The 113,466-nt window shown below is 71.0% G+C and carries 102 protein-coding genes and 4 pseudogenes; 57 read left to right on the top strand and 49 right to left on the bottom strand.

The window, feature by feature from the left end:
- Positions 1–105: 105 nt before the first annotated feature.
- The gene (locus ACZ4N5_RS28400) at positions 106–336 is read left to right on the top strand and encodes a low molecular weight phosphatase family protein (RefSeq protein ID WP_467759877.1); all 231 of its coding nucleotides are present in this window, start codon (positions 106–108) and stop codon (positions 334–336) included.
- A 57-nt stretch (positions 337–393) separates the two neighbouring features.
- A complete protein-coding gene (locus ACZ4N5_RS28395; RefSeq protein ID WP_467759876.1) occupies positions 394–813 on the top strand; it encodes an arsenate reductase ArsC in 420 nt (139 codons plus the stop codon).
- Positions 814–907: 94 nt separating this feature from the next.
- Here the strand turns inward: ACZ4N5_RS28395 and ACZ4N5_RS28390 are convergent, their stop codons facing one another.
- The 6 genes from ACZ4N5_RS28390 to ACZ4N5_RS28365 all read right to left on the bottom strand — a co-directional run bounded on the left by ACZ4N5_RS28390 (position 908) and on the right by ACZ4N5_RS28365 (position 7,690).
- A complete protein-coding gene (locus ACZ4N5_RS28390) occupies positions 908–2,866 on the bottom strand; it encodes a helix-turn-helix domain-containing protein (protein WP_467759875.1) in 1,959 nt (652 codons plus the stop codon).
- Between the two features lie 72 nt (positions 2,867–2,938).
- Positions 2,939–3,970 carry a branched-chain amino acid ABC transporter permease gene (locus ACZ4N5_RS28385; protein ID WP_467759874.1) on the bottom strand — a complete coding sequence of 344 codons (1,032 nt, stop codon included), beginning with the start codon at positions 3,968–3,970 and terminating at the stop codon, positions 2,939–2,941.
- Complete coding sequence (locus ACZ4N5_RS28380) at positions 3,967–4,833, bottom strand: branched-chain amino acid ABC transporter permease (RefSeq protein ID WP_467759873.1); 867 nt, start codon at positions 4,831–4,833, stop codon at positions 3,967–3,969. Before ACZ4N5_RS28380 ends, ACZ4N5_RS28385 begins: the two co-directional genes overlap by 4 nt.
- A gap of 60 nt (positions 4,834–4,893) precedes the next feature.
- On the bottom strand, positions 4,894–6,141 hold the full coding sequence (locus tag ACZ4N5_RS28375) for an ABC transporter substrate-binding protein (RefSeq protein ID WP_467759872.1): 1,248 nt from the start codon (positions 6,139–6,141) through the stop codon (positions 4,894–4,896).
- Between the two features lie 105 nt (positions 6,142–6,246).
- Positions 6,247–6,939 carry an ABC transporter ATP-binding protein gene (locus ACZ4N5_RS28370; protein WP_467759871.1) on the bottom strand — a complete coding sequence of 231 codons (693 nt, stop codon included), beginning with the start codon at positions 6,937–6,939 and terminating at the stop codon, positions 6,247–6,249.
- On the bottom strand, positions 6,932–7,690 hold the full coding sequence (locus tag ACZ4N5_RS28365; protein WP_467759870.1) for an ABC transporter ATP-binding protein: 759 nt from the start codon (positions 7,688–7,690) through the stop codon (positions 6,932–6,934). The genes ACZ4N5_RS28370 and ACZ4N5_RS28365 overlap by 8 nt, the downstream gene beginning before the upstream one ends.
- A gap of 241 nt (positions 7,691–7,931) precedes the next feature.
- Here ACZ4N5_RS28365 and ACZ4N5_RS28360 point away from each other — a divergent pair, with 241 nt between their 5' ends.
- The 7 genes from ACZ4N5_RS28360 to ACZ4N5_RS28330 all read left to right on the top strand — a co-directional run bounded on the left by ACZ4N5_RS28360 (position 7,932) and on the right by ACZ4N5_RS28330 (position 16,131).
- Entirely contained in the window at positions 7,932–9,539 is a 1,608-nt protein-coding gene (locus ACZ4N5_RS28360) for a long-chain fatty acid--CoA ligase (protein ID WP_467759869.1), read from the top strand.
- Between the two features lie 35 nt (positions 9,540–9,574).
- Entirely contained in the window at positions 9,575–10,936 is a 1,362-nt protein-coding gene (locus tag ACZ4N5_RS28355) for a tannase/feruloyl esterase family alpha/beta hydrolase (RefSeq protein ID WP_467759868.1), read from the top strand.
- Positions 10,937–11,105: 169 nt separating this feature from the next.
- Entirely contained in the window at positions 11,106–12,551 is a 1,446-nt protein-coding gene (locus ACZ4N5_RS28350) for an extracellular catalytic domain type 1 short-chain-length polyhydroxyalkanoate depolymerase (RefSeq protein ID WP_467759867.1), read from the top strand.
- A gap of 537 nt (positions 12,552–13,088) precedes the next feature.
- Positions 13,089–14,435 carry a GH25 family lysozyme gene (locus ACZ4N5_RS28345; RefSeq protein WP_467759866.1) on the top strand — a complete coding sequence of 449 codons (1,347 nt, stop codon included), beginning with the start codon at positions 13,089–13,091 and terminating at the stop codon, positions 14,433–14,435.
- Between the two features lie 26 nt (positions 14,436–14,461).
- On the top strand, positions 14,462–14,845 hold the full coding sequence (locus tag ACZ4N5_RS28340; RefSeq protein ID WP_467759865.1) for a hypothetical protein: 384 nt from the start codon (positions 14,462–14,464) through the stop codon (positions 14,843–14,845).
- A 26-nt stretch (positions 14,846–14,871) separates the two neighbouring features.
- Entirely contained in the window at positions 14,872–15,291 is a 420-nt protein-coding gene (locus ACZ4N5_RS28335) for a hypothetical protein (protein WP_467759864.1), read from the top strand.
- A gap of 45 nt (positions 15,292–15,336) precedes the next feature.
- Positions 15,337–16,131, top strand: a complete 795-nt coding sequence (locus ACZ4N5_RS28330) for a D-Ala-D-Ala carboxypeptidase family metallohydrolase (RefSeq protein WP_467759863.1) — start codon at positions 15,337–15,339, stop codon at positions 16,129–16,131.
- 69 nt (positions 16,132–16,200) lie between these two features.
- On the opposite strand, the gene ACZ4N5_RS28325 is transcribed toward ACZ4N5_RS28330, so the two are convergent.
- Positions 16,201–17,253: a helix-turn-helix domain-containing protein gene (locus ACZ4N5_RS28325; RefSeq protein WP_467759862.1), complete on the bottom strand. Its 1,053-nt coding sequence runs from the start codon at positions 17,251–17,253 to the stop codon at positions 16,201–16,203.
- 422 nt (positions 17,254–17,675) lie between these two features.
- Between ACZ4N5_RS28325 and ACZ4N5_RS28320 the strand changes: the two genes are divergently transcribed.
- On the top strand, positions 17,676–18,833 hold the full coding sequence (locus ACZ4N5_RS28320; protein ID WP_467759861.1) for a hypothetical protein: 1,158 nt from the start codon (positions 17,676–17,678) through the stop codon (positions 18,831–18,833).
- Positions 18,834–19,178: 345 nt separating this feature from the next.
- Here ACZ4N5_RS28320 and ACZ4N5_RS28315 read toward each other — a convergent pair whose 3' ends face one another.
- From ACZ4N5_RS28315 to ACZ4N5_RS28290, 6 genes are all read right to left on the bottom strand, one after another.
- Positions 19,179–19,784 (bottom strand): GOLPH3/VPS74 family protein, encoded by a 606-nt coding sequence (locus ACZ4N5_RS28315; RefSeq protein ID WP_467759860.1) that lies wholly within the window; start codon positions 19,782–19,784, stop codon positions 19,179–19,181.
- A 148-nt stretch (positions 19,785–19,932) separates the two neighbouring features.
- The gene (locus ACZ4N5_RS28310; protein ID WP_467759859.1) at positions 19,933–20,058 is read right to left on the bottom strand and encodes a hypothetical protein; all 126 of its coding nucleotides are present in this window, start codon (positions 20,056–20,058) and stop codon (positions 19,933–19,935) included.
- 117 nt (positions 20,059–20,175) lie between these two features.
- A complete protein-coding gene (gene ykgO, locus ACZ4N5_RS28305; RefSeq protein WP_081220789.1) occupies positions 20,176–20,298 on the bottom strand; it encodes a type B 50S ribosomal protein L36 in 123 nt (40 codons plus the stop codon).
- A 41-nt stretch (positions 20,299–20,339) separates the two neighbouring features.
- Positions 20,340–20,600: a type B 50S ribosomal protein L31 gene (locus tag ACZ4N5_RS28300; protein ID WP_467759858.1), complete on the bottom strand. Its 261-nt coding sequence runs from the start codon at positions 20,598–20,600 to the stop codon at positions 20,340–20,342.
- Positions 20,601–20,676: 76 nt separating this feature from the next.
- Positions 20,677–20,841: a 50S ribosomal protein L33 gene (gene rpmG, locus ACZ4N5_RS28295; protein WP_467759857.1), complete on the bottom strand. Its 165-nt coding sequence runs from the start codon at positions 20,839–20,841 to the stop codon at positions 20,677–20,679.
- Positions 20,842–21,163: 322 nt separating this feature from the next.
- On the bottom strand, positions 21,164–21,757 hold the full coding sequence (locus ACZ4N5_RS28290) for a TetR/AcrR family transcriptional regulator (RefSeq protein WP_467759856.1): 594 nt from the start codon (positions 21,755–21,757) through the stop codon (positions 21,164–21,166).
- 113 nt (positions 21,758–21,870) lie between these two features.
- Between ACZ4N5_RS28290 and ACZ4N5_RS28285 the strand changes: the two genes are divergently transcribed.
- Positions 21,871–22,701 carry a class I SAM-dependent methyltransferase gene (locus ACZ4N5_RS28285; RefSeq protein WP_467759855.1) on the top strand — a complete coding sequence of 277 codons (831 nt, stop codon included), beginning with the start codon at positions 21,871–21,873 and terminating at the stop codon, positions 22,699–22,701.
- Positions 22,702–23,023: 322 nt separating this feature from the next.
- Here the strand turns inward: ACZ4N5_RS28285 and ACZ4N5_RS28280 are convergent, their stop codons facing one another.
- The 3 genes from ACZ4N5_RS28280 to ACZ4N5_RS28270 all read right to left on the bottom strand — a co-directional run bounded on the left by ACZ4N5_RS28280 (position 23,024) and on the right by ACZ4N5_RS28270 (position 26,169).
- Positions 23,024–23,701, bottom strand: coding sequence for a DUF4232 domain-containing protein (locus ACZ4N5_RS28280; protein WP_467759854.1), 678 nt, complete (start codon positions 23,699–23,701; stop codon positions 23,024–23,026).
- A gap of 106 nt (positions 23,702–23,807) precedes the next feature.
- A complete protein-coding gene (locus ACZ4N5_RS28275) occupies positions 23,808–25,817 on the bottom strand; it encodes a M48 family metalloprotease (protein WP_467759853.1) in 2,010 nt (669 codons plus the stop codon).
- Positions 25,818–25,881: 64 nt separating this feature from the next.
- Complete coding sequence (locus tag ACZ4N5_RS28270) at positions 25,882–26,169, bottom strand: hypothetical protein (RefSeq protein WP_467759852.1); 288 nt, start codon at positions 26,167–26,169, stop codon at positions 25,882–25,884.
- 416 nt (positions 26,170–26,585) lie between these two features.
- On the opposite strand from ACZ4N5_RS28270, the gene ACZ4N5_RS28265 reads away from it, so the two are divergent.
- Genes ACZ4N5_RS28265 through ACZ4N5_RS28250 form a run of 4 tightly spaced genes read left to right on the top strand, consistent with a single transcriptional unit; the run spans position 26,586 to position 29,451 of the window.
- The gene (locus ACZ4N5_RS28265; protein ID WP_467759851.1) at positions 26,586–27,290 is read left to right on the top strand and encodes a response regulator transcription factor; all 705 of its coding nucleotides are present in this window, start codon (positions 26,586–26,588) and stop codon (positions 27,288–27,290) included.
- Complete coding sequence (locus tag ACZ4N5_RS28260; protein ID WP_467759850.1) at positions 27,287–28,777, top strand: sensor histidine kinase; 1,491 nt, start codon at positions 27,287–27,289, stop codon at positions 28,775–28,777. Before ACZ4N5_RS28265 ends, ACZ4N5_RS28260 begins: the two co-directional genes overlap by 4 nt.
- Positions 28,778–28,825: 48 nt before the next feature.
- Positions 28,826–29,257 carry a hypothetical protein gene (locus tag ACZ4N5_RS28255; protein ID WP_467759849.1) on the top strand — a complete coding sequence of 144 codons (432 nt, stop codon included), beginning with the start codon at positions 28,826–28,828 and terminating at the stop codon, positions 29,255–29,257.
- On the top strand, positions 29,257–29,451 hold the full coding sequence (locus ACZ4N5_RS28250; protein ID WP_467759848.1) for a hypothetical protein: 195 nt from the start codon (positions 29,257–29,259) through the stop codon (positions 29,449–29,451). Before ACZ4N5_RS28255 ends, ACZ4N5_RS28250 begins: the two co-directional genes overlap by 1 nt.
- An 89-nt stretch (positions 29,452–29,540) precedes the next feature.
- Here the strand turns inward: ACZ4N5_RS28250 and ACZ4N5_RS28245 are convergent, their stop codons facing one another.
- Positions 29,541–30,230, bottom strand: coding sequence for a class I SAM-dependent methyltransferase (locus ACZ4N5_RS28245; protein WP_467759847.1), 690 nt, complete (start codon positions 30,228–30,230; stop codon positions 29,541–29,543).
- A gap of 91 nt (positions 30,231–30,321) precedes the next feature.
- On the opposite strand from ACZ4N5_RS28245, the gene ACZ4N5_RS28240 reads away from it, so the two are divergent.
- Positions 30,322–31,008, top strand: a complete 687-nt coding sequence (locus ACZ4N5_RS28240; protein WP_467759846.1) for a TetR/AcrR family transcriptional regulator — start codon at positions 30,322–30,324, stop codon at positions 31,006–31,008.
- A 298-nt stretch (positions 31,009–31,306) separates the two neighbouring features.
- On the top strand, positions 31,307–33,670 hold the full coding sequence (locus ACZ4N5_RS28235; protein WP_467759845.1) for an ATP-binding SpoIIE family protein phosphatase: 2,364 nt from the start codon (positions 31,307–31,309) through the stop codon (positions 33,668–33,670).
- A gap of 49 nt (positions 33,671–33,719) precedes the next feature.
- Here ACZ4N5_RS28235 and ACZ4N5_RS28230 read toward each other — a convergent pair whose 3' ends face one another.
- Together ACZ4N5_RS28230 and ACZ4N5_RS28225 are read right to left on the bottom strand one after the other, a co-directional pair.
- Positions 33,720–34,961: an NAD(P)/FAD-dependent oxidoreductase gene (locus ACZ4N5_RS28230; protein WP_467759844.1), complete on the bottom strand. Its 1,242-nt coding sequence runs from the start codon at positions 34,959–34,961 to the stop codon at positions 33,720–33,722.
- A gap of 520 nt (positions 34,962–35,481) precedes the next feature.
- A complete protein-coding gene (locus ACZ4N5_RS28225) occupies positions 35,482–35,829 on the bottom strand; it encodes a PRC-barrel domain containing protein (protein ID WP_467759843.1) in 348 nt (115 codons plus the stop codon).
- A 730-nt stretch (positions 35,830–36,559) separates the two neighbouring features.
- Between ACZ4N5_RS28225 and ACZ4N5_RS28220 the strand changes: the two genes are divergently transcribed.
- The 10 genes from ACZ4N5_RS28220 to ACZ4N5_RS28175 all read left to right on the top strand — a co-directional run bounded on the left by ACZ4N5_RS28220 (position 36,560) and on the right by ACZ4N5_RS28175 (position 49,454).
- The gene (locus ACZ4N5_RS28220; protein WP_467759842.1) at positions 36,560–37,099 is read left to right on the top strand and encodes a hypothetical protein; all 540 of its coding nucleotides are present in this window, start codon (positions 36,560–36,562) and stop codon (positions 37,097–37,099) included.
- Positions 37,100–37,620: 521 nt separating this feature from the next.
- Positions 37,621–39,753 carry a hypothetical protein gene (locus tag ACZ4N5_RS28215; RefSeq protein WP_467759841.1) on the top strand — a complete coding sequence of 711 codons (2,133 nt, stop codon included), beginning with the start codon at positions 37,621–37,623 and terminating at the stop codon, positions 39,751–39,753.
- A gap of 86 nt (positions 39,754–39,839) precedes the next feature.
- The gene (gene pelF / locus ACZ4N5_RS28210) at positions 39,840–41,378 is read left to right on the top strand and encodes a GT4 family glycosyltransferase PelF (RefSeq protein ID WP_467759840.1); all 1,539 of its coding nucleotides are present in this window, start codon (positions 39,840–39,842) and stop codon (positions 41,376–41,378) included.
- On the top strand, positions 41,375–42,751 hold the full coding sequence (locus ACZ4N5_RS28205; RefSeq protein ID WP_467759839.1) for a hypothetical protein: 1,377 nt from the start codon (positions 41,375–41,377) through the stop codon (positions 42,749–42,751). The genes pelF and ACZ4N5_RS28205 overlap by 4 nt, the downstream gene beginning before the upstream one ends.
- A 98-nt stretch (positions 42,752–42,849) precedes the next feature.
- Positions 42,850–43,851 carry an SDR family NAD(P)-dependent oxidoreductase gene (locus ACZ4N5_RS28200; RefSeq protein WP_467759838.1) on the top strand — a complete coding sequence of 334 codons (1,002 nt, stop codon included), beginning with the start codon at positions 42,850–42,852 and terminating at the stop codon, positions 43,849–43,851.
- Between the two features lie 34 nt (positions 43,852–43,885).
- Positions 43,886–44,599, top strand: coding sequence for a nucleotidyltransferase family protein (locus ACZ4N5_RS28195; protein WP_467759837.1), 714 nt, complete (start codon positions 43,886–43,888; stop codon positions 44,597–44,599).
- A 7-nt stretch (positions 44,600–44,606) separates the two neighbouring features.
- Positions 44,607–45,536, top strand: a complete 930-nt coding sequence (locus ACZ4N5_RS28190; protein WP_467759836.1) for an NAD-dependent epimerase/dehydratase family protein — start codon at positions 44,607–44,609, stop codon at positions 45,534–45,536.
- Positions 45,533–46,195: a spherulation-specific family 4 protein gene (locus ACZ4N5_RS28185; protein ID WP_467759835.1), complete on the top strand. Its 663-nt coding sequence runs from the start codon at positions 45,533–45,535 to the stop codon at positions 46,193–46,195. The genes ACZ4N5_RS28190 and ACZ4N5_RS28185 overlap by 4 nt, the downstream gene beginning before the upstream one ends.
- Before the next feature lie 242 nt (positions 46,196–46,437).
- A complete protein-coding gene (locus ACZ4N5_RS28180; protein WP_467759834.1) occupies positions 46,438–48,300 on the top strand; it encodes a M1 family metallopeptidase in 1,863 nt (620 codons plus the stop codon).
- Between the two features lie 182 nt (positions 48,301–48,482).
- Positions 48,483–49,454 (top strand): alpha/beta hydrolase, encoded by a 972-nt coding sequence (locus tag ACZ4N5_RS28175; protein ID WP_467759833.1) that lies wholly within the window; start codon positions 48,483–48,485, stop codon positions 49,452–49,454.
- 30 nt (positions 49,455–49,484) lie between these two features.
- Here the strand turns inward: ACZ4N5_RS28175 and ACZ4N5_RS28170 are convergent, their stop codons facing one another.
- The 3 genes from ACZ4N5_RS28170 to ACZ4N5_RS28160 all read right to left on the bottom strand — a co-directional run bounded on the left by ACZ4N5_RS28170 (position 49,485) and on the right by ACZ4N5_RS28160 (position 53,069).
- Positions 49,485–50,855 carry a vWA domain-containing protein gene (locus tag ACZ4N5_RS28170; protein ID WP_467759832.1) on the bottom strand — a complete coding sequence of 457 codons (1,371 nt, stop codon included), beginning with the start codon at positions 50,853–50,855 and terminating at the stop codon, positions 49,485–49,487.
- Entirely contained in the window at positions 50,852–51,709 is an 858-nt protein-coding gene (locus tag ACZ4N5_RS28165; RefSeq protein WP_467759976.1) for an AAA family ATPase, read from the bottom strand. Before ACZ4N5_RS28165 ends, ACZ4N5_RS28170 begins: the two co-directional genes overlap by 4 nt.
- 415 nt (positions 51,710–52,124) lie before the next feature.
- Positions 52,125–53,069, bottom strand: coding sequence for an NADP-dependent oxidoreductase (locus ACZ4N5_RS28160; protein WP_467759831.1), 945 nt, complete (start codon positions 53,067–53,069; stop codon positions 52,125–52,127).
- Positions 53,070–53,602: 533 nt separating this feature from the next.
- Between ACZ4N5_RS28160 and ACZ4N5_RS28155 the strand changes: the two genes are divergently transcribed.
- The gene (locus ACZ4N5_RS28155) at positions 53,603–54,622 is read left to right on the top strand and encodes an LLM class flavin-dependent oxidoreductase (protein WP_467759830.1); all 1,020 of its coding nucleotides are present in this window, start codon (positions 53,603–53,605) and stop codon (positions 54,620–54,622) included.
- 121 nt (positions 54,623–54,743) lie between these two features.
- Here the strand turns inward: ACZ4N5_RS28155 and sthA are convergent, their stop codons facing one another.
- Positions 54,744–56,147 (bottom strand): Si-specific NAD(P)(+) transhydrogenase, encoded by a 1,404-nt coding sequence (sthA, locus tag ACZ4N5_RS28150; RefSeq protein ID WP_467759829.1) that lies wholly within the window; start codon positions 56,145–56,147, stop codon positions 54,744–54,746.
- A 570-nt stretch (positions 56,148–56,717) separates the two neighbouring features.
- Between sthA and ACZ4N5_RS28145 the strand changes: the two genes are divergently transcribed.
- Entirely contained in the window at positions 56,718–58,619 is a 1,902-nt protein-coding gene (locus tag ACZ4N5_RS28145; protein ID WP_467759828.1) for an AMP-dependent synthetase/ligase, read from the top strand.
- 548 nt (positions 58,620–59,167) lie between these two features.
- Positions 59,168–59,911 carry a class I SAM-dependent methyltransferase gene (locus ACZ4N5_RS28140; RefSeq protein ID WP_467759827.1) on the top strand — a complete coding sequence of 248 codons (744 nt, stop codon included), beginning with the start codon at positions 59,168–59,170 and terminating at the stop codon, positions 59,909–59,911.
- Positions 59,912–59,925: 14 nt separating this feature from the next.
- On the opposite strand, the gene ACZ4N5_RS28135 is transcribed toward ACZ4N5_RS28140, so the two are convergent.
- The 4 genes from ACZ4N5_RS28135 to ACZ4N5_RS28120 all read right to left on the bottom strand — a co-directional run bounded on the left by ACZ4N5_RS28135 (position 59,926) and on the right by ACZ4N5_RS28120 (position 64,124).
- The gene (locus ACZ4N5_RS28135; protein ID WP_467759826.1) at positions 59,926–61,770 is read right to left on the bottom strand and encodes a sensor histidine kinase; all 1,845 of its coding nucleotides are present in this window, start codon (positions 61,768–61,770) and stop codon (positions 59,926–59,928) included.
- Positions 61,767–62,465, bottom strand: a complete 699-nt coding sequence (locus ACZ4N5_RS28130; RefSeq protein ID WP_467759825.1) for a response regulator — start codon at positions 62,463–62,465, stop codon at positions 61,767–61,769. The genes ACZ4N5_RS28135 and ACZ4N5_RS28130 overlap by 4 nt, the downstream gene beginning before the upstream one ends.
- Before the next feature lie 130 nt (positions 62,466–62,595).
- On the bottom strand, positions 62,596–63,354 hold the full coding sequence (locus tag ACZ4N5_RS28125) for a L,D-transpeptidase family protein (RefSeq protein ID WP_467759824.1): 759 nt from the start codon (positions 63,352–63,354) through the stop codon (positions 62,596–62,598).
- 128 nt (positions 63,355–63,482) lie between these two features.
- Positions 63,483–64,124, bottom strand: a complete 642-nt coding sequence (locus ACZ4N5_RS28120) for a DUF6629 family protein (protein ID WP_467759823.1) — start codon at positions 64,122–64,124, stop codon at positions 63,483–63,485.
- Between the two features lie 241 nt (positions 64,125–64,365).
- Between ACZ4N5_RS28120 and ACZ4N5_RS28115 the strand changes: the two genes are divergently transcribed.
- From ACZ4N5_RS28115 to ACZ4N5_RS28075, 9 genes are all read left to right on the top strand, one after another.
- On the top strand, positions 64,366–64,581 hold the full coding sequence (locus ACZ4N5_RS28115; RefSeq protein WP_151467464.1) for a DUF4177 domain-containing protein: 216 nt from the start codon (positions 64,366–64,368) through the stop codon (positions 64,579–64,581).
- Between the two features lie 218 nt (positions 64,582–64,799).
- The gene (locus ACZ4N5_RS28110; protein ID WP_467759822.1) at positions 64,800–65,600 is read left to right on the top strand and encodes a VOC family protein; all 801 of its coding nucleotides are present in this window, start codon (positions 64,800–64,802) and stop codon (positions 65,598–65,600) included.
- A 165-nt stretch (positions 65,601–65,765) separates the two neighbouring features.
- Positions 65,766–66,218 carry a cyclic nucleotide-binding domain-containing protein gene (locus ACZ4N5_RS28105; RefSeq protein ID WP_467759821.1) on the top strand — a complete coding sequence of 151 codons (453 nt, stop codon included), beginning with the start codon at positions 65,766–65,768 and terminating at the stop codon, positions 66,216–66,218.
- Between the two features lie 66 nt (positions 66,219–66,284).
- On the top strand, positions 66,285–67,100 hold the full coding sequence (locus tag ACZ4N5_RS28100; RefSeq protein WP_467759820.1) for an N-formylglutamate amidohydrolase: 816 nt from the start codon (positions 66,285–66,287) through the stop codon (positions 67,098–67,100).
- Between the two features lie 163 nt (positions 67,101–67,263).
- Complete coding sequence (locus tag ACZ4N5_RS28095) at positions 67,264–68,088, top strand: amidohydrolase family protein (protein ID WP_467759819.1); 825 nt, start codon at positions 67,264–67,266, stop codon at positions 68,086–68,088.
- A 49-nt stretch (positions 68,089–68,137) separates the two neighbouring features.
- Positions 68,138–69,451: a DUF4032 domain-containing protein gene (locus ACZ4N5_RS28090; RefSeq protein WP_467759818.1), complete on the top strand. Its 1,314-nt coding sequence runs from the start codon at positions 68,138–68,140 to the stop codon at positions 69,449–69,451.
- Between the two features lie 96 nt (positions 69,452–69,547).
- A complete protein-coding gene (locus ACZ4N5_RS28085; RefSeq protein WP_467759817.1) occupies positions 69,548–71,224 on the top strand; it encodes an NAD(P)/FAD-dependent oxidoreductase in 1,677 nt (558 codons plus the stop codon).
- Positions 71,221–72,663, top strand: a complete 1,443-nt coding sequence (locus ACZ4N5_RS28080) for an ATP-binding protein (RefSeq protein WP_467759816.1) — start codon at positions 71,221–71,223, stop codon at positions 72,661–72,663. The genes ACZ4N5_RS28085 and ACZ4N5_RS28080 overlap by 4 nt, the downstream gene beginning before the upstream one ends.
- Positions 72,660–73,010: a UBP-type zinc finger domain-containing protein gene (locus tag ACZ4N5_RS28075; RefSeq protein WP_467759815.1), complete on the top strand. Its 351-nt coding sequence runs from the start codon at positions 72,660–72,662 to the stop codon at positions 73,008–73,010. Before ACZ4N5_RS28080 ends, ACZ4N5_RS28075 begins: the two co-directional genes overlap by 4 nt.
- Positions 73,011–73,032: 22 nt before the next feature.
- On the opposite strand, the gene ACZ4N5_RS28070 is transcribed toward ACZ4N5_RS28075, so the two are convergent.
- Positions 73,033–73,524 carry a VOC family protein gene (locus tag ACZ4N5_RS28070; RefSeq protein ID WP_356780928.1) on the bottom strand — a complete coding sequence of 164 codons (492 nt, stop codon included), beginning with the start codon at positions 73,522–73,524 and terminating at the stop codon, positions 73,033–73,035.
- Positions 73,525–73,668: 144 nt separating this feature from the next.
- On the opposite strand from ACZ4N5_RS28070, the gene ACZ4N5_RS28065 reads away from it, so the two are divergent.
- Positions 73,669–73,884 (top strand): hypothetical protein, encoded by a 216-nt coding sequence (locus ACZ4N5_RS28065; RefSeq protein WP_467759814.1) that lies wholly within the window; start codon positions 73,669–73,671, stop codon positions 73,882–73,884.
- 204 nt (positions 73,885–74,088) lie between these two features.
- Positions 74,089–74,331 carry a hypothetical protein gene (locus ACZ4N5_RS28060; RefSeq protein ID WP_467759813.1) on the top strand — a complete coding sequence of 81 codons (243 nt, stop codon included), beginning with the start codon at positions 74,089–74,091 and terminating at the stop codon, positions 74,329–74,331.
- Between the two features lie 104 nt (positions 74,332–74,435).
- Here ACZ4N5_RS28060 and ACZ4N5_RS28055 read toward each other — a convergent pair whose 3' ends face one another.
- Both ACZ4N5_RS28055 and ACZ4N5_RS28050 read right to left on the bottom strand, forming a co-directional pair.
- Positions 74,436–74,891 carry a hypothetical protein gene (locus tag ACZ4N5_RS28055; RefSeq protein WP_467759975.1) on the bottom strand — a complete coding sequence of 152 codons (456 nt, stop codon included), beginning with the start codon at positions 74,889–74,891 and terminating at the stop codon, positions 74,436–74,438.
- Between the two features lie 122 nt (positions 74,892–75,013).
- Positions 75,014–76,507, bottom strand: coding sequence for a serine hydrolase domain-containing protein (locus ACZ4N5_RS28050; protein WP_467759812.1), 1,494 nt, complete (start codon positions 76,505–76,507; stop codon positions 75,014–75,016).
- Positions 76,508–76,892: 385 nt separating this feature from the next.
- Here ACZ4N5_RS28050 and ACZ4N5_RS28045 point away from each other — a divergent pair, with 385 nt between their 5' ends.
- The gene (locus ACZ4N5_RS28045; protein ID WP_467759811.1) at positions 76,893–78,536 is read left to right on the top strand and encodes a protein kinase domain-containing protein; all 1,644 of its coding nucleotides are present in this window, start codon (positions 76,893–76,895) and stop codon (positions 78,534–78,536) included.
- Between the two features lie 23 nt (positions 78,537–78,559).
- On the opposite strand, the gene tgmB is transcribed toward ACZ4N5_RS28045, so the two are convergent.
- Positions 78,560–79,513, bottom strand: coding sequence for an ATP-grasp ribosomal peptide maturase (gene tgmB / locus ACZ4N5_RS28040; protein WP_355840395.1), 954 nt, complete (start codon positions 79,511–79,513; stop codon positions 78,560–78,562).
- A gap of 14 nt (positions 79,514–79,527) precedes the next feature.
- Positions 79,528–79,719, bottom strand: coding sequence for a putative ATP-grasp-modified RiPP (gene tgmA / locus ACZ4N5_RS28035; RefSeq protein WP_261706291.1), 192 nt, complete (start codon positions 79,717–79,719; stop codon positions 79,528–79,530).
- Between the two features lie 250 nt (positions 79,720–79,969).
- On the opposite strand from tgmA, the gene ACZ4N5_RS28030 reads away from it, so the two are divergent.
- Positions 79,970–80,998 carry a hypothetical protein gene (locus tag ACZ4N5_RS28030; RefSeq protein ID WP_467759810.1) on the top strand — a complete coding sequence of 343 codons (1,029 nt, stop codon included), beginning with the start codon at positions 79,970–79,972 and terminating at the stop codon, positions 80,996–80,998.
- A gap of 49 nt (positions 80,999–81,047) precedes the next feature.
- Here ACZ4N5_RS28030 and ACZ4N5_RS28025 read toward each other — a convergent pair whose 3' ends face one another.
- The 3 genes from ACZ4N5_RS28025 to ACZ4N5_RS28015 all read right to left on the bottom strand — a co-directional run bounded on the left by ACZ4N5_RS28025 (position 81,048) and on the right by ACZ4N5_RS28015 (position 85,696).
- Entirely contained in the window at positions 81,048–83,477 is a 2,430-nt protein-coding gene (locus ACZ4N5_RS28025) for a GH92 family glycosyl hydrolase (RefSeq protein WP_467759809.1), read from the bottom strand.
- Positions 83,478–83,721: 244 nt separating this feature from the next.
- Entirely contained in the window at positions 83,722–84,873 is a 1,152-nt protein-coding gene (locus ACZ4N5_RS28020; protein ID WP_467759808.1) for an FAD-dependent oxidoreductase, read from the bottom strand.
- A gap of 88 nt (positions 84,874–84,961) precedes the next feature.
- Positions 84,962–85,696, bottom strand: a complete 735-nt coding sequence (locus ACZ4N5_RS28015; protein ID WP_467759807.1) for a TetR/AcrR family transcriptional regulator — start codon at positions 85,694–85,696, stop codon at positions 84,962–84,964.
- A gap of 147 nt (positions 85,697–85,843) precedes the next feature.
- Here ACZ4N5_RS28015 and ACZ4N5_RS28010 point away from each other — a divergent pair, with 147 nt between their 5' ends.
- The gene (locus ACZ4N5_RS28010; protein ID WP_467759806.1) at positions 85,844–86,578 is read left to right on the top strand and encodes a DUF2238 domain-containing protein; all 735 of its coding nucleotides are present in this window, start codon (positions 85,844–85,846) and stop codon (positions 86,576–86,578) included.
- A 29-nt stretch (positions 86,579–86,607) separates the two neighbouring features.
- Here ACZ4N5_RS28010 and ACZ4N5_RS28005 read toward each other — a convergent pair whose 3' ends face one another.
- The 3 genes from ACZ4N5_RS28005 to ACZ4N5_RS27995 form a co-directional block, all read right to left on the bottom strand.
- Positions 86,608–87,033, bottom strand: coding sequence for a VOC family protein (locus ACZ4N5_RS28005; protein WP_467759805.1), 426 nt, complete (start codon positions 87,031–87,033; stop codon positions 86,608–86,610).
- 193 nt (positions 87,034–87,226) lie between these two features.
- Positions 87,227–88,210 (bottom strand): aldo/keto reductase, encoded by a 984-nt coding sequence (locus tag ACZ4N5_RS28000; protein WP_467759804.1) that lies wholly within the window; start codon positions 88,208–88,210, stop codon positions 87,227–87,229.
- Between the two features lie 74 nt (positions 88,211–88,284).
- The gene (locus ACZ4N5_RS27995; protein WP_467759803.1) at positions 88,285–89,238 is read right to left on the bottom strand and encodes a DUF389 domain-containing protein; all 954 of its coding nucleotides are present in this window, start codon (positions 89,236–89,238) and stop codon (positions 88,285–88,287) included.
- 205 nt (positions 89,239–89,443) lie between these two features.
- Here ACZ4N5_RS27995 and ACZ4N5_RS27990 point away from each other — a divergent pair, with 205 nt between their 5' ends.
- Complete coding sequence (locus ACZ4N5_RS27990) at positions 89,444–91,267, top strand: glycoside hydrolase family 15 protein (RefSeq protein WP_467759974.1); 1,824 nt, start codon at positions 89,444–89,446, stop codon at positions 91,265–91,267.
- Positions 91,268–91,310: 43 nt separating this feature from the next.
- A complete protein-coding gene (locus ACZ4N5_RS27985; RefSeq protein WP_467759802.1) occupies positions 91,311–92,249 on the top strand; it encodes a cyclase family protein in 939 nt (312 codons plus the stop codon).
- A gap of 81 nt (positions 92,250–92,330) precedes the next feature.
- Here ACZ4N5_RS27985 and ACZ4N5_RS27980 read toward each other — a convergent pair whose 3' ends face one another.
- The 5 genes and pseudogenes from ACZ4N5_RS27980 to ACZ4N5_RS27960 form a co-directional block, all read right to left on the bottom strand.
- Complete coding sequence (locus tag ACZ4N5_RS27980) at positions 92,331–92,765, bottom strand: DUF7144 family membrane protein (protein ID WP_467759801.1); 435 nt, start codon at positions 92,763–92,765, stop codon at positions 92,331–92,333.
- Positions 92,766–92,926: 161 nt separating this feature from the next.
- Positions 92,927–94,705 (bottom strand): cation:proton antiporter, encoded by a 1,779-nt coding sequence (locus ACZ4N5_RS27975; protein ID WP_467759800.1) that lies wholly within the window; start codon positions 94,703–94,705, stop codon positions 92,927–92,929.
- Positions 94,706–94,777: 72 nt separating this feature from the next.
- Entirely contained in the window at positions 94,778–95,341 is a 564-nt protein-coding gene (locus ACZ4N5_RS27970) for a cytochrome d ubiquinol oxidase subunit II (RefSeq protein WP_467759799.1), read from the bottom strand.
- Positions 95,342–95,372: 31 nt separating this feature from the next.
- Positions 95,373–95,810: pseudogene (locus ACZ4N5_RS27965) on the bottom strand (cytochrome ubiquinol oxidase subunit I); the annotation flags it as partial.
- Between the two features lie 146 nt (positions 95,811–95,956).
- Positions 95,957–96,751 (bottom strand): SDR family oxidoreductase, encoded by a 795-nt coding sequence (locus ACZ4N5_RS27960; RefSeq protein ID WP_467759973.1) that lies wholly within the window; start codon positions 96,749–96,751, stop codon positions 95,957–95,959.
- Positions 96,752–97,266: 515 nt separating this feature from the next.
- Between ACZ4N5_RS27960 and ACZ4N5_RS27955 the strand changes: the two genes are divergently transcribed.
- The 3 genes and pseudogenes from ACZ4N5_RS27955 to ACZ4N5_RS27945 form a co-directional block, all read left to right on the top strand.
- A complete protein-coding gene (locus ACZ4N5_RS27955) occupies positions 97,267–97,818 on the top strand; it encodes a gluconokinase (protein WP_467759798.1) in 552 nt (183 codons plus the stop codon).
- 493 nt (positions 97,819–98,311) lie between these two features.
- A pseudogene (locus ACZ4N5_RS27950) lies at positions 98,312–98,647 on the top strand (coagulation factor 5/8 type domain-containing protein); the annotation flags it as partial.
- 22 nt (positions 98,648–98,669) lie between these two features.
- A pseudogene (locus ACZ4N5_RS27945) lies at positions 98,670–99,340 on the top strand (ThuA domain-containing protein); the annotation flags it as partial.
- A gap of 16 nt (positions 99,341–99,356) precedes the next feature.
- Here the strand turns inward: ACZ4N5_RS27945 and ACZ4N5_RS27940 are convergent.
- The gene (locus ACZ4N5_RS27940) at positions 99,357–100,646 is read right to left on the bottom strand and encodes an RNA-guided endonuclease InsQ/TnpB family protein (protein ID WP_467759797.1); all 1,290 of its coding nucleotides are present in this window, start codon (positions 100,644–100,646) and stop codon (positions 99,357–99,359) included.
- Between the two features lie 28 nt (positions 100,647–100,674).
- Between ACZ4N5_RS27940 and ACZ4N5_RS27935 the strand changes: the two genes are divergently transcribed.
- Together ACZ4N5_RS27935 and ACZ4N5_RS27930 are read left to right on the top strand one after the other, a co-directional pair.
- Positions 100,675–100,827, top strand: a complete 153-nt coding sequence (locus ACZ4N5_RS27935; RefSeq protein ID WP_467759796.1) for a YlcI/YnfO family protein — start codon at positions 100,675–100,677, stop codon at positions 100,825–100,827.
- A gap of 79 nt (positions 100,828–100,906) precedes the next feature.
- A pseudogene (locus ACZ4N5_RS27930) lies at positions 100,907–101,509 on the top strand (RICIN domain-containing protein); the annotation flags it as partial.
- Between the two features lie 244 nt (positions 101,510–101,753).
- On the opposite strand, the gene ACZ4N5_RS27925 reads toward ACZ4N5_RS27930, so the two are convergent.
- The gene (locus tag ACZ4N5_RS27925; RefSeq protein ID WP_467759972.1) at positions 101,754–102,557 is read right to left on the bottom strand and encodes a DUF1206 domain-containing protein; all 804 of its coding nucleotides are present in this window, start codon (positions 102,555–102,557) and stop codon (positions 101,754–101,756) included.
- A 29-nt stretch (positions 102,558–102,586) separates the two neighbouring features.
- Positions 102,587–102,994: a hypothetical protein gene (locus ACZ4N5_RS27920; RefSeq protein WP_467759795.1), complete on the bottom strand. Its 408-nt coding sequence runs from the start codon at positions 102,992–102,994 to the stop codon at positions 102,587–102,589.
- Positions 102,995–103,185: 191 nt separating this feature from the next.
- On the opposite strand from ACZ4N5_RS27920, the gene ACZ4N5_RS27915 reads away from it, so the two are divergent.
- The 6 genes from ACZ4N5_RS27915 to ACZ4N5_RS27890 all read left to right on the top strand — a co-directional run bounded on the left by ACZ4N5_RS27915 (position 103,186) and on the right by ACZ4N5_RS27890 (position 109,440).
- Positions 103,186–104,109: a MurR/RpiR family transcriptional regulator gene (locus ACZ4N5_RS27915; protein WP_467759794.1), complete on the top strand. Its 924-nt coding sequence runs from the start codon at positions 103,186–103,188 to the stop codon at positions 104,107–104,109.
- A 443-nt stretch (positions 104,110–104,552) separates the two neighbouring features.
- Positions 104,553–104,936: a hypothetical protein gene (locus tag ACZ4N5_RS27910; protein ID WP_467759793.1), complete on the top strand. Its 384-nt coding sequence runs from the start codon at positions 104,553–104,555 to the stop codon at positions 104,934–104,936.
- 49 nt (positions 104,937–104,985) lie between these two features.
- A complete protein-coding gene (locus ACZ4N5_RS27905) occupies positions 104,986–105,888 on the top strand; it encodes an MBL fold metallo-hydrolase (RefSeq protein WP_467759792.1) in 903 nt (300 codons plus the stop codon).
- Between the two features lie 118 nt (positions 105,889–106,006).
- Positions 106,007–106,363, top strand: coding sequence for a DUF1232 domain-containing protein (locus ACZ4N5_RS27900; RefSeq protein WP_467759791.1), 357 nt, complete (start codon positions 106,007–106,009; stop codon positions 106,361–106,363).
- A gap of 89 nt (positions 106,364–106,452) precedes the next feature.
- Positions 106,453–107,925, top strand: a complete 1,473-nt coding sequence (locus ACZ4N5_RS27895) for a CAP domain-containing protein (protein WP_467759790.1) — start codon at positions 106,453–106,455, stop codon at positions 107,923–107,925.
- 258 nt (positions 107,926–108,183) lie between these two features.
- Positions 108,184–109,440: a serine hydrolase domain-containing protein gene (locus ACZ4N5_RS27890; protein ID WP_467759789.1), complete on the top strand. Its 1,257-nt coding sequence runs from the start codon at positions 108,184–108,186 to the stop codon at positions 109,438–109,440.
- A gap of 25 nt (positions 109,441–109,465) precedes the next feature.
- Here ACZ4N5_RS27890 and ACZ4N5_RS27885 read toward each other — a convergent pair whose 3' ends face one another.
- From ACZ4N5_RS27885 to ACZ4N5_RS27875, 3 genes are all read right to left on the bottom strand, one after another.
- Positions 109,466–111,811, bottom strand: coding sequence for a glycoside hydrolase family 65 protein (locus tag ACZ4N5_RS27885; protein WP_467759788.1), 2,346 nt, complete (start codon positions 111,809–111,811; stop codon positions 109,466–109,468).
- The gene (locus ACZ4N5_RS27880; protein ID WP_467759787.1) at positions 111,808–112,548 is read right to left on the bottom strand and encodes a beta-phosphoglucomutase family hydrolase; all 741 of its coding nucleotides are present in this window, start codon (positions 112,546–112,548) and stop codon (positions 111,808–111,810) included. The genes ACZ4N5_RS27885 and ACZ4N5_RS27880 overlap by 4 nt, the downstream gene beginning before the upstream one ends.
- A 348-nt stretch (positions 112,549–112,896) precedes the next feature.
- Complete coding sequence (locus ACZ4N5_RS27875) at positions 112,897–113,235, bottom strand: MerR family transcriptional regulator (RefSeq protein ID WP_467759786.1); 339 nt, start codon at positions 113,233–113,235, stop codon at positions 112,897–112,899.
- Positions 113,236–113,466 lie beyond the last annotated feature (231 nt).

Here is a 113,466-nt window from a genome sequence, read left to right as displayed (position 1 = left end):
CCGGCCCGCGCACCACGCAGGAGGCCACGTGGTCCTCTGCTCGGCCGGCAAGCATCCGGCCGCCGAGACCCGGCCGCTCGTCGCACAGGTTCTGACCGCGCCGGAATGGACGTCACGGACACCTCCCCCGAGCCGCTGACCGACGACGTGGTGCGTGCCGCCGACATCGTCATCACGATGGGTTGTGGGGACGCCTGCCCGGTCGGGCCCGGCCGCCGATATCCGGACTGGCCCGTGACGGACCGCGAGGGCGCGCCGGTCGCCGTCGTCCGCGGAATCCGCGACCGGATCGACGCCCACCTCACCGAACCGCGCGACTCCGTGCGGATCACCTGACCCTCACATCCCGCACCATCCGCTGAACCCGCTCGATCACTCGCAAAGGAAGAACCGATGTCCTCCAGCCCGCTCGCCTCCGTACTGTTCGTCTGTGTCCACAACGCCGGGCGGTCGCAGATGGCCGCCGGGTTCCTGAACCACCTCGCGGGCGACCGGATCGAGGTCCGTTCCGCCGGCTCGATCCCGGGCGACCAGGTCAACCCGGCCGCAGTCGAGGCGATGAGGGAAGTCGGCGTGGACATCGCCGACGCCAAGCCGAAGATCCTCACGACCGAGGTCGTCCAGGCCTCCGACTACGTCATCACCATGGGCTGCGGCGACGCCTGCCCGATCTTCCCCGGCAAGAAGTACCTCGATTGGGCCCTCGAAGACCCGGCCGGCAAGGGCGTCGAGTCGGTGCGCCCGATCCGGGACGAGATCAAGACCCGTATCGAGGCGCTGATCGCCGAGATCGACGCCGGCCAGGAGGCGTGAGCACGTGCCGGTGATGGGCCGTGTGCCGCCCGGTTCGAGGGACCCCGCGCGCCGTATCCGCCATGTGCTCGACGGCCCGCGCACCGGCCGGTGATCACGCGGCGGACAGGACCATGTGGACCTTGAGGGCGAGATGCACCTGCAGCACCTGGTCACCGTGGCGCCACTGCGGGCCGAGCAGCGAGGTGATGCGGTCGATGCGCTGGTAGAGCGTGTTGACGTGGATGTAGAGCTCGGCGGCCGTGCGGCCCAGGCCGGCGTCGCAGGCGAAGAAGGCCAGCAGCGTGCGGGTGAGCTCGCCGCCGCGCTGGGTGTCGTAGTCGAGGACGGGGCCGATGGTACGGCGCACGAAACGGTGCAGTTCCTCGCGGCCGGCCTGGTGGAACAGCAGGCCGTAGACGCCGAGTTCGCCGGGCGAGGCACCCTCCCCGTCACGGTCGAGCGCGAGCAGGACATCCAGACAGCGGGCCGCGTCGTGGTGTGCCTCGACGATGGCGTCGACGCCGGGCGCGGCCGTCGCGGCTCCGACCGTGACCGGGTTGTCCACGGCACGCGACAAGTGGCCGGCCAGGACGCGGGCGGCCTCGTCCGGGTCCGGATCCTGCGGCAGGAGGACGACCGTGTCGCCCCGGTATTCGCCCGCGAGACCCCGGGCCCGGGCGGCGTACGAAGCCGCGGCGTCGGCGATGCGTCGCCTATGGGTGCTGTCACGGCAGCGGGCCGCGAACACCGTGTGCGGGCGGTGGAGGTCGAGGCCCACCAGGGTGGCCCGGCGCCGAAGGCCTTCCGGATCCCGGTGCGGGGAGCCGAGCAGGTCCTCGAGGATCTCGCCGCGCAACCGGTGCTCGGCCTCGGCGACGGTGCGTTCGCTGAGCAGCATCAGCGCGGTGACGAGCGCGGCACGCTCCAGGGAACGTACTCCCGAGGAGTCCAGGTGCTCGCGGACGAGCAGCAGCACGCCCAGGAGTTCGCTGCCGGCCACGATGGGAGTGGCACAGGCGGCGGATCCGTCGGCGCCTGCCGGGATACGGCGGGTGCGGCGGGCGTCCGTGCTCAGCACCCGGGCGTCGCGGACCGCACGGGCGGCGGGGCACGGATCCGGAAGGGCTCCCTCGGTGCGGGCCCGCTCGACGAGAGGGTCGTCACCGGCGGCGGCCATGGTGCGGCCGCGGGGGTCCAGGACGAGGATGCTCCCGCCCAGGACCTCGGCGAGGGTCTGTGCCACGTCGGCCATCCCGCCGCCGTCGAGAACGATGGTGGTGAGCCGCTCGTGCAGGGCGGCGGCGCGCTCGATGGATTCGCTGTGGGCGCGGATGACGCCGTTGGCTTCGGTGAGTTCGTCGACGGCTCTGCGTACGTCCTGGAACAGGGTCGCGTTCTCGATGGCGATGGCGGCGTGGTTGGCGAGCGAGACGAGCAGGGCCACTTCGTGCTCGGAGAAGGGGCGGACCCGTCGGTTGGCGGCGAACAGGACGCCGATGACGTTCTCGCCGAGTTTGAGAGGCGCTCCCTGGATGGAGATCAGCCCCTCGCCGTCCACGACGTCGTCGATGCAGTGCTCGAAGCGCAGGTCGGCGAAGTAGTCGGAGGTGTTGTACGGAACCGCCGTCTTGGCCACCAGACCGCCGAGGCCCGCGCCCATGGCCAGCCGTGCCTGCTTGAACGCGTCGGTGCGTATGCCGTCGGTCACCCGCATATAGGTGTCGCCGCGCTGAGCGTCGTTGAGCATCAGGTAGGCCACGTCGGTGCCGAGCAGGCTGCGAGCCCGGCGGACGATGGCCTGCAGCACGGCCTCCAGATCACGCAGTGAGGACAGGTCCCCCGCTGTCTCGTAGAGCGCGGCGAGCTCGGCCTCCCGGCGGCGACGCTCCTCCAGGCGCGCCCGTACCTGCAGGGCGTCGTCGACGAGCAGGGCGAGCCGGGGCCGGTCCTCGGAAGGGCATCGGTCGAGGAGGGCGTCGTACTCACTCTGCGGGGCGTCTTCGCGCAGCAGGCGCAGCAGGCGCGCCGCAGGTTCCACATCGGCCCGACTGTGTGTGGCCGTCGAGTCCACGGATGCCTCCTGAGTGTTCCGGTACGCGTTCCCGCCTGCGATGCTCGCCGCCCCGCCTCCGTCTGCACAGATCTACGACGACACCGGTTGCGTCGAGCCGTCGTGGTCGTGCTCCAGGTGTGGTTCGGGGTCGAGGGCCGGGGTCTGCGTACGGGAGCGCAGGGTGTGCGTGAGTGTGCCCCACACCCCTCGGCGGAAGAGCAGGACGACGACGATGAAGACGCCGCCGGTGACCAGGCCGGTCTCCTCGAAACCGGACGTGGACAGCCAGTCCTCCAGGCGGACGATGGCGCCGGCACCCAGCAGGCTGCCCCACAGGGTGCCGATGCCGCCGAGGACTGTCATGACGACGACCTTGCCCGACGTCGTCCAGTACACCTCCTGCAGTGAGGCGAAACCGTGGTTGACCGCGTACAGGCCGCCCGCGATGCCGGACAGGAACGCGGAGACGGTGAAGACGACGAGCTTGTATCGGTCGGCGGGATAGCCGAGGGCACGGGCACGGGCGGAGTTGTCGCGCACGGCGGCGATCACCCGGCCGAACGGGGAGTGCACGATCCGCCAGGCCGCGGCGAGGCCGAGCAGCACCACCGGCAGGGCCGCGTAGTAGAAGACGAACGGGTCCGACAGGTCGAAGCCCGGCAGGTCGCGGGGAATCCCCTGCAGACCGTTCTCGCCGCCGGTGACATCGCCCCACTGGTTGGCGATGAAGTACACCATCTGCGCGAAGGCCAGGGTGACCATGGCGAAGTAGATGCCGCTGCGCCGGACCGCGAAGAAACCGATGGGCAGGGCGAGCAGCGCGGCGGCCGCCGCCCCGCCCAGCACCGCGACGTAGAACGGCAGTCCGCTGTGGATGGCGATCAGCCCCGTGACGTACGCCGAGCTGCCCCAGAACGCCGCGTGTCCGAAGGACAGCAGCCCGGCGTGACCGAGCAGCAGATCGAAGGCGACGGCGAACAGGCCCCAGCAGAGGATGTCCGTGGCGACCGGCGGATACAGGCCCCAGGGCAGGCCGAAGGCCACGAGCAGCCCGGCGGTGAGCAGGCCCCACCGGATCAGGGCGGGGCGGCCGTGCAGCTTCGCGAGGAGGCCGAGGATCATGCGTGTTCCTCCTTGCCGAACAGTCCGGCGGGCCGGACCAGCAGCACGACGGCCATCAGCAGGTAGACCGAGGTCTGGGACAGGACGGGGATGTAGAGGTTGCCGAGGGCCTGAAGCATGCCGATCGTGAACCCGGCGAGCACCGAGCCGAACACGGAGCCGAGGCCGCCGATGACGACGACCGCGAACACCGTGATGATCAGGTCGCTGCCCATACCGGAGTTGACCGCCCGCATGGGTGCGGCGAGCACGCCGGCCAGGGCCGCGAGCCCGACGCCGAAACCGAAGACCGGCGTGACCCAGCGCCCCGTGTCGATGCCGAACGCCCGGGTGAGTTCGGGGCGTTCGGTGGCCGCGCGCACGATGGTCCCGATCCGGGTGCGGGTGAGCAGCAGCCACACGGCCAGGCAGAGGGCGACCGAGACGGCGAGGACGAACACCTGGTAGCGGGGGAAGTCGAACAGGCCCAGATCCATGGAGCCGGGGAAGGGACCGCGCTCGTAGGGCCGGGACTGCGCACCGTACTTCATGCGCAGCAGGTCCTGGCAGACCAGCGCGATGCCGAAGGTGAGCAGGAAATTGTAGAGCGGGTCGAGGGCCGTCAGGCGGCGGATCAGCAAGCGTTCGAGGAGGGTACCGGCGACGGCGAGCGCGAGAGGTACGAGCAGCAGCGCCCACCAGAAGCCGAGCCCCGCGCTGTCGGCGAGCGCGACCGCGCCGAACGCTCCGAGCATGTAGAGCGCGCCGTGGGCGAAGTTCACCACGCGCAGCATGCCGAAGATGACGGCGAGGCCGAGGGCCAGCAGGGCGTAGAAGCTGCCGCTTACCAGCCCGTTGAAGGCCTGTTGGAGAAACGAGGTCATGACTGGGTCCCGTCTTCGGCCGGCGGCCTGCCCGTCGTGCGGGCCGCCGGACGCCGGTGGTCAGCTGAGATGGCAGTCGGGCGAAGGCCGGTCGAATGCCTCGGCCGCGGGGATGGTCTTGACCGGCTCGGTGTAGTCACCGGTTTCGCTCGCCTTGGCAGGGTCCTTGACCTTGGCCAGGTACGCGTCGTGGACGACCCGGTGGTCCTGGGCGCGGATCGTGGCGTTGTGGGCGAAGAAGTCGCTGAACTTGGTGCCGTCCAACTCCCTCGAGACGTCGGCCGCCTTGTCGCTGCCCGCCTTCTGCGCGGCCTCCAGATAGTGCGTCGCCGCCGAGTAGTCGGCCGCCTGGTCGAAGGTGGGCCGCTGCCCCGTACGCTTCTTGAACCGGTCCGCCCAGGCCTGGGCCTTGGCGTCGACGTTCCAGAACCAGGCCGTGGTGAACATGGTTCCGGCAAGCTTGTCCGCGCCGATGGCCTTGATGTCGGTGTCGAAGAGCAGGCCGATGGCCAGCTCGATGCCCTTGTCCTTCAGTTTGAACTGCTGGTACTGCTTGACGACGTTGGCCAGGTCGCCTCCCGCCTGAAGGGCCCCGAGCACCTGTGGCTTCGGCTTCAGACCCGATGCCTTGAGCAGGAAGGTGGAGTAGTTGTCGCTCGGGAACGGCGTGGGGTCCTTGGCGACGACCTTGCCGCCCGCGCTCGCGATGGCCGTCTCGAACTTCTTCTGCATGTCCTGCCCGAAGGCGTAGTCCGGGTAGATGGTGTACCAGTTCTTGCCCCCCGCTTCGGTGACCGCGGCGCCGGTGCCTTGCGCCAGCATGTAGGTGTCGTAGGCCCATTCATAGGTGTACGGATTGCAGGTCTTGCCCGCGAGTTCCGTGGTGGCGGCGCCGGTGTTGAAGTACAGCTTCTTGGCCTGGCCGGCGACGGTCTGCACCGCGAGGGCCGCCGACGAGGTCGGCACGTCGAAGATCGCGTCGGCCTTCTTGCGGTCGTACATCTCCCGGGCCTGGGTGTTGGCGATCTCCGGCTTGTTCTGGTGGTCGGCCTTGATGACTTCGATGTTCTGGGTGATCGCCTTGTCGCCGTACTTCTTCTTGAAGTCGTCGACGGCCATCTGCACGGCCTGCACCGAGTTCGGTCCCGCGATGTCCGCGTAGACGCCGGACAGGTCGGTGAGCACACCCAGCACGATCTTGTCGTCGCTGACCTTCCCGCCGCCCGAGCTCGGTCCGCCGCCCCCGCAGCCCGCGAGCAGGGCCCCCACCGCGGCCGTGGCCACGACCGTCGACAGCCTGTGCTTCATTGCTTCCTCCTGATGCGTACGTCCCGAATGGGCGGAGATGACGGGGTGTTGATGACGAGATGTTGATGACCGGGGTGTTGGTGACGGGGTGTTGGTGACGGGGTGTCACAATCCGAGATAGGACAGGAGTTCGCCCTCGCGCTGCCGTACGTCGGCGTTGTCGAACGCCTCGACGATCCGGCCCTGCGCGAGGAGGTAGTGGCGGTCGGCGATGGTCGCGGCGAAGCGCAGATTCTGCTCCACGAGCAGCACCGAGACTCCGTACTCCTTGGCCCCGCGCAGAATCTCGCCGATCTGCTGCACGATGACCGGGGCTAGTCCCTCGGTCGGCTCGTCGCACAGCAGCACACGCGCGCCGGCGCGCAGGACCCGGGCGAGGGCGAGCATCTGCTGTTCACCGCCGGAGAGCTTGCCGCCGGGGAAGCGGCGGCGCTCGGCGAGCACGGGGAAGGCGTCGTAGATCCGGGGCAGTGGCCACGCGGAGCCCGGCGAGGCCGGCGGCAGGGTCAGGTTCTCCTCGACGGACAGGCCCGCGTAGATGCCGCGGTCGTCGGGAACGTACCCGAGGCCGAGCCGGGCCCTGCGATGCGGTGGTGCCGCGGTGATGTCCTTGCCCGCCAGCGCGACCCGGCCGGTCATCTCACGGTGCAACCCCATGGCGCAGCGCAGCAATGTGGTCTTCCCGGCGCCGTTGCGGCCGACGAGGGTGACGACCTCGCCCTCGCCGACCTGCAGGGACACCTCGTCCAGGGCCGTGGCCTCGCCGTAGCGGGCGCTGACGCCCTTGATCTCAAGCAACGTCCGCCCCCAAGTACGCCTCGACGACCCGGGGATCGGTCCTGACCCGGTCGTAGGGGCCCTCCACGAGCACTTCGCCGCGCTGCAGGACCGTGACGGTGTCCGCGAGCGAGCCGACAACGCTCATGTTGTGCTCGACCATCACCACGGTGCGTCCCTCGCGGATCCTGTCGATGAGAGCCACGGTGCGGTCGACGTCCTCCAGGCCCATGCCGGCCGTCGGCTCGTCGAGCAGCAGCAACGCCGGGTCCAGGGCGAGGGCGAGTGCCAGCTCCAGCGCGCGCTTCTGCCCGTACGGCAGACTCCCGGCGGGCCGGTCGGCGAGGTGCTCGAGTCCGACGTCACCGAGGAGTTCGCGAGCCCGGCCGGAGAAGCGGCGCATCAGCTTGTCCGTGCGCCAGAACCTGCGGCCGAGACCGGTGCCCGACTGGAGGGCGAGCTCGACGTGCTCGCGGGCTGTCATCTGCGGAAAGAGGCTGGTGACCTGGAAGGAGCGGGCGACACCGAGGCCGGCGATGTGCTCGGGCGGCCGGCCGGTGATGGCGTGTCCGTCGAAGGTGACGCTCCCGCCGGACGGCCTGAGAAATCCGGTGAGCAGGTTGAACAGGGTTGTCTTTCCAGCTCCGTTGGGGCCCACCAGCGCGTGGACCGTGCCCTCGGCGACCCTCAGGTCCACCGCGCTGACGGCGCGGAATCCCTGGAACTCCTTGGACAGGCCTTGCGTGACCAGGATGGCGCGCGGTTGTGTCATGACGCCTCGGATGAGCAGGGGATGCAGCGGCGGTTGCCGATGTGGGGCAGACGTTAAGTTCGGCCATGAGCGGCGGCTACGGAGAGAATCTCCACAAGGGGCCCCCGCTCGGGTGTGGGAGTTCTCCCTCCCCGCGTCACGCCACCCGTCGCGGAGGTGGGTACTTGCTCCACCGGGGTCGTGGACGTTCTGGAGTCTTCCTCCGTCGCCCGGGTGCCGCACCGCGGTGACGATGTGCGCCATGGCGATGATGGAGACCCCACTCAACACGTGGCTGCTGTTCGGACACGCCCCGCGCTACTTTCCCGACACCGAGGTGGTCACGCGGCTTCCCTGCGGCCGTGTGCACCGCTACACGAACGCCGAATTCGCCCGCCGCGCCCAGCAGTTGATGCACGCCCTGGACGCCCTCGGCCTCGCGCCCGGCGACCGGGTGGCCACCCTCGCCTGGAACGGATACCGGCACCTTGAGGCCTACTGGGCCGTGCCCTGCACCGGGCGCGTCCTGCACACCCTGAACCTGAGGCTCTCCCCCGAGGATCTGGCGTACATCATCGGCCACGCGGACGACCGCGCCATCCTGGCCGATCCCGATCTGCTGCCGCTTCTGGAGAAGGTGCACGCGCGGGGCGGGCTCGCCGGCGTGCGGCATGTCATCGTGCTCGGTGACGAGGTGCCCGACACCACGCTGCCGGGGGTGGTGGCGTACGAGGAGCTGATCGCCGGCCTGCCGGACGCGTACGCCCCCCGCGACATCGACGAACGGTCGCCGCTCGGCCTGTGTTACACCTCCGGCACCACCGGCCGCCCCAAGGGCGTGCTCTACACGCACCGTTCGACCGTGCTGCACGCCATCGCCGCGTCCTCGCAGGCCGCCATGGCCATCGGCCCCGGCGACTGCGTACTGCCGGTCGTTCCCATGTTCCACGCCAACGCCTGGGGCGTCCCCTACACCGCCACTCCGTACGGCGCCAAGCAGGTGTTCCTCAGTGGCTCGCTGGATCCCGTGGCCCTGGTCGAGCTGATGGCCGCCGAGCGGGTCACGGTCGCCGCCGGCGTGCCCACCATCTGGATGGCGGTCGCAGGCGAGATCGCCGCCCACGGCGGGTTGCCGTCGCTCCGGCATCTGCTGTGCGGCGGCGCCCGTCCGCCGCGCGCCCTGATCGAACGCTACCGGCGCGACTTCGGCATCCCTCTGGTGCAGGTGTGGGGCATGACCGAGACATCGCCGCTGGCCAGTGTGGCGTGGCCGAAGGAGCGGATGCGCGACTGGGACGAGGACCGGATCACCGACGCGGTGCGCACCCGGGCCGGTCTTCCGCTGCCCGGTGTACAGATGGACATCCGCGACGAGGCGGGCAATTCCCTTGCGTGGGACGGAACATCGATGGGCGATCTGCTCGTCCGCGGGCCATGGATCGCCGATTCCTACCTCGGCGGTGAGGGCGCCGCCCAGTTCACGGAGGACGGCTGGTTCCGTACCGGGGACATCGCCATCGGCTCACCGGACGGGTATGTCGTCATCGCCGACCGTGCGAAGGATCTCATCAAGTCCGGCGGCGAGTGGATCTCCTCGGTGGACATGGAGTCGGCGGTCATGGCGCTGCCGGGGGTCGCCGAGGCCGCGGTCATCGCCGTCCCCGACGACAAGTGGCTGGAGCGTCCGCTGATCTGCGTCGCCCAGCACCCCGGCTCCGAGGTGACCCTCGAACGCGTACGGGCGCACCTCGAGGCCGGAGGCTTCGCGCGCTGGCAACTCCCGGACCGTATCGAGGTCGTGGAGGCCATCCCGCGCACCGGAGTCGGCAAGTTCGACAAGAAGGCGCTGCGCGCCCGCTTCAACTCCTGATTCACCGCTCCCTTTCACCGCCCGGAGGGCGAACCATGCATCTGAGACACACGGTCAGCTTGTTGTCCGCCGTACTTCTGTCGACGGCTGGAGTGTCGGCGAGCGCCACGGCTCGATCGGCACCCGACTGCGCCGGCCAGGGCCGGGTCGCGGTACCCGGAGCGGCATTCCAGACCACGGCCTGTCTGCCCGACATGACCACGGCCGCGACCGCCGGCACCCCCTACACCGACGCCGCGGACTGGGCCTCGCTCACCGCCAAGGGGACCAAGAACCCGACCGGCGTCCCCGGCGTCCAGGTCGACGGCTACTTCCCCGACTCCTCGCACCTCAACAAGACCCACGGCTGGAACCACGACTCCCAGTTCGTCATCCGGCTGCCCGAGCACTGGAACGGCGGACTCGTGGTGACCGGCGCGCCCGGGACGCGCAAGCAGTACTCGCTGGACCCCCTGATCTCCGACTGGGTCATCGCCCAGGGCTACGCCTTCGCCTCCATCGACAAGGGCAACAGCGGCCCCGACTTCTACACCGACGGCAAGCGGCCCGGCGACGCGATCGCCGAATGGAACCGGCGGACCACCGAGCTGACCCGCGCCGCGAGGACCGTCGTCCGGCAGGCGTACGGGCACACCCCACGCCGCACCTACATGACCGGCATCTCCAACGGCGGCTATCTGACCCGCTGGCAGCTCGAGAACCACCCCGAGCTGTACGACGGCGGAGTGGACTGGGAGGGCGCGCTGTGGACCGAGGACGGGCCGAACCTGTTCACCTATCTGCCGACCGCGGTCGCCTACCAGGCGGGCCGGGCCACCCACGACGACATGCTCGCCGCCGGATTCGCTCCCGGCACCGAGTTCCTGTGGCCGTACCACGAGGCTGCCTATTGGGGCCTGACGCAGAAGGTGTACCGCTCCGAGGTCGACCCCTCGTACGACCCCAAGTGTCCCGGTGAGTCCGCCGGTTCGACGCTTCCGGAGATTCTCGCGCCCTGCGCGTCGGATGCTTCGTACGACTACGCGGCGCGGCCGGGCTCCGTGCACCGGGCGGTCGAGCGGATCTCGCTCACCGGCAGGATCGGCAAACCCATGATCACACTGCACGGCTCGCTGGACGCACTGCTGCCGATCGCCACCGACTCGGACGTGTACGCACGCATGATCTCCGACAGCCACCGCGGCGGTTCGCACCGCTACTACACGATCGCGGGCGGCACCCATGTCGACGGCCTGTACGACACCTATCCGGACCAGCTCCGGCCGATCCTGCCCTGCTATCGCTCGGCGTTCCACGCTCTGACCGACTGGGTCGAGCACCGGGCCGCCCCGCCGGCGAGCGGCACGGTGCCCAGGCCCACCTCAGGAGACCTGGTCAACTCGTGCGTGCTGCGCTGAGGTCGACCTCGTAGGCAGTGGAGTCTGCCGACACCCAAGGCGATCGAGAAGTGTGGTCCGCTTCCGCTGTCGGGCGTCCGCTGCGGTTCTACGGTGCAGCGGACCGCCCGCTCCGGAGGGACACCGGCGCGGCGGTCCGCCCACCCACCCCACACCACGGGAGGACTACATGTCGGTTCGTGACCGCACCCGTAAGGCCTGCTGGGCCGCGCTACTGGCCCTGTTGCTCGCCCTGTTCACCGTGCCGCAGAGCGCGTCGGCCGCCTCGCTCACCCAGGTGACCGGCTTCGGCTCCAACCCCGGCAGCCTGTCGATGTACACGTACGTCCCCGACAACCTTCCCTCCGGCGCCCCTGTGGTCGTGGCCCTGCACGGCTGCACCCAGAGCGCGAGCGACTACTACAGCCACTCCGGCTGGCCCAAGTACGCCGACCTGTACGGGTTCGCGCTGGTCTTCCCGCAGACCTCAAGCGCCAACAACGCCAACTCGTGCTTCAACTGGTACCAGTCCGGGGACTACACCCGGGGCCAGGGCGAAGCACTGTCCATCAAGCAGATGGTCGACTACGCGAAGACGCAGTACGGCAGCGACCCCAGCCGCGTCTACGTGACGGGGCTGTCGGCAGGCGGGGCCATGACCTCCGTGATGCTCGCCGACTACCCCGATGTCTTCGCGGGCGGCTCCATCGACTCCGGCATCCCGGCGGGCTGCGCCACCGATCTCAGCACCGGCCTCACGTGCGAGTACAACCCGGTGAGCAAGACCCCGCAGCAGTGGGGCAACCTGGTCCGCAGCGCATCGGGCGGCTGGAACGGACCCTGGCCGCGCGTGGCCGTCTGGCAGGGTTCCGGCGACTCGACCGTCAACCCCGCCAACGCCACCGAGTCCCGAGACCAGTGGACGAACGTCTGGGGCATCGGCCAGACCCCTTCATCGACCGCCACGCTCACGGGCGGCACCACCCAAGCCATCTACAACGATGCGGGCGGTGATCCCGCCGTCGAGACCTTCACCATCTCCGGCATGGCCCATGGCCTCGCCGTGAACCCCGGCTCCGGGGCCGACCAGTGCGGCACGACCGGCACGTACTACCTCAACTACATCTGCTCCAGCTACTACACGGCGAAGTTCTGGGGCCTGGACGGCACCTCCGGCGGCGGCACCGGTTCCCTGCCCGCGCCCACCGGGCTGACGGTGACGGGCACCACGGACACCAGCGCCTCCCTTTCCTGGAACGCCGTCAGCGGCGCCGCTTCGTACAACATCTACCGAGGCGGTGCGAAGACGGGCTCGACGAACTCCACTTCGTACACGGACACCGGACTGGCCTCCGGCACCGGTTACAGCTACACCGTCGCCGCCGTCGACTCGGCGGGCAGGGCCGGCGCCGCCGGCGCGGCCGTGACGGCGACCACCACCGGCTTCCAGCCGCAGTGCTTCACCGCGAACAACTACAACCAGGTCGCCGCGGGCCGCGCCCACCAGAGCGGCGGCTACACCTACGCGAACGGCTCCAACCAGAACATGGGCCTGTACAACACCTTCGCCACCCACACCCTCGAGGAGACCGCCACCGGTTACTACGTGATCGCCGACTCCGGCTGCCCCGCCTGATGGGGCCTGCCACTGCTCGCGATCTGTCGGCGGTGGCCCACGTCCACATACAGCCACGCACCCTGTAGGCGACCGAGGTCGGCGCACCGCGCTGACCCCACCGCCCGACCCCGGCCCCGCCGCTCCCGCCAGGAGCGGCGGGGCGCCGCGCCCCGCAGCGGGCGCGGTCCGCCCCGCGGGACGTGACGCGGACGTCGTACGGCGAACCGACGCCGCGCTCTTCGTGTGGCCCGCCCCCGTTGAACCGGCACCCACTGGCTGGGCCGTCGTCGGTACGGGGGCTGCTCCCGTACCGACGGCGCGCACCGCTCCATGTCCCGCCCCGTACAAGCGTGCGCCCGGCGGCGCCCTCGTCGAGCTTCAGCTCCGCCGTCCGTATCCCACATGCATCCCAGCGGTGCCGCGTCCCCGCAGGTCACAGGCGCGCGACTGTCCCAGCGTCCCGATCCGGAGCAAGCGGATCCACCGCGTGACGACCGCTGCCAGGATGACCAGCGGCCGGGGGGTCCCGGCCACTCATCAGAGGGGGAACACCAGATGGGACGAAGGACGCTTCTGCGGGGTCTGACCCTCGCCGTGGCAGCGGTCCTGCCCCTGTACGGGCCTGCGGCGGTGCAGGCGGCGGAGTCCGCGGTCACCGCGGTCGCGGTCTGCGGGCACACGAGCGCACAGCCCACGCTGCAGCAGGGATCGACGGGGGACGCGACGGTCGAGGCGCAGTGCGAACTCGATCTGGCGACGAAGCCGAGCCGGTACACGCCGATCGCGGCGGACGGCTCGTTCGGATCGGGGACGGAGGCGCGGGTCAAGGAGTTCCAGCGGTGCGCCGGGCTGGGCGTGGACGGTGTGCTCGGCCCGCAGACCTGGACGGCGCTGAACTCCTGGGCCGCACAGCCGCACACCTGCGCGAACCAGGGCACGTCGAGCACGGCGCAGGCGGCCGTCTGCGGCCACACCGACACGCGCCCGACTCTGAAGAAGGGGGCGAAGAGCGATGAGGTCAAGGAGGTGCAGTGCCGTCTGAACCTGGCCATGGAGCCCTTCCACTATCCGCCGCTGACGATCGACGGCGACTTCGGGGGCGGGACCGAGGACCGGGTCATCGAGCTCCAGCACTGTGCCAACCTCAGCGCCGACGGCACCGTGGGCCCGAACACCTGGGCGAAGCTGGTGGACTGGTCCAGCCGTAACACGTACTGCGCGCCACCCCACCCCGCCGGCCACCCGATCGACGGCCTGGACACGGCCAAGTACCAGCACCCCGGCGGCGCCCCGATCGACTGGAAGGCCGTACGGGCCTCGGGTGCCGAGTTCGCGACGGTCAAGGCCACCCGGGGCCTGAACGTCACCGACGAATACCTCGCCACCGACCTCGAGGCGGCCAGGGCGGCGGGGCTGGCCGTCGCGCCGTACCACTTCTACACGGGTACGGCGGCCGACACGGGGGCCGCGCAGGCCGACCGGTTCATCGCCGCCGTGCGGGCGACCGGCTACACCGGGCAGCGTGCGGGCGACCTGCCGCCGATCTTCGACCTGGAGCGCATGGACGACGGCAGCGGACGCTGTCCCACCTACGGCACGGTGGCCGACGCCAAGGCCTGGCTCGACCGGGTGGAGAGCGCCTTCGGCCGCGTTCCGATGATCTACACGCAGAAGTCCTTCCTGGACGACTGCCTGGGTTCGACCACCGCCTTCGCCCGGTATCCGCTGCAACTCGCGGACTACCGCCAGTCGATCACCCAGCCGCCGCTGCCGAACGGCTCGACGACCTGGGCGATGTGGCAGTACACCGACGCCGCGATCTTCCCGGGCGTCCGGGCGCCGGCGACCGGGGACGTGTTCAACGGCACCCAGGCCGATCTGGACCGGCTGGCCAACCGGTGATCCGGGCCGTACCGAGGAGGATCCCGATGACCGACCGGTTCGCACGCGCGTCCCTCGTCTCCCTGCTCGTCGCCCTGGGCTTCACCGTTCCGGCGCCCGCCTCGGCCACCACCGCCGCCACGAGCTGTTACGGCGGGGCAGTCACCGTGCACTACGGGGACGTGCGCGACTTCGGCCCGTACCGGACCACGAGCCGCTGTACCGACATCAACATGCGCGTCACCGGCGGCGACGCGGACCACGTCGTCGCCTGCGTGAAGTTCGAGAAGACCGGCGTCTGCAACCGCTGGACCGAAGTCGGCTGGAGCTGGACGACCATCGCCACCGACGTCCTGGACGGCACCCGGTTCACGGTGCCCAACGGCGTTGATCTGGAAGGCAGTTCGGCCACCATACAGATCGCCTTCTGACCCCCCTCACCCGAACGGAGACCACCATGATCAGGAGCAGGGCGTTCGCCTCGGTTCTGTTCACCGCGGCCGCGCTGCTGGGAGCGGGCGTCGCGCCCGCCTCCGCACAGCCCTCCGCCGCCGCGGTCAGCTGCTACGGCGGCGCCAAGACCCTGACGTACCACTACCAGACAGCCGCCAAGGAGTACGGCACCTACACCACGTCCTCGCGGTGCGGTGACATCAACATTCGACTCAGCGCGACCACGCCGGACGGGGCGTTCCTGGACGCCTGCGTGGTGTTCGTCGACCACACCACCAAGTGCAACAACGACGACGCCTACACCACGCACGGCACCGAGTGGGGGACTGTCGCCACCGACGTCAAGGACGGCACTCACTTCGTCCTGCGCATCCACGCCTATGACACCGACGCGCAGAACGTGACGTTCCAGCTCGCCTACTGACCCCCTTCCCACGTGATTTCGCACCACCGTTCCGAAAGGACGACGATGACTTCCTTCTTCCGCCCCGCCGAGGGCCGCTCCGTCGGCAGCCGCTCCGTCGGCAGCCGCTCCGTCGACCGCCGCACGATGCTGCGCGGCACGCTGGCCGTCGGCGCAGGCGTCGCGTTCGGTCAGCTGCTGTCCTCGGGTGTCGCGCAGGCCTATTCGTGGTCGCGCACGCTGAACCAGGGCGACACCGGCGCCGACGTGACCGAGCTGCAGATCAGGGTCGCGGGCTGGGCGGCCGACAGCGCCGGCCACAGCCGGGTCGGCATCGACGGGGACTTCGGCCCCGGCACGGCCGCGGCCGTGAAGCGGTTCCAGGCGGCGTACGGCCTCACCGCCGACGCCAGCGTCGGACCCAACACCCAGGCGAAGCTCAACGCGCTGGAGCAGTCGGACGGCTCCACGGCCCACTTCAACTGGAGCGAGTTCGTGGACCAGTCGACCGGCAATTTCAACGGCGGCAAGCTGAGCGCGGCGCAGGTGAAGGAGAACGCCCGCCGTTGCATGTACAAGCTGGAGGCGCTGCGCAAGAAGCTGGGCGACAAGCCGATCACGGTCAACTCCGGCTTCCGCAGCATCGCGCACAACGCCGACATCGGCGGGGCCAGCGACAGCATGCACCTGTACGGCACCGCGGCCGACCTCGACGTGGCCGGCGTGGCCACCAAGACCGTCTACCAGAAGGCGGAGACCTGCGGGTTCTCCGGGCTGGAGACGTACACCGTCGACCACCAGCACGTCGACAGCAGGGCTGACCTCGGCCGCGACTGGTGGTGGGAGGACGGCACGGTCTGACACGGCCCCGGCTGATCCGGAGCCGGAAGTCCCGGGTACCGCGGCGGCGGTACCCGGGACTTCCGGGCTTCAGCTCTTCGGCTCGTCCTTCAGCGCCGCCTCGCAGGAGGGCCAGTCGTGGAAGTCGTGCCGGACGTTCCACAGCCGGTGGGCCGCCTGGATGTTCCACTCCGGGTCGAACGCCCGCAGCGGTGTGCCGTCGAGCTCCCGCAGGCGGGCGTCGGAGATCTGGAACACGCCCCAGTTGCGGCTGCCGTTGGTGTTGGGCAGCGTCCACAGCGGGTCGAGGAACGAGGCGCAGTGGGCGACGGCCACGGCGGTGCGGGGGTCCTCGACGAACACCTCACGGATCCGCTTCGCCACCTTGTCCGGTGACCAGGTCGCCATGCTCACCTTCTGCGCGTAGAGCGCTTTCTTGGTGGGCTCGTCGACCACGTTGTCGGCCGGCATACCCGCCAGCACCTGGAACGCGGTCAGTCTGCGCAGGGTCTCCGGCCCGAAGTCCCCGTCGACGGCGAGCCTGCCCTTGGCCCGCACCAGCAGTCTCTGGACCTCACGCACGCACTCGTCGTGCTGTCCCATGCTCACCGATTTGCACGCGTCTGAGTACAGCAGCCTGCCGTCGGCCGGCGGCGAGGCGTCGGCGGGCATCCACACGAAACCGGCCACCAGCACGACCACGACCACGGCGGCCAGCATCGCGAGACGGGAGGACAGCTTCTGGGGCACCCGGGACCGCCGCGGCTTCTCGGCCTCGTCGGGGGTGATCTCCGGCGGGACGGCGTGGTCCGGTCCGGGGCTCGCCTGCACGGGCTCGGCAGGACCGTCCGGTTTCGGTTCCGGGACATCCTCCTCGGTCACGGCCGGTACGTCACGGTCGGTGTCCGCCATCGCCCACAGCCGGTGGAGTTCACGGAGCTCCTCGGTACTGGCGCCGCACACCTTGGCGAACGAGTGCACCACCCGGTAGTCGGTCGGGACGCTGAGGCCGGAGCAGTACCGATGCAGACTGGAGCCACTGACGCCCGCCTCCTTGCCGAGGCGGTCATAGCCCCGGCCACTGCGGTCCTTCAGCATCCGAAGACAGGCGGCGAACTTTTCGGTTTGCGGAGAGGCAGCCACACATCCACCCTTGCTCAAGCCCCTACTGACGCGTAGAAGCTACACCGCGGAACGGAATGTGTGCGCCCTTTCAGTTCCTGAGTGAAACAGTCAACACCGTTTCCAGCAACGGTATTTGAAGGAGTGTCAACCAGCTCCGCGTCCTCGCGGGTCCGCGCCCTTCACCGGGCCGGGCCCTCGCCGTCGCCGGCGGCCACGCGCACGTCGGGAACCCGGCCGCCCGGACCATCCCGGCGAACCGTCCCGGCGATCGGCGGCCGCTCACATTCTTCGCGATGACCCCAATACGACCAATCGTCAACGAAATGCACATAGTCACTCGATGGCGGAGGTCCGTGATCCCGAGGGGCCTCGGCTCCCGACTCTTGGCCAAAGGCGACCATACTGGGAAGGCACACCGCACCCCACCAGCAAAGTGACTCATGTCGAAGTCCTCCACAGACCGTCCCACCGCCCCGGAAACTGTCTGGCTGGCCGCCGGGCGCCATACCGGCCCCGCCCCGCAGACGGCTCTCCGGGAGCATCTGCGCGAACTGAAGAACAGCGAAAAGATCCAGGACTTCCTGGAGACCGAGAACGCCACGACGCCGGACGGCCACGTCTTCGAGGTGCGCTGGTTCGTCGCTGGCGACGTCACGGTGCGGGCGCGCCTCGCCACCGACGGACGTGAGCATGTGGACGGCGACCGGCGCTGGACGCTGGCGGCCGAGGCGGAACGGCCGTGGGATCCCGCGTGGCCCTCCCCTGCCGCACTGCTCTGGCCCGAGCGCAGCGGCCTCTCCTGGGACCGTGACGCCGCGGCCGGGCTGCGGCTTCAGGACATCAACCTGCTGCCGAAGGACGACGCGGCACTGCGCCGGCTGCTCAAGGACACCGCCCGGCACAGCTGGAGCATCAACGTCGTCGTGCACGAGGCCATGACGCCCGACGCCGACGGCCGCCTCCCGCTGGCCCGGCTGCTGCCGCCCGCACTGCGGCATCGTGTCGTGGAACACCGCGCCACGCCCGAGCAGTTCCACGCGGTCAACTGGGCACTCGGCGACCTCGGGACGTCCGTGCCGCGTGGCGGGGCCGTCATCCTGTCCGGCACACCCGCCCGGATCGGGTTCGACGAGCAGGCCTTCCGGGTGCGCAGTGTCTTCCTCGACGGCTCCGAACCGACGGAACTCCTCGACAGGGTCGTACAGTTCGCGGCACTGCCCTGGCCGCTGCCCGACGACGCCGCGGCGGTCCTCACCGCGCTCCGCGAGGACTGGCATCTGCTGACCCTCGAAGAGGAACTCGCCCACGCGCGCGCCCTGGTGGCCTCGTACTCCGAAGCCCTCGACGCCATGACCAAGTCGCGCGACCTGTACCGCGAGGCGACCGAACTCGCCCACGCGGCGCTCGCCGACATGGCCGAGTACCGCGACGCGGCGTCCGCCGTGCGGGGCTCCGCGCAGGGAGGGGACAAGCACCCTCTGACGAAGACGCTTCAGCGCGTCACGGACTCGTGGCTGTCCCGGCGGGCGCCACGCGTCGACGCCCGTCTCCAGGAAGCACGCGAGAGCGAGGAGCGGGCCCGCCAGGCTTCCGAGTGACCACCGCGCGGGGGACACGGCGCGCCCGCCGATCCGAACCCGCGCGCCTCACCGACGCGCGTCCGCTCTTCGTACCGTCCGACCCGGCCCCGTAGCGTCGGAGCCGACCTCGTACCGGCGGGCCCGTTCCTCGTACGGTCGGACGTGCCGCTCGTACGCTCGGACGTGCCGCTCGTACGATCGGAGCGGCGCCTCGTGCCGTCGCACCGGCCGCGCGTACTGCCGGAGACGCCCCACTGGCGGCTTTCCGTCGGACGCGCCCCACTCGGGTTTCCGTCGGACGCCCCGCGCGGGTTTCCGTCGGGCACCCTGGGCGGGTTCCCGTCAGGCGCCCCGCGCGTTCTGTCAGGCGCCCCGCCAGATGTTGGCGAACGCCGCGTTCTCGATGGCCCGGCGTTGGCGGACGGCTTCCAGTTCCATCACCGCGTCGTGCACGGCGACCAGGACCGTCGTCACCGCCTCGTCCTCGACGGCCGGGCTGTCCTCGGTCTGCTCGGCGGGGATCCCGACGACCGCCGCGAGGGCGGCTAGGACGGGCTCGTCCGCGGCCCAGCGGTGCATCGCCCGGCTGCGGGCGGGTGAGTCCACCAACTCCATGCGGTTGCCGCCGAACGGCAGTCGCCCGCGACGTTGCCGGGTGAGTTGCCCCGCCTGTTCGAGGTCGCTCTGATAGGCCGCCGACAGGTCGCGGCCTCTGCGCCACAACCAGTCCTCGACCCGCTCGTACGGAACCTGCCGCACGATCGAGGACGCCGCCTCACCCAGAAGGCGGTCGTCCGTCGCCGGCTGCCTCGCCGGCACCATCCGGTCACCGTCCAGTGTGATGACCTCCCCGGCGACGAGATCGATCACCTCGGCGCCGGCGAGGGCGAGCGACAGGTCGCCCTGCCCCACAGGACGTTCCGGCTCCTTGTCCATCGTGATGATGAACAAGTCCCTGGCCGTGGTCACGAACGGCTCCCTTCGGAGTACTTCGCCCGGCGCGACCGTCACGCATCGGATCCAACGCATCCACCGCGCCGCTGTCCGCGGCCGATCCGGTCGCCCGCGGAGAAGGGCACGTCACGATCGTGATCGTAACTCCCGGCGAAGCGGTGCGTCAGTGAGCCGCGGGCTGCGTCGGCAGGTTGAACACCTGCTGTGGCGTGACGATCTTGGTGATCGCGTCCCCGAGCAGGGTGCTGGGCTCCGAGCCCTTGTAGTTGATGTCGGTGTTGAGCAGCACGACCGCACGCCGCACCCGCCGCGGTCGCGGACGAGCTGCGGGGAAGCCGTACACGCGGCCGGTCCGGCCGACGCGCGCCGCGTCGGCCGGACCGAATGTCCTTCATCTGATACGTCGTCAGCCCTGGCGGGCCTTGAGGCGCGGGTTCTTCTTGTTCACGACGAAGACCACGCCGCGCCTACGGACCACCTGGGCCCCGGGCTTGCTCTTCAACGAGCGCAGTGAGTTGCGTACCTTCATGGCTCTGTTCTCCTCCTGCCGAACTCGGCGCGCTCCGGCGTTCAGTGCCGGTTCGACGCCGTGCGGCCGTAGCGGCGCTCGAAGCGCTCCACCCGGCCGGCGGTGTCCAGGACCCGCGTGGTCCCGGTGTAGAACGGGTGGCTCGCCGACGAGATCTCGACGTCGATGAGGGGATGGACGGCGCCGTCCTCCCACTCGATCGTCCTGGCCGAGTGCGCGGTGGATCGCGTCAGAAAGGCGACACCGGCGGCACGGTCCCGGAAGACGACCGGACGCGATTCGGGGTGAATGTCGGGCCTCATGCGGTTCCTTCCTCGGTTACGGCAGGTACGTCTGCGGATACGCCGGGTGCGTCTGCCGGCAGTGCCCGGCGTGGGGTCAGCGCTCCTCCCGGAACGCGACGTGCTTTCCCGCGAACGGGTCGTACTTGCGCAGGACGAGCCGGTCGGGGTCGTTCCCGCGGTTCTTGCGCGTCACGTACGTGGCGCCGGTCCCGGCCGTCGACTTCAGCGTGACGACGGGGCGCGCGCTGCTGCGTGCCATGAGGTCCTCCTTCACCCACCACGCGCGAGGCTTGAGTCGCGCATGCCAATCAGTTACGTGAGCTGCAACAGCGCACCCGGCGTCCGCATTCCCGGGCCCCGGGCCCCGGACCCGGCACACGACACGCCGCAGGCGTCAGCCGACATGCGGTACACGACACGCCGCAGGCCTGGCCTGGGCCTAGGCCCATGGGGCAGGCGGCAGGCGGCAGGCGGCAGGCGGCAGGCGGCAGGCGGCAGGCGGCAGGCGATTCGCGGTACACGACACGCCGTACGCAGCCGCGACACGCCGCACCCGGTCTGCCGCAGAGGCCCCGACGTGGTTACACCTCGCGTACGGCCCCGGCGACGACCGAGCTCACCATCCGGCGGACGCCTTCCAGATCGGGCGGGGCGCCCTCCCGGCCCGCGAAGAGCAGATGACCGGTCCCGATCAGCGTCAGCGCGAGCATGTCCACGTCGGCGTCCGGGGCGATACGGCCCAGGTCTCGCTCCGCACGGAGATAGGAGCCGATCATGGCGGTGGCCTCGGTCAGAAGGGGGAGGCCGGTCGGCGTGGTGGCCCGCAGTCGGGCGCGCAGGGCGTCCCGGGCGACGACGAGGCCGAGTATTCCCAGGGCGAGGGGTCCGAACACGTCGGCCAGCGCGGCCGTGAGGTTGTCGGCGACCGTGCCGGTCCCGGCGGACTCGCGCAGGGTGGTGGCCTGGACGTCGAGCCGGGCGATCCGGTCGCCCACGAGCTCGGCGAGGAAGACGTCGAAGTCGGCGAAGTGCCGGTGCAGGACGCCCTTGGCGCAACCCGCCTCCGTGGTGACCGCCCGGCTGGTCAGCGCGTTCGGTCCGTCCCGCAGCAGAACGCGTTCGGCGGCGGCGAAGAGCTGCTCGCGCGCGTCGCGCAGGGCCACCCCGGTCGGCATGTGTGCATCCGCCTTCCCGTGCAGACCCCGCCCAACGGCGACAAGTGGGCCTGCGCCACTCAAAGAGCGCGCACTCGTTGACGAGTGGGCGCGCGCCCACTCATAGTGGGCGCATGCCCACTGTACCGTCGGAGGGATCGCGTCCCCCCGCGAGCGAACCCCATGAGTACCGGCAGGCGGCGGAGTCGTTCGGCTCCGACGCCGAGCGCTACGACCGGGCACGACCACGCTATCCAGACGCGCTGGTGGAGCGGATCGTCTCCGGCAGCCCCGGCCCCGAGCTGCTGGACGTCGGCTGTGGCACCGGGATCGCGGCCCGGCAGTTCCAGGCTGCGGGCTGCACGGTTCTCGGGGTCGATCCCGACGTGCGGATGGCCGATGTCGCACGGCGGCTCGGCACCGAGGTCGAGGTGTCGACGTTCGAGGCCTGGGATCCGGCCGGGCGGGGGTTCGACGCCGTCGCCGCCGCCCAGTCCTGGCACTGGGTCGATCCGGTCGTGGGAGCCGCCGTGACGAAGCGGGTACTGCGGCCGAACGGCCGGTTCGCCGCGTTCTGGCATGTGTTCCAGTTGCCGCCCGAGGTGGCGAAAGCCTCCGCCGCGGCCTGCCGGAGGGCGATGCCCGACTCCCCGATCGACTTCGAGGCGATGACGCGACAGGCCGTCGACGTCTACCGGCCGATGCTCGCCACGACAGCCGACGGGATCCGCGAGACGGGCGGATTCGACGAACCGGAGGAATGGACTTTCACCTGGGAGTGGTCCTACACCCGGGACGCGTGGCTCGACGTGATGCCGACCCAGGGCGCCCTGACCCGGCTCCCGGCGGACGCGCTGGCATCCGTGCTGGAGGAGGTGGGCGCCGCCATCGACGCGATGGGAGGCCGCTTCACGATGCCCTATGCGACGGTGGCGGTCACCGCGGTGAGGACGGGCTCGGCCTGACCGTCTCCGGCCGTTTCCGCTGGTCCAAGCCGGACCCATGCCCGCCAGGGCCCATGGACCCATGCCCTCCCGTACGAGCCTGCCTGTGCCATAGGTCCAGGCGGAGCCCGTGCCATAGGTCCGGCTCGGGTCGATCCCTCCGGTCCCCACGCGCAGAGCCGTGAGGAGCCCGGCCCGGTTCCGGCAGCCTATGGACGGCCTCTCCGGACACCGCTCTGTGCCACTCTCCCGGGCAGCGGTGGGCTCCGATCAGCAGGCTCCGATCCCGCCCCCGGTGTGCTGTCGCCGTCGGCTCGCGGCGGTGACAGCACACCGGTGATGGTCAGGAAGGCTTCGTCGCGGTGACGGCGGTGACCGTCGCCGTATTGTCGCACTCGGCCAACACGCCGTCTTCCAGGGCGAGTTGGTGCGCTCCGCCGGAGGGGAGAGCCACCACCAGGGTCGGGTAGGTGACCGGCGTGGAGCCGGACACGCAATAGCCGTCACCCTCGCCCTGGACCTGGACGAACGTCACCTTCACCCATGCCTTGGCGCCGGGTGCGAGCAGCACCTTGGACGCGGAGCCCGTCGGGGTCACGGCCAGCGGGTGGTTCTTCTCGGGGGAGCCGTTGGCCGCCCCCGCCACGGTCGGATACCCCTGGACGGCACACGACGCGCCGGACATGTTGGTGAACTCGACGATCGCCGCGCCGGTTCCGGTGCCCTTGGGGCGTACAGCGGCCTGGTACATGAACGCCTTCAGGGACTCCCCGGCGCATGTCTTGGTCTTCGTCGCGGGGGTCGCGGTGGCGGAGGCCGTGACCGGGGCCTTGGGGGTGGAGTCGCCCGCGGGCTCGGCCGAGGTTCCCGTCCCACCTGACGACTTGGCGGGTGTCGGTGAGCTGGAGGACGAGGCCGTCTGCTCGGACGTCTTGCCCGACGGCGAAGAGGTGGAGCCTGCGGTGTCCGCACCCGGCTGGCACGCGGTCATGAGGAGCGTGGCCGCCGACATGGTCGCCATTGCCAGAGCGGCTCCGCGGACACGCGACCCGAAGTGCATCCGTCCGTACTGCATGAAGTCCCCCGATTGAGATGTTCAGGCGCCGGTCGCTCACCGGCACTCGTCGCTACAGATCGCTGACCGGCTTCCGTGGTTCACCTGCGTACAGGGCTGTTACATGACGGTGACAGGGCAGGTACGGATCACCGGGGGCCGCTGATCCGTACGACAGGCCCCAGCCGCCCAGGGTCAACGACAGGCGCTGGGCGGTCCTCGACGTGGAGGTGAACTCCCTGCAGTCGACCACGACCCGCATGTTCCGGGTCGCGGCCCTGATGAGGTCCAGCCGGGCCGTCCGGCCCGCGCCGGCGACCAGGCGGGCCTCCATCCACGTCGTGGTCGCGCTGACGTCGGTGCGTTCCGTGCGCTCCCCGGTCAGCAGGCGTGTGGTGGCATCGACGGACGTGGTGCGCAGGACGGGGAGTTCCGCCCGGTCGGCCGTCAGCGTGCCGTCGTCGTGCAGCGTCCAGCGGGCGCCGCGCAGGCGATCGCCCACTTCCTGTGCCTGGGTACGGGTTCCCGCGAGGAGGGCGACGGAGGTGACGTCGAGGGTGCGGAAGGTGCGTTGTCCCGGCGGCCGGTCCGGTTCGCTGCCGCCGGACGACGACGGCTTTCCGGGCGTGAACGTCAAAAGCCCCGGCGGGCGGGCCGGATCGCGCGGTGCCGCACGGCTGGGGCACGCCGTCGTCGTGGCGCCACCCCCACCCCCAGCCCCCGCCCCCGCCCCCGTACCGGCACCACCGCCGCTCGGCGACCGTGCGGCCGGGGCGATCGGACCCGCCGGGTCGCCGGCGAGGACGCCGCCGGGCGGGCGGGAGACGAGAGGCAGCAGCCCGACGAGCAGGAGGACGGCCGGAAACAGGACCGCGGCCGCGTACGCCTTCGCGGACCGGGCCGTCGCCGACGGGTCCCGCCGTGCCGGTCGCACGCCCGTGACCAGCGGCCAGACCAGCGCGACGGCGAGCGTCGCCCACCAGGCGGGCTGCGCCGTCAGCGACTCATGAGCCAGCGCGAGGGCCTGCCTGACGGCGCGGTCGCTCGACGCGCCCAGCAGCGCGTACGCGGGAACCGCCCCCAGCGTCGTCAGCGACAACTGGGCGAACAGCGCGAGCGGCCACAGCAGCGTCAGCAGCAGCTGCACCCCGGTGGTATCGACCCGCGACACGCACCGGATCCGCATCCTGACGGGCGGGTGGTAGAGCCGCGCCAGGCCCCCGTGATCGCCCTTCTCCAGGCGGCGCAGGGCTCGTACGACGGTGTCGGCGCCCGCGGCCCGAGCCGCGAAGCGGTCCGCGCCGAGCTCCGCCGACCAGAGCGCGGCGACCACGAGGAGCAGCACCTTCGGCACACTGAAGAGGACCAGTACGACCTCGGCGAGCGTCAGGCGGGCGGTCGCGTTGCCCGTGGCGAACAGCAGGGTGACCGGCAGGACGACGAAGCCCGCGAGGACGTACGGCCAGACGCGGACCAGGGCGGTGAAGGGGCTGCCGAGCCCGGTGACGTGCTGCTCGCCCTGACGGAGATGGCCGAGTTCGTGCAGGAGCACCGCGCGGGCCGCCTCGACATCCGTCTGCCACAGATGGACGAGCGGAGCGAAGACACCGATCCGGGTGGTGCGCCAACTGCCCGGATAGACACGGGCGGAGAGTCCTTCCTGGGTGCTCAGGCGTAGCCGGGTGCCCGGTGCGTGCTCGTCGACGAACGCCGTCATCGCCGCGGAGAAGTGCGGTTCGGCGGGCTCGCCGGAATGCCCGGGGGCCGCCGCCGGGGGCGCCATCAGCGGGTCGTCGGGGGCCAGGAGTCCGTAGCGGCGCTCGACGACATGGCAGCGTGCCCGTGGGGCGAGGAGCGCGAGGACCGCGGCGAGCAGGAAGAACAGGGGCAGGAGCTGGACCAGGCTGAGCACCGCCGTGACGAAGCGGCCGCGTCCGGCCTCCCCGAACTGGCCGAGACCCGTGCCCACTCCGAGTGCGTGTCCGATCAGTGTGGGGAGCTGGGCGAGGAAGAGCGCCAGGGTCGGCCACAGCCAGGGCGGTGGTCCCCCCGAGGAGGCGGGACGGAGCGGCGGTCTCCTCATGACACCGTACGGCGGTGGCCGGCGCCCCGGGACGACCGGTGAACCGGTGCGGTCGACGCCGTACTCATCCCTGGTTCGTCTCCTCGGGACCGGCCGACGGCCCATGGCTCATCGTGCGGGGGCTGCCGCCGCGGGACAGCAGACCCGACGCCGCCGAACGCAGTCGGCGCAGTTTCCTGCACCGGGTGCCCGGCTCACGCAGGGACGGCGGCGGCTCGTCACCGACCAGCGCGTCGAGGATGGCCGCCGTCTCCGCCGGATCGTCCTCGGTGACCAGGCGGGCGGTGAGCCGTGCCGCCAGTTCGTCGGCTTCGGCCGGGGCGATCCCCCGGGCCCGGAGCCTCCCGCTCATGCGCAGAGCCGCTCGCAGGACCTCCAGCGTCGGCGCGGCCGATCCGGGGTCCGGGGTCCGGGCCGACGGTGCCGCCGGTGCCGCCGGTGGGTACGACGGCTCCTGACAAGGCCTCGCTGTCCGCGTCGTCCTCTGCGTCCCGCACTGCCCGGGGAGGCGATTCGAACACGTGTCATGGCAGGCATGACACCCCCTCCCCACACCGGGTTGCTCCCCCACGAGCACCCAGGACATGCGGGACATTACGCTGCGGAGTCGCCCGCTTACCCGCCACAAAGTCCTTCGTTACCGTTTCGTGCCTGCCCACAGCGGGATGGACGGGGACCGCGCGCGGCCGTCGACGAAGCGGCTGGTGCACCATGGGCGACGAAACGGGCCGGCCGACCGGCCCGTTACTCCGAGCTGGGGTGTGGGTCATGGGCGGAGATCGGGGCCGGGTCCTTGTCGTGGACGACGACGCGGCGATACGACGGTCACTCGAACGCGGTCTGCGGCTGGGCGGTTTCACGGTGGATCTCGCCGACGGTGGCCGGCCCGCGCTGGCCGTGGCCAGGCGGACACCTCCGGACGCGATCGTGCTGGACATCTCCATGCCCGACCTCAGCGGCATCGACGTGTGCCGGACGCTGCGCGAGGAGGACAACGACGTACCCGTCCTGATGCTCTCCGCGCTCGACGAGACCGGTGACCGGATCGCGGGGCTGCAGGCCGGTGGTGACGACTACCTGGTGAAGCCGTTCGCCCTGCAGGAGTTGGTGCTCCGGCTCCAGGCGCTGTTGCGGCGTCGGCCGCCGAAGGACACCGACACCGTACGGGTGGGCGGGCTGTACCTGGATCCAGCGGCCCGCGTGGTCAGCCTGGACGGGCGGCAACTGGAGCTGACACGGCGTGAGTTCGAGCTGCTTCACGTCCTTGCGCGCAACGCGGGCATCGTGCTCAGCCGTGATCAGCTCCTCGACCGGGTCTGGGGCTACGACTTCGATGTGCGCACCGACGCGGTGGACACGTTCGTGAGCTATCTGCGGCGCAAGCTGGAGGCACCGGGCCGCGCCAGGATCATCCACACCGTACGAGGAGTGGGCTTCGTGCTGCGCGAGGACGGGCCGGAGGCCGGACGATGAGACTGTCCACCCGCATCGCGCTCGCCGTCGGCGCGACCGTGCCGATATTGGTCCTGGCGACAGGCTGGCTGCTGCTGCGGCTGGTCGCGGCGGATCTGCACGACCAGCAGGACGCGCATCTGCGGGAGAGCGCGGCGGCCGTGGCGAAGGACGCCCGCGGACTCCTGCGCGCGAGTGCCGCCGACCGGTCGGCGGCGGTGGAACAGGCCCGTGAGCGAAGGCTGTTCACCTCCGCTCTGGACGTTGGCGTACGGCTGACCGGTCCCGGCGGGACCTTCATGGGCGGCCCGCAGCCGGAGGAAGGGGTGTCGCTTCCCGTGAGCGCGCCGGTGCCGGTCACCCTGCGGGCCGACGGGGACACCTGGCGGGTTCTGTCGACGCGGGTGTCCGGTGGGCGGCCCGCCGTGCGCGGCACGCTCTGGCTGTTCGCGCCCGACACCGCCGCGGACACCCAACTGCGGCTGGTGCGCAGGCGCGTGGTGTCGGTGGCGCTGCTCGCCGCGCCGTTGTCCGGGCTGCTGGCCGGGGCGGTGGCCGGGCGCGCGAGTCGTCCGCTCAGGCGGCTGCGGAACAGCGCGAGCGGACTGGATCCGCGGACCAGCGCCGCCCGCCTCGACCACACCCCGGCAAGGATCGCCGAGGTCGACGATCTCGCCCACACCCTCCAGACGGTGCTGAGCCGTTACGACGAACAGGCCGCGAGGACCGAGGAGGCGCTCGCCACCGCCCGTTCCTTCGCCTCGGCCGCCGCGCACGAACTGCGCACCCCGCTGATGAGCATGCAGACCAATCTGGAGATCCTCACCGACCATCCGGGGCTTCCCGCTTCCGACCGCGACGAGGTCCTCGACGACCTGCGCCGCGAACACGCCCGGCTGCTGGGACTGTTGGTCATGCTGCGCGAGCTCGGTCGCGGTGACCTGGTCGAGGCGGACGCCTTCGGTCCGGTGGACCTCGCGGACGTCGTCGAGGCGAGCGTGCGGGAGCAGCGGCGGCGCCATCCGCTCGCGCACATCGTCGGCGACTGTCCGCCGGGGCTGCGGGTGTACGGCTGGGAGCCCGGACTGCGCACGGTCCTGGACAATCTCCTCACCAACGCGCTGGTGCACGGCGGTTGCGCCGACGGCCGCCCGGCGCGCATCGGCGTCACGCTGCGCGCGAGCGGCGACCAGGCCGTGCTGTTCGTCGACGACCAGGGGCCGGGTATCGCGCCCGAGCGTCGCGCCGAGGTCTTCGAACGGTTCGAGCGACGCCCGGACAGTCCGGGTTCGGGCCTCGGGCTCACCCTGGTCGCGCAGCAGATCGACCTGCATCGGGGCCTTATCCGCGTCCTCGAACCGCCGGCCGGAGCGGGGACCCGGATCGAGGTCGTGCTCCCGCTGCTGGGCGGCTGGGCCGGGACGGCGGCGACGCTCCCGGCGCAGCGCAACTGGATGATCGCGACGGCCGGTGTCCTGCCACAAGAATTCCACAAAGAGGACTCCTAGCTTTCCGGACGTGCGGGCAACCGCCCCCGGAACGAAGAGGAGTTCAGCATGTCGAGTACGCCGAGGACGCGGATGCCGGCGGCATCGAGGACCAGGACGACCGTCGTCTCGCTGATGGCGGTCGGCGCTCTGCTCGGCGCCGCGGGCGCCGCGTCGGCCGACGGCACCGGGACTCACCCGTCGGGCGCGCCGACGGGTGACGGCGCGAAGGCGCTCTGCAAGCGCGCGCCGAAGATCGACCAGCGGATCGACCGCATCCTCGAACGACTGAACGGGGACGCCTCGCAACGCGGTTCCATCGCCCGTCTGGAACAGCGGGTGGCCAATGCCAAGTCCGCCGGGCACACGCAGATCGAGACCTATCTCAACGACCGGCTCACCTTCCGGCGCTCGCTCGTGCCGACCCTGGAAGGCCGCCAGAAGGATCTGGCGGACGTCCAGAAGTGGTGCACGAGCCACGACGACGGAGCGAACTCCTGATGCGCGCCCGGCACTTGGCCCTGGCCGTCGCCGCGACCGCGCTGCTCCTGACCGCGTGCGGCGGCCCCACCGACACCACGAACGCCCCCGCCTCCCCCGGCCCGGCCTCCACGGACCTCGCCCATCTGCAGAAGATGGTCGACGGCGCGGAGTCCGCGGCGAGTTCCGCCGAGTCGGACATGGCCCGCGAGTAGCGGCCTTCGTCGTCCGCCCCGGCGGTGTGCGGGAGTTCACGCGGCCGGGGCGTTCGGGGCGGCGGCCGATGCCGCGGCCCCCGGCGGTCCTAACTCGGCCGTTCCGTGGGCCCCTTGGACATAGGACGTACGCCCTGGACGTACGTCAGCCACGGGCGGACGTCGCCGCTCCCCCGAATCTCGAAGCCCGCGCCGGTGATGAAATCGTCCAGCAGGTCGGTCCGGTTGTGGGACATGGCGTGGCCCAGACCGCCGTGCACCAGGTGGCGCCCGACGGCGCTCTTCGGCGGCCGGAACTCGACGACCAGCAGCCGTCCGCCCGGCCGCAGGACGCGCCACATCTCCTTGAGGGCCGCCGGCCGGAGGTCTTCGGGCAGATGGTGCAGCATCAAGCTGGTGACGACGGTGTCGAACGACCCGTCCGGCAGGTCGAGGGCCTCCGCGACCCCTTCCCGGTAGGTGCACGCGGCACCCTGTCCGGCCCTGTTCTTGCGGCGCGCGTAGGCGAGCACCGAGGGCGAGGGGTCCACGCCCGTCACCGTTCCCTCCGGACCGACGGCGACGGCCACGCGCCGCGTCAGATACCCGGTGCCGCAGCCCACGTCCAGCACGCGGTCCCCGGTCTCGGCCCCGCTCAGCGCGGCCAGCCGGGAGAAGGCGCGGTTCCGTCGGCCCGCGAAACAGAACGCGCCGCACAGTTCGTAGGTGCGCGGGGCTCCGATCGTCACCCCTGGGGTGTCCGCGTGCGGTTTTCCTTGCATGAGACGCCCGATGGACATACCGGCCACACTCCTTAACTTAGCGACGACTAAGTACGGGTCTAACTTAGTCTCGACTAAGAAAACCCGCAAGGGGCCTACGATGGCGGGTGTGACCGACACCGAGAAGACCCCCGCCCACCAGGGCAAGGCCCGTACCCGCACTCGGATGCCCGCCGCCGAGCGGCGCGCCTCGATCCTGACCGCGGCCACCGAGGTCTTCTCCGAGACCGGCTACGAGCGGGGCAAGGTCTCCGACATCGCCCGGCGGGTCGGGGTCACGGAACCGGTGGTCTTCCAGAACTTCGGCTCCAAATCCGCCCTCTACCAGGCGGCTCTCGACCATGTGACCACCGCTGTCACCGCGCTCCTCACCGAGGCCGCCGACACCGGGCGCCCCGTTCCCGAAGTGCTGGCCGCCTTCCTGGACCCGGCCCACATGGACCGTTTCCACCAGCGCGGCGCCCACGGTTTCCTCTTCGCCGACGCGGCGGCCCTCGCCCACGACCCGGCGCTCGGCGAGGCCGCCCGACACATCCACCAGAACTTCGCCGAAGCCTTGGCGGGCCTGCTGCGCCGCGGCCAGAGCGCCGGCGACATCCGCGACGACATCAACGCGGACACCGCCGCCTGGTGGCTGATCTCACTGCTCGCCGGGCGCCCCCTGCGCAGCGCGGTGATGCCGGACCGGGCCGCCATGGAAGCCCAATTGACGGACATGGCGCTGCGGTCGCTGCTGCCCCCGAGCGGCGAGCACGCCCCGGAACACCCGGCCGACGGTCAGCCGCCCGGCAGGTGACACGGAGCGTCCCGGCGCCCACAGGGCCCCCGGGGAACGTGCGCAGGGGTCGCCACCACTCCCGACCACATCGCCAGCCGCACCCGGCCGCATCGCCCGCCGCGCCCTGACGTATCGCCCCTCCGGCGCCCACCACCCCCTGCCACATCGCCCTCCGGTCCAGCCACGCCGTAGAATTATGACTTTATGGACCAAAAGGGACATGGTTCGCGAGAAGACCTCCTCCGGTGATTCAGCCGTCGAAGTCGTCCCATGACGCGGGGGCGCCCAGCCGGACGCACAGCAGGGGTGATTTCCGGTGACTGGTGCTACTCCGCTGATGGTCGTGGACGGTGCGGGCGTCGTCGTCCGGTGGAGTCGCAGAGCGCGCGAGATCTGGCTGCGATCGGATTCCGAGGCCGTGGGACGAACGGCCCTGACCATGCTCGCCTCCGACAGCGGGTACTCCGACACCAGCGACTCCGTCCGCAGTACGGAACCCGGCCCCGGCCCCGGCCCCGGCCCCCTGGTCATCCCAGACGTCGACGGAAACCCGGTCGACCTCCGTGTCCAGGTCGTGCCGCTCTCCGACGGCTCGGTCGCGTGGGGCGTCTTCGAGGCGGACAATGGCGGCGCCCCGTACGGCACGCGGACCGCGGTGTTCGACATCGTGCGCGCGAACACGCGCGAGGCCTTCTTCGTCCTGGACTCCGAGTTGCGTGTGCTCAGCGTCAACGAAGCGGCCTGCGCGTTGTGCGACATCACGGCGGACAAGACTCTCGACCGCCCGGTCGCCGATGTGTGCCACCCCTCCCGTGCACAGGAATTCGAAGGCGTCCTGCGGGGCGCTCTCGCCGACGGCGCGTCCGTCACCGACTATGTCGTACGGCTCGACCCACGGGACAGTTCGTCTCCCGAGCGCTTCGCGAAGGTCGCTGCGTTCCCGCTGAAGAGCGCGCGCGGCATGGTCGTCTCCATGACCGAGATCACGGAGCCCCTGCGGACCAAGAGGCGTCTGACGGCGCTCAGTTCGGTGCGGGAGCGGGTGGGGCGCAGCCTGGACGTCGTCACGACCTGCCAGGCACTGGTGGACGCGCTGGTGCCCGATTTCGCCGACACAGCGGTGGTCGATGTGGTCGACGCGGTGGTGCGGGGTGAGAATCCTCCGCTCAGTCCCCTCGGGCGCGGCATCCCGCTGCGCCGCGCGGCCTTCCGCGACGGCAGCGACTCCCTCATGGCGCAGGCCTATCCCGTCGGCGACGTACGGGCACTGCCGTCGCCGACGCCGTTTTCACAGGTGCTCAGCGATCTCAGGCCGCGAGCCGTCGCCCTGGACAGGAACACCCCCTGGCTCGACGCCGATCCGGAGCGGGCCCGCGCCATCCGGGACTCCGGCGCCCGCCTGCTGCTCACCGCCCCGTTGGCACTGCGGGGCGCCGTGCTCGGACTGCTGAGCCTCTATCGCGTACGAACGAGCGACGCCTTCGACGAGAACGACCTCGCCGTCGCCCAGGAGCTGGCCACGCACACCGCCCTCAGCCTCGACAACGCCCGCCGCTACACCCACGAGCACACGATCGCGGCGGCCTTGCAACGCCACCTGCTGCCGCCGGATCCTCCCTCGCAGACCGCCATGGAATTCGCGCCGTTGCACGTCCCGGCCGAGACGGGGGCGGGTACCTGGTACGACGCCTTCGCTCTGCCCGGCGCTCGCACCGCCCTGACGATCGGGGAGGTCAGCGGGAGCGGCATCGACGCCGCGACCGCCATGGGCCAGCTCCGGACGGTGATCCATTCGCTCGCCGCGCTCGACCTGGAACCCGACGAGCTGCTCGCCCGCCTCAACGACGCGGTCGTACGGCTCGCCCACGAGCGGGCGGCCCTGCCGCCGGGCGATCCACTGCACCAGCAGCCGCTCAGGGCCAGCTGTGTCTACGCGGTCCACGACCCGCTCCATGGGGTCTGCGTCATGGCCGCCGCGGGTCATCCCGCGCCCGTCGTCGCTCACCCCGGCGGTGTGGTGCACGTCCCGGAGATCCCGACGGGTCCTCTTCTGGGCAACCGGGACGGGCCTCCCTTCGCCACCGCCTCCGTCCCCATGCAGGACGGCAGCGTTCTCGCGCTGCGCAGCACATCGTTCCCGGCCACCGAAAGTCCGGACGGAGACCGGTCGAACCCGCTGCGCGAAGCGCTGACCCGGCTGGACCGCCCGCTGCGGGACGTACGGGACGACATTCTCTACAGGTTGCGCGACACGTCGGGCCATCACGATGTCCTTCTGCTGCTGGCCCGCACCCGCGCCTTTCCGCCGGATCAGGTCGCCACCTGGGCCCTGGACTCCGTGCCCACGGCGGCCGCGGAGGCTCAGCACCACGCCCGGGACCGGCTCGGGCTGTGGCGCGTGGACGAGGAGACCGCCTTCGCCACCGAGTTGATCGTCAGCGAGCTGGTGACCAACGCGGTGCGCTACGGAGCGCCACCGATCCGGTTGCGCCTCATCAAGGACTCGACACTCACCTGCGAGGTCAGCGACACCGGCGGAGCGGCGCCGCGCCTGCGCCACGCCCGCACGGCCGACGAAGGCGGGCGCGGCCTGTTCATCTGCGCGCAGATGAGCCACAACTGGGGCATCCGGTACTCCGCGCAGGGCAAGACGATCTGGACGGAACAGACGCTGCCTTAGGGGCCGCCGTCCGGAGCATGCCGCGGGCACGGGGACCGGCGTGACGCGTCTACCGTGCCAGATCGCTCGCGACCTCGCGTGCCGCGCGGGCGCCCGATGCCAGCGCGCCCTGGACCGAGCCCGTGGCCCGGTGGTCCCCGCACACATAGCGGCCCGGGGTCACACGGGCGGTCCGGCCGAGCGGCTGCGGGGGAGGCATCGCCGGCAGGGCGTCGGGAACGGTGCGGACGGTCAGCAGGTCCCAGCCCGTGGTGTCGGTGCCGTAGACGTCGGCGAGCGCGTCGCGCAGCCATGTCTCCCGGCCCTCCTGGTCGTGCCCGAGGACGGACGTGGCGATCAGCGACATCCCGGGCGGCGCGTAGCCGCGGACCACCTCGCTCAGGACGCAGGTGTTGAGGAAGCGCCGTCTCGTGTCCGTCAGCAGGATGGGTTCGGCCAGCGGGGAACGGGTCGCGGCGTGGTAGTACGTCGTCACGACGCGGTAGGCCGGAAGATCCAGCCCGGGCAGCAGACGGGCGGCGGCGCCCGGCCCCGTGGCCACCACCACGGCCCGCGCTGCGAGTTCGCCTCCGGCGTCCAGTTCGACGCCGTCGTCCGTGAGCCGCATGACCGGGGTGCCCAGGCGTACGGCGTCCGGGGGCAGCGCCTCGGCCAGCAGTCCCGGCACCGCCCCGATGCCGGCGCCGGGCAGGCACAGGGTGCCGCGCAGCATGCTGCGCCAGACGAGGTGGAACACCCGGCCCGAGGTCTCCAGCTGGTCCTCCAGGAAGACTCCGGACAGGAAGGGCCGGAAGAACCGCTCGACGAACTCCTCGGAGAATCCGGCCGCGGCCAGCGCGGTGCGCGTCGTACGGTCCTCTCCGCGCTTGAGCGATCGTGCGGGAGCGAGCATGTCCCGGCCGGACAGGGCGGCCAGCGCGATCAGGTCGCGGGTGCCCGCGAGCCGCCCCGGACGCAGGTCGCCGAGGCGCCGTGGACCTCGGGTCGGGTCGCTGAAGCGCAGCGGCCCGTCCTCCGTGTGCACCAGGATGCCGGGGGTGAAGGGCCGCAGTCGCAGGTCGCGCAGCGCGATTCGGCGCCGGACCTGCGGATACGACGTGTTGAAGACCTGGAAGCCCCGGTCGACGACGAAGCCTTCGTGCGGGTCGGAGCGCATCCGGCCGCCCACCCCGTCCGACGCCTCGAGGACGCGGACCCCGAAGCCGTACGCGGTGAGATCGCGGGCGCAGGCCAGACCGGCGAGCCCGCCGCCGACGACCAGGACATCGGACACACCGCGCTTCGCGGTCATGGGCATCATCCTCCGAGCAGCCGGTCCCTCCGCGCGCCGGTCGGCGCGCGTGGGTGGTCCGGGCACAGGCCGACGGCCCCGCGCCGTCGCACGCGCCCTCCTGAACCGATCTTCCCGTCGGGCGCGCCGGGCGGATGCGGGGCCACGCCGGAAGACCTTGCCCGCGTACCCGCGTACCCGCGTACCGCGCGTCGCACAGCGCGGGCCTCCGGGGACTCCGAGGACTCCGAGGACTCCGAGGTCGGAACAATTCGACGCGTTCGGCCGTTCAAAGGAGTGTGGCGCGGAGGGGACAGTGTCCCCGGGCCTCACCCACGGCCCACGGGGACGATCGTCCGGCTGAAGTCCTGTGGAGCCGAGTGGTGACCGCCCTCCGCGCACCGCATGAACGGCCCCGGCTGGTCTCCCCCGTCCAGCCGGGGTCCCTTATTGTGCGGCGCCGTATTTCCACGGCGATCGGCGGCAGCGAAAACCGCCGGTGCCACCCGGAATACGGGCGGAACCGGCGGTTCGCTTCGCGTCAGTGGCCGGAGCCGTAATGGCCGCCGAGCTGGTCCCGGTAATGCGGATCTCCGAGATGCTTTTCCTTGTCGAATTCCGGTGCCGACTTGATCTCGTCCTTGGTCCGGGCAACCTGGACGGTCTTGTCCTCGTGGCTGATCGACGTGATCGTCCCGGCGGGCAGCAGGACCTCCTTGCCGAAGATCCAGACGCCGGTGTCGACGACGATGTACTGAGAACCGACCTCGTCGGAGTGCTTGTCGACCTTCCCGATGTGGCCGTCGGTCGCGTCCACCCGATAGCCGGTGAGGTCGTCGTCGGCCGTGTGACCGCTGGTCGGGCCGTAACCCCAAAGGTTCTCGTTCACGAAGAAGTCCTCCACTCGTCCGCGGACGCACGCCGCCGTCTCACACGGGGCCGCACGTGAGCGCTTCGATGACCGGATCACGGTCATCCTTTCCTCAGCGTGTTTTCCGCCGAAGGCCGACGGGTGTCCCTTTCCCGGCCGCTGACACCCGCTCCCCGGAAATTCACCGAATTCCCGTCGCGGGCGTGGACGACACCCCCGCCTTCACGCCGGCCCGCCCCTCGGGATCCCGCTGGCCGAGAATGCGGCGGCCCCGCCGCGCGACCCCGGGGGGGGAGTGGAGTCACGGGCGGGGCCGAGAGCTCGTGGCTGCCGGGGGGAGGCCTCCACGAGCGGTCTGCGAGTCCTTCTGCCCGCACTCCCCCCGTTCATGCAGGTGTGTTTCGGACGGGGCGGGAGGCGCTGCCGGGGAGAGTGGGAACCCGGCCGGAAAAGACCGGCTTGGCCGATTTGACGGCCGCGCCCGGTTCACCGGTGAGCGGGGCGCGGACCGAGGTGCGTTCGGTATCCGCCAATAGCGGCGGCAGGACCACGCGGCTCTCCGGCGCCGCCCCGCCCCACCGCGCCGGTCCCCCGACTCCGCATCACCGTGCGGGAATCCAGGGAAGCGGCCGCTCCCCCCGACGCCTCCACACCCTCGCCGCAGGACATCCACTTCCGGCCGGACATCACTCTCCGTGCCCACATCGGGGCAGACGGTGCGTTCGCGGCTTGCCTAGCCTCCCGGGCCATGCGATCAACACAGTTGAGACGTCTCGGTCTCGCCTCCGCCCTCGCCTTCGTCCTCGCGTTCGCCCTCGCCCTGTTCGGCCTGGCCCCCACCGCGAGCGCGGCCGACCCGGCTCCGGCCGATCTGACGTTCACCACGGACAGCGCGACGGTCCTCCCCGGCGGCACGGTGAACCTGTCGATGACGATCACCAACCACAGGACGTACGACGTCTGGTTCGTCTACCAGACGATCGAGCCGACCTGGCTGACCACCCAACGGCCCGATCTGAAGTACAGCTTCACCGGCTGCAACCTGGCCTCGACCGCCGGCAGCGTTCCGTGTTCGGGCACGGGACCCACCAACCTCGGCCCGAACTACGGGTCCACCATCCCGCCCGGCCAGAGCCGAACCGTCACGCTCACGCTCCAGGTCGCCGCCGACTCCGGCTGCAACGGCAACATCGGCTTCTACTCGTACTACTACGCCGAGTTCAGCGACAGCACGAACACCAACGGCGGTCCGGTGTACGCGCCCGAGACCCGCGTGCTCTGCGCCTGATCACAGGGACGGAACACATGACTGACGTCGCATGACACGCGGCGCAGCGCAGATCTGACGAGCCGTCCACGGGGCGGCCGGTCCACGCGGATCGCGTGGACCGGCCGCCCCGTCGGCACACGGGCGATTCACAGGTACGGGTCAGTGTGACCAAAAACCGATCATTCAGCCAAAACCCCTCGCGGTCTGGACCACTGACGCCCCGGCAGGGCGGACCTCGGCGTTCCAGATCGGGTCCGTCCCGCGCCGTGGCCAGCACAGTAACGTTTCGCGTGGTAATCACCCCCTGCCCCACAGTGACGGCCGCGCATCCGTCCCGGCGCGCGATGACCACTCGTTCGATACCCACTCTTTTCCGTCATGTTTCGCAGCAGGCGCACGAAAGCTACACAGAGACCTCACTATGTGACGCGACGAACGCGTTGACGACCACGTCTGAGGGGGGCTGTGGCGTCGCGCCAGGGGGTGGTCGGCTCCATGGGAGCAGCACTCACCCCTGCCCGGGGAGGGGACTTCACCGCATGAAGCGGACTATTCGCACGACCGCGCTCACGGTCGGCGCGCTCATCGCCTCGTTCGGCTTACCAGCCGGTGCGGCGCACGCGGACACCGCCACACCCCGCATCGACCTGCGGGTCCTGATCGCGAGCGACGGCGGTCCGGCGACCGACGCCATCGCCGCCGAGCTCTCCGCCGCCGGCACGCCGTACACCGAGGTCGACCTGCAGCAGTCCGGACGGCCGGTGATCGACGCCGGCTTTCTCGCGGACACCGTGGACGGCGTGCCGCGCGCCAAGTTCCAGGCCGTCGTGCTGCCCAACGACAATCCTTTCGCGGCGAACTCGGCCGAGATGGCGGCCCTCGCGGCCTACGAACAGACGTACGCGATCCCACAGGTCGACGCGTACACCTACGCTCGTCCGGAGGCCGGACTCCAGTACCCCGTCTTCGGCGGCTACTCCGGCAGCCTCGACGGCGTACAGGCGCAGGTCACGACGGCCGGCAAGGCCGGACCTTTCGGCTATCTGGACGGGACGGTGCCGTTCGAGGACAACTCCCCGGACGTGGGCGAGAGTTACGCCTACCTGTCGACGCCCGCCGCGGGAGCGGACTTCACTCCGTACGTCGACGCGCCGATCCCGGGACAGTCGACGCGAGGTTCCCTCGTGGGCGAGTACCGGCACGACGGACGGCGTGAGCTCGTCGTCACGTTCGTGTACAACCAGTACCAGCAGCAGTTCCGGCTGCTGGCGCGCGGAATCGTGGAGTGGATGACCGGGGGCGTGCACCTCGGCGCTTCGCGCAACTACTTCGCCGTGCACGTCGACGATGTCTTCGCCGGTGACGACCGCTGGGACACCGCGCTCAACTGCACGCCGGGCGACATCGACTGCCCGCAGGACCAGGGGGTCGCGAACCCGATCCGGATGACCCCGGCCGACGTCGACCACGCGAGCGACTGGGAGACCAGACGGAACTTCACCCTCGACCTGGCCTACAACGGCGCCGGCAGCGTCGACCAGCGCGAGGACAACAACGGTGCCGACCCGCTCGCCGACAAACTGATCGCCGACCGGAACCGGTTCCGCTGGATCAACCACACCTACACCCACGCGTTCCTCGGCTGCGAGCAGGACACCACCGTGGTGCCGTGGAAGTGCGCGACGAACCCCGACGGCAGCACCAAGTGGGTCAGCCGCACCACGATCGCCGACGAGATCGCGGCCAACCGCGCCTGGGGCCGGACCGCCGGACTCCCCCTGGACAACCAGGAGTTGATCACCGGTGAGCACTCCGGTCTGAAGATCTCGCCGCAACAGCCCGTCGACAACCCCAACCTGGCGCTCGCCCTCACCGACACCGGTGTCGCCTGGCTCGGCTCCGACAACTCCCGCGAGCCCGGCCAGCGTCAGGTCGGTCCCGCCACGACCGTCCCCCGCTACCCGATGAACGTCTTCTACAACGCGGGGAAGGCGGCCGAAGAGGTCGACGAGTACAACTGGATCTACACCGGCCGCACCCAGGGCGGCAGCGGTATCTGCGAGGACCACCCGGACACCTCGACCTGTTTGCCGGCGCCGCTGAGCACCGGCACGGGCTACACCGACTACGTCGTGCCGCTGGAGACCCGGATCGACCTCGGGCATGTGCTCGCCAACGACCCCAAGCCGCACTTCATCCACCAGTCGAACCTCGCCGAGGAGCGCATCGCCTACCCGGTGCTCGACGGCGTCCTCGACGGCTACGACAGCCTGTTCGCGGACGACACCCCGGTGGTGAACCTGCGGATGAAGGACATCGGCGTCGAACTGCGGCGCCGGGCCGCCTGGAAGGCCGCTGTCGACGCCGGCCAGGTCACCGCCTACCGCGTCGGTGACACCGTCACCGTCCAGGCGCCGAACGGGGTCGCGGTCACCGCCACGATGCCCACGGGCACCACGAACGGCACAGCGGGCTTCGGCGACGCCTACGCCGGCGAGGTCTCCGGATGGACGACACCGGCCGGCACCTCGCTCACGCTCGGCCTGCCGGCGTCCACCCCCTCCCTGTCCTCGACCGTCGACGCCGCACGGCAGCCCGCAACCAGCGGCGCGCCGGACACCCGAGTGCCGGCGGGCGTCACCGAGCAGGTCCCCTACAGCCCGGACAACTGAGCCGCGCACCGACCGAAGGTCCCGGCCGCGCCATCCGCGGCCGGGACGGGCTCGACCACCCCAACCTCGGCCGTGGAGCACATCACATGCACGTTCCCCGCGGCGCGCGCAGCCTCAGCTCAACGCGCGTCACCCTGCTCACCGAAGGTACCTACCCGCACAGTCACGGCGGCGTCAGTGTCTGGTGCGACCAACTCGTCGACGGCATGCCCGACATCGACTTCGATGTCATCGCCGTCACCGGCACCGGACGCGAACCGATCGTGTGGGACATCCCCGCACAGGTCGTCGACGTCGTCACGGTCCCCATGTGGGGGCCCGCACCGGAAGGCCGCCCGCCCCGCGGACGGCGCCGCAACCAACTCGCCGCCGCCTACGAACAGTTCCTGACCGCTCTGCTCGACCCGTGTGCCGAGGACCGGTTCGCCACCGCTCTCTACGCGATGGCGCAGGCGGCTGCCGGCGGAATGCTGAGTCCGTTCCTGCGCGGCGACCGCGCGATCAGCATCCTGACCGGGGTGTGGAACCGCCCGGGTCTTGCCGTCCGCGAGGCCCGGCCGACCCTGCACGACGCCATCACCGCGACGGCCCTGCTGGAGCACGCGCTGCGCCCGCTGACCGCGCCGCTGCCCGAGCACGGGGTGGCGCACGCGGTCAGCGGCGGTGTCGCCGTACTGCCGGGCCTGGCCGCGCTCGAACGGCACGGCGTGCCCCTGCTGTTGACCGAGCACGGTGTCTATCTGCGTGAGCGCTATCTCGGCTACCGCACCGGCCCGTACCGCTGGCCCGTGAAAGCCGTCGTGCTGGGCTTCTTCCGGCTGCTCGCGGAGGAGACGTACCGGCGCGCCGCGCTGATCACCCCGGGCAACCGCTACAACCGGCTGTGGGAGGAACAGGGCGGCGCCGCACCCGAGTCGATCCGCACCGTCTACAACGGCGTGGACCCCGCCGCGTTCCCGCCGGCGGGCCCGGAGCCCGAGCAGCCGACCCTGAGCTGGGCCGGACGCGTCGACCCGATCAAGGACCTGGAGACCCTGATCCGGGCGTTCGCCCTCGTGCGGGACCGACTCCCGGACGCGCGGCTCAGGTTGTTCGGCGGCACACCGCGTGGCGGCGAGGCCTACCGCGAACGTTGCGAGGCCCTGGCCGCCGAGCTGGGACACGCGGACGCGGTCACCTTCGAGGGCCGGGTGGACGACATCAAGGACGCCTACGCGGCGGGCAACGTCGTGATGCTCTCCAGCATCAGCGAGGGTTTCCCGTTCACCCTGATCGAGGCCATGTCGTGCGGGCGGGCGACCGTGTCCACGGACGTGGGCGGGGTGCGCGAGGCCGTCGGCGACAGCGGTCTCGTCGTCCCGCCGCGCGATCCGGGTGCCATGGCCGCCGCCGCGCTGGAGCTGCTGGGCGATCCCGGGCGGCGGCGCTCAATGGGCGAGGCGGCCCGGCTGCGGGTCATCGAGCAGTTCACCCTGCGGCAGACCGTCGACACCTTCCGGACCATCTACCTGGAACTGTCGGCGCTCGGCCGGATCGTCCCCGGAGTTCCCGAGACGGCCGACGCCGCGCTCGCGGCACCGGTCGGCCCGGCGGCTCCGGCCAAGCCGAGGAGCCTGGCCGGATGAGCGGACCGATAGCCCTGCAACCCGGCAGCACGGGGGGCGACACGCTGTCCCTGCGGCTCGCCGACGACCGTACGCCCGTCCGGTCCGCGCGCGGCGTGGGCGCGGACCGGGACGCGGTCGACCGGCTCGCCGCCGATCTGGCGGACGGCATCGGGCCGGCCGTCCACCCGTACGAGGTGGCGGCGCTGCTGGAGTCGGAGGGACTGACCGCCGAGGTCATCCAGGAGCGGTACGGTCACCCGAACCTCTTCTCGCTCGCCTCCGCGCTGTACGAACGGGTGCCGCGCACCTTCCCCGAGCCGCCGCGACCGGCCAACCCGTGGCGTCCGGACCATGTGCGCTGCGGGCTGCGCGGGGCGCTGTTCGCCCTGCCGGGCCTCGCCTATCTGCTGACCGGGCGGCTGTGGCACGCGGGCCGGGATCTCGACGTCCTGGTGGTGGCCGGACTCGTCTCCTGGGCGTGGGGCCAGGCGCTCGGACACCGCGCCTACCTGCGAATGACCACGGGCCGACGGGAGGCGGGCCGGACCCTGCTCAAGGGGGCGCCGCTCGGCGCGCTCGCCGCGACGGCGTCCGGGGCGCTGATCGCCGGGTCCGGCACGGCGATCGGGGTCGCCGCCGCGCAGTCGGTGTATCTCGCGGCGGCCGGGGTGCTATTGGTGCTGGGCGGGGAGCGGCTGCTGCTGGCCGCGCTCACCCCGCTGATCGCCGGCGCGGTGGCACTGCCCTGGTGGGACCCGGGGACCGTGCCGCGCATCGCCCTGCCGCTGCTGTCCGTACTCGGCGCGGTCGCAGCGGCCGGCTGGGCGGTGCGGGCCACGCTCGCCGCCCCGCCGGTCCAGGACGGCGCCCGTCCGTCGCTGCTGCGGTCGCTGCCGTACGGCCTGTTCGGACTGTCCGCCGGGGTGCTGGTGCTGCTGGAGGGACGACAGCACCCCTACGCGGTGATCGTGCTGACCGTGAGCATGGGACCGGCGGAGTGGCTGCTGTACCGGTATCGCGGGATGTCGGTGGCGGCACTGCGGGCGACGGCGACTCCGGCCGCCTTCCTGCTGCGGTCGACCGGAATCCTCGGCCTCTGCCTGCTCGTCTACGTCCTCCCGCTGCTGCCCGCGGCCCTGCTCACCGGCGCGGAGCCGGCCCCGCTGCTGCTGCTCGCGGCCACGTTGTGGACCGCGTTGCTGCTCCAGGCCTTCGGGGTGGCCTGGCCGCCGGCCGCGGTCTGCCTGACGGCGGCCTGCGGGGCCGCCTCGACCGCCGTGCTCCATTCCCCACCGAGCGCCGTCGTACTGACCCTGTTCTGCGGCACGGCCGCCCTCTGTCTCACGGCGTGTGCCGTGCGGCTGCTGGGGCGACCGGCACCACACGCCTGAACCACCGCGCACGGCTCGCCCGGACAAGCCCGGACGGCCGCCGCGCACGCATCCGAATACGCACATCACGTGAACAACCAACCGGAAGGACCTACGAGTTGACTACCGAACCACTCGCCGCCGTCACCGGAGCCGAGGGTTTCATCGGCTCCCACCTCACCGAGGCGCTGGTCGCCTCCGGGCATCGGGTGAGGGCCATGGCGCAGTACAACTCCTTCTCCTCGTACGGCTGGCTTGAGACCCTGCACCCCGATGTCCTGGATCAGGTGGACATCGTCCTCGGCGACGTCCGGGATCCGGGCTCGGTCCGCGGTCTTGTGGAAGGCGCCGACTGCGTCTACCACTTGGCCGCGCTCATCGCGATCCCGTACTCGTACCAAGCGCCGCACAGCTATGTGGACACCAACGTCACCGGCACGCTCAATGTGCTGGAGGCGGTGCGTGCGCTCGGCACGCCCCGGCTCGTGCACACCTCCACGAGCGAGACCTACGGCACCGCGCAGACCGTGCCGATCACCGAGGACCACCCCATCAACACCCAGTCCCCGTACGCCGCTTCGAAGGCGGGCGGGGACCGGCTGGCCGACAGCTACCACGCGAGCTTCGACACGCCCGTGGTGACGCTTCGGCCGTTCAACACGTTCGGCCCCCGCCAGTCGATGCGCGCGGTCATCCCCACCGTCATCGGCCAGGTGGCCGCGGGCGAACGCACCATCACCCTCGGCGATCTGCGGCCCACCCGCGACTTCACCTTCGTCAAGGACACCGCGCAGGCGTTCCTCGCCGTGGGCACGGCGCCCGCGGAGCGGGTCGTGGGCCGGACCTTCAACGCCGGTACCGGCGGCGAGATCTCGGTCGGCGACCTGGTGGCGCTGATCGGCAAGGTGATGGACACCGCCCTCGACGTGCGCGAGGACGCGGGGCGCATCCGGCCGGCCAAATCCGAGGTGATGCGGCTGGTCGCCGACGCGACCCGGCTCACCGGGGCGACCGGCTGGAGCCCCGGCCACGACCTGGCCCAAGGACTCGCGCAGACCGTGGAGTTCTTCCGCGAACCGGCGAACCTGGCCCGCTACAAGACCGGCATCTACAACATCTGACCCCGTCCGGCACGTCCCACGAAGGAGGAGCCTCATGCACGCAGTGATTCTGGCGGGAGGCAAGGGCGTCCGGCTGCGGCCCTACACCACCGCGCTGCCCAAGCCGCTCGTTCCCATCGGCGACCAGCACGCCATCCTGGAGATCGTTCTCCGCCAGCTCGCCTCGGCCGGGTTCACCAGCTGCACCATCGCCATAGGCCACCTGGGCGAGATCATCCGCGCCTACGTCGGAGACGGGTCCCAGTGGGGCATGGCCGTCGGCTACTCCACCGAGGAGAGCCCGCTCGGCACGATGGGCCCCCTGCTGACCATGCGCGACCAGCTGCCCGAGTCGTTCCTCGTGATGAACGGCGACGTGCTCACCGATCTCGACTTCGGCGACGTCCTTGTGCGGCACCGGAGTTCGGGCGCGCCGCTGACCATCGCGACGTACGCGCGCAAGGTGCAGATCGACTTCGGTGTCCTGACCACCGACGACAGCAAGGTGGTCGCCTTCACCGAGAAGCCGAGCATCGACTACCGCGTCTCGATGGGCGTGTACGGTCTGTCGCGGTCCACGCTCGAAGGCTATACACCGGGGCTGCCGCTGGGCTTCGACGAGCTGGTCCTCGACCTGCTGCGGAGCCGCAACGAGCCGCACGCCTACGATTTCGACGGGTACTGGCTCGACATCGGCCGCCCGGACGACTACGACCGGGCCAACGCCGAATTCACCACTCGCAAGTCGCTGTTGCTCAAGGGAGCCTGACCACCGCATGCGCATTCTCGTCCTGGGCTTCACCGGCTATCTGGGCGGCCATGTCGTCGAGCACCTGCACACCCTTCCGGGTGTGCAGGTGCTCGGCGGCGGCCGCTCACCCGCCGCGGAGTTCGGCATCGACCTGGCCACCGCTCGCAAGGAGCGACTGGTTCCGACCCTGGCGGCGGCCGCACCCGACGCCGTCATCAACTGCGCCGGCGCGACCGGCGGTGACGCCGTGACTCTCGCCGAGGTCAACTCCCGTGGCCCCGCCGTTCTTTGTGCGGCGCTGCGCGAGGCTGCGCCGGCCGCCCGGCTGGTCCATCTGGGCTCGGCCGCCGAGTACGGTCCCGGTGTCCGCGACACCGACGTCACGGAGTCCGCGGCCACCTGTCCCCTCACCCCGTACGGGGCCACCAAGCTCGCCGGTACGGTCACCGTCACCACTTCCGGCCTCGACGCCGTCGTACTGCGGGTGGGCAACCCGGTGGGGCCCGGAGCGCCGGCCGCCGGGCTGCCGGGGCGGATAGCGGGACTGCTCCGCGAGGCCGGCACCGACCCGGACGCGGTGATCCGTCTGGGCGACCTGTCGGCGTACCGCGACTTCGTGGACGTACGCGATGTGGCGCGGGCGGCGGTGTCTGCTGCGACGACCCCCGGACGGCTGCCGCGGGTCCTCAACATCGGGGGCGGAAAGGCCGTTCCGGTGCGCGACCTGGTGGACGGTCTGGCGCGCGCCGCCGGGTTCCGCGGGCGGATCGAGGAGAACGGCGGTGGTTCCGCCCGCTCGGGCGAGGTGTCGTGGCAGTGCTCCGACATCACCGCCGCCGGGGAAGCCCTCGGCTGGCGGCCGTCTCTGACGCTGGACGACTCCCTGGCGGCCCTCTGGACGGCCGTGACGGGGACGGCTCCTGCGCCGCGTCGCAAAGACGACCGGACGCCATGAGCCTGCTGATTCCGCTGTACGTCCACCCGGGCGAGGACCCCGGCGCCTGGCACCGTCTGATCAGGTCGGCCGACCGTACGTACGGGGTGGTCATCAACCCGGCCGACGGGCCGGGCGAGGGCCCGGACCCCGCGTTCACCGCGGCGGCGGACGCGCTGCGGTCGGCGGGCGCCCGGCTGCTCGGCTATGTCGACACCGACTACGGCGCACGCGATCCGGACCTCGTCGCGGACGAGGTGCTGCGGCACCGGGACTGGTACGGGACCGAGGGGTGCTTCCTCGACCAGGTGGCGCCGACCCCGGAGGCACTGCCCGGCTGCAAACGCCTCGTGCAGAGTCTGCGCCGGCTCGGCGCGGCTCCGGTCGTGCTGAACACGGGTGTCCACCCGGCGCCGGGGTACGCCCGCTTCGCCGATCTGCTCGTCACGTTCGAGGGTCACTGGTCCACCTATGTGTCGGCGTTCAGCAGACCGGCGTGGACCGCGCGGCATCCGCCCGAGCGGTTCTGTCATCTGGTCTACGGCGTCCCCGAGGCGCTCGTTCCGCTCGCCGTTCGCACCGCGCGTGAGCGCGGTGCGGCGGTGGCCGGGCCGGTGACGGGTGAACTCCCCAATCCGTGGGCGCGGTTGACACCCGCCCTGAACGAACCGGAGTCCTGAGCGGCACCTCCGACCTCGTTTCCAGGACGCGGACCTCCTTTCCATCCCCTTGATGGCATGTCTCGGTCAAATCTGCGAGGCTTCCTGGTGCCGTCGCCCTGACCCCAGGGTGACGGCACGGAAATCTCACCAAGCGACCGCGCGCACCCGCGCGCGGCCCGCGGCCACCCAGCGGCGCACCCCAGTCGTCCCGGGCGGCCACCGAGCAGGCCGGAATCCCGGCCGCTTCAAAGGAGTTTCGTGTGAGACCGACCCCCCTCAAGGCCCTGGCGGCACGCGTCCTCGTCGTCGCCGCCCTGGCCGCAGTCTCGCTCCCCAGCACCCCCGCGGCGGCCTCGCCGCGTACCGCACCGGCGGCCGCGGCCGCCTGCACACCGGCCCAGGTGGTGACCAACGGCGGCTTCGAGAGCGGCACTTCGCCCTGGACCCAGTCCTCTACCACCGTCATCACCAGCCGCACGGGCCAGAGCGCCCATGGCGGCACCAGCTTCGCCTGGCTGGACGGCGTCGGCAGCACCCACACCGACACGCTCTCGCAGAGCGTCACGATCCCGTCCGGGTGCAGCAGCGCCAGCCTCACCTTCTGGCTGCACATCGATACGGCTGAGACGACCTCGTCGACGGCCTACGACAAGCTCACGGCGAAGATCGGCAGCACGACGCTGGCGACGTACTCGAACCTCAACAAGGCCTCCGGGTACGCCCAGAAGACGTTCGACGTGTCGGCCTTCGCGGGCCAGACGGTGACCGTCGCCTTCACCGGCACCGAGGACTCCAGCCTCCAGACCAGCTTCGTCCTCGACGACATCGCCCTCAACACCTCCGGTGACACGACCCCGCCGACCGACTCCACCCGCACCCCGGCCGCGCCCGCGTACACGGTCAGTCTGACCAGCAACACGAGCGGCACCGGCTGGACCGGTCACGAGAGCGTGACCTTCACCAACGCCTCCTCCACCGCGCTCAGCGAGGTGTACCTGAGGCTGTGGGACAACTACCACGGCACCTGCTCCGCGATGCCCATCGCCGTCAGCAACGTCAGCGGCGGCACCGCGGGCGCCCTCTCGGTCGGCTGCACGGCCCTCCAGATCAGCCTCGCGTCACCGGTGGCACAGGGCCAGAGCGCGACGATCGGCTTCGACCTGGGTATCACCGTGCCCAGCGGCGCCGACCGGTTCGGCTACGACGGGGCCTTCAACAACATCGGCAACGCGCTGCCCGTGCTCGCGGTCAAGGACGGCTCCGGCTGGCACCTGGACCCGTACACCAATAGCGGCGAGTCCTTCTACTCTCTGGCCGCCGACTTCAAGGTGACCCTCGACCACCCGACGAGCCTGCTGGTCCCGGCCACCGGCACCTCGGTCGACACCGCCGGCTCCAGCGGCCGCACGATCACCACGGCCACCGCGTCCAAGGTCCGTGACTTCGCCTGGGCCGCCGGGCCGTTCACCAAGATCTCCGGCACCTCCTCCGCCGGCACCGCGATCAACATCTACTCCGTCACCGGCATCAGCTCCGCCAACGCCCAGTCCATGCTCACCACCGCCAAGTCCGCCGTGGACGCCCACGCCGCACGCTTCGGCGCCTACCCGTACGGCGAGCTGGACGCGGTGATCGACAACAACTACTGGTTCGGCGGCATGGAGTACCCCGGGTTCGTCCTCGACCTGGTCAGCACCACGGCGCTCACCCACGAGATCGGTCACCAGTGGTTCTACGGGATCGTCGGCGACGACGAGTACAACAGCCCGTGGCTCGACGAGGCGTTCACCGACTATGCCACCGACCTGGCGCAGGGCCTCACCGGCACCAATTGCTGGAACAGCACCTCCTGGGCCTCGTCCGCCGAGAAGATCACCAACTCGATGGCCTACTGGGACGCGCACTCGTCCCGCTACTCCACCGTCGTCTACGGCTACGGCAAGTGCGCCCTGCACGACCTGCGGCGCGTACTCGGCGACACCGCCATGGCCAAGCTCCTCAAGGACTACGCCACGTCGCACTGGTACGGCGTCTCGACCACGGCCGAGTTCAAGGCGGCCGCCCAGGCCGCCACGACCACGGACCTGACGTCGTTCTGGACGACCCACCGCATCGACGGCTGACCGATCACCGTATCGGCGGCTGACTGATCCCCGGTTCGCCGCGGTGGCGCCTTCGGGCGTCACCGCGGCGCGCATGGTCCGCCGGGTCGCGGGCAGGTTCCGCCTTACGGCGGCTCCCGGTCCGGGAGCACGGCGCCCGATCATGGTCGAGTGAGCCGCCGGGCTCGCCACGAGGAGACGTCATGCTGTTGGTACCGCCCCCGTTCGACCCCGAACTCGGTGTCGCCCTCGCGGCGGTCGGCCGGTCCGTGCCGTCCGGGCCGAGCCTGGCGGACATCGCCGCCCTGCGCGCGGAACCGGAACTCGCGGTGCCCGCGTACGACCTCACCGGCGGCGGCGCCTTCGAGACCACCGACCTGACGGTTCCGGGGCCGAAGGGTGCTCCCGACATCTCGCTGTTCGTCCTCAGGCCTCTCGCGCCCCCGACGAACGGGCCGCGCCCGGTCATCTACCACTCCCACGGCGGAGGCATGGTCCTCGGTACCAACCGGGCCGGGGTGGAGATCGTCCTGGAATGGGCTCAGGAACTGGACGCGGTCGTGGTGTCCGTGGAGTACCGGCTGGCGCCCGAACACCCGTACCCGGCCGGGGTGGAGGATGTCTACGCCGGTCTGTTGTGGACGGCGCGGCACGCCGGGGAGTTCGGCGGCGACCCGGAGCGGATCGTCGTCGCGGGCGCCAGCGCGGGCGGCGGCCTGACCGCGGCGCTCGCCCTGCTCGCCCGGGACCGCGAGGGACCACGGCCGCTCGGGCAGGTCCTGATGTATCCGATGCTCGACGACCGCAACGACACTCCGTCCGCGTACCAGATGGCGGGCGTCGGCGCCTGGGACCGTACGGCCAACTCGACTGCCTGGACCGCCTTGTTGGGCGCATCCCGCGGCGGCCCGGACGTGCCCGCCTATGCCGCTCCGGCGCGGGCCTCGGACCTGTCCGGACTGCCCCCGGCCTTTCTCGACGTCGGATCCGCGGAGACCTTCCGGGACGAGGTCGTCGACTACGCGTCGCGGATCTGGCAGGCCGGCGGAGTGGCCGAGCTGCATGTGTGGCCCGGCGGTTTCCACGGCTTCGACTCCTTCGCCCCGCACACCGCGCTCGCGCGGACCGCGCGTGCCGCCCGCGTCACGTGGCTGCGCAGGCTCCTCGCGCCGTGAGAACCCGACACCCGCCGAACTCACGGTTGTTCAGACGGGAAGAAGCCGGCCGATCAGCGCGCTGAGCTGCTGGGCGTTGCGGCACTCGTGCATCTCGACGAGCTCGGCGTAGGCGAGCGCCGCCGAGTCGCCCGTGCCCCACTGCGAGCGGGCCTCGGGGTTCAGCCAGTAGGCACGGCGGGCCTGCCGGGTGAGCTGCCGGACCGCCGGCAGGTTCGGATCGCTCATGTTCGTACGGGCGTCGCCGAGCACGAAGACGGTCGTCCGGGAGCCGACCGCCCCTGTGTACCGCTCGGCGAACTCGCCGAACGCGACGCCGTAGTCACTGCTGCCGTGCCAGCCCGTGATCGTCGCCTCCGAGCGGATCCTGGCACTCAGTCCCCCGGGGTCGGCGGCGCCGGGCCCGATCAGCCCGGTCACCTCGTCGACCCGGTTGACGAAGGCGAACACCCGCACCTTGCTGAACTGGTCGTGCAGCGCCTGCACCAGCAGCATCGTGAAGTCGGAGAAGCCCGAGACCGACCCCGACACATCGCACAGCAGCACCAGTTCGGGCCGCACGGGACGGCGCCTGCGCAGCACGGGGCGCATCGGCACACCGCCCGTGGACAGCGATCCGCGCAGAGTGCGCCGCAGATCGATGGTGCCGCGACTGGCACGGCGGCGGCGCGCGGCGAGGCGGGTGGCCAGTTTGCGGGCGAGCGGCTGTACGACCTTGCGCAGTTCGGCGAGCCGGTCCCGGCCGGCGAACAGGAAGTCGACGCGGTCGGCGGTCGGGGCCACCGCGCGCCGGGCGATCTCGTCGCGGTCGCGCCGCTCGGCGATCCGGCGCCGCGCCTCCGTGGCGACCTGCGCGCGGAACACCTCGATGCGCCGCCGGATCTCGTCCTCCAGCAGCCGGTCGGTGAACCCGGCCCCACCGCCCTGCGCACGGAGCGTGTCCCGTGCGCGGGCCATCAGCGTCTGCGGTCGCAGCCGGTCGAGCGTCTGGTACGAGGACCAGCCGTCCGTGGCCGTCGTACCGCCGTAGCCGCCGAATCCGTCGACGGCCTCGATGGCCAACTGACCCATGAGGGCTTGGTCGTTGGCGGCCAGGGCGGCCGTGAGTCGGTCCCGCAGATCGTCCCGGTCCGCGGGCTCCACGCCGTCCGGTGCCCCGACACCGCGCGGGAAGTACACGTCGAAGACGGGGTCGAACACCCGCCGCTGGCCCGGGTTGTGGAGCAGGGTGGCGGCCAGTCCCTCACGGAGCCGGTCACGGTCCGCGAAGCCCAGCGCCGCCACCGCCTGCGCGGCGTCCACGGTCTCGCCGGTGCCGATCCGCACGCCGTGCGAGCGCAGCGCGCCGACGAGTCCCGTCAGCCGGTCGGCGACACCGGCCGTCGGCGCCGCGGCGTTCACACGGCGCCCAGGTCGAGTTTGGCCGCCGCCTTCAGTACGTCGTCCTGGTGCTTGAGGATCACGCCGAGGCTGTCGCGCACGACGCTCTCGTCGAGGGTGTCGGCGCCCAGCGCGAGCAGCGTGCGGGCCCAGTCGATGGTCTCGGCGACGGAGGGGACCTTCCGCAGGTCCATCTCCCGCAGCGCCCCGACGACCCGCACCACGGACTCGGTGAGCGCCTCGTCGAGCCCGGGCACCTTCAGCCGTACGATCCGGCGCTCCAACTCCTCTTCCGGGAAGCCGATGTGGAGGAAGAGGCAGCGGCGGCGCAGGGCCTCGGACAGCTCACGGCTCGCGTTCGAGGTGAGCACCACGAAGGGACGACGGGTCGCCGAGATCGTGCCCAGCTCGGGGACCGTGACCTGGAAGTCGCTGAGCACTTCGAGCAGCAGGCCCTCCACCTCGACGTCGGCCTTGTCGGTCTCGTCGATCAGCAGGACCTTCGGGTCGTCGCCGCGGATGGCGGTCAGCAGCGGCCGCGCCAGCAGGAACTCCTCGCTGAAGATGTCCGTGCGCGTCTCGTCCCACGTCTCGTCGCGCCCCGCGGTGATGCGCAGCAGCTGCTTGGCGTGGTTCCACTCGTACAACGCCCGCGACTCGTCGACGCCTTCGTAGCACTGGAGGCGGATCAGCCGGGCTCCGGCGACCTGTGCGACGGCCTTGGCGAGTTCGGTCTTGCCCACACCGGCGGGGCCCTCCACCAGGAGCGGTTTGCCGAGGCGGTCGGCCAGGAAGACCGTCGTGGCGACGGCGGGCGACGCCAGATAGCCCGCGTCGGCGAGCCGTGCGGAGACGTCGTCGACGGATGTGAACAACAACGGGGCCTCCAGCACGCGCGGACGAGGTCGGGCTCACTATCTAAGCGCTTGTTCACCCTCGCTGTCACGTGTGACGGCCCCCACGGCACAAGGGCCGACCGTCGCCCGGGACGGCCCTACGGCACCGGGGCAGCTGTCACGCGGGACGACCCACGACACCAAGGCAGCTGCCACACCGGACAACCCACGACACCAAGGCGGCCGTCACGCGGGAGGAACCACGGCATCAGGGCAGCTGTCACGCGGGACGACCGACCCGCGGCAAGCGGCGGCAAGCGCAGCGGCTGGTACCCCCACGGCACCGGGGCGGCTGCCACTCGGGACGGCCCTTCGGCACCACAGCACGGGGGCGGCTGTCACATGTGCCGACCCCACGGCACCACTGTGGGCGGCCTCGGGAAGGCGTCCAGGCCTAGGAGACCCGCAGTACGATCTTGCCCCGCCGGTGCTCCCGTTCGAGGGCCGCGTAGGCCCCGGGGGCGCTCTCCAGCGGAACGATGCGGTCGACCTGCGGGACCAGCCGGCCCGCCTCGACGAGTGCCGTCAGCTCCTCCAGACCGGCGCGGTCCGGCTCGACCACGAAGAACACCGCGCGGGCGTCCACCCCGTCCGGCGGCGTCGGCGGCGCGACGACGCCGACCAGGACTCCGCCCGGGCGCAGGACCTGCCAGGAACGGGCCTGCGTGTCGCCGCCGACGGTGTCGAAGACGACGTCCGCGTCCTTCACCTCGGCCTCGAAGCGCTGCCCGGCGTAGTCGATCACGGTCTCCGCTCCCAGGCCACGCACGAAGTCCGCGTCCCGGGCCGCCGCGGTGGCCGTCACCTCGGCCCCCAGCGCGGCCGCGACCTGCACCGCGAACGAGCCCACGCCACCCGCCCCGCCGTGCACCAGCACCCGCTGCCCCGGCGCGATGCCGGCATGCTCGACCAGCCCCTGCCATGCCGTCAGACCCGCGAGCGGCAACGCGGCCGTCCGCTCGTGGTCGAGCGACCCAGGCTTCGCGGCGAGATCCGCCGCGGGAACGGTCACGTATTCGGCCGCTGCCCCGTCCCGGGTGAAGGGAATCAGGCCGTAGACCGCCTCACCGGGCCGGAAGTCCGCGACACCGTGCCCGAGCTCGGCCACGACACCGGAGAACTCCTTGGACGGCACGATCGGCAGTCGCGGGCTGCCGCTGCCGTCCAAACTGTCGGTCCAGGTCGCGTCCCAGCCCAGCTCCCCCGAGGTGACCGACGCCGCCCGCACCTCGACCAGCACGTCACCGGAACCGGGGGCCGGCTTCGGCGCGACCTCGTACATCAGCTCCTCCGGCCCGCCCCGCCGATGACCGCGCACCGCGTACATCGTGCCGTTCATCCGGTTCCTCCTCATCGGGACGGCACAGGGCCGCCGTCGAGTCGTTCGCCATCGGGTCCTCCGGCTCCGGCACGGACCGGCCGTTCTTCACGATAGATCCGGGATCAGCGGCTTTCCTGCCGGGCTCGTGCGCCACACCGTCGCGAGAGCGGGATCGGCGGCTTTCCTGCCGGGCTCGCCCCGTGCCTCATACCGCCGCGAGAACGGGCTCCTGGGTCATCGAGGACTGCGGGGCGCGGTGAGCCCGCCCGCAGGGAACGGGCACCGGCCGACCGCGGGAAGGCGTCGGGCGGCGGAGAGGTCTGACCCGTCACCACGGGGGGAGCGACGGGCCAGACCCTCCGTCCACGGTGCCATGCCCGGACCGTGTCGCGCAGTGCCTTCGCGAAGTCCCGCACGGCACGGTTCACGGACGCCGGGCGCCGTGGCCGCCTGACCTGCCCGGTCCTCCCGCCGGCCCACCATGACCGCCTGCGACAATCTGCGGTGGCGCCGGTGTTCGACGCGGCGTGCCGCGAACGATGGAGGAGCCTGTGCCACTGCCTTCACGCCCCCTGCAAAAGCTGGGCTTCCTGACCATCGGCCTTTTCGACGAGGACGACCCCGGGCGTGGCCACGAGTCCACACTCGGCATCATCGAACTGGGCGAGCGGCTGGGCTTCGACAGCGCGTGGCTGCGCCACCGCCATCTCCAGTACGGCATCTCCTCGCCCGTCGCCGTCCTGGCCGCCGCCTCGCAGCGCACCCGCCGCATCGAGCTCGGGACGGCGGTCATCCCCGTGGGCTGGGAGAACCCGCTGCGCCTTGCCGAGGACCTTGCCACCGTCGACGTGCTGGCCGGCGGCCGCCTCAACCCGGGAGTCAGCGTCGGCCCGCCCCTGCGCTACGAGCGGGTGAAGCACGCTCTCTATCCCGACACCGGCGAGAGCGAGGACTTCGGATACGCCCGCCTGGAAAGGCTGTTGGACTTCGTGCGCGGCAAACCGGCCACCGACTTCAGCGGGACGGAGGGCTTCGAGGTCTTCTCGGACCGCGTACAGCCGCACTCCCCCGGCCTGGGCCGCCGTATGTGGTACGGCGGCGGCAGCCTTCGGTCGGCGCGGTGGGCGGGCGAGCACGGCATGAACTTCCTGACCAGCAGCGTCGTCAAGGCGGAGGAGTTGGAGGACTTCGCCGAGGTCCAGCTCTCCCACGTACGGGCCTTCCGCGCCCACCACCCGGACGGCGACCGCGCCCGCGTCTCGCAGGGGCTCGTCGTGATCCCCACCGACAGCGCCTCGCCCGAGCAGCGCGCGAGGTACGAGGAGTACGCCCTGGCGCGGCTGCCGCGCACGACGGCACCGCAGGGGCCGGCGCGCCTGATGTTCGCGCCGGACCTCGTCGGCAGCTCCGACCACATCGCCGAACAGCTCTACGCCCAGGCCGCGTTCAGGGAGATCGACGAGGTGGCGTTCGCCCTTCCGTTCACCTTCGGCCACGAGGACTACGTCCAGATCCTCACCGACATCGCCACCAAGCTGGGCCCGGCGCTGGGGTGGCGACCGGCCGCCTGAACGAGGCCCGAGAGCCCGCCGGGTGGCGTGACCGCCCCCGGCGGGGTCGGATCGACGTCGAACACGTCGTCCACGCCCACCCGGGAGCGTCTCGCGGCCACCCGGAAGCGTCTCGCGGCGGTCAGTCCCTGAGGCGGTCGATCTGCCGGATCTTGTTGGTCGCGTCCAGGGCGGCGACCTTGTAGGACTCGGCGAGCGTCGGGTAGTTGAAGACGGCGTCGACCAGATAGTCGACCGTTCCGCCGCAGCCCATGACGGCCTGACCGATGTGGATGAGCTCGGTCGCGCCGGTACCGAAGCAGTGGACGCCGAGGAGTTTACGGTCGTCGGGCGAGACCAGCAGCTTCAGCATGCCGTGCGAGTCGCCGATGATCTGCCCCCGGGCCAGTTCCCGGTAGCGGGATATGCCCACCTCGAACGGCACGCAGTCCTCGGTGAGTTGATCCTCGGTCCGGCCGATGAAGCTGATCTCCGGGATGGTGTAGATGCCGATCGGCTGCAGGTCGAGCATCCGGTTCACGGGCTCTCCGCAGGCGTGGTACGCCGCCGTACGGCCCTGTTCCATCGAGGTGGCCGCGAGCGCCGGGAAGCCGATGACGTCACCGACGGCGTAGATGTGCGGCACCTCGGTGCGGTAGTGCTCGTCGACCGTGATCCGGCCCCGCGGGTCCGCGGACAACCCCGCCTTGTCCAGGTCGAGTTCATCGGTGAGACCCTGTCGGCCCGCCGAGTACATGACCGCGTCGGCGGGGATCTTCTTGCCGCTCTCCAGGACCGTGAGCGTGCCCCGGGCGTGGCGCTCGACGGCGGCGACGGTCTCACCGAACCGGAAGGTGACGGCGAGGTCCCGCAGGTGGTACTTCAGCGACTCGATCACCTCGACGTCACAGAAGTCGAGCATCCCGGAGCGCTTCTCCACCACCGTGATCTTGGAGCCGAGGGCGGCGAACATGGAGGCGTACTCCATGCCGATCACGCCGGCGCCGACGATGACCATGGAGCGCGGCACCTGCTCCAGGTTCAGGACGTTGTCCGAGTCCATGATCGTCCGCCCGTCGAACTCGACGGTTCCGGGCCGCGCCGGACGCGTACCCGTGGCGATGATGATGTGGTCGGCGCTCAACACCTTTTCGTTGCCGTTCACTTCGACCAGGGCGACGGTGTGGTCGTCCACGAAGCGGCCCGTGCCGGCGAACAGCGACACGTGGTTGCGTGAGAGCTGGCTGCGGATGACGTCGACCTCGCGACTGACCACGTGCTCGGTGCGAGCGGTCAGATCGGCGACGGTGATGTCCTCCTTCAGGCGGTAGCTCTGGCCGTACAGATCCCGCTGACTGAGGCCGCTGAGATACAGGACCGCCTCACGCAGTGTCTTTGAGGGGATCGTTCCGGTGTGGATGGAGACCCCGCCGACCATGTCGGGGCGGTCGATGACGGCGACCCGACGGCCGAGCTTGGCCGCTGCGATGGCGGCCTTCTGGCCGCCCGGGCCGGATCCGATGACGAGCATGTCGAAGTCGCGCACCTGCGGAGTCTGTCAGCCCGGGACCGCTTCCCGAAAGGGTGAACGGGTGATCAGTCGCCGGAGTGACGGATGAAGCGACGCCTCGCGGTGCCACCGCTGTCATCGCCCCTACAGTCCCGTGCCCGTGCGACAGCCCTCCGTACGGTCACCGTCCGAGCCGACCGCCTCCGCCCCGGCCCGTCCCGCCCCCGGTCCGAGCCGACGGCCGCCATCCTGCCCCCATCACGCCCCCGGTCCGAGCCGACCGCCGCCATCCTGCCCCCGTCACGCCCCTGTCCGGGCGACAACCCTCCGTCCTGCGCCCTGCCCAGACGGCGGCGGCCCTCCGTCCCGTCCCCCTTCGTGCGGCGGCGTCCAGGAAGGACCGTCGGGCGTCAACGGCGGCCGGACAGGCAGGTGTTGGCGTGCCGGCGGGGCGAAAGGAAAGGTCCGGGGAGCGGAAACTCAGCGGTGGGCGAACGCATGCCGGAATGGGGGCGCGGGCGTCGCCCGGGTGGGCTACATTCGGGAATCCTTGACATCGTCGCCTCCGGGGGTGAGGTCAGGTCGAGGAGAATTCCGGAGCGGCGAATGCACCAGTCCCACCTTCCTCCACCGCCAACCGCACTCACCCAGGGGGGACTCGCCGACAGCCTCCGTGAAGCGGCGCTCAGCACCCCTGATCTGCCGCAGCTCGCGCGCCGCGCCGAGGGTCGCTCGGGCGCGTGGACGCAGGTGACGGCGGCCGAGCTGTGGGGCGAAGTGGTCGACGTGGCGCGGGGGCTCGTGCGGTCCGGCGTCCGGCCGGGCGACCGCGTGGCCATCATGGCGCGCACCCGCTACGAGTGGACGGTGCTCAGCTATGCCCTGTGGGCGGTCGGCGTGGAGATCGTGCCGATCTACCCGACGTCGTCGCACGAACAGGTCGCGTGGATCCTGAAGGACGCGCACTGCGTGGGCGTGGTGGTCGAGGACGAGCAGGGCGTCATGACGGTCGGCTCGGCGTGCGCCGCGCTCCCGTTCCTCCGCCATGTCTGGCAGTTGGACACCGGGGCGATCGCGCAACTGGTGGAGCGCGGTCGTGCGATACCGGTGACCGCGGTCGACTCGCTGCGCCGGATCGTACTGGCCGACTCCACCGCGATCGTCGCGTACACCTCGGGCACGACGGGACAGCCCAAGGGCTGCGCATTGACGCACCGCAGCCTGGCGAGCCCCTGCGACACGCTGCTCGAAGGCTGGAGACAGACGGCGGCTCCGCCGGGTGTGCAGCCGGCCGTCCTGGCCTTCCTGCCCTTCTCCCATGTCTACGGCCTGATGGTCCAGGGGCTCTGTCTGCGCGGCGGCATCCTGATGGGGCACGAGCCCGACCTGAGGGAGGAAACCCTCTCCGAGGCCATGCTCTCGTTCCGGCCGACCTATCTCTATGCCGTCCCGTCCGTGTTCGAGAGGATCTTCAAGAACTTCGTGAAGGCGTCCCAACGGGCCGGTCGCAGCGTGCTGTTCGAGCGCGCGGTGCGCACGGCGCAGGACTTCGCCCTGGCCGAGGAGCAGCAACGGCTGGGCACGGGGACGGGCCCGGGCTTCGATCTGCGACTTCAGCACTCCCTCTACGAGAAGACGGTGTACAAGCGGCTGCGCGCCGCGCTGGGCGGACGGGTGTGCGGGGCGGTCTCGGGCGGTTCCCCGCTGAATCGTGAACTCGCCCTGTTCTTCGCGGGAATCGGCATCTTCATCCACGACGGATACGGGCTCACCGAGACGAGCGGGGGAATCACCGCTCAGCCGGTCGGGCGGGAGAAGTCCGGCACCGTCGGACGCCCCCTGCCGGGCACGGAGATCCAGCTGTCCGACGACGGGGAGATCCACGTGTGGGGGCCCTCCGTGTTCCAGGGCTACATCAACGACGCCGCGGCGACCCGGGCCTCGTTCCGGAACGGCTGGCTGGCGACCGGGGACATCGGTCAGGTCGACGCCGACGGGTATCTGACCATCACCGGGCGCAAGAAGGACATCATCATCACGAGTGGGGGAAAGAGCGTGGCCCCCGCCGCTCTCGAGGAACGGCTGCGGGTCCACCCGCTCATCCATCAGGCGGCCGTCGTGGGCGACAACCGGCCCTGCGTGGGCGCCCTCATCACCCTGGACCCCGAGTTCGTGACGCACTGGCGTGCGTCCCGGGCCAAGGGGGAGACACCCGCCCGGGACGCCCGCGAGGAGAACGAACTGCGCGAGGAGGTCAGGCGCGCGGTCGCGGCGGCCAACACCACGGTGTCCCGCTCCGAGTCCATCCGGGTGTTCCGTGTCCTCCCGGAGCCCTTCGACCTGTCCAACGGGCTGCTGACACCCTCGCTGAAACTGCGCCGGGACGCGATCGCCCAGCGGTACGCCGCCGAGATCGAGGCGATGTATCAGACCTCGTCGCGGGTTCCGCGGGAGGCGGCCATCGGTGAGCCGTCGATCCTGGACGACTCGGACAACGTGTTCCGGTGACCCGGACACGGGCGGCCCACGGCGCGGCGCGGGACGTAGGTGCCTCCCAGAAGTGACCTCAGCGGCGTGACGCGGCTCCTGGTCTCCGGCTGCTCGGTGATGTTCATGCGCCCACCTTGCGCCGAACCGTCCGGAGCGACCAGCCCCCTCCCGTGAGCAGGACCACCGGTCCTGGTAGCAACACCACCACGCTCACGGGGAATACGGGACTCCTCGCCCAGATGCCGTGCCACATCCTCCAACTGATGGAGTCCTCCGTGCAGTTCCCGGTCCGGGCGGCCGGAAGCCTACCCGCGCGGCAGAGACGGACCGGTCCGGCGAGTCCCGAGAAATCCCCTGAAGAAGTTCGCCGAGCGCGGCCCGGAATGCGCCTTCCGCGGCCTCTCGCGGGGGCGAGGACGCTCACGGTGGCAGGGGCCGGGGTTGCGGTGTGCCTGCTCCCCCACGAGGCGCTCAGAGACGCTTCCGAGAGATCTGAAAACATGTTCTGACCTGGCACTTCGCTGCTCTCGACCCTACGATCACATCCAGTCGGAGAGGGGGACCGGATGGACCGGACCGTACGCACTGTCGAAGACGTCATGACACTCCTGGACGGCCTGTTCAGTCGCGAGGAAGGCCGGCCGACGACCGGCGACGGCGCGGACTACTGGGACGGCTTCTATGCCGACCGATCGAGGCCGGTCCCGTTCTTCGTGGGGAAGCCCGACGAGAGCCTGGCCGCGTACCTCGACAAGGGCCTGCTCGCACCGGGCCGGGCCCTGGACCTCGGCTGTGGCCCAGGACGTAACGCCTTGTTTCTCGCGTCTCGAGGATTCGAGGTGGACGCGGTCGACCTCGCCCCGGCCGCCATCGCCTGGGCCGAGGACCGCGCTCGCGAGGCCGGGGTTGACGTCCGCTTCTTCTGCGGCGACGCGTTCCGGCTCACCGCCGCCGAACTGGCCGGCCCGTATGACCTGGTCGTCGACTCGGGGTGCCTCCACCACCTGCCCCCACACCGCCGCATCACCTACCTGGCCCACCTCGACCGTGTCCTGGCCCCCGGCGGCCACCTCGCCCTCACATGCTTCGCCTCCGGCGCGATGGGCTCGGAACTCTCCGACGCGGACTTGTACCGCGAACGGCATCTGCAGGGAGGCCTCGCCTACACCCCGCAGTCGCTGCGCTGGATCTTCTCCGATCTGACGGAGGTAGAACTGCGCCGGATGCATGACGAGCCGGGCGAGTCGGAGCTGTTCGGTGAGTCATTCCTGTGGACTGCGCTCTTCCGCAAGGATGCGGCGGCCGCCTGAGACGACCCAGTTTCTCAGCCGGACCCACTGGCGGGTGAAGCGGGTATCTGTGTGCAGGGTAGGCGCAGGGTGAAGACCGTGCCGGTGCCGAGTTCGCTGGTTACGGAGGCCGTTCCGCCGTGGGCGGCGACGAGTTGCCGGACGATGGCGAGGCCCAGACCGCTGCCGCCGGTGCGCCGGCTGCGGGACTTCTCCGCCCGCCAGAACCGGTCGAAGACGCTCGCCAGATCTCCGGGGTCGATGCCGGCGCCGGTGTCGGCCACCTCGAACACGACCTGGCCGTCCTCGTGGTGGGCGGCGAGGGTGACCGTGCCGCCGGCCGGGGTGTGGCGGGTCGCGTTGGACACCAGGTTGCCGAGCGCCTGCCGCATCCGTACGGGGTCCGCGTCCAGCCACGGCGTACCGGCCACCTCGGTGACGAGCCGGACGTCGGCGGCCTCCGCCCCGACGCGGTGTGCCGCGGCGACCTGTTCGAGGAGTTCGTCGGCGCGCACCTCCTCGCGGTGCAGTCGCAGGGTGCCCGCGTCGGCGGCCGCGAGGTCCTGGAGGTCGTCGATGACGCGCTGCAGGACCACGGCCTCCTCGTGCAGGGACGAGAGCAGTTCCGGGTCGGGCTCGACGAGGCCGTCGCGGGCCACCTCCAGCCAGCCGCGGATATTGGTGAGCGGCGTGCGCAGTTCATGCGCGATGTCGCTGACCATCGCCTTGCGCTGCGCCTCCATGCGCTCGCGGCGCTCGGTCAGTTCATTGAACGCGAGCGCCAGGATGCCGGTCTCGTCCTGGGTGGTGACGGGCACCCGTACGTGCCGCTCCGGCGGTTGCTGCGCGGCCTGGGTCAGCGCCCGCAGGGGGCGTACGAGCCGGGTGGCGACCAGCGCGGTCACGGCCACGGTGAGGGCGAGGACGAGTCCGGCGACGCCGAACACCTTGGCCTTGTTGGCCGTGGACATGTCGAAGTGGGGGACGGGCCTGTCCCCCGTGCCGAGGAAGAGTTCGGCGACCGGGGCGACGTAGGGCGCGAGTTGGCGGCGCCGGGCCTCGTCGACGCAGGCCTTCGTCGTCCGGGCCGGGGCGCCGTGCTGGTCGCCCAGTCCCTTCCCCATCAGGTAGGGGGCCGGGACGGCCCCGCTCGTGGCCTCCAGCATCAGTCCCACGGGGTGGTCGAGATGCACCTTTTGCCCGTCCAGACACGTCCGGGTGTACGCCGACAGGACATCCAGGGCCTTCTGCTCGGTCGGGGTGGGGGTGTTGAGCATCCCGTCGGCGCACTCGGTCGGCACATAGCCGGAGTCGAGCCTCCCGTCCCCGTCCGTCAGGGCGGTACGGCCGCTCGGCATGCGTTCCAGGCGGGTCTGGATTCCGTTGCGCGCGAAGCACAGTTGGCGCACCGTGGCCAGCTTGGCCACCCGCAGGCGCTCGGTCGTCGGCAGTCGGTACGGCCCCACCGCGCGGGGGTCGACCCCGGCGAGCTGTGCTCCGGGTTCCGTGTAGGTGTCGGTGCGCAGCGGGTCGATCGTGGCGGCGGCACGCGGCGGCAGGGAGGTCCCGCGGGCCGCGGAGTCCGCGAACGGGGTGCGGTCGCCCGCGGTCAGGGCGATGCGCCGGCCCGTCCTCCGCGAGATCGTGCGCAGCGTACCGGCGACACCGGACCAGTCGGCATGGGTGGCCGCGTATCCGCTGAGCTGCCGGAGGATGTCCATGTCCTCGGCGAGCACCTGGCCCTGCTCCTCCTGGATGGCCCGGGTGGTGGTCTGCACCGCGAGCCAGGCGGTCGCTGCCACGGAGCACAGGGCGATGAGCACCGAGGTGATCAGCAGCCGTACCAGCAGGCTCTTGCGCAGGGGCATGGCGCGGCTCACGCCCGGTCGCCCCTGAGCTTGTACCCGACGCCGAACACCGTCAGCAGGCGCGTCGGACGGCGCGGATCCGCCTCGATCTTCTTGCGCAGGTTCATGATGTGGACATCGATGGCCCGTTCCGTCGAGGCCCGGTCGATGCCTCGGGTGCGGTGCAGCAACTGCCGCCGGGAGAAGACCCGTTCGGGCTCGCCGGCCATCGCGAGCAGGATCTCGTACTCGCCCGGGGTGCAGTCCACGGGCGAGCCGTCGCACCGGACCGCGTGCCGCTCCGGGTCCACCGCGATCCCGGCGGCCCTGACGACCGGATCGCCCCGCCGCTCGGTGGCGGGCCGTCCGCTGCGCCTGAGCACCGTACGGATACGGGCCATCAGCTCGCGCGGACTGTACGGCTTGGTCATGTAGTCGTCCGCGCCGAGCTCCAGGCCGAGCAGGACGTCGTCCTCGGTGGAGCGGGCGGTCAGCATCAGGACGGGGATGTCGTCGTTCTCCCGCAGCGCCCGGCACACCCCGAAGCCGTCGACCACCGGGAGCATCAGGTCAAGGACGACGAGGTCGGGCCGGTGCCGCCGGACCTCGTCGAGAGCGGCCCCGCCGTCGTGGACCACGGTCGCCGTATGCCCCTCGCCCAGCAGCGAGCGGCGTATCAGCTCCGCCTGCTTCTCATCGTCCTCCGCGACCAGCACATATGCGCACACGCGGCCGATGTTAGGGGCTGCGGGGCACGAATCGGCCGGTGAGAGGGGCTTCCCACACCCTGACACCTTCCTCACATCCTCCGGGGACACTGCCGGTGGGCTCGGGCCCACGAGGCCTCCCGGAAGGCGTTCAGCGTGCCAGCGAGGCCGCGTCCCCCATGACCACCACGGGGTGAAGGGCGGGGTCCAGAGCGCGCAGCAGTTCTTTCAGGTCGTGCTCGCGCAGACCGACGCAGCCGTGTGTGGGGCCTCCGTGGTCCACGTGCAGCCAGATCCCTCCGCCGCGGGCCGCGCCCAGCGGCCGGGTCCAGTCCAGGGGTGTGGTGCCGGGCTTGCGGTTGTAGTTGACGGCGACCACGTAGTCGAAGGAGCCGGACAGCGGCTCGCCCTCGAAGCCCGTGCCGGGTGAGGTGAAGGCGCCCGAGCGGTCGTACGGGAGCCGGGTGCCGGGGTCGGGCAGCAGCCCGCCGGCGTCCGTCAGGGTGAAGACACCTATGGGGGAACGCAGGTCGCCGGCGTGATGGTGGTCGGTCCAGCCCTTGAGCGCGTTGTGCGCGGGCCGGCTCGGGCCCGCCTGCCAGCCGGCCTCCGTCCGCTCGTACAGCACCACGGTGGACAGCGGGGAGTTCCTGCCCTCGCCGGTCACCACGACGGCCTGACGGGTCCGCGACGGAACGGCGGCCAGGGTGCGGGGGCCGAGTCCCGGCAGTCGCCGCGGTGCCACGGCGCGCGAGGCGGTCGGGGCCGGGGCCGGTGTGGCCACGCCGTGACGCGCCGGGGAGCCGCCGGCTCCCGGGCCGAGCCGCTCGGCCGGGCCGCTCCCGCAGCCGAAGAGCAGGAACGAGGCGGCGACGATCGCCGCCGGAACACGGTGTACGGGGTTGATCATGCGTCGACCCTGACCGACACATATGAGGAACTCGTCAGGTCGTCCATGGTCCGCCGACTACCCAGGACGCGCCGGATCACCGCTGCTCCGGCGGGGACGTGATCTTCACGTCCCCGTGATCCGTCACATCACGCGTGATCGACCCGCTCGTAAGGGGCGACGGCCTCCCGCGAGTTCACCCAGCCCAGCAGGGACACCGAGACGACCGCGGCGAACGCGCACCACGTCGAGACGAACTCCAGCTCCCACAGCGACCAGCAGGCAGCCGCGCCCACCCCGACCAGGACACCGAGCAGCAGCAGCCCCCGGTCACCGGACATGAGCAACGCGCCGACGGTGGCGAAGAGGTAGCCCGCGATGACCAGTTCGTGCTGGGGCAGGTCGACGACATAGCCCATGGTGTGGCCGCGGATCTCGGCCCTCACGGGACGGACGGCCATGGCGTGCGCGAGCGCCGCCGCGGTCGCGATACCGGCGGCGAGCGGGAACAGCAGCCGGCGCCGGGCACGGCGCGGTGCCGCGCACAGCACGCCCGCCGGCACCCACGCCGCCAGCAGCGGGAGTGCGATCACGGCCCAGACCACGGTGGCGGGACCGGTACCGCCACCGGCGTCCCAGACCCGCGATTCGACGATCTGATGGGCGCCGAGCAGCAGCGGCAGTGCGGCCAGTGGGAGGTCCTGCCTGCGCCGCGCCCGGATCACACAGGCCACCCCGACAGCGGCGACACCGGCACCGGCCGCCAGATCGGCCGTCGCGCTCCAGCACATCGCGCCCCCCGGAATCCGCCGTCACAAGATCCTGCCGTCCGCGGTCCACGCTACGGCGCCGTACGGCCGGGGCGTTCGAGGCGGAGCCCGGCCGGGCGGGCCGCCCTCGCCACGGCGAGGCACGTCATGAAGTTTCAACAAAGGTATCCGTACGGTCCGGTTCGCCCCTGTGCCACGGCTGCGAAGAGTGATTGGGTGGGCCCCGGCCATGCCATCCAACACGCAGGAGAGCTCCGCAACCATGAGCACCCCGTACACCTTCGAATACAAGGTCGTCACGTTCCGTGAGTCGCTGATCGGCGACGCACTGGACAGCGACAAGCTGGAAAAGGTCCTGAACAAGCACGCCGAGGACGGGTGGGCGCTCAAGGCGATCACGGCCGCGGACGTCAAGGGCCGCATAGGTCCCGGCGCCGTGGAGGGGCTGCTGCTCACCCTGGAGCGGCCGCGCGCCTAGCCGTCGCGTGGTGCGCGCGGCGCCGAGGCGGGAGATGCTGTTGCTGATGGGACAGCGGATCCGCAGGTGCTACTGATGCCGTCGGAGGCCTTCCGGCACGGAAGGCCTCTCACGGCTGAACTCACGTCCGGGGACCCGATCGGGTCCCGCACCCCGCGCGACCGCTGCCGACCAGTGCGGTCGGGACGGACGGCCCAGCGAGGTCAGGACGGACGGCGATGAAGAGCGACGGAACACTCCACAGCGGTGTCGTCACCAGCCAGTCGGTGTTCGGCGCACCGTGCTGGGTCAGCCTGACCACGCGCGATCTACGGGCCGCCGAGGGCTTCTACAGCGCGGTTCTCGGCTGGAAATGGGTCTCGGGCACCAGGATGGGCGACCAGTACCGGATCGCCCGTGTCGCCGGGATTCCGGTCGCCGGGATCGCCGAGGTCGGTTTCGTGGCGAGGACGGCGGTCTCCTGGACCCCGTTCTTCGCCGTGGCCTCAGCGGACGAGACGGTCTCCCGCAGCCAGGAACGCGGCGGTACGACCGCGGTGGGGCCGATCTCGCTGCCGCCGGGCCGGGCGGCACTGCTGGCCGACCGGGACGGCGCGGTCTTCGGCATCTGGGAGGGCGAGCTGGTGTCCGGCTGGGAACGCTGGCGCAACGCGGCCCCCTCCTTCGTACGCCTGCACACCCGGGACGCCTTCGACGCCGCCATCTTCTACGGGGAGGTGCTGGGCTGGGCGTCCGCGGTCCCCGGCTGCTGCGAGGTCGACTACGAGGAGAACGAGGTCGTCCTGCGCAGCTTCGGCGACGTGGTGGCCCGGATCCACTCCGGCGCCGTGGGGGCCGCCCCCGACCCGAGCGTCAGACCGCACTGGCAGATCCACTTCGCGGTCGACGACGTGGAGGCCTGCGTCCGCGCGGCGCGCGCCAACGGCGGCACCGCCCGTCAGCAAGGTGTCGGCTCGATGGAAGCCGTCCTCACCGACCCCGACGGAGCCCGCTTCTCGGTGACCTCCCGGGCCGCCTGATGACACCGTCTGCGAAGCACTCGCGACCGCCCTTCGGCGAAGTCGCCCGGCCCACGACGCGACGGATTACGCCGTTCGGGCTCCAATAGAGGATGACGGGATACCCCCGGTACGACAGGCGCCGCCGACCCCCGCGGTCGCGCGGCGACCCGATGGAGGTCCGCGATGCCCACTGCTCTACGGCTCCTGCACGCTCTGTCCCCCGAACACCGCGAACGGCTGATGAGCGTGGCGCGCGAGGTCTCCTTTCCCGCGGACGGGCCGATCTTCGAGGAGGGGGGTACCGCCGACCGCTTCTGGGTGATCCGCTCCGGAACGGTCTCCCTGTACCAGCGGGTCATCGCCGAACGACGGATCACCGTCGCGCAGCTCGGGCCCGGTGACCTGCTGGGCTGGTCGTGGCTGTTCCGCCCGCACACCTGGGACTTCGGCGCCGAGGCGTTCAGCCCGGTGCGCGCCTACGAGTTCGACGCCGGCGAGGTGCGGACCCTGTTCGACCAGGATCCGACGCTGGAGCTGTCGCTGACCCGGACGATCGGCGCCATCCTGGCCCACCGTCTCGAAACGACCCGGGCGGCACTCATCGACCACTACGCGCGCCGTGGGGGCTCCGGCTGAGGGCGCGCGGGCGAGGCCGACGAGCGGGTCCGGCCCAGTGTCAGACCCGGCTGCGACAGTGATCCCATGAACGACATTCTCGACTCCGCGGATGCCCAGGACTCCTTCGCACTCCTGCCCGGTGCGGTCCACTCGCCCGTGATCCTGCACGTGCCGCACTCCTCCCGCGAGATCCCGGCGCCTGTCCGTGACGGCATCGTCCTCGACGACGCGGCGCTGGCGAGCGAGTTGGACCACATCACCGACGCGCACACCGCCGAACTGGCGGCGGCCGCCGCCGAGGCGGCCGGGCTGACGCCGTGGCGGTTCGTCAACCGGCTGTCCCGGCTGGTCGTCGATCCCGAGCGTTTCCCGGACGAGCGGGAGGAAATGCTCGCGGTGGGAATGGGCGCGGTCTACACGCGGACGACGCACCGGGCTCCGCTGCGGCCCGCGGGCCTCGATCCGCGGCCGCTGATCGACCGCTACTTCCACCCGTACGCGCGGGCGATGACGGCCGCGGTCACCGACCGGCTGGCCGCCACCGGGCGGGCCGTGATCATCGACATCCACTCGTATCCGACGGCCCGGCTGCCCTACGAACTGCACGGTGACGGGCCGCGGCCGCCGATCTGCCTGGGGACCGACTCGTTCCACACACCGCCGGAACTGGTCGCGCTCGCGGAGAAGGCGTTCGCAGGGCTCGGTGGTGTGGGGATCGACAGTCCGTTCGCGGGCGCGTACGTCCCCTTGCGGCACTACGAGCGGGAACCGCAGGTCGCGGCACTGATGGTGGAGATCCGACGGGACACGTACATGAAGGAGCCGGGTGGCCCCGTCGGCCCCGGATTCTCGCGTCTTGTCGCGGCCCTGACCATGCTGGTGGACGCCGTGGGCGGGTAGGTCGGGGGCGTCGGCGACGTGGCGGGTAGGTCCGGCGCATCGGCGACGTGGGCGGGTAGGTCCGGAGCATCGGCGACGTGGGCGGGTGGCCAGGGAGCACGGGACCTTCTAGGGTCAGCGGTAAGCAAGCGCTCAGCCACCGATTCAGGGAGGGCACAGGACCATGCCGGTCGTCGACGCGTGGATGCAGCACCCCACTCTCCGTCACTCCAACCACGAGATGTTCGAGTCCCTGCGCCGCTGGACCGGCATGAAGGTGCTGGAGGAGGAGATGCCGGTCGAGGTCACGGTGGCGGCGCTCGCGGCTGCCGACGTGGACACCGGTCTGTCCTCGGCCTGGTACGGACCTCAGGGCGCCCTGATCACCAATGACGAGGTCGCCGGATTCGTGGCGCGGTCGAAGGGCCGGCTGCGCGGGGTCGCGGGCGCCGACCTCACGCGCCCCGTCGCGGCGGTGCGGGAACTGCGGCGGGCCGTCGAGGAATTGGACTTCGTGGCGCTCCGGATCATTCCCTGGCTGTGGCAACTGCCGCCCACCGACCGGCTCTACTACCCCCTGTACACGGCCTGCGCCGAACTCGGCGTCCCCTTCTGCACCCAGGTCGGGCACACCGGACCGCTGCGCCCCTCCGAGACCGGCCGGCCCATCCCGTACATCGACCAGGTCGCGCTCGACTTCCCCGAACTGACCATCGTCTGCGGGCACATCGGGTACCCCTGGACCACGGAGATGATCGCGGTCGCCGACAAGCACGCGAACGTGTACATCGACACCAGCGCCTACACCACCCGCCGCTACCCCCCGGAGCTGGTCGAGTACCTGCGCGGCCGGGGACGGCGCAAGGTCCTCTTCGGCTCCAACTACCCCATGATCGAGCCGCGTCGGGCATTGGAGCACCTCGACGAGCTGGGGCTGGACGAGGAGACCACCGCGCTGTTCCTGTCGGGCAACGCCCGGCGCGTCTTCCGCCTCCCCGATCATTCGTAGATGCTGGAGCCGGAACAGCGTTCGACCTTGAAGTGAGGGCAGCCCGGCCATGGCTTTGCAGATCAGCGCCACCAACCCGGAGCACCCCGCGCTCCTGCTCGAACTGCCGTGGCAGCTGCCCCTGGAGGAGTGGCCCGAGCACCTTCTCGTGCCGTTGCCGCGCGGCATCTCCCGGCACGTGGTGCGCTACGCGCGCGCCGGTGACGAGGTGGTGGCCGTCAAGGAACTCGCCGAGCGGCCCGCGGTGCGCGAGTACGAGCTGCTGCTCGGCCTGGACCGGCTCGGGATCCCCGCGGTCGACCCGCTCGCCGTGGTCACCGGCCGCACCGACGCTGCGGGCGAGCCGCTGGAGTCCGTGCTGATCACCCGGCATCTGGGCGGCTCACTGCCGTACCGGTCGATGTTCGAGACGACGATGCGGCCCGCCACCATGCACCGGCTGATGGACGCGCTGGCCGTCCTGCTGGTGCGGCTTCACCTGGCCGGCTTCGCGTGGGGCGACTGCTCCCTGTCCAACACCCTGTTCCGGCGCGACGCGGGAGCGTACGCCGCGTACCTGGTGGACGCCGAGACCGGTGAGCTGCACCCACGGCTCAGCCCCGGCCAGCGGGAGTACGACCTCGATCTCGCCCGTGTGAACATCAGCGGCGAACTGCTCGACCTGGAGGCGGCGGGCGCCCTGCACCCCTCGGTGGACCCGATCGAGTTCGGCCGGGAGATCTGCGCGCGCTACCGGGGCCTGTGGGAGGAACTGACCCGCACCTCCGTCTATCCGGCGGGCAAGTACCACTACATCGACCGCCGCATACGCCGCCTCAACGACCTCGGTTTCGACGTCGCCGAGATGCAGATCGCGAGCTCCTCCAACGGCGACACCGTGACCTTCGTGCCCAAGGTCGTCGACGCGGGCCATCACCAGCGCCAGCTGCTGCGGCTGACCGGCCTCGACACCGAGGAGAACCAGGCCCGCCGGCTCCTGAACGACCTGGAGAGCTGGATGGCCACCCAGGACGACTACGCGCCGAGCGGCCCTCGCCCGGGCTCGCGGCCCGGTCCGGGCGACGGGCACGCGCATGCCGCCCGGCCGGAGGTGCTCGCCCACCGCTGGGTGCGGGACGTGTTCCGGCCGACGGTCCGGGCGGTGCCGCAGGATCTGCGTGGCTCCATGGATCCGGCCGAGCTGTACCACGAGCTCCTCGAACACCGCTGGTTCCTGTCCGAGCGCGCCCAGCACGACATCGGCCTGGACGCGGCCGTCGAGGACTACGTCACGAACATCCTCCCCGAGGTCCGCGACCCCCTGCCGGCCCCCGCGGACGCGCCCGAGGCACCCCGCGGGTATCCGGTTCCCGAGCAAAGGTGACCGATCGTACATACGATTGGCTCTGTACCTGCCCTGCGGTGCCTCGTGGTGGCCGCTCGGCCGGAACGCAACTGACCTGCTCGGGGTGGGAGAGGTATGACCCAGGCCGCCAGTCCGGCGCGGACCGTCATTCTGACCGTCGACGACGACCCCGGAGTGTCGCGCGCCGTCGCGCGGGACCTCAGGCGCCGCTACGGCGAGGCGCACCGGATCGTGCGCGCCGAGTCCGGCGACGCCGCGCTGGATGCCCTGCGCGAGCTGAAGCTGCGCGGTGACCAGGTGGCCGTCATCCTCGCCGACTACCGCATGCCGCAGATGAACGGCATCGAGTTCCTGGAGCAGGCCCTCGACGTGTATCCGGGCGCTCGCCGGGTGCTGCTGACCGCGTACGCGGACACCAACGCGGCGATCGACGCGATCAACGTGATCGACCTCGACCACTATCTGCTCAAGCCGTGGGATCCGCCGGAGGAGAAGCTCTACCCGGTCGTCGACGATCTCCTGGACGCCTGGCGGGCCAGCGACTACCGGCCGGTGGGCGCCTGCAAGGTGGTCGGACACCGGTGGTCGGCGCGTTCGTCGGGCGTCCGGGAGTTCCTCGCCCGCAACCAGGTGCCCTACCGGTGGTACTCGTCCGACACCCCGGAGGGGCAGCGCCTGCTGGCCGCCGCCGGGCAGGACGGGCAGCGGCTGCCGCTGGTGGTCACCCCGGACGGTACGCCGCTCGTCGAGCCCGAGGACCCCGAGATCGCGGCGCACGTCGGGCTCGCCACGACGCCCACCTCGGAGTTCTACGACCTCGTCGTGATCGGCGGCGGTCCTGCCGGTCTCGGAGCGGCCGTGTACGGCGCGTCCGAGGGGCTGCGTACGGTGCTCGTGGAGCGGTCCGCGACCGGTGGACAGGCGGGTCAGAGTTCACGGATCGAGAACTACCTCGGCTTCCCCGACGGCGTCTCCGGGGGGCAGCTGACCGACCGGGCGCGGCGGCAGGCGGCCAAGTTCGGCGCCGAGATCCTCACCGCGCGTGAGGTGACCGGACTGGAGGTCACCGGGGCCTCCCGCACCATCCGCTTCTCCGACGGCTCCACGATCTCCGCGCACGCGGTGATCCTCGCGACCGGTGTCTCGTACCGGCAGCTCCAGGCGCCCGGTCTGGCCGAGCTGACGGGCTGCGGCGTCTTCTACGGCTCGGCGCTGACCGAGGCGGCCGCCTGCCAGGGCCACGACGTGTACATCGTGGGCGGTGCGAACTCGGCCGGCCAGGCGGCGATGTATCTGGCCCGGGGCGCCAAGTCCGTCACCATCCTGGTGCGCGGCTCCTCGTTGTCCGCCTCGATGTCGCACTATCTGATCGAGCAGATCGCCGACGCGCCGAACATCTCGGTGCGCACCGGCACGGTCGTGGACTCCGCGCACGGCGACGGCCATCTGGAGCAGCTGACCCTGCGCGATGTGGAGAGCGGCCACACCGAACTCGTCGACGCGCAGTGGATGTTCGTGTTCATCGGCGCGGCCCCGCTCACCGACTGGCTGGAGGGCACGGTGCTCCGGGACGGCCGCGGATTCATCGTGGCGGGCCCGGACATGACACCGGACGGGCAGCCGCCCCGCGGCTGGGAGCTGGACCGGCCCCCCTACCACCTGGAAACCAATGTGCCCGGTGTGTTCGTGGCCGGGGACGCGCGCGCCGAGTCGGCGAAGCGGGTCGCGTCCGCGGTCGGAGAGGGAGCCATGGCCGTCATGCTCGTCCACCGTTATCTGGAGCAGTCGTGAGCGGGCGGCCGGTGCCGTGCGACGCGGCCGAACTGAGCACCCTGTTCCTGTTCGAGAAGCTCGACTCCGAGCAGCTGGACCGGCTGTGTCGGGAGGGCCGCACGGAGCAGTTCGACCCCGGTCCGGTCTACACCGAGGGTGATCCGGCCACCTGCTTCTACGTCCTACTGGAGGGCACGGTCGTGATGTCGCGCCGGGTCGGTGCGGACGACGTGGAGATCAGCCGCACCTCGAAGCGCGGGGTCTACGCGGGTGCGATGCAGGCGTATCTCAGCAGCCCGGATGACGCTCGGTACAAGGGTTCCATGCGGGTCACCGAGCTCTCGCGGTTCTTCGTCCTGCCCGCGGCGACGTTCTCCGCCATCCTGCGGGACTGGTTCCCGATGGCCGTCCATCTGCTGGAGGGCATGTTCTTCGGCAGCCAGAACACACAGCGGACCATCGGGCAGCGCGAGCGGCTGCTGGCGCTCGGCTCGCTGTCCGCGGGGCTCACGCACGAGCTCAACAACCCGGCCGCGGCGGCCGTGCGGGCCACCTCAGCGCTGCGGGACCGGGTGGCCCACATGCGGCAGAAGCTGGGGATGATCGCCTCGGGACCGTACGCGCGCGACGCTCTGGAGACGCTCGTCGAGATCCAGGAGCGGACCGCCGAGCAGGTCGCCAAGGCCACGCCGCTGACCCCGCTGGAGGCCTCCGACCGGGAGGACGCGCTCGCCGACTGGCTCGACGACCACGACATCGCGGGTGGCTGGCAGCTGGCCCCGACCTTCGTGCAGGCGGGCCTGGACACGGACTGGCTGGACCAGGTCGCGGCGGCCGTGGACGGACCGACCCTCGAAGGCGCGGTCCGGTGGCTGAACTACACGGTCGAGACCGAACTGCTGATGAACGAGATCGAGGACTCCACCACCCGTATCTCGCACCTCGTGGACGCGGCCAAGCAGTACTCGCAGATGGATCGCGCGCCCTACCAGGTCTCCGACGTGCACGAGCTGCTCGACAGCACCCTGATGATGCTCGCCGGGAAGATGGGCTCCGGCATCAAGGTCGTCAAGGAGTACGACCGTACGCTGCCCCGGATCCCCGCCTATCCGGGCGAGCTGAACCAGGTCTGGACGAACCTCATCGACAACGCCGCCTCGGCGATGGCGGGCGAGGGGACACTGACGGTGCGCACCGCGGCCGACGGGGACCATGTGCTCGTCGAGTTCCGCGACACGGGTCCCGGGGTGCCCGAGGAGATCCGCGACCGCATCTTCGACCCGTTCTTCACCACCAAGCCGGTGGGCGAGGGCACCGGTCTCGGCCTGGACATCTCCTGGCGGATCGTGGTCAACAAGCATCACGGAAGTCTGCAGGTGCAGTCCGTGCCCGGCGACACCCGCTTCCAGGTGCGCCTGCCCCTGACCGTCGTGGAAACCTCCGAGGAGCCGTCATGACCACGCCCAGCGGTATCGACCCCTCCGTCCCGCCGAGCGGCACCGGCTGCACCGAGTGCGACGCCGTCGGCGGATGGTGGTTCCACCTGCGGCGCTGCGCCCAGTGCGGGCACATCGGATGCTGCGACGACTCCCCGGCCAAGCACGCCACCGCCCACGCGCGGAGCACGGGGCACCCGATCATCCAGAGTTTCGAGCCGGGCGAGAACTGGTTCTGGGACTACGACACCTCGGAGCTGTACGAGTCCGGTCCGGAGCTCGCTCCCCCGGTGAGCCATCCGCTCGACCAGCCCACACCCGGCCCCGCGGGGCGTGTTCCGGCGAACTGGGCCGAGACGCTGCGCTGAGGCCCCGGCCCCGGCCCCGGGCTCACAGGACCGCGTTGCCGTACATCTCGCCGAGCGGGTCGGCGAGCAGTTCGACCCGGGCACCGTCGGGGTCACGGAAGTAGAGCGAGGTACCGCTCTCCTCCATGTACGTGACCTCGGCGGCGTCGAGTCGCTCGCGCAGCCCGCGCCAGGTGACGGGGTCGACCGAGATGGCGAGGTGATGCAGCCCGCCGAGGACTTCCGCGTAGGGGCCGAGGTCGAGTCCGGGGAAGTCGAAGAAGGCGAGCAGATTGCCGTTGCCGAGGTCGAAGAAGAAGTGGGTCGAGCCCTGGTAGTCCCGGTTCTCGATCATCTCGGTGAGGGGAAAGCCCAGGACGCCCTGGTAGAACCGTACGGTCCGCTCCACGTCCGAGGAGAGCAGCGCGACATGGTGCACACCGCGGGCCGTGCTCGCCGGCCTCTCCGGCATCAGATGGGCGTCCCGGATCCGCTGACGCTCCGCTTCGATCGCTGTCAGGTCCAACGCGCCCATCGAAAGCTCCTCGCCCAGAGAAGTAGCAACGCACTTAGTACTGAAGACAACCACTTCACTGAATACAACCACTTCACGCCATACGACGACTTCGCATCCGCCCGTCCGGATGCGCGGCGCGGTGCGAAGGACGATCCTGGAGACATGTCCGGACGGGCTCCTTTGGTTGTGCATCCGACCCTGGATACCAGTGGCCGCGAGGTGACCGCGCGGGGTGAGAACCTCGGCGTGGCGTTCTCGGACGAGGATCTTCTGGAGTTCCTCGGCCGGGCCGGTCTGCCGGACGCGGAGGATCTGCTGGACGATCCGGCATGGGTGAAGTGGCGCGGAGGCCAGGCGCACTTCTACGGGGTCGCGTAGCGGGCGCAGCTCTTCGCGAGCGGCGGGTCGTCGCGTTGCGCCGAACGGGGGACGCGCTCACCCGACCCGGTGGGCGGTCGGCGAGGCGCGTTCCACCGGCTCGGATTCACACGTTGCTCCGGCATGGACAGCACTCACAAAGCGTTGCGACACGTTCCCGCTCTGCGAGCCGGTGCCGGCACCCGTGCGAGCGCGGGGACGGTCATGGGGACAGGCACCGGTCGGCCCTACGCCGAGCCGTCCGGCCGTCCCGGTCGTCAGGGGGCCCATCAGGGCGGGCATCCGCCGATCTACGCCCAGCTCGTGTCGGAGTGGCGGGCCGAGGGCCGGCTGGTCCCGGAACCCCGCGAGGTGCTGTGGGCGAGCTTCGCGGCACCCGTTCCGGACAAGGACTACGACGGGTGCGTTCCCGCGGTTCCCGTGCCGCGGGGCCTGGCCGGCTGGTGAGTGCCAGGGCCTGTCTGACCATTCCCGCCGGGCCCGCGGCGCCTGGCCGCACCTCGCCGCGTTGTCGGGCACGCCCGAGTACGCCCCGTACGAGGGCGAACCTCCTAGGCCTCGGCCGACGGTGCCAGGACGGCGAGGGTGCCGTTGGCCTGGCGCAGCGCCAGTTCCAGGGAGAGGGCCGGGTGCAGGGCGCCCGTCCCGTCCGGCGGGATGATCCACTCCAGCGGTCCCGCAGAACGGTACGGCGGCGGTACGGCGATCCACGAGCCCTTGCCGAGGTGGCGGAGCCCCGATCCCTCCCACCGGCTGGCGGGGTCGGGCGGCAGGAAGAAGCCGACGCGATGGGCCGCGCAGTCGACCAGGGTGGGCCCCGGCACCTGGATCGGGTCGGACCACAGGATGTCCAGGGCGAGCAGGCCGAGTTGTTCGGGCACGCTCAGCACGTCCCAGTAGCGTCCGGCCTCCAGGAGCACGCCACCGTTCCCCTGGTCCCACTCCCGTTTGCACGCCCTCGGATTCGTGGCGGCCGCCGCCAGCCACTCGACACTCTGCATCCACATCACGTTCGTCACGGATCACCCCGGAGATAGTCCCCTCCGCTCGGCAGGCGCGGAGGGAGGCACCGGCCAAAGACCCGCGATTGCCCGCCAGGACCTCGGCTTATGCATGTTGGTAGATATTTCTATGTGGCGGAAGGGGTGGCGCGGTATGGCGTTTTCCGACGGCCGGTTGACGCCTGCTGTGACGGTGCGTGAAGGGACTCCAGGGAGCGGGCGTGGAGCGGGGTCGTGTGCCAGCGGGCCGTGAAGGTGCGATCGGGGAGGGAGCAGGTCACGGTCAGCCGGTGCGGGGTCTCCAGGAACAGCACGTCGACGCGCAGGGTGCCCGGGTCGGTCCAGCCCCCGCTCACCGCCGTGGGCGTCGGGCCGGGATCGACGGTCCAGCCGGTTCCGCCGAGCCGCAGCTCCAGTCGCCGGTCACCCTCGACCAGGGTGACGCGCGGGCCCTTGTCGCCCTCGGTGACGACCACTCCCGTCAGTGTCCGCTGGTCCGCGCAGACGCCTCCGGCGGGAACGAACTCCGTGTCCCACCAGGCGTCGGCGGGCTCCGCGGGCTCGGGCCCGGCCTCGACCGGCGGCAGGGCGAGCCCGGCGAGCCGGGCGCGCAGCGCGTGGTCGCCCTCGCCCCCGGCCGGCAGCGGTGCCGTTCCGAACGCGGGCAGCAGATGCCGCCACATCAGGTCCAGCAGCTCCTGCATCCGGTCGGTCGCCGCGGTCGTCGCGATCACCGCGTCGTGTTCGGGCAGCACGACGCAGAACTGCCCGAACGCCCCGTCGCCCCGGTATCCGTGCCGCCCCCGCCAGAACTGGAGTCCATAGCCCTGCTGCCAGTCCGACCGGGCGCCCTCGGGGGTGCCGTCCGCGTTCGCGATGTGCGCGCGGGTCGCCTCCGCGACCCAGGAGGCGGGCAGGAGCCGCTGCCCCTCCCAGACGCCTTCGCGCAGATATAGCTGGCCGAGCCGGGCGATCGCGTCGGTCGCGGCGTGCAGCCCGCTGAAGCCGATCTCCCGGCCGGACCGGTTCCGTGTCCAGGCGGTCTCCCCGATGCCCAGCGGGTCGAACAGCCGGGGCCGCAGATACTCGGTCAGCGACAGACCGGTCACCCGTTGGAGGATCGTGGCGAGCGTGTACGTGGCGGACTGGTTGTACGCGAACACGGTGCCGGGTTCGCGGTCCGGTGGGATCAGCAGGAAGCCGCGTACCGCCTCGTTCCGGTCGAGCCGGAGCGCGTCGGCGTAGGTCTCGGTGAGATGACCGCTGGCCATGGCCGCGACGTGCCGGACGAGCATCGCGCGGCTGCGCGGATCGGCGATGTCGGCCTCGAACTCGGGGAAGTACGAGATCACCGGGCGGTCCAGGTCCAACAGGCCCTCGGCCACGGCGAATCCGGCCGCCGTGGAGGTGAAGCTCTTGCTGAGCGAGTAGAGCAGCTGGAGTCGCTCGGGTGTGTACGGCGCCCACCAGCCGGAGGCGACGAGGTACCCGTGGCGCAGGATCATCAGGCTGTGCGGTTCGATGTCCGGGTCGGCCTCGACGGCGTCGAGGAACGCGGTGATGCCCGAGGCGTCGACTCCCTGCTCGGCGGGCGGGCTGACGGGCAGCGGTCGAGCACTCATACGGGCGGCCTCCTGGTGGCTCGGGCGGTGAGCGGCGACTGGACAGGGTGAAGAGAGAGCAGTGTGTGCATCTGGCATCTTTCCCGGGCGGCTCCCTCGTGTCCATGTCCCGGCCGCGACAGCGCCCGCCTCACCGGCCCGGCGCCAACTGCCGTCCCCGGAGGGCGAGTTGCTCGGTCACAGCAGGCCGTGAGCTCCTACCTCGACCAGGAGGCCGGGCGGTGAATCGAGGGGGAACACAGGCCTGAACTGTTCGTACGGGCGCGCGACGGCGGCGGGGCCTCGTAAAAACAGGTATCTCCATCCCTCTTCCGTTGAACACTCTTCGTCACGTCCCGCGTACTTCTGGGAAAGGTGAGTGCCCGGTACGCAACGAGGGATGAAGATGGCCAAGGCGCAAGACTCCGCGGGCGAGTTGATCGCCGGGCGATACCGGCTGCTCGACATCGCCCTGCGCGAAGAGGGGCGGGCCGTATGGCACGGTGAGGACACGACCTTCGGACGGCCCGTCGTCCTGACCAGGTCACATGTCGCCGAGCACCGAGACGGGGAGGCGCGGGAGCCCGCCGCCGACCGGATCCTGCGCGCGGCCGAGATCCTCGGTCCGGCCTGTCCCGGCCTGGTGGCCGCGGTCCTCGACGTGGTCGAGGAGCCCGGCTTCGTGTGGACCGTGACGGAACGGCCCCCGGGCGTCCCGCTGACCGAACTCCTCCTGCGCGGTCCCATCGCCCCCGTGCGGGCGGCCCGGATCGGGCTCGGCGTCCTCGATGTCCTCACCGCCGCCCATGGCGAGGGAGTTCTCCACGGCGAACTCGGCCCGAGCCAGGTGTGGGCCGACGAGCAGGACACGGTCACGGTGACCGGGTTCGGACTGACCGCGACCACCGACGCTACGCGCGTCACCGCTCCCTCGTACGCCTCCCCCGAACAGGCCCGCGGTGAGGGCTGCGCCCCCGCGGCGGACCTCTGGGCGCTGGGCGCGATCATGTACGCGCTGGTGGAGGAACGGCCGGCGGTGCGGGACCGGGGACAGACGGAGGCCACGCTGCGGGCGGTGGACCGGCTGCCGGTCAGGGCACCGCGGCGGGCGGGCCCGCTCGCGCCCGCCATTTTGGGCCTGCTGCGCTGGGACCCCGTGGAGCGGGTGCCCGAAGCCGTCGTACGCGAGGCGCTGACGCGCATCCTCCGGCAGAACCTCGAAGAGTCCACGCCACCGGAGCCGCTGCCCGATCTCCTCGATCCCGCCGGGGACTTGCGCGACGGGGGCGCGGACGGGGGGCGAACGGGACGGACCCGGGGAGGCCTGCCCGTCGGCCGGCCGGTACTGCTGGGCGGGGCCCTCGCCGTCACGGTCGTCGCCGTCGCGGTCTTCGCCTCGATGGGCGGACTGCCGGACGGAGACAATGCCTCCGCCTCCGGCTCCAGACCGTCACGGACCGCCGCCGGCGCGCCGTCCGCGGCCCCCACCTCTGCCGGCGCGCCCCCCGGCCGGACGCCCACGGCGTCCCCCGAGCCGTCGTCCTCCCCTTCCCCCTCCCCCTCCCCCACCGCCGGCGCCACGCTGCCGTCCGGCTTCACCCTCTACCGCGCGCCCCAGGGCTTCGCCGTCGCCCTCCCGCTCGGCTGGAAACCCGTGGAGACGCAGTCCTCCGACGACCTCGCCTACCGGGTGACCTTCGGCGCGAGCGGTGACCCGCGCACCCTGGCCGTCACCTACAGCACCCAGCTCGGTCCGGACCCCGTAGGCGTCTGGAGCGCCCTGGAACCGTCCCTGCGTGCCGTCTCCACCGGCTACGAACGGGTGGGCGACATCCAGCCGGTGACCTACCAGGGCATGAAGGGCGCCGACATGGAGTGGTACTCCGTGTCCCGGGGCGTACGCGTGCGCACCTTCGGCCGTGGCTTCCTCATCGGCGACCACCGGGGCTTCTCGTTGCGCTGGACGACCCCGGCGGACGACTGGGACACCACCGCCAACCGGCTGGCGCTGAAGACCTTCCTCAAGTCCTTCCGGACAAGCACGAAGTGATCGACCGTCACCGGGCACTCATGTCAATGCCCTTCCGGAATACGGAGACCGGGCCTCCGCTGTGCCAGCCAGACGGCGACCTCGTCGGCGATGGGCTGCCCGGTCTCCAGCTCGACGAAGCCGAACTGGCCTCCCTGGTTGCACTCCAGGAACCACCAGATGCCCTCCGCGTCCTCGGCGAAGTCGAAGGCGGCATAGGCGAGTCCGGTGAAGGCGAGGTAGTCGTGGACCGCACGGGCGATGCGGTGCGGCACCGGCGTGGGCTCCCAACCGTTCCCCGTCTCGCCGAACCGGCCGTCCACCTGGCCGGGTTCGGCGGCCTTGCGGGCGGCGAACAGCCGGGTGCCGATGCCGGTCAGCCGGATGTCGGCGCGCTTGGGAATGTAGCGCTGGAGCAACGCGGGGCCGGCCGCCACGCCGGAGAAGTCCGTGTCGGGTCCGACCAGCGTGGTGGGCAGAGCCGCCGGAGGCTCTCCGGGCGGCGGCCCTGAGGCGGACTTCACCACCACGTCCCCGTACTCCTGGACGAACTGCTGGGCCACCCGGGGAGCGGTCGTGATCACGGTGGGCGGCACCGCGAATCCGCTGCTGTGGGCCACCCTCAGCTGCCAGGGCTTGTGCCGGGCCTGCTCGGCCCGGCGCGGGTGGTTCATCCAGCGGGTCGAGGCCGAGTAGAGCATGCCGAACAGGGCCTGCCTGGTCTCGGCGGTGAGCCATGCGGAGGGTTCGGCGGCATGGGCCGCCGGCTCGCCCGGCCTGCGCACCCACACGGAGCGCAGGCCTCCCATGCTGAGCACATGGCCGTTGACCGACAGGTAGCCGTCGAAGTCACCGTGGGCGTAGTCGGCGGACAGCACCGCCTTGCCGGGCAGGTCGGCGGGATCGAGGCGCACCATGGGCACGCCCCGCTCATGCAGCTTGGCCACCACCATGTCGGCGGTGACGTCCTGTTCGGCCGTGAGTATGAGAACCGTCATGCGCGCGGCATCCGTCAGTCGTCGAAGTGCGTCTGGGAACCGGCCGTCGATGTCGTGGTGCCGGTCGCCATCAGCAACGCGCGATCACTGACGGCCGGGCGGCCGTCGGGCAGCACGTTCAGTTGCAGGGACACGTCGAAGTGGTACGGGGGTACTGCGGCCGACTGCCCTGAGGGCTGGGCGTAGTTGAGAGTGAACGGTCGCACGAAAGATCCTCCCGCGGTCGCACGATGGTCGATACCCAGCCGTACGTGACACGGCCGTAAGGAATTCATCACTTTCTGCCACATCGGGGTGAAGGTCATCACATCGTGTCGTTTCTGGCTTACACATTTCGGATTTACTGGGTGTCGGCTTGGTTCCGGTCCACGCGTGGCTGCTTGATTCCACGCAAACCTTAGGCCAATGCTTCATCCTCCGTGACATCAACGCCCCACCATCCCAGGAGAGTTCCCGGTGACCGCAGCCATCACCTCGTCGGAAGAATCCGCCGCGCACGCCGACGCACCGAACCCCGTCGAGCGCGACGCCCACGACTTCGGCGCCTACGCACGAAACGGTGGCTGGGCCTTCGCGCTGAAGGTGGCCCGCAGTGTCCGTCCCGGCGGGCAGTCCGCCGACGACACGCAGAAGGTGTCCGCGAAGGAGTTCGCGGAACTGGCCGGATGCTCGCCCGAGCGCGTCATGCGCTACTACAAGGCCTGGGACAGGGCCGCCGACGACGGCCTGGTCCCCCACTTCGAGACCCTGCTCCCCGGCGCGGACGTCGAACTCCCGGACGCGGAGGCCTGGTCCAGCTACTACGCCTCCCGTTCCAGTGCCGCCTCGGAGCGCGGCACCGCCATCGCCGAGGCCGCGGAGGCCGAGGGCATCCGTCCCACGAAGGCCCTGGAGGTGGCCGAGAACCCGACCGCGCTGCGGGCCGCGATCCTCGCCGACCCCTCCACGGCGAAGGCGGCGCGGGCCGCGCTCCTGGACCGGGTGAAGGAAGACCCGGCGCTCCAGACCGAGTTGGCCCGCGACATCTCCCGCACGGACGAGCTGAAGAAGGCCGTCGCCACCGAGAACCGGGCGGCCGACCGCATCGGCTATGTGCGCCAGATCGCGGAGAAGGGCCAGATCAGGACACCGGCCGGGCAGACCCTGGACGCACCGGCCGAACTGCGCTCCGAGGCCGAGCGGCATCTGTCCCTCCTCGACGAGCTCGACGAGGGCGAGGACGCGGGCGAGTGGGCCACGGAGGCGTACGACACGATGAAGAGCCTCGTCGTCGAGACGGTGGAGGCCGACCCCGAACTGCGCGTCCAGGAACGCCGGACGAAGTTCTACAGCAGCCTGCAGAAGGCCACGAAGGTGTTCGAGGAGCTGACGTTCGACGACGCCGACGACATCTACGAGGACGACATGGTGCAGCGTCTGGAGGAGCTCCAGCAGGCGATCGGCACCGCCATCGCGGCGCTGCGCGGGGCGGCCGGCCGGGAGTGAGCGGGCCGTTCGGCCGCGCGGGAACGGATGTTCCCGCGCGGCCGCGCGGTCACTGCGGCAGGTCCTCGGGGGCGGTGGCCCACCGGGTGTCGGGCTGCTCGCCGAGCTCGAATCTCACCGTGCCGCCCTCGGTCGCGAGACCGGCGCCGGTCCAGGAGCGTTGCGTGGGGCGCCCGTTGACCCGTACGGCGTCGATGTACAGGTGCGTGGCATCCGCGTCGGGCGCGCTGATGACGATGCTCTTCCCGCCCGGCCGGAGGACCACCGCGCGCGGGAAGACCGGGGTGCCCAGGAGCATCGTCGCGCTGCCCGGGGTCTGCGGGTACAGGCCGAGCGCGGAGAAGACGTACCAGGCGGACATGGTCCCGAGGTCGTCGTTGCCCGGCAGGCCCGAGGGACCGGTGCCGTACACGGAGTCGAGGATCTGCCGGACGGTCGCCTGCGTCTTCCAGGGCTGTCCGAGCCCGTTGTAGAGCCAGGGCGCGTGGATGCCGGGCTCGTTGGTGGGGTCGTAGCGCAGGGCGTCACCGCCGCGCACGGACCAGGAGCCGTCGGCCTTGTGGAAGAAGCCGTCCAGCCGTGCCGCGGCCGTGTCCCGGCCACCCATGGCGGCGGCCAGCCCCTGGACGTCCTGCGGGACCATCCAGGTGTACGTGGCGCTGGTGCCCTGCGCGAAGCCGCGGTCGCTGCCGGCGCTGAACGGGGAGACCCAGGACCCGTCGAGGTTGCGGGCCTGGATGTAGCCGGCGTCGGCCGTGGCGGCCGGATTGAAGACATTGCGCCAGTACGTGCCTCGCTCGGCGAAGACGGCCGCTTCCTGCTCGCGGCCCAGCAGGTGCGCCCACCGGCCGAGCGCCGAGTCGGCGACCCCGTCCTCCAGCGTCTCGGCGGCGCCGCCCCAGCAGTGGCACACGTCCTGCGCCGCGTAATGCGACGTCAGATACTGGGCCAGGTTGGGCCGTTGGCCCACGCACTGCCCGGGGCAGCCTGCGTCCAGCAGCCCTTCGGGGCGCGGCACTGTGGCCTGCCGTACGAGCGAGTCGAACGCTCCCTCGTAGTCGAAGTTGCGCACGCCCATGGCGTAGAACGTGGCCACGGTCGCCGCAGAGGGGTCGCCCGTCATGACGTGGGTGGCGCCGCTGATGTGCACCCAGCGGTCCCAGACGCCGTCGTTCTGCTGCGCGAAGTTGTAGAGGGACTGGGCGAAGTCGCCCGCCACCCGTGGCTTGAGCAGGGCGAGGAGCTGTATCTGGGCGCGGTACTGGTCCCAGCCCGAGAAGTTGCTGTACTGCGCGCGCTGGCCCCGGGCGAGACGGTGCACGGCGCCGTCCATGCCGTAATAGCGGCCGTCGGCGTCGCTGATCAGGTTGGGCTGCATGAGCGCGTGGTAGAGCGCGGTGTAGAAGGTGGTGCGCCGGTCGGTGGTGCCGCCGTCGACACGTACGGTGCTCAACTCACGGTTCCAGGCCCGGGTGCCCGCGTCGGCCACGTCCGCGACGCTCGCGTTCGGGGCGATCTCCCGGCGCAGGTTGGCCTCCGCGCCGCCGAGACTGACGTACGAGATGCCGATCCGCATGTGGACATCGTTGTCAGCACTCGTGTCGAAGCCGACGTACCCGCCGGAGCCGCGGCCCGCGCGGTCCGCGCCGGTGGCGTAACCCTCCCCGCCCGAGGCGGTGGTGGACCCCGCGTTCAGCGTGCCGTCCTTCCAGGTGCCGACGGAGGAGAAGTCCCGGTCGAAGGACGCGCTGAAGTACAGCCGGTAGTAGCTCTTGCGGTTGTTCGTGCCGCCGTTGGCGCGGCGGCCGCAGAACGCGCCGGTCAGCACCGAGCCGGTGACCCTCCGGTGCGCGGTGTCGATGTCGACCTGCGCGTCCTCGCTGCCGTTCAGGGAGTTGGAGACCCGGAAGAGCAGATTGGCGGGGCGGTCGGCCGGGAAGGTGAAGTCGGCGACGCCCGCCCGCCTGCTCACCGCCAGATCGGTCGACGCGCCCGACGCGAGGCCGAGCGAGTAGCGCCCGGGTACGGCCTTCTCCGCGGTGTGCGAGAAGTTGGACGCGTACACGGCGTCCTTGGTGTCGGCGGAGGGCGAGGAGGTCACGTCACCGACGAACGGCATGATCGGGACGTCGCCCGTGGCGCCGGGGTTGCATCCGGCGCCGTTGACATGGGTGAGGCTCAGACCGCGGATGCTGGTGGTGTCGTACTGGTAGCCGTTGGCGGCCCCGGTGCTGGTCTGGTCGCCGTTCGTGCTGGTCGGGGACCAGCCGATCATGCCCTGCGGGAGAGTGGCTCCGGGGTAGGTGGTGCCGTTGTTCGCCGATCCGATCAGCGGGTCCACCAGGGACGCCGGCCGCACCACGGCGGTGACGCCCGCGTCGGCGGGGAGCGGGGTCGCCAGGGCGAGGGCGGTGGTCACGAGCACGGCGGCGGACCTGCTGCCGAACCGTCTTGCTGTGCGCGGCCATGAGGGGCGCATGGGTGGTGTCACCTTCCGACGGACAGGGTGCGAGGACAGGTCGGACCGGTGATGCCCGGCGACTGCCCCGGACCCCGGCCCGGGCGCGAGGATAGAGGGCGCCCGGGAGTGCCGGAAGTGACGCGTGCGTCCGGAGGGTGACGGCGTGGTGAAGGGTGGGCCCAGCCGACTGCGAAGGCGGTGCGATGGCTGCCGACGAGAGCCGCCATTCACTGACGACACGTCATATCGGCTGTTCTGTACGTCAGTCGACGTCGCCCCGGTACTGGTTCATCAGGTCGACCAGGCTCTGCGGGGCGTCCGGGCTGAAGCAGATCGAGAGGTTCGCCGCGGACTCGGTCGCCGAGATCTCGGAGCGCGGGAAGAGCGCCTCCTCGTAGACGGTGAGGGCCTTCTCGGTGTCGCCGGGGTGGGCGACGAGGGCGGCGCCGAGTTCGGCGCCGTCGAGCAGCGCGAGGTTGGCGCCCTCGCCGGCGAACGGGGACATCAGGTGGGCGGCGTCGCCGAGCAGGGTGACGCCGGGGACGCGCTCCCAGCGCAGGCCGGGCGGCAGGGCGTGGACCGGCCGGGCGACGAGTTCGCCGTCCGCCTCGGCGATGAGCGAGCGCAGGCTCTCGTCCCAGCCGTCGAAGTGCTCCAGGAGGCTGCGCCTGGCCGCCTCGGTGTCGGTGAAGTCGACGGCGCCGGAGACCGCCCAGTCGGCGGGCGCGCGCAGGGCCGCGTAGACATGCAGGGAGCCGTCCGGGTCACGGTGGCCGAGCAGGCCCTTCTCCTCGGCGAGCGCGAACAGGATGCCCCCTCCGACGACGGCCGCGCCCTTCGGGTGACGGGTGTCGGCGTCGAGCAGATGCATCTCGACGAAGGAGATGCCGGCGTAGACCGGGGTGGCGTCCGTGAGCAGCGGCCGCACCTTCGACCAGGCACCGTCGGCACCGATCAGCACGTCGGCGGTGAAGGTGCGCCCGTCGGCGAGGGTCACCTCGTGGCGGCCGTCCCCGGCCGTCCGTGTCCCGGTGACCTTGGCATCCCAGCGGACGGTGCCCTCGGGCAGCGAGCCGAGCAGGATGTCACGAAGGGCGGCCCTGGAGACCTCCGGGCGTGACTCGTTCTCGCCGGAGTCCTCCATCCGGACGGTGGCGTCCTTGTCGATGATGCGCATGGCCTCGCCGCCGGCGTGGACGGCCGCGCGGAACTCGTCGTGGAGCCCGGCGGCGCGCAGGGCGGCCTGGCCCGAGTCCTCGTGCATGTCGAGCATGCCGCCCTGGGGGCGGGCGGCCGGTGAGGCGTCCAGGTCGTAGACGGCGGCTTCTATGCCGTTCAGGTGCAGGACGCGGGCGAGCGTGAGGCCGCCGAGGCCGGCGCCGATCACGGCGATGGGGTGGTGGGTGTGCGTCATGGCTGGTTCTCCTTGCAGGGGTTCTACGGGTCTAACCGTCGGCTCTCGGTGACGGTGCGTGGTGGTGACGGCCGTCGGCGGGCGAGGCTCACGGCGTGTCGGGTGGGGTGGGGGCCGTCTGCGCCTCGGGCGTGTCCGGGCGGGGCGTGAGCAGGACGCCGTTGATCAGCACGTGGAAGCCCCAGTTCAGACGAGACTCGCCCGGCCCGGAGAGCAGGTCCGCGCCCAGCGCGGCGATGTGCGGGTGCCGCTCGTGGGACGCACCGCGCACCGCCGCGGCGAGCGCCGCCCACTCACCCACGGTGTCGGCCGGGTCCTTCTCCCCCGCGGCGTGCTCCGCCGCGGTGGCGGTGGCGAACTGGAGCAGCAGGTCGATCGCCCATGCCGCCCGCTCACCGGGGACACCACCCTCGGCGAGCAGGGACAGCAGCGCCTCGACCAGGTCGAGGTAGCGCTCGCCGGACGGGCGGGCCACCAGCGCCGAGCGGGCGAGCCCCGGGTGCTCGAACAGCACGGCCGTGTACGACGTGAGGACCTTCACGAGCCGGTCGCGCCAGTCGCCGTCCGCGCGGACCGGGCCCAGGTCGACGCCGCCGAGCAGGTCGTCGAGCACCGCCGCGTGCAGCTCGGCGGTGTTGCGCACATAGACGTAGAGCGAGGCCGGTCCGGTGTCGAGTTCCTGCGCCAGGCGGCGCATGGTGACGCGCGGAAGACCTTCGGCGCGCATCAGCGCGACGGCGGTCCTGATGATGCCGTCCCTGGTCAGGGCCGGCTTCGCCGGGCGCTCGCGGCGGCTGGGGCGGGGGTCGGGTTGTCCTGTCACTCCTCGACGATAACGAACATGTTCGTTGCGAACAAGTACGTCACGAACATGTTCGTCAGATTGAACGGCCGCCGGGTGAGTACCCGTACTCATGCCACCGCCCCGGCGCTCCACCACGATGGGGCCACCTGGACGAAGGAGCCCGCCATGCCCGGATCAGTCCTCGCCCCGCCCGGCCCGCACCCGGCTTCCCCGGAGCGCGCCCCTGGCCGGACACTCCCGGCCGTGCTCCTCGGGGTGGTGATCGCGGGCATGGCGATCTCCGCATGGCATCCGCACGACGGGACGACCTGGCTGCTGGAGACCGTGTGGGTGCTCGTCGGGCTGCCGGTGGTGGTGCTCACCCGGCGGCGGTTCCCGCTGACGAGCCTGCTGTACTGCCTCCTCGCGGCACACGCGCTGGTGCTCGCGGTGGGCGGCCACTACACCTACGCACAGGTGCCGCCCGGCGACTGGGTGCGCGACACATTCGGGCTCGACCGCAATCCGTACGACCGGTTGGGACACCTCATGCAGGGCTTCGTGCCGGCCGTCCTGGTGCGGGAACTGCTCAGCAGGACGTCACCGCTGCGCGGCAGCAGGTGGCTGGCGCCGCTGACGGTGTGCGCGTGCCTTGCCTTCAGCGCTCTCTTCGAGATGTTCGAGTGGGCGGCCGCCGTGATCGGCGGCCACGGCGCGGACGCCTTCCTCGCGACCCAGGGCGATGTGTGGGACACCCAGTGGGACATGTTCTGCGCCCTGATCGGCGCGAGCGTCTCGGTCCTGGTGCTGAGCCGCGTGCACGACCGGCAACTCGGCGCGCTCGCAGGGGCGCGAGCCGTCCAGTGCAGTCGGCGCCCTTCAGCCGCACCTGGGCCCGGTCACCGGACGTCCCAGCACTGAAGACGTTGCGCGCAGGGTGGCCCCGAAGCTCAGGCACCCTCTTCGTCGTGGAGCGAGGGGGCGTAGGAGATTCCGACGATCAAGCCATCGTCCGTGAGAAGCCGGGTCACCGTCTGTCCCCAAGGCTCGGTACGGGCCGGGTGCAGCAGCTCGAAGCCCGCGCGCTCAAGCTCGCGGCCCGCCGCCGCGACAGCGTCCGCGTCCTCGACCTCGAACTCGATCGACGCCTGGGGGACCACCCGGCCGACGGGCCACGTCGGCGTTCCGAAGCACGCCTCGGCTGCCTGCGAGAGCGGCCAAACGCCGAAGTGCTTGCTGCCCGGGACGCTCCCGCTGGAGTAGTAGCCGTCGCCTTCGCCCTGCAGCGGGAGGCCGAGGGCGTCAATGAACAGTTTGCGGCTCTGCGGCGGGTCAGCGGTGACGACCGCCGTACTCGCCATGAAGAGAACGTTCATGTGGCGCAGCCTAGGGGCCGAGGTTCCCAGGGAGGCGGAGACACCAGCAGCCCGGAGGTCCTGGTCCTCCGAACAGCTCCCCTGCCTCCATTCCGGCCCGCGGCGGTCCCCGATCGTCGGCCGGTCCAAGACGTACCGGCGGCGATGCGCCCCAGGAACCGGACGCGTCCCGCCGCCGGATTCCGCGTCGCCGCTACCAGCGGCTCTCCACCTGCTCCTTGATCCGGCGCTCGTACAGCTCGTCGATGGCGTCCAGCGTCGTGCGTGACAGCTCGGGCAGCTTCGCGGCAGCCGCGTTGGCGCGGGCCTGTTCGGGTGAACGCGCTCCCGGGATCACCGTGGTGACGCCGGGCTGCCCGACGATCCACCGCAGCGCCAGCTGTGCCGGTGTGTACCCCTCGGGGGCGAGGGCGGAGAACTCGGCCGCCGCCTCCACGCCCGTCACGAAGTCGACCCCGGAGAAGGTCTCGCCCTGGTCGAAGGCCTCGCCGTGGCGGTTGTACGTCCGGTGGTCGTCCGCGGCGAAGACGGTGTCCTTGGTGTACTTGCCGGAGAGCAGCCCGGAGGCGAGCGGGACCCGCGCGATGATGCCGACGCCGGCCTCCCGGGCCGCGGGCAGGACCTGCCTCAGGGGCTTCATGCGGAAGGGGTTGAGGATGATCTGGACGCTCGCCACGTTCGGCCGGGCGATGGCGGCCAGTGCCTCGTCGCACGTCTCGACGCTCACGCCGTACGCAGCGATCCGCTCCTCCTCGACCAGGGTGTCGAGGGCGTCGAACACCGCGTCGGAGGAGTACACGGGCGTCGGCGGGCAGTGCAGCTGCACCAGGTCGAGGCGGTCGACGCCGAGGTTGCGGCGGGAACGGTCGTTCCAGGCACGGAAGTTGTCGAGGACGTAGTTCTCCGGGATCTGGTCGACGCGGCGGCCCATCTTGGTGGCGACCATGACGTGCAGGTCCGGCCGTCCGCTCAGGAAGGTCGCGATGGTCTCCTCACTGCGCCCGTCACCGTACACATCGGCGGTGTCGAAGAAGGTCACCCCCGACTCCGCCGCTGTCTCCAGCACGGCCAGGGCGTCCTTCTCACTCACGTCACCCCAGTCGGCACCCAGTTGCCAGGTGCCGAGACCGATGACCGAAGCCTGCTGACCCGACCTGTCGAATACGCGCTCGTCCATGGCGTCAGTCTGACACTTCCCGCCTGCCCGACGGGACGCCCCACCCCGCGCGTCCTCGCGCGCCGGTGCGTCCCTCACCCGTCGGCGGCCCGGAGGCCGCGTCGGCCGACCCGGCGCCAGATGGCGCGCTGACCCCTGAGCGTGAGCGTGCCCATCACGATCAACACGGCGACGTTGATGAGGAGTTGGATGAACGCTCCGCGCGCCTCGGTCCAGCTGCCGAAGGCGGCGGAGACGCTGAAGTCGGCCGCCGCGGGGATGGTGGTGACGGAGATGAAGACGCCCAGCAGCGCGCTCGTCCTGGCCTCGGTCAAGGAGACGATGCCCACGATTCCGGCCAGCATGGCGACCGCGAACGAGAAGAAGTCGGGGGTGTCGATCAGATGGGAGACGGGGCGCACGCCGACGTCGAACGCCTTGGACTCAAGGCCGAATGCGCGGATCAGCAGAGCGAAGAGGTACGTGGCCGCGATGGCCAGCGCGAACCCGGCCGTCAGGGCGGTCAGTCCCTTGCGGATGCGCGGCGCCGAGCGCTGGTCGATCCCCAGCGCGACACTGACGATGGCACCGTACTCGGGCCCGACGACCATGGCCGCGACGATGAGGATCTGGGAGTTGGTGACGATGCCGACGGCGCCGATGAGACCGGCGACCACGAGGTAGAGATAGAAGCTCGGTGCGTAGGTGCCCTGCGCTCGGATGCGGGCCTCCACCTCTTCCCAGACGGGCGTCCGGGAGAGCGCCCCGAGCCGATCGGCACCGGCCTGCGCGGCGCGTCCGGAGAACGCCATGTCGACGGGTTCGATGACGATGGAACCCACCTGGTCGAGGCGCAGCTCACGCAGACCGCGCAGCACGCCGTTCGCCCCTCCGGTCAGCACGTCGCAGGCGAGGGCGTCGCCGTCCGGGTTGCGCGCGACGCCGGGCTGCACGACGAGGTTGAGGACACAGGGGTCGGCCGCGAGAAAGGCGACCGCCTCGTCGGTCAGCCGGGCGGGACTCACCATGCGCACATGGATCATGTCCATGCGGGTACCTCCCGGGACACCGGCGCCACCTCCCGGAACACCGGCGCGCGCCTCGTCGACGTTGAGCGATCCCCTCCAGTAACCCCGGCCGCCCGGTGTCCGGCAATCCAGCCGCGTCCCGCGCGATCCCCCGTCCTTCGCCGGGTGAACAAGCGGACACGTCCGGCATGTCGGATAGTGAAGATGCCTGGATCCTCGAGATTGGATCGCCATGGACCGCTATCCGCCCATCGCCGACCACGGCCTGGTGGGCGATCTCCAGTCCTCCGCTCTGGTCTCCTCCAAGGGCGTCGTGGACTGGTTCGCCGCCCCGCGCTTCGACTCCCCCAGCATCTTCGCCGCGCTGCTCGACCACGACGGCGGGGGCTACTTCCGGCTGGCGCCCTCCCACCCGGAAGGTGCCTGGAAACAGCTCTACTATCCGGACACGGCAGTGCTGGTGACCCGTTTCATGTCACCGGACGGGGTGGGCGAAGTCCTCGACTGGATGCCCCCGGAACGCACCGCCACCCCCTCCGCCCGGCACCGGCTCATCCGGGCCGTGCGGACGGTGCGGGGAACGATGCGGTTCGTCCTGGAGTGCCGCCCGCGCTTCGACTACGGGCGTGCCGGTCACGACCTCGCCCTCGGTCCGGACGGCGCCGTCTTCCGCAGCCCAGGAATCACCGCGTTCCTGCAGAGCACCTTCCCTCTGGAGCGGGACGGACAGGACGTCCGCAGCTCCGTCACCCTGAACGCCGGCGAGATGGCGACGGCCGTGTTCACCGTGGACGGGCCGGACGCCACGGCACCGCCGCCGCCCACCGTGCCGGGGACCGAACAGGGCCTGGCCGAGACCGTCGAGTTCTGGCAGCGCTGGGTACGGACCTCCAGCTACCGGGGCCGCTGGCCCGACATGGTGCACCGCTCCGCGATAACCCTCAAGCTCCTGACCTACGCGCCCACCGGCGCCCCGGTCGCGGCGGCCACCATGGGCCTGCCGGAACAGGTCGGCGGCGAACGCAACTGGGACTACCGCTACACCTGGGTGCGGGACGGATCCCTGTCGCTGCGTGCCCTGCTCGACCTCGGGTTCGTCGAGGAGGCGACGGCGTTCACCCACTGGCTGCGCGAACGGCTGATGGAACGCCTGGACCGGAAGGACGAAGCGCTCCAGATCATGTACCGGGTGGACGGGACCCCCCTGCTGGGCGAGGAGATCCTGGACCACTTCGAGGGCTACCGCGGCTCCTCCCCCGTACGGGTCGGCAACGCCGCCGCGGACCAGCTCCAGCTCGACATCTACGGCGAGGCCCTCTACGGCCTGTCGGAGGGCCGGGAGATCGGTATCCAGGCCGACTACGCGGGCTGGAAGGCCGTCGCCGGCACCCTGGACTGGCTCGCCGACAACTGGGACCGGCCCGACGAGGGCATCTGGGAGACCCGCGGCGGGCGCAAGGACTTCACGTACAGCCGGGTGATGTGCTGGGCCGCATTCAACCGCGGCCTGCGCCTGGCCCACGAATGGAGCCGGCCGGCGAACACCGCGCTCTGGACCCGGGCGCGCGACGCCGTCCTGGAGCAGGTGATGGAGCGCGGCTGGAACGACAAGGAGCGGGCGTACGTCCAGTACTACGACGGCGGCGTACTGGACGCCTCGCTCCTGCTCATCCCCCGGGTCGGCTTCCTGGGCGCGAAGGACCCGACCTGGCTGTCGACCCTCGACGCGATGAGCCGGACGCTGGTCTCCGACAGCCTCGTCTACCGCTACGACCCCGCCGCCTCCCCGGACGGCCTGCGCGGCTCGGAAGGCACCTTCAGCCTGTGCACCTTCCTGTACGTCGACGCGCTGGCCCGCTCCGGCCGGCTGGCCGAGGCGCGCTACACGTTCGAGAAGATGCATACGTACGCCAACCACGTCGGCCTCTTCGCCGAGGAGGTGGGCCCGACCGGCGAGCAACTGGGCAACTTCCCCCAGGCGTTCACCCATCTGTCGCTGATCATGGCGGCCACCACGCTCGATGAGGCACTCGACGGGCTGCGCGGCTGAGACCGCCGGACCACGTCCGACCAAGACCGCCGGGAGCACGCTCATGCCCGATCCCACAGAGTCCGGCAGCGCACCGCGGATGAGTCCCGAGGATTTCCGGGCTCTGTACGAACGTCTCCGGGACCGCGCCGCGGGTTCCGGGCGGGGAGCGCCCCGTGTCACGCCCGAGCAGCTGCGGGCCGCCGCCACCGAGGTCAGGGCCGGACGCAGCGTCACCATGGCCGCGCCCGTCGACACCCGGCCCGGACCCGACAACCCGGAGCCCGCGGTCCACCGGCTCACCGGTCCGCCGGCCGGGGAGGCGGACGCCCCTGGGCTGCACTTCGCCTTCGACCGCGTCGCCATGAACGTGCACGGCGACGCCGACAGCCATCTCGACGCGCTCTGCCACGTCATCTACGACGGCACCCTGCACGGCGGCGTCCCGGTGTCCTCGCTGACGCCCGAGGGGGCGACCGAACTGTCCGTGGACGCGGTCCGCGACGGGCTCGTGGGCCGCGGTGTCCTGCTCGACATCCCGAGACTGCGCGGTGTGCCCTGGCTGGAGCCGGGCGACAGTGTCACCACGGAGGACCTCGTCGCCGCCGAGGCCGCCCAGAACGTACGGGTCGGGGCGGGCGACCTGCTGTTCGTCCGCGTCGGCCACCGCCGTCGGCGCGCGGAGTCCGGGCCGTGGGACGCCGCACGGGCGCGGGCCGGCATTCATCCCGGCGCGGTCGAGTTCCTCGCGGACCGGCGGGTCGCGGCCCTCGGCGGCGACGGCAACAACGACACCGCCCCGAGCCCGGTCGACACCGTCGGCTTCCCGACCCATGTGCTGACGATCCACGCCCTGGGCCTGTACCTGCTCGACTACCTGCAGTTCGAGGACCTGGCGGACGTCTGCGAACAGGAGGGGCGCTGGTCCTTCCTGTGTGTGGTCGCACCCCTGCGGCTTCCGGCCGCCACGGGCTCACCGGTCAATCCGATCGCCCTGCTGTGAGCGGCCGGCTCCGTCGGCTCCGGGAGAGGGCGGCGCCCGTGGCCTGCGGAGAGCCCGGCTCCCGGGATCGTCCGGATCCGGCTAGACCCGCGCCCCGTGCACATGCTTGGGCTCGACCAGCAGTCCGTAGATGACCAGCAGGGACACGAGCATCGTGAACACCGACCAGAACGGGTAGACCGGCAGGAAGATCATCTGCGCGACCAGGGCGAACGCGGCCAGGCAGATACCCGTCAGCCGTGCCCCCCTGGAGCCCACGAACACACCGAGACTCGCCAGCGCCATCACGATGCCGAGGACGACGAAGATCCAGCCCCAGGCCGTGTAGTTGAAGATGAGCAGTCGGTTGCCCTGGGAGTACACGGTCGAGTAGTAGCCGTGGTTGAAGATCGCCACGAAGCCGTTGAGAAGGTTGAACAGGGCGCTGACCATCAGCAGGATCCCGGCGAAGGCCACCCAGTGCGAACGCTCCATCGGCGGCACGAGGTCGTCTGGGTCAGAGGCTTGTTGCTGCATGAGAACCATGAGATCCAGCCGGAGGGCAGACCGCAATCCGTGCTGGCCCGTTGGTGTTCGGACGCGACCGGGGCGGGTGGCCGCACCGGCCGTCGCCTGTCCCCCGTGGCCAGTCCCCGTCGTCTGTCCCTCTCGCCAGTCCCCGTCGTCCGTCCCCGTCGTCAGTCGGCCCGCGCCGCGCCGGGTACCCGGGCCGGACCGAGCAGGATCGCGGTGTCATGGGCCCCCGGCTCCGGGGTGCGGGTCTCGGTGACCGGGTCCAGTCGCCCGTCCGGCCGTACGAGGAACAGCAGCGCGTGTCCGGCCGGGATGCCGTGCTCGACGGAGCGGTGGATGATCCGCGCGCCGTTCTCGTAGCGGCGCGCAATTTCCGGTCGGTTCAGCTCGGCCCCGAACAGGGTGTCGCCGGTCGTGTACGGGGCGACCACGCCGTGACTCAGACCGGGCGGCCCCAGCCGGTGGACGAACCCGTCGACCGTGCCGCGCAGGGTCTCCGACGCCAGCGCGTTGAAGTCGTCCTCCTCGGTGAGCAGCAGTACGCCGGTGATCCCTTCGAGTTCCGCTCCCTCGCCGGTGGCCGCGGCGAGCAGTTCACCCGGTGCGAGGCGCAGTCCGGCGGCCCGGATCAGGTCACGTTGCTCTTCTCGTCCGGCCCACATCAGCACGTCGAGGCCCGCCGAGTGCAGGGCGCGTCCCAGGTCGATCGCCCAGAGGTCGCCGCCCACGAGCAGCGGGCGGGCCCGCGCCGGGCGCAGCACGCCCAGCCGCCGGGCGACGGGGTGCGCGCTCAGCCCGTACAGCGTCACCGTGGTGACGATCACCAGGAAGGTGGCGGGCAGGATCTTCTGGGCGCCGCCGACGTGATCGGAGACGAGAGTGGCGGAGAAGGTCGAGGCGGTGGACGCGGCGACGATTCCGCGGGGTGCCATCCATCCGATGAACGCTCTCTCGCCGCGGAGCACGTCCGTTCCCGCGGTGGACAGCAACGCGACCAGTGGTCTGACCACCAGGACCAGGGTGGCGACGAGACCGAGCGTGGGCAGGATGATGTGCCGCAGGGACGCCGGGGTGACCGTGGCCGAGATGGAGATGAACAGCAGCCCGATGATCAGCGACACGAGGGTCTCGAGGAAGGGGCGGCGCGCCGGGAGGGACACGCCCGGCAGATTGGCGAGGGCCATCCCCATGACGACCGCGGCGATGAGTCCGGTGTCGTCCCGGATCGCGTCGCAGGCGGCCGCCACCCCCACCGCGGCGGCGAGCTGCGCCGTCGTGCCCAGCACCTCGCCCAGGTGCAGGCGGCTGAGAAGGAGCCACAGGACGGCGGCCCCCACCGCGCCCCCGATCAGTCCGACGGCCGAACTCGCCGCGAACTGACCGATTTTGCCGCGCAGGTTGTTGCTGCCGCTCGCGACGACGGCGTGGAAGACGAGAGCCCCGAGAATGCCTCCCACCGGGTCGATCAGCGACCCCTCCCAGATCAGGATGCGCTGCAACCGCTCGGTCGGACGCACGAAGTGGAGCAGGGGTCCGACGACGGTGGGTCCGGAGACGACGAGGATCACGCCGAGCATGACCGCCGAGCTCGTCGACATGTCCAGCAGCGGTACCGCGAGAAGGGCGGTGGCCACCCAGGTGATCCCGACACCGATCCAGATGAGGCGTGCCACGACCCGCCGCATGTGCCCCTGCAGCCTGCTCACGTTCAGGCCGAGTCCGGCCTCGTAGAGGATCACCGCCACGGCGAGCGACACCATCGGGGAGAAGGCGTCCCCGAGCAGTTTGTCGGGGTTGACGATGTCGGTCAGGGCGCCCGCGGTGAAGCCGACCGGCAGCAGGACGAGCAGGGCGGGGATCCGCAGCCGGCTCGCCAGCAGCTGGGAGCCGACGGCCAGGACAACGATCAGTCCGAGGCCTTCGAGGATCTGATTCTCCGTCACGGCTGTCTCCCTGCCGGTGGCTTGGCCGACGGTCGGTTCTCGCGGTCCGTCCTACGGGGGCGGGCCCGACGGTCAGCTCGCGTCGGGGCGGCCCGTGCCGCGCTCGACGTCCGCGTCGGTCTGGGCTTCCAGCAGACCTCGCGTGTCGAGGCGGTAGAGCACCACCAGCGCGGGCCCTACGAGCACGATCGCGATCACCGTGACGATGAGCAGCCAGTGCAACGAGCCTGCCGCTCCCGCCGCCTCCTGGACCGTGAGGGACGTGGGCACGAGGTAGGGCCGCTGGGCGGCGCCCCACGCGGCGATCACCAGGGCCACCGCGCCCACCGAGGTGAACCGGGCCCAGCCCGCGGCCCGTCCGGCGACCAGCCACGTGGTGGCCGCCGCCATCACCGCCGAGAGGATCACCAGCAGCAGCCCCAGACCGTGGGTCAGGCCGTGGTAGACGTACGCGGTGTGATCGCGCGTCTCGGCGAGGCCGATCAGGGCCAGGACACCGACGGCGGCGAGGCTGCACCAGGCGCGCCGCCGGAAGTACACGATCAGGTCCGGGGCGTCGAAACGGTGGGCGTCCGCGGTGAGGAAGACCGCCCCGAGGAACGCGGTGGATGGGCGTGAACACGGCGGACCGGACATCGACGTTCGTGGGCTTGCCCTGGGAGTCCAGGGTGAAGCCCTGCGGCGTGTTCATCCATGCGTTCGCGCCGATGATGCCGAACGCGCCCATCAGCGCGGCGAACGGCAACGGGGTGGCGAGCCAGAAGTGCGGCCACGCCGGGAGGCGGCGCCACCCGTAGAGGTAGATGGCGATCAGGACCGCTTCCAGGAAGAACGCCCAGGCCTCCACCCCGAAACCGAGACCGAAGACATCTCCCCAGGTGCCCATCATCTTCGGCCACAGCAGCCCGAACTCGAACGACAGCACGGTGCCGGTGACGATGCCGACGGCGAACTGCACGGCCATGACGGCCGACCAGCGCCGGGCGAGCAGCAGGGCGACGGGGTCGTTCCTGCGCAGCGCGCGGTGGTGCATGACGAGGGTGATGAACGGCAGGGCCACGCCCACTGGAACGAGGATGATGTGCGAGGCCAGGGTGAAGGCCATCAGCTCGCGCGCGGGCAGCAACTGTCCGGGGGCGCCGGCCAGGAGGCTGAATGCCTTGTTCATGCGGGCCTCATGGGCTGGTGCCGGCAGTGGACGCGGCGGAGAACGTTGGCGGGGAACCCGATGCGAGCGCAGACGCCACCGCCTCAGCCGCCGGTGGCGAAGCCGGGGAAGAGGGTCATCCCGCCGTCGACGAACAGGGTCGTGCCGACGACGTAGTCCATGAGGTCGGAGGCCAGTACCGTCACCGCGGTGGCGATGTCCTCGGGGTCGCCGACCCTGCGGTAGGGGATCAGTTTGAGCAGCTCCGCCTCGGCCTCTGGGGTCTCCCAGGCGCTGCGGTTGATCGGGGTCTTGATGGCGCCCGGCGCGACCGCGTTGACCCGGACCCCACGGGGGCCCAGTTCCTGCGCCAGTGTCTGCATGAGCATGAGGACGCCGCCCTTGGACGCGGCGTAGTTCAGGTGACCGGACCACGGGATGATCTGGTGCACGGAACTCATGCAGACGATCTTTCCGGCGGAGCGGGAGACCTCCGGCACGACACCACGCCGCAGGAACTCCTTGGTGGCCTCCCTGGCGCACAGGAACTGGCCGGTGAGGTTCACGTCGATGACCTTGTGCCATTGCGCGAGGGTCATCTCCGTCACTGGCGCGTCCCGTTGCAGGCCGGCGTTGGCCACCAGGATGTCGATCGTGCCGAACTCCTCCAGCATGCGGGCGAACATCCCGACGACCTGGCCCTCGTCGGACACGTCCGCCTCATGGGCGAAGGCCCGTACGCCGAAGGCCTGGATCTGCCGGACCACGTCCTCGGCCGCTTCCTGCCCGGCGACGTAGTTGACGACCACGTCGGCGCCCGCCCGGCCCAGCGCGATCGCCGTCGCCAGTCCGATGCCGGAGTTCGCCCCGGTCACCAGGGCTTTCTGGCCCCGCAGCAGCGGCAGTGCCGCGAGCTGCCCACTGATGTCCACGCCTGAGGTCACTGCCGTCTCCCATTCGTCGGTGCGCCGTGTGCGGGGACCCGGCCCGCCGTCTACGCCGGCCCAACCCGCGCGGGCCCGCTCGGCACGGCGCCGCTCTCCTTGGGCCGCGCGGAGGTCACGTCCGCCGCGACCACGTCGACTTCCGGTCCGCAGACCCCGCCCCGAGGCAACCACTCCCGCCCGAAGTCGGCGAGGGCGGACGCGGCCCGCTCGGCCGTTGGAAGTAGCCGGGTCCCTCCGTCGGAGCAACCGCCCGGCTCCGGTGCCCCACGGAGTGATATCGCCGCACGACCAGGCCCGCCTCGGCGCCGAATCCACCGCGCGGAGCGACACCGGCCTCCGTCCGCGGCGCACCCATCCGGGTGTATTCCGCCGGACCACGTCGCCGCGCGGGCCCGGCGTCCAGGACCTCCCTCCAGGATTCCGGCGAGGGCACCCACGTCCTGCCGGACCGATCCAGGAGGAGCCGCATGCCATCACCCGGGGCCGGACCGACGATCGTGGTGGTCATGGGCGTCTCGGCGTCCGGCAAGAGCACGATCGGGAAGAAGCTCGCCCAGCGTCTCAACGTGCCCTTCGTGGAGGGCGACGACTTCCACACACCACGGAACATCGCCAGGATGAGCGCGGGCCTGCCGCTGGACGACGCCGACCGCGAACCGTGGCTGCACACGCTCGCCAACTGGATCCGCGACGCGACCCGGTCCCGGCGGAGCGCGGTCGTCTCCTGCTCCGCCCTGAAACTGACCTATCGGGAGCTGCTCCGTGCGGCCGGGCCGGGTGTGTGGTTCGTGCACCTGGACCTGGAGCCGGAGATCGCCCGCCGGCGCATCACGCACCGCACCGGCCACTTCATGTCCGAGGCACTGCTCGCCTCCCAGTACGACGTCCTGCAGCCGCTGCTCGGCGACGAACCGGGGCTGACGGTCGACGCCGCGGGCGACATCGACACGATCTTGGACCGGGTGCAGACCGCCCTTGCCGCGTTCGAGTCCGAACACGGCGGCGCGACCGCCGACTAGCGGCATACGAACCACGGGCCACGGCCACGGCCACGACACCGGGCCCCAGGTCCCAGGCGACAGCGACAGCGACAAGACACGCACGGCGCCCCGGAAGTGCTCCGGGGCGCTGTTCCGCGGCAGCCGCTTCCCTTGCCGCAGGACACGAACCGGCGGTGCCGGTCGGCGCGGTGGCCGGTGGATTCCCGTGTCTCTCCAGACAGGAGTCACCGACCCGGAACCAGAGTGCCCTGAGATGCGGGTGAGGTGGGTGTGGTTCGCCGCCCTGTCACCACCTTGTAAGGAACCACACACCCCGGACGCCGTCCCGGAACCCGCATGTGACCCAGATTCAAGAAGTGAACGGCGATCCACCCGGACGAAGGGCGCACGTCGTCGCAATCCCGTCGCGGCCGCGCGGCCGGTCGGCGGCGCCGCACGCCGGCGGCCGACGCCACACCGAATCGATGAACACCCCTACTATGGGGCCGAGTTCAGAGATGGGCCCACTGCCGGCGGCCGCACGTACTTCTACCAGAACGAGATGCCCTACGACCCGCCCAACCAGGCTGCGTGGATGAACGGTTCGGCCCAGGGCTACGCCGCCTACAAGGTCGCCGCCTCCCTGACGAGCCATCAGGTGTACGGCGGCAGCTACTGCTACTTCAACGTCAACTCCGCGGTCGCCGCCGAGCACGCCATCGAGGCGCCCAGCAACGCGAACGTGCGCTTCAAGGACATGGTGACCGTCTCGCTGGGCGGCACGGGCACCATCCGCCACGCCATCAACGACCGGGGCGGCCCGTCCAACTCCTCGACCCATGTCGCCGACCTCGTCAGCTACCCCTGACACGTACGGGAAGGAGAGTCTGATGCACATCAGCGAATCCGGTCCGGCACGCGGTGTCCTGCGGGTCCTCGTCCTGCTGGCGACCCTGCACCGCCCGCCGCGCACGCGAGCACCACGGCGGCCCCGTTCAAGGTGCTCGCCCTCTAAAACGGCACCTGGGACGCCGCCCACATCAGCTTCGTCCACGAGGCCAACGACTGGTTCCCGAAGCAGGCCGCGGCGAACGGCTTCACCTACACGGCCAGCAACAACTGGGACCTGCTCAGCAACGGAGGCGTGAACGCGAACCAAGTCGTGCTGTTCCTCGACGACCTGCCGCAGACCGCGGCCCAACGCGCCGGTTTCGAGCAGTACATGCGCGGTGGCGGCGGCTGGCTGGGCTTCCATCTCTCCGCCTTCACCACCGACGCGCAGAGCTGGTCCTGGTATCACAACCAGTTCCTCGGCAGGGGCGACTTCAGGTCCAGCACCTGGGGTCCGACGACGGCCGTCCTGAAGGTGGAGGACCGGACACATCCCTCCACCACCAACCTGCCCGCGACCTTCACCTCGTCGGTCAGCGAGTGGTACAGCTGGTCCAACGACCTGCGGCAGAACCCGGACATCAGGATCCTCGCCTCGATCGACCCAAGCAGTTTCCCGCTCGGCACGGACCCCAACCAGACCTGGTACAGCGGCTATTACCCGATTCTTTGACATCCTCCCCCTCTTAAAAGAGGGGGATTCCAACCGAGGTGGGTTGAGGTTCACGGACGCTCGACCGCTGTTTGGGCGGTGTCGTCCCTCCGGCACCGGCTGATCGCCGGGGGCGGGGGATCCCGCCCTGTCCTGCCGCGACGTTGGTTGCTGCGTTGGTGTCCGCGTTGCAGGTGAAGCCGCAGAAGGAGCAGACGAACTCGGCTTGGCTCTTGCGCGAGTTCTTATCGATCCATCCGCAGACACTGCAGCGCAGGCTGGTGTAGGGGGCGGGGACGTCTTCGACCCGGCCGGGGGCCTTGTGTCCGGTGCGTTGGCGCAGCAGGCCCCAGCCCTGCGCGAGGATCGCCCGGTTCAGTCCGGCTTTTTGTCTGACCTGTCTGCCGGGCTGCTCGGTGGTTCCCCTGGCCGAGCGGGTCATGTTCTTGATGTTCAGCTTCTCGAACCGCACCAGGCCATAGGTGCGGGCGAGCATCGTGCTGGTCTTCTCGCACCAGTCCTTGCGCCGGTCGGCCTCACGCGCTTTGAGCCTGGCCACCTTGGCGTATGCGGCGGCCTTCCGCTCGCTTGCCTTCGGGGCGCGTGCGGCACGCCGCTGGTGTTTACGGACCTGCGCGCGTTCCTTCACGGTGAGCTGCGGGCAGTTCAGCTTCCGCCCGTCGGAGAGGGCGGCCGTGATGGTCACGCCCCGGTCGACACCGATGACCTCTCCGGTGCCGGGTGCGGCGACCGGTGCGGGGACGACCGCGAAGGCGATGTGCCACTGGCCGTTGCGGTAGGTGACACGGAAGGTCTTCGCGACGGACAGTTCGGGCCGGGTGAGGCGGAAGCGGACCCAGCCGCAGCCGGGCACCTTGACCCGAGCCCACCGGCGGTTGAGCTGGTGCACCACCACGGACCGGCCCATGACCTGCCTGCCGGTCTTCGCGTTGAGTTTCGGCGAGCCGTCATCGGTCAACTCCGGGACGCGGTCGGTGCCGATGACGCGAAATCCCTCATGCCGGAACTTCTTGCGCCAGGTCGGCTCACCGAACCCGGACGTGAAGCGGGCGTTCTTGGCCGTGGCGAAGTCCTTCAGTGCCTGCTGCTGCACGTCCGCGTTCCCGCTGCCGAGCCACTCGCTCTCGCGCCGGGCTTCGGTGAGCTGCCGGCACTGCCCGGCGAAGCCCGGCGCGGCCTTGCGGCCCGGGTGCCAGTGCGCGTGCTGCTCGACGGCCAGGTTCCACACGTACCGGGCGTGCGCACAGTGCAGCAGCATCTGCTGCTCCTGCTGCGGCGTCGGGTACATCCGGAAACGTGACACGGGACCACTCTAATCTCACAATGGTCTCATGAAGCATGTGAACCTGAGACTCCCCGACGATCTGCATGAGCGGGCCAAAACCGCAGCCGAGGCCGACGACCGCTCCCTGAACTCATGGCTCGTATCGCTCGTTCGCCGCGCTGTCGCGGATGGTGAACGCCGTTCCGCCCAGGAGGCATAACGGCTGCCTCTACCCCGCTACGCCGGAGCGGGCATTCACCCCGGCCCTGAAGGACCGGGCACCCTGCCCGGAACCCCGGTGGACCAACACGAAGTACCGGATGCTGTACGCGAACTTCGGTCACAACGCGATGGACTACGCGACGAACACCACGCTGTCGTCGACGTTCGCCAGCGCGAGCCAGAATCGGTTCCTGCTGGACGGGCTCAAGTGGCTCGGCGGGGCGGACACATCGGTGCCACCGGCGGATCCGATCTCCGAGACCACCTGGTATTCACTGGCCAACTCCGGCAACGGGACCTGCGTGGACGCCCGTTCGGCCGGCACGGCGAACGGGACCGCGATCCAGCAGTACGCGTGCAACGGCACGCAGGCGCAGCAGTTCCAGTTCCGCTCGACGGACAGCGGCTACACGCGGATCACGATCCGCCCGAATCCGCAGCAGGTCGTCGACGTCACCGACCGCTCGACGGCCGACAACGCGCCGTTGCAGCTGTGGAGTTGGCCCAGCGGCCAGAACCAGCAGTGGCAGCCGGTGAAGGAGAGCACCGGGTGCTATCACTTCACCGCCCGGCACAGCGGCAAGTGTCTGAGCGCGGCGGCTTCCGCGACGAACAGCGTGCAGCTCACCCAGCGCACCTGTGACGGCTCGGCCGCGCAGAGCTTCGCACTCACCGCGCAGCCCTGGCCGATCAATGCACGAAAGGGTGCCCTCGTCGCGTGCGTGCGACGGGGGCACCCCTCGTCGTAGGCCAGGTGCGGGGCAACAGGGCCGGCCGGCCCTGTTCCGTCGGCAGGAAGGCCCCGACGCCGATGTTCGCGGCGCGCGTCGAGGCCTCGCCCGGCGCTGCGCGCACACGTCACCGCGCGGGTCCGGTCGGGCGACGCGGCTCGCGAAAAGGTCCGCGAGAAGGGTCGGCCGGGCGTCACACCTTCCGCCACCGCGCCATCGCGAAGGAGAACAGGCCGAACAGGACCAGCCCCGCGGCGACGCAGGCCAGCAGCCACGGACCCACCGGCGTTCCGGCGAAGGACCGCAGCGTGCCGTCCATCCCCTTGGCCTGGTCGGGTTGGTAGTCCACGGCGGCCCGGACCGCGAAGGCCCCCGCCGCGGCGAACACCGCACCCCGCGCGGCCCCGCCGCCCACGCCCGCCGTGTCGACCGCCCTGCGGACCCGTCGCGACATCTCACCGAGCTTCAGGTGCTTGTGATACTTGCGCGTGACGGCCCGTACGGCGATCCAGACGCCCGCCACGACCAGTCCCACGCCGGCGATGCCGACGATCCACTGGCCACCGGGCATACCGAGCGCCTTGGCCGTGACATCACGGGACTGCCGGTCGCCCGAACCGCTGCCGCGCGATCCGGCGGCGAAGGCCAGCACGGAGTAGGCGACGAACCCGTAGAACACGCAGCGCGCGGCCGACATCAGGCGCTTGCCCGCCGCGCCACCGTCCTGCCCGGCCGCACCGAACAGCGCCTCGGACAGCCGCCACAACGCCATGCCGACGAGCCCGGCACCGAGGGCCCACAGCAGGGCCGCACCGAACGGCTTGGAGGCGATCTCCTCCAGGGCCCCGCCCCGGTCCGCCTGCCGCCCGCCGCTGTCGCCGAAGGCGATGCGCAGGGCCAGCACGCCGACCAGGACGTAGATCACCCCTCGCGCGGCCAGTCCCGCTCGGGCCGCGCCTTCCCGCGCCGAGCCGGTCGCCGCGCGGCGGGCGCCCATCTCTCCGCCGCGCGCCGCCGTCCCGGCGTTCACACGGACCGCGTCTCGTGCGCCGTACTCGAATCCAGCCGCATCTTCATCTGAACCTCCTGGTCACCGGCCTCCGTGCCCAGTTCGTGCACGGTGAAGACGGCACCGAGGGCCTCCCGCAGACGCTGCGTCGCGAGGGGACCACCCTGTGCCTCCACAGTCGGCTGCCCCGAAAGTTCCACGACAGGCCCGGCACCTCCGCCGGCTCCTCCGGGTTCACCGGCCGTGTCGAACAGCGCGGTCCACACCGTCGGTCTGCCGCTCGCGGACTCGTGGGGCTCGTCCGCGCTCTCCCGGTCCGCGGTGAAGCGGCCGGACAGGACGGCGAGCACGCTCTTGGCATCAACCGCGGAACAGTCCCCGAGCATCACGTGAACCGTTGACGCGGGCAGTTGTTGCACGCTCATGAAAACCCTCTCCCTCGCGCCGGCGTACAGGCACGCGCGCCCGCGAACGAGCACGTCGTGATGCTCGTGCGAGTACCCCGCGATCCGGCGCGAAACGAGGAACGAACGCATTGCTTGCGCCAATACCGGCCCAGGTCAGAAGGGTCCGTGAGCTATGTTGAGTTCTCGTGGGACATGAAGGAGGCGCACCGGTGCCATCGCCGCAGCAGGCACGCGCCCAGGCATCCGCGATCACCTCGGGAAAGACGGCCCCCGAGGCGGGCGCCGCACCCACGTCCCAGCTCAGGGAACTGTTCGACGGCCCCCGGCTCTCCCCGGGCCAGCGGCGCATCGCCCAGTACCTGATCGAGCACATCACCGAGGCGGCGTTCCTGTCGATCACCGACCTCGCCGAGCGGGTGGGCGTGAGCCAGCCCTCCGTGACCCGCTTCGCGGCTGCGGTGGGGTTCAGCGGTTACCCCGCGCTGCGGGAGAGCCTCCAGGCCATCGCGCTCAGCACCCTCGGCAGCACACCGGGAACCCCGGCCGAGGTCACGAGCAACGAACTCCAGGCCGCGGTGGACGCCGAGATCGAGAACCTGGAGAACCTGCGGCGCGACTTCGCCGATCCCGACCAGATCATCCGCGTCGGCCGGGCCCTGTCGCAGTCGGCGCCGCTGACGGTTCTCGGACTGCGGATCTCCGTCTCGCTGGCCGAGTACTTCGCGTACGCCGCCCGCCGTATCCACCCGGACGTGCGAGTGGTGACGCGCGGCGGCTCGGTCGCCTACGACGCGCTGCTCCAGTCGCGCGAGGCGGGTGGCACCTGGGTCCTGGCCTTCGGGATGCCCCGGCACGCCCAGGAGACGCTCACGGCCATGCGTGTCGCGCGCAGCGCGGGCCTCCAGGTGGCCCTGATCACCGACCTCGGGCTCGGCCCGCTGGCCGACGAGGCCGACGTCACCTTCGCCACCGGTACCGGCTCCCGCCTCGTCTTCGACTCCTATGCGGCGCCCGTGGTGCTGTCGGCGGCGCTGCTCCAGGCCATGACCGACGCCGATCCGGAGCGCACCCAGGCCCGCCTGGAGGAGTACGAGCAGGTCGCCGAGCAGCACCAGTTCTTCCTGAAGGACTGACTCCCCGGCAGCACGCGGAGGGCGGGGTGGCGCGGCGGCGCGGGCCCCTCACCGCACGGGCCGCCCCGCGGCACACCACACGGGCCGCCCCGCGGCACGAGCCGCCTCGCGCACGCGCGCCCACGGCACGAACCGCCTCACGGCACCCGCCGAACCCCTCTCCCGTACCGGCTGTCACCACGGCATCACGGGATCATTCACATCAAAGCACGCATGAATGTTTTCATGTCCTTGCGCATCCGGCGGTATATATAAATACTTCTTTCGGATCGTGCCCCGGATGGTTCCAGGTCACGACCCATGACCACCCGGGGCCGTCCGCTCCTACCCGCATCGGGTCCCGGGTGTTCGAGCGGGTCTCGCGTGCGAGACCCGTGGTGGCGGCCCCGGTACCCCTATGCCGGGGCCGCCCCAGAGTCCCCCGCCGACGTAACCCGGAAGCGATGAACATGGCCCTGACGTATTCACCGATCACCTCGGACTGGCCGTGCCAGGTCAAGACCCCCGGCAGCTTCGACTGGGAGCGATCGGCGGTGAAATGGCTGCGCGAGCTGGTGCCGAGCCGCTACGCGAGCTATCCCGTCCTGCACAAGCACCCCGTCCTGCTCGCCCGCCACGCGCACCTCCAGGTGCAGCAGGAGATACGGGTCGCCCGCACGGCACTGCAGACCGCCCGCTCCGAGCTGCCCGGCCTCGGCCTGCAGGAGGGGGTCATCGAGCACACCATCAAGCTGTACGCCGCCGAGGTCATGCAACTCCAGCACATCGCCCGGAGCATCCGTTCGGTGTCCCAGGCGCTGGTGGACCACGCCCACCCGCGAAACTGAGGTCCCGGGCCCTGCCGTGGCCCGGCAGGACCGAGCCCGAGGAGACAGCGTGGACACTGCTGGACAGCAGACCGACGGCGCCCGTGGAAGCGAAGATCCCGCACCTGCCGCACCTCTCGACGTGCGGTGGATCCACGGCTCGCCCTCGGCCAAGCACAACACGGATCCGGACATCCAGGTCCACGCCTACGACGAGCACACGGTGATCCTTCGCCAGAACATGGCGATCGACTACGAAGCGCCCTTCATGTTCCTGCTGTTCGGGACCGCACGGGCCGTGCTGATCGACACGGGCGCGACGGCCCCGGCCGACCTCTTCCCACTGCGTCGCGTCGTCGACGAGGTGATGGAGTCCTGGCTGGCCGGGCATCCCCGGGACGACTACGGACTGCTGGTGCTGCACACCCACCCGCACGGCGACCACATCGCGGGGGACGGCCAGTTCACGGGCCGTCCCGGCACCGAGGTCGTGGACGCGGCGCTCGACAGCGCCTGGGACTTCTTCGGGTTCCGGGACGATCCCGACGCCGTCGCCCGGGTCGATCTCGGCGGCCGGGTCCTGGAGTGTCTGGCCACACCGGGGCACCACGAGGCCGCGGTGACGTTCTTCGACCCCTGGACCGGGTTCCTGCTCACGGGCGACACGGTCTATCCGGGGCGCCTGTACGTCGAGGACTGGCCCGCCTTCACCCGCACCGTCGACCGCCTGATCGACTTCTGCGGGCGGCGCCCCGTCACCCACGTGCTCGGCTGCCACATCGAGATGACCCGGGAACCGGGGCGTGACTACCCCGTGCGCACCACCTATCAGCCCGACGAGCCGCCGCTGCAGATGACCACGGATCAACTGCTGGACATCCGCCGGGCCATCGAGTCCGTCGGCCCGCGACCCGGCCGGCATGTCTTCGACGACTTCGTCATCTGCCGCAACGACACACCCGGCGAGAGCTAGTCCGTACGCACCGCTGTCCCGGAACGCGGGCACGGATGGCCGTACCCGGGGCGGTAGCCTGGGCGCGAGCGGGCACACGGAAGGGAAGCACACCCCGACGAGATCTCTGGACGGACGCATGGATTCGACCGCATGGACCCTGGTCATCATCGTCGCCGTCCTCGGAGCCGCCGCGCTCACGGGGGCCCTGGTGCTCCTGCTCCGCCTCGTACGCACCCGCCGTGATCTGCAGCGGGCCGGACTGCCGACCGGACCCCGCTGGGTGTTCTGGGGCGCCGTCATCTATCTGGTGCTGCCGACCGACCTGCTGCCCGACCCCATCTACCTGGACGACATCGGCGTCATGCTGCTCCCCCTGCGCTCGCTGCGCGCCGCCGCACCGCCCGTGGCATCGCTCCGGCCGCCGGCCGCCCCCGGCGACCTCCGGGCCATGCCCGGCCCGCGGCCGGCCCCGCGCAGGTCGCGGGAACCCTAGGGCGCGGGTGGTCCGTTGAGCGGTCGACGGCCCGTGCTCCGCGCCCGACAGCGCGGCGGACACGGATCACCACATCGACGGGCGGCGGCATGAGCGAGCTGGTTCCCGGGGGCAACACGCCCCTGCCGGCCGGGGTCCTGACCCTGAGGGTGCCGGGCCCCTTCGACGTGTCCGCGCTGATCACCGACGACGGCGGCAAAGTGCGCGGCGACGGCGACTTCGTGTTCTACAACCAGCCGGCCGCGCCCGGCGCCCGTCTCGACGGCGACCGTCTCACCGTCGATCCGGCGCGGCTGAGGCCGGGGGCGACCCGCGTCACCGTCGTCGTCAGCCCCGCCGACCCCGCGACTCCGCTGGGCCGGCTGCCCTCCCCCACAGTGCAGGTCACAGCGTCGGACGGCCGCGCCCTCGCCCGGTTCACCCCGCCCCGGCCGGAGCGCGAGACCGTGCTGCTCCTCGCCGAGCTGTACCGACGCGGCACGGCCTGGAAACTCCGTGCCCTGGGGCAGGGGTACGCGGACGGACTGGCGGGCGTCGCGCGGGATTTCGGGGTCGATGTCACCGAGGACACCACGCCGTCGGGGGCGAGGCCGGACGCGGCACCGGGCGCGGTGCGGGGAGCGGCACCGGATGGCCGGCCCATGACGAGGCCGGGAGCCGGGCCGGTCGTCACGCCGGGCATGGGGCCCGTCGGCGCTCCGGGCATGAAGCCAGTCGGTGCTCCGGGCGCCGGGCGGGTCGTGGCGGCGAGGGGCGGACCCGTGGGGGCGGCGGGTGGCGGGCCCGACCCCGACGGCTACCTGGGACCGGTGAACTCCGCGCGCGCCGCCGCCGGTTCCCCGCCCGTCCGCCTCGATGCCCGGCTGACGGCCGCGGCACGGAACCACGCCGGCGCCATGGCGGCCCGCGGCCTGCTCAGTTCGGAGAGTCCGGACGGCACCTCCGTCTACCAGCGCGTCATCGCGGCCGGTTACGCGTACCTGACCATCGGCGAGCATCTGGTCTCCGGCCCCCGCACCCCGCGCGAGTTCGTCGAGTACTGCCTCTCCTCCGAGCAGTCCCGGCGCACACTGTGCGATCCCGCGTTCGACCAGGCAGGACTGGCGTGCGTCCCCGACGCCCGCTCGGGCGACCTGTACTGGACGGCGCTGTGGGCCCGGCCGTTCAGCCCGGCGGGCCTGCAGCGGACGGCACGCGAGGTCATCGCGCTCACCAACACCGAGCGTGCCTCGGCCGGCCTGCCGCCCCTCGCCGCCGACACGACACTCACCACCGCGGCCCAGGCCCACAGCGCCGACATGGTGGCCCGTGACTTCTACGCGCACGAATCCCCCGACGGCAGCCGCCCCTGGGACCGGGCCGCAGCGGCGGGCTGCACCCGCCGCTCCATCGGCGAGAACATCGCCTGCGGGCAGCGCTCCCCCGCCGAGGTGGTCCGCGGCTGGATGGACAGTCCCGGCCATCGCGCCAACATCCTGAAGCGCGACTTCACCCACATAGGCATCGGCCTCGCCGGCGGCAGCCGGGCGGGCACGTACTGGACTCAGCTCTTCGGCGGCTGACCCGGCGTCACCTCCTGCCCGCCGTCACCCACAGCCCGTCCGAACAGGCGCCGGTCTGACAGGCGCCCATCCGATGCGGCGCCCGACACGGCGTCTTTCCGCCAATTCGCCGATTCCCCTTCACCGTTTCCGCTTCATCCCCGGGCAATGCAACCCGCGCGCCCCTTCAGCGCGTACAGATGGTGCCGACGCCCGCATCCGCGGCGCGGCTCGAGCCGGGACGTCGAACCGGCAGATGGCACTCGGGAGAAGAATCAGATGGTCTCAGCAAAGGTGGGTACGGGCACGGCGCTGGGCGCGGTCGTGGTGTCCCTGCTGGCGGCCCCGGCGCAGGCCGCGACGCCGACGGGCACGAACCACGCCGGCACCGAACGGTCCGCGGCGGCCGCCGCCGCGGCGCCCGACGACGCGGGTCTGCGCGCGATCCTGCGTACGGCGCGCAGCCAGGGAGCACCTGGCGCGATGGCGAGAATCGACGACAACGGCACGGTGCACCGGCTGGTCGAGGGGGTCGCCGACCGGGCCACCGGACGGACCATCAGCACGAACGACCGGTTCCGCGTCGGCAGCGTCACCAAGTCCTTCTCCTCCGTGGTGCTGCTCCAACTGGTCGACGAGGGCAAGCTGAAGCTCGACAAGTCGGTCAACGGCTATCTGCCGGGCCTGCTCCCCGACAACAGGATCACCGTCCGGCACGTACTGAGCCACCGCAGTGGTCTGTACGACTACACCAACGACATGTTCGCCCGGACGGTCCCCGGCTTCGAGGCCGTCCGCAACAAGGTGTTCACCTACCGCGACCTGGTGAAACTGTCGTTGAAGAAGCCGCGCACCAACGCGCCGGGCGCCGCCTACTCGTACTCGAACACCAACTTCGTCGTCGCCGGCATGCTGATCGAGAAGCTGACCGGGCACGCCGTCGGCACCGAGTACCAAAAGCGCATCTTCACCCCGCTGAACCTCACGAACACCTTCTACGTCCACCCCGGCACCGTGATCCCGGGCCGCCACGCCAACGGCTATCTCAGACCCGACACGGCGGGAGCGGCCCTGGTGGACTCCACGAAGCAGACCGCCTCGTGGGCACAGAGCGCGGGCGCCATCATCTCCACGCCGCACGACCTGGACGCCTTCTTCACCGCGCTGCTGCGCGGCAAGCTCATGTCCGCCGCCCAGCTCACCCAGATGACGAAGTGGACGCGGGTCAACAGCAACACGTCCTACGGCCTCGGACTGCGCCGCCGCGATCTGTCGTGCGGGATCTCGGTGTACGGGCACACCGGCACCGTGCAGGGCTACTACACGTACGCCTTCACCACGAAGGACGGCAAACGCAGCCTGACCGCGCTGGCCAACACCTCGAACAACACCACCGTGCTCAACACCATGTACCGCACCCTGGAGTCCGCGTTCTGCGGCAAGCCCGCGACCAAGGCCGCCGCACGGGCCGCCGCACCCGACGCGGCGCCCATGGAGCGGCACGAGGACATCGCGCCCGCCATCACCCGCGACTGACGCGCCGGCTGCCCCGCGCTGCGTCTCACCCCTGAGAGTTCGGCCGCCGATGCCGCGGCTGATCCGGGGCGGGGCGCAGCCTCGGCGCCGGGATGGGCAGGCTGTGGGGCTTGTCGGCGTCGACGGTGAAGGGTTCGCGGTAATGGTGGATCTCCAGAGGGCCACCGGTCGCGAGCGTGTACGTGGCGACGTCCTGCTCGATCTCCACGCGCAGCCGGCGGCCGAGGACCTCCAGCGAGAAGGCGAGACGGTTGAACCGCTCCGGCAGCCGGGGCGCGAACTCCAGGGTGTCTCCGTGGTGGCGCAGCCCGCCGAAGCCCGCGACCAGGGCCATCCAGGTCCCGGCGAGCGAGGCGATGTGCAGGCCGTCGCGGGTGTTGTGCTCCAGGTCCTCCAGATCCATGAGCGCGGCCTCGACCAAGTAGTCGTAGGCGAGGCCCGGATGACCGGTCTCGGCGGCGATGACGGCCTGGCAGCAGGCCGACAGGGAGGAGTCTCGGACGGTGAGGGGCTCGTAGTAGGCGAAGTTGCGGGCCTTGTGCTCCTCGTCGAAGAAGGGGCTGCACTTGTACATGGCGAGCACCAGGTCGGCCTGCTTGACGACCTGCTTGCGATAGATGTCGAAGTAGGGGAAATGCAGCATCAGCGGGTACTGGTCGGCGCGGGTGGTGGTGAAGTCCCAGCGCTGGTAGCGGGTGAACCCGGCATTCTGTTCGTGGATGCCGAGTTCGTGGTTGTAGGGGATGTGCATGGCGTCGGCGGCGTCGCGCCAGGCCGCGCTCTCCTCCTCGTCGACGCCGAGCTCCGCGGCGCGCCGGGGATGCCGCTCGACGGCGTCCGAGGCGGCCAGCAGGTTCGCGCGGGCCATCAGGTTGGTGTACGTGTTGTCGTCGGCGACGGCGCTGTACTCGTCGGGCCCCGTCACCCCGTCTATGTGGAACCTCCCCTGGTGGTCGTGGTGTCCCAGGGAGCGCCACAGCCGTGCCGTCTCCGTCAGCAGCTCGACGCCGGTGTCGCGTTCGAAGCGCGCGTCGCCCGTGGCGGCGGTGTAGCGGATGACGGCGTCCGCGATGTCGGCGTTCACATGGAACGCGGCGGTTCCGGCCGGCCAGTACGCCGAGCCCTCCGAGCCCGCTATGGTCCGCCACGGGAACGCGGCGCCCCGCAGGCCGAGTTGGACCGCCCGCTCACGTGCGGCCGGAAGGGTGTTCTGGCGCCAGCGCAGCGCCTCGGCGACGGCACCCGGCGAGGTGTAGGTGAGCAGCGGCAGGACGAAGGTCTCGGTGTCCCAGAAGGCGTGACCGTCGTATCCGGAGCCGGTCAGGCCCTTGGCGGGGATGGCGCGCTGCTCGGCGCGGGCGCCGGCCTGGAGCACGTGGAACAGCGCGAAGCGGACGGCCTGCTGGATCTCCTCGTCGCCTCCTATCTCGACATCCGCGCGGGCCCAGAAGTCGTCGAGATAGGTGCGTTGTTCGTCGACGAGCTGCTGCCAGCCGCCGTGCTGGGCGGCGGCGAGCGCCGCGTCGACCTGGTCGCGCAGAGCGGGCAGGGACCGGTTGCCCGACCACCCGTAGGAGACCAGCTTCTCCAGCCGCAGTGTCTGGCCCGGCTCCAGCACGGAGGTCACCGTCAGGCGGGCGACGTCGTCGCTGCTCTCGCTGCTCATGGTGGTCCGGTCGGGTCCGCTGACCGCGTGGTCGGCGGCGGCGGCGACCCGCAGTGCGCTGTTCCGGGTGCGGTGCACGAGCCGCAGCCGGCGGCCCGCCGCGTAGTGCTCCTCCGCCTCCAGCGGCGCGTCCAGGGCGATCGCCGCCCGCGGATCGCGGGTGCGGCCGGGCAGTTGCTCGTTGGCCACCAGCTCCGACTGGACGACGACCCGGGTGCGGCCGTCGACGGGCTCCACCTCGTAGGCGACGGCCGCGATCGCCCGCTGGGTGAAGGAGACGAGCCGGGTGGAGCGCACCCGGACCGTGGAGCCGGCCGGTGAGGTCCACTCGCAGGTGCGGGTGAGCAGCCCGGTGCGCAGATCGAGGACGCGCTCGTGGGAACGCAGCCGTCCGTAGCGCAGGTCGAACGGTTCGTCGTCCACGAGCAGCCGGATGAGTTTGCCGTTGGTGACGTTGATGACCGTCTGCCCGGACTCCGGATAGCCGTAGCCCGCCTCCGCGTAGGGCAGCGGATGCGTTTCGTGGACGCCGCCCAGGTAGGAGCCGGGCAGGCCGTGGGGTTCGCCCTCGTCGAGGTTGCCGCGCCAGCCGACATGGCCGTTGGCGAGGGCGAACACGGACTCGCTCTGCGGCAGCAGCCCGAGGTGCAGCTCGCTCTCGCGCATGGCCCACGGCTCGACTCCGTACGACGAATGGGTGATCACGCGCGCTCCCCCAGTTCGGCCAGATCCCGTACGACGATGTCGGCGCCGTGGGCACGCAGGGCGGGGCCCTGGCCGACGCGGTCCACACCGACGACGTACCCGAAGTGGCCCGAGCGGCCCGCGTCCATGCCGGCGAGCGCGTCCTCGAAGACGGCCGCCTCGGACGGCTCGACCCCGAGGTCCTTCGCCGCGGCCAGGAAGGTGTCGGGGCGCGGCTTGCCCGGCAGCCGCCGTTCGCCGGCGACGACCCCGTCGATGCGTACGTCGAAGAGGGACTCCGCCCCCACCGAGCGCAGGACGTCACGGCAGTTGGCGCTGGAGGAGACGACCGCGGTCCGCAGGCCGTGCGCCCGGACGGCCTCGATATACCGCAGGGTGCCGTCGTAGGCCTCGACTCCGTCCGTGCGGATCATGTGGAGGAGCAGCTCGTTCTTGCGGTTGCCCAGGCCGTGGACGGTCGCGCGGTCCGGTGGGTCGTCGGGTGTTCCCTCGGGGAGTTCGATGCCGCGCGAGGCGAGGAAGGAACGGACGCCGTCGGCGCGTGGCAGTCCGTCGACGTACGCGGCGTAGTCGTCGGCGTCGTCGAAGGGACGGAATCCGTCGCCGTCGCGGCCGCGCAGGAAGTCGTCGAACGTCCGCTTCCAGGCGGCCGCGTGGACCACGGCGGTCTTGGTGATGACCCCGTCGAGGTCGAAGAGGCAGGCCAGGATCTGTTTCGGCAGGCCGAGCTCAGTCATAGGAGCAGTCTTCCCCCGGGAACCGCCTCCAGCGGGTGGCGCGCGCCACATCGCCGGGCGGCGGGACGCAGAGAAGGAGGGGGTCGTCACCGATGTGAAGGGCAGGACCTTTGTCCTCCGCGAGATGGACGCCTGGGCGCGCAACTGGACCGCCGGAGGCAATAGGCGAGGACCCGACAGTCTGCCCTGGGTGCATAAGGCGGATGACTACGTGACGCTGACGCAGCGGAACCCGTTGTCGTTGTCGGACGTGGTGGCGTTGGCATCGTTCATCAGCGAGGGGGCTCGGCCCGGGTGAAGGGCTACGTGTACGCGCTGCCGCGACACCCTTCAGCCGCAGACCGCTCCTTAAGCCGCGGTCGTCGGGTCCGCCGTTCCGGTCTCGCGGCGGTATGCGGCGTTCAGTTGCTGGGCCTCTTCGAGCTGGTCCTCGAGGATGACGATGCGGCACGCGGCCTCGATCGGAGTGCCCCGGTCCACGAGCTCACGGGCGCGGGCCGCGATGCGCAGCTGGTAGCGGGAGTAGCGGCGATGCCCGCCCGCGGAGCGCAGCGGGGTGATCAGGCGGGCTTCGCCGATCGCGCGGAGGAAGCCCTGGGTGGTGCCGAGTATCTCGGCGGCCCGGCCCATCGTGTAGGCGGGGTAGTCGTCGTCGTCGAGCCGGCCGTACGAGTCGTCTGCTGTCATTGCACCTCTCTCGTGGAACGCGTGGAGGGGCCCTGGCACCATGTGTGCCAGGGCCCCGAAGGAACTGCTACACCATCTGCCGGCCCTGATACTGCACCGGCCTTCTGTTTCCGCGGGCCCGACCGGACTGCTGTCGGGGGCGCGGGGATCGCGGTTGCTCGACCGGAGACCACCTCACTATCGATGTCCTGCGGTACCCGGGCTCAGCCATTCCGCCCGGGCGATCCTGAT

The sequence above is a fragment of the Streptomyces sp. NPDC026500 genome, from assembly GCF_055567635.1.
Note: the sequence above shows the minus strand (reverse complement) of the source record. Positions and strands in the feature narration are given on the sequence as shown.

Coding starts and splice junctions, on each gene's coding strand:
- ACZ4N5_RS28400 (WP_467759877.1), top strand. CDS start 106: ATGGACGTCACGGACACCTCCCCCGAGCCGCTGACCGACGACGTGGTG.
- ACZ4N5_RS28395 (WP_467759876.1), top strand. CDS start 394: ATGTCCTCCAGCCCGCTCGCCTCCGTACTGTTCGTCTGTGTCCACAAC.
- ACZ4N5_RS28385 (WP_467759874.1), bottom strand. CDS start 3,970: ATGATCCTCGGCCTCCTCGCGAAGCTGCACGGCCGCCCCGCCCTGATC.
- ACZ4N5_RS28380 (WP_467759873.1), bottom strand. CDS start 4,833: ATGACCTCGTTTCTCCAACAGGCCTTCAACGGGCTGGTAAGCGGCAGC.
- ACZ4N5_RS28375 (WP_467759872.1), bottom strand. CDS start 6,141: ATGAAGCACAGGCTGTCGACGGTCGTGGCCACGGCCGCGGTGGGGGCC.
- ACZ4N5_RS28365 (WP_467759870.1), bottom strand. CDS start 7,690: ATGACACAACCGCGCGCCATCCTGGTCACGCAAGGCCTGTCCAAGGAG.
- ACZ4N5_RS28360 (WP_467759869.1), top strand. CDS start 7,932: ATGGCGATGATGGAGACCCCACTCAACACGTGGCTGCTGTTCGGACAC.
- ACZ4N5_RS28355 (WP_467759868.1), top strand. CDS start 9,575: ATGCATCTGAGACACACGGTCAGCTTGTTGTCCGCCGTACTTCTGTCG.
- ACZ4N5_RS28350 (WP_467759867.1), top strand. CDS start 11,106: ATGTCGGTTCGTGACCGCACCCGTAAGGCCTGCTGGGCCGCGCTACTG.
- ACZ4N5_RS28345 (WP_467759866.1), top strand. CDS start 13,089: ATGGGACGAAGGACGCTTCTGCGGGGTCTGACCCTCGCCGTGGCAGCG.
- ACZ4N5_RS28340 (WP_467759865.1), top strand. CDS start 14,462: ATGACCGACCGGTTCGCACGCGCGTCCCTCGTCTCCCTGCTCGTCGCC.
- ACZ4N5_RS28335 (WP_467759864.1), top strand. CDS start 14,872: ATGATCAGGAGCAGGGCGTTCGCCTCGGTTCTGTTCACCGCGGCCGCG.
- ACZ4N5_RS28330 (WP_467759863.1), top strand. CDS start 15,337: ATGACTTCCTTCTTCCGCCCCGCCGAGGGCCGCTCCGTCGGCAGCCGC.
- ACZ4N5_RS28320 (WP_467759861.1), top strand. CDS start 17,676: ATGTCGAAGTCCTCCACAGACCGTCCCACCGCCCCGGAAACTGTCTGG.
- ykgO (WP_081220789.1), bottom strand. CDS start 20,298: ATGAAGGTACGCAACTCACTGCGCTCGTTGAAGAGCAAGCCCGGGGCC.
- ACZ4N5_RS28300 (WP_467759858.1), bottom strand. CDS start 20,600: ATGAGGCCCGACATTCACCCCGAATCGCGTCCGGTCGTCTTCCGGGAC.
- rpmG (WP_467759857.1), bottom strand. CDS start 20,841: ATGGCACGCAGCAGCGCGCGCCCCGTCGTCACGCTGAAGTCGACGGCC.
- ACZ4N5_RS28290 (WP_467759856.1), bottom strand. CDS start 21,757: ATGCCGACCGGGGTGGCCCTGCGCGACGCGCGCGAGCAGCTCTTCGCC.
- ACZ4N5_RS28285 (WP_467759855.1), top strand. CDS start 21,871: ATGCCCACTGTACCGTCGGAGGGATCGCGTCCCCCCGCGAGCGAACCC.
- ACZ4N5_RS28280 (WP_467759854.1), bottom strand. CDS start 23,701: ATGGCGACCATGTCGGCGGCCACGCTCCTCATGACCGCGTGCCAGCCG.
- ACZ4N5_RS28275 (WP_467759853.1), bottom strand. CDS start 25,817: ATGAGGAGACCGCCGCTCCGTCCCGCCTCCTCGGGGGGACCACCGCCC.
- ACZ4N5_RS28270 (WP_467759852.1), bottom strand. CDS start 26,169: ATGAGCGGGAGGCTCCGGGCCCGGGGGATCGCCCCGGCCGAAGCCGAC.
- ACZ4N5_RS28265 (WP_467759851.1), top strand. CDS start 26,586: ATGGGCGGAGATCGGGGCCGGGTCCTTGTCGTGGACGACGACGCGGCG.
- ACZ4N5_RS28260 (WP_467759850.1), top strand. CDS start 27,287: ATGAGACTGTCCACCCGCATCGCGCTCGCCGTCGGCGCGACCGTGCCG.
- ACZ4N5_RS28255 (WP_467759849.1), top strand. CDS start 28,826: ATGTCGAGTACGCCGAGGACGCGGATGCCGGCGGCATCGAGGACCAGG.
- ACZ4N5_RS28250 (WP_467759848.1), top strand. CDS start 29,257: ATGCGCGCCCGGCACTTGGCCCTGGCCGTCGCCGCGACCGCGCTGCTC.
- ACZ4N5_RS28245 (WP_467759847.1), bottom strand. CDS start 30,230: ATGTCCATCGGGCGTCTCATGCAAGGAAAACCGCACGCGGACACCCCA.
- ACZ4N5_RS28230 (WP_467759844.1), bottom strand. CDS start 34,961: ATGACCGCGAAGCGCGGTGTGTCCGATGTCCTGGTCGTCGGCGGCGGG.
- ACZ4N5_RS28220 (WP_467759842.1), top strand. CDS start 36,560: ATGCGATCAACACAGTTGAGACGTCTCGGTCTCGCCTCCGCCCTCGCC.
- ACZ4N5_RS28215 (WP_467759841.1), top strand. CDS start 37,621: ATGAAGCGGACTATTCGCACGACCGCGCTCACGGTCGGCGCGCTCATC.
- pelF (WP_467759840.1), top strand. CDS start 39,840: ATGCACGTTCCCCGCGGCGCGCGCAGCCTCAGCTCAACGCGCGTCACC.
- ACZ4N5_RS28205 (WP_467759839.1), top strand. CDS start 41,375: ATGAGCGGACCGATAGCCCTGCAACCCGGCAGCACGGGGGGCGACACG.
- ACZ4N5_RS28195 (WP_467759837.1), top strand. CDS start 43,886: ATGCACGCAGTGATTCTGGCGGGAGGCAAGGGCGTCCGGCTGCGGCCC.
- ACZ4N5_RS28190 (WP_467759836.1), top strand. CDS start 44,607: ATGCGCATTCTCGTCCTGGGCTTCACCGGCTATCTGGGCGGCCATGTC.
- ACZ4N5_RS28185 (WP_467759835.1), top strand. CDS start 45,533: ATGAGCCTGCTGATTCCGCTGTACGTCCACCCGGGCGAGGACCCCGGC.
- ACZ4N5_RS28175 (WP_467759833.1), top strand. CDS start 48,483: ATGCTGTTGGTACCGCCCCCGTTCGACCCCGAACTCGGTGTCGCCCTC.
- ACZ4N5_RS28160 (WP_467759831.1), bottom strand. CDS start 53,069: ATGAACGGCACGATGTACGCGGTGCGCGGTCATCGGCGGGGCGGGCCG.
- ACZ4N5_RS28145 (WP_467759828.1), top strand. CDS start 56,718: ATGCACCAGTCCCACCTTCCTCCACCGCCAACCGCACTCACCCAGGGG.
- ACZ4N5_RS28140 (WP_467759827.1), top strand. CDS start 59,168: ATGGACCGGACCGTACGCACTGTCGAAGACGTCATGACACTCCTGGAC.
- ACZ4N5_RS28125 (WP_467759824.1), bottom strand. CDS start 63,354: ATGATCAACCCCGTACACCGTGTTCCGGCGGCGATCGTCGCCGCCTCG.
- ACZ4N5_RS28120 (WP_467759823.1), bottom strand. CDS start 64,124: ATGTGCTGGAGCGCGACGGCCGATCTGGCGGCCGGTGCCGGTGTCGCC.
- ACZ4N5_RS28115 (WP_151467464.1), top strand. CDS start 64,366: ATGAGCACCCCGTACACCTTCGAATACAAGGTCGTCACGTTCCGTGAG.
- ACZ4N5_RS28110 (WP_467759822.1), top strand. CDS start 64,800: ATGAAGAGCGACGGAACACTCCACAGCGGTGTCGTCACCAGCCAGTCG.
- ACZ4N5_RS28105 (WP_467759821.1), top strand. CDS start 65,766: ATGCCCACTGCTCTACGGCTCCTGCACGCTCTGTCCCCCGAACACCGC.
- ACZ4N5_RS28100 (WP_467759820.1), top strand. CDS start 66,285: ATGAACGACATTCTCGACTCCGCGGATGCCCAGGACTCCTTCGCACTC.
- ACZ4N5_RS28095 (WP_467759819.1), top strand. CDS start 67,264: ATGCCGGTCGTCGACGCGTGGATGCAGCACCCCACTCTCCGTCACTCC.
- ACZ4N5_RS28090 (WP_467759818.1), top strand. CDS start 68,138: ATGGCTTTGCAGATCAGCGCCACCAACCCGGAGCACCCCGCGCTCCTG.
- ACZ4N5_RS28085 (WP_467759817.1), top strand. CDS start 69,548: ATGACCCAGGCCGCCAGTCCGGCGCGGACCGTCATTCTGACCGTCGAC.
- ACZ4N5_RS28075 (WP_467759815.1), top strand. CDS start 72,660: ATGACCACGCCCAGCGGTATCGACCCCTCCGTCCCGCCGAGCGGCACC.
- ACZ4N5_RS28070 (WP_356780928.1), bottom strand. CDS start 73,524: ATGGGCGCGTTGGACCTGACAGCGATCGAAGCGGAGCGTCAGCGGATC.
- ACZ4N5_RS28065 (WP_467759814.1), top strand. CDS start 73,669: ATGTCCGGACGGGCTCCTTTGGTTGTGCATCCGACCCTGGATACCAGT.
- ACZ4N5_RS28060 (WP_467759813.1), top strand. CDS start 74,089: ATGGGGACAGGCACCGGTCGGCCCTACGCCGAGCCGTCCGGCCGTCCC.
- ACZ4N5_RS28055 (WP_467759975.1), bottom strand. CDS start 74,891: ATGTGGATGCAGAGTGTCGAGTGGCTGGCGGCGGCCGCCACGAATCCG.
- ACZ4N5_RS28050 (WP_467759812.1), bottom strand. CDS start 76,507: ATGAGTGCTCGACCGCTGCCCGTCAGCCCGCCCGCCGAGCAGGGAGTC.
- ACZ4N5_RS28045 (WP_467759811.1), top strand. CDS start 76,893: ATGGCCAAGGCGCAAGACTCCGCGGGCGAGTTGATCGCCGGGCGATAC.
- tgmB (WP_355840395.1), bottom strand. CDS start 79,513: ATGACGGTTCTCATACTCACGGCCGAACAGGACGTCACCGCCGACATG.
- ACZ4N5_RS28025 (WP_467759809.1), bottom strand. CDS start 83,477: ATGCGCCCCTCATGGCCGCGCACAGCAAGACGGTTCGGCAGCAGGTCC.
- ACZ4N5_RS28020 (WP_467759808.1), bottom strand. CDS start 84,873: ATGACGCACACCCACCACCCCATCGCCGTGATCGGCGCCGGCCTCGGC.
- ACZ4N5_RS28010 (WP_467759806.1), top strand. CDS start 85,844: ATGCCCGGATCAGTCCTCGCCCCGCCCGGCCCGCACCCGGCTTCCCCG.
- ACZ4N5_RS28005 (WP_467759805.1), bottom strand. CDS start 87,033: ATGAACGTTCTCTTCATGGCGAGTACGGCGGTCGTCACCGCTGACCCG.
- ACZ4N5_RS28000 (WP_467759804.1), bottom strand. CDS start 88,210: ATGGACGAGCGCGTATTCGACAGGTCGGGTCAGCAGGCTTCGGTCATC.
- ACZ4N5_RS27995 (WP_467759803.1), bottom strand. CDS start 89,238: ATGGACATGATCCATGTGCGCATGGTGAGTCCCGCCCGGCTGACCGAC.
- ACZ4N5_RS27985 (WP_467759802.1), top strand. CDS start 91,311: ATGCCCGATCCCACAGAGTCCGGCAGCGCACCGCGGATGAGTCCCGAG.
- ACZ4N5_RS27980 (WP_467759801.1), bottom strand. CDS start 92,765: ATGCAGCAACAAGCCTCTGACCCAGACGACCTCGTGCCGCCGATGGAG.
- ACZ4N5_RS27970 (WP_467759799.1), bottom strand. CDS start 95,341: ATGTCCGGTCCGCCGTGTTCACGCCCATCCACCGCGTTCCTCGGGGCG.
- ACZ4N5_RS27955 (WP_467759798.1), top strand. CDS start 97,267: ATGCCATCACCCGGGGCCGGACCGACGATCGTGGTGGTCATGGGCGTC.
- ACZ4N5_RS27935 (WP_467759796.1), top strand. CDS start 100,675: ATGAAGCATGTGAACCTGAGACTCCCCGACGATCTGCATGAGCGGGCC.
- ACZ4N5_RS27925 (WP_467759972.1), bottom strand. CDS start 102,557: ATGGGCGCCCGCCGCGCGGCGACCGGCTCGGCGCGGGAAGGCGCGGCC.
- ACZ4N5_RS27920 (WP_467759795.1), bottom strand. CDS start 102,994: ATGAGCGTGCAACAACTGCCCGCGTCAACGGTTCACGTGATGCTCGGG.
- ACZ4N5_RS27910 (WP_467759793.1), top strand. CDS start 104,553: ATGAACATGGCCCTGACGTATTCACCGATCACCTCGGACTGGCCGTGC.
- ACZ4N5_RS27900 (WP_467759791.1), top strand. CDS start 106,007: ATGGATTCGACCGCATGGACCCTGGTCATCATCGTCGCCGTCCTCGGA.
- ACZ4N5_RS27895 (WP_467759790.1), top strand. CDS start 106,453: ATGAGCGAGCTGGTTCCCGGGGGCAACACGCCCCTGCCGGCCGGGGTC.
- ACZ4N5_RS27890 (WP_467759789.1), top strand. CDS start 108,184: ATGGTCTCAGCAAAGGTGGGTACGGGCACGGCGCTGGGCGCGGTCGTG.
- ACZ4N5_RS27880 (WP_467759787.1), bottom strand. CDS start 112,548: ATGACTGAGCTCGGCCTGCCGAAACAGATCCTGGCCTGCCTCTTCGAC.
- ACZ4N5_RS27875 (WP_467759786.1), bottom strand. CDS start 113,235: ATGACAGCAGACGACTCGTACGGCCGGCTCGACGACGACGACTACCCC.